At 62.5% G+C, this 115343-nt stretch carries 104 protein-coding genes and 1 riboswitch (2 of these 105 running past the window's edge); of the genes, 68 read left to right on the top strand and 36 right to left on the bottom strand.

Going from position 1 to position 115343, the window contains the following annotated elements; all coding sequences use genetic code 11:
• The 7 genes from IGS61_RS22245 to IGS61_RS22215 all read left to right on the top strand — a co-directional run.
• Positions 1-270 carry the 3' portion of a DUF4390 domain-containing protein gene (locus tag IGS61_RS22245; RefSeq protein ID WP_226939765.1) on the top strand. It extends 237 nt beyond the left edge of the window, so only the last 270 of its 507 coding nucleotides appear in the window; its start codon lies beyond the left edge, outside the window; its stop codon occupies positions 268-270.
• Positions 270-2567 (top strand): sensor histidine kinase, encoded by a 2298-nt coding sequence (locus tag IGS61_RS22240; RefSeq protein ID WP_230541607.1) that lies wholly within the window; start codon positions 270-272, stop codon positions 2565-2567. Before IGS61_RS22245 ends, IGS61_RS22240 begins: the two co-directional genes overlap by 1 nt.
• 97 nt (positions 2568-2664) lie before the next feature.
• The gene (locus IGS61_RS22235; protein WP_230541606.1) at positions 2665-3384 is read left to right on the top strand and encodes a response regulator; all 720 of its coding nucleotides are present in this window, start codon (positions 2665-2667) and stop codon (positions 3382-3384) included.
• On the top strand, positions 3381-3782 hold the full coding sequence (locus tag IGS61_RS22230) for a GTPase (RefSeq protein WP_230541605.1): 402 nt from the start codon (positions 3381-3383) through the stop codon (positions 3780-3782). The genes IGS61_RS22235 and IGS61_RS22230 overlap by 4 nt, the downstream gene beginning before the upstream one ends.
• Positions 3783-3935: 153 nt before the next feature.
• Positions 3936-4193: a BTH_I0359 family protein gene (locus IGS61_RS22225; protein WP_010393222.1), complete on the top strand. Its 258-nt coding sequence runs from the start codon at positions 3936-3938 to the stop codon at positions 4191-4193.
• 86 nt (positions 4194-4279) lie between these two features.
• Positions 4280-5059: a class II glutamine amidotransferase gene (locus IGS61_RS22220; protein WP_230541604.1), complete on the top strand. Its 780-nt coding sequence runs from the start codon at positions 4280-4282 to the stop codon at positions 5057-5059.
• A gap of 137 nt (positions 5060-5196) precedes the next feature.
• Positions 5197-6477 (top strand): EAL and HDOD domain-containing protein, encoded by a 1281-nt coding sequence (locus tag IGS61_RS22215; RefSeq protein ID WP_230541603.1) that lies wholly within the window; start codon positions 5197-5199, stop codon positions 6475-6477.
• 202 nt (positions 6478-6679) lie between these two features.
• Here the strand turns inward: IGS61_RS22215 and IGS61_RS22210 are convergent, their stop codons facing one another.
• Both IGS61_RS22210 and metH read right to left on the bottom strand, forming a co-directional pair.
• Positions 6680-7051, bottom strand: coding sequence for an SPW repeat protein (locus tag IGS61_RS22210; RefSeq protein ID WP_230541602.1), 372 nt, complete (start codon positions 7049-7051; stop codon positions 6680-6682).
• A gap of 112 nt (positions 7052-7163) precedes the next feature.
• Positions 7164-10958 carry a methionine synthase gene (metH, locus tag IGS61_RS22205; protein WP_230541601.1) on the bottom strand — a complete coding sequence of 1265 codons (3795 nt, stop codon included), beginning with the start codon at positions 10956-10958 and terminating at the stop codon, positions 7164-7166.
• Positions 10959-11611: 653 nt separating this feature from the next.
• Here metH and IGS61_RS22200 point away from each other — a divergent pair.
• Positions 11612-14077, top strand: coding sequence for an IPT/TIG domain-containing protein (locus IGS61_RS22200; protein WP_230541600.1), 2466 nt, complete (start codon positions 11612-11614; stop codon positions 14075-14077).
• A 63-nt stretch (positions 14078-14140) separates the two neighbouring features.
• Here IGS61_RS22200 and fmt read toward each other — a convergent pair whose 3' ends face one another.
• Positions 14141-15097: a methionyl-tRNA formyltransferase gene (fmt, locus tag IGS61_RS22195; protein ID WP_230541599.1), complete on the bottom strand. Its 957-nt coding sequence runs from the start codon at positions 15095-15097 to the stop codon at positions 14141-14143.
• A gap of 96 nt (positions 15098-15193) precedes the next feature.
• Positions 15194-15736: a peptide deformylase gene (gene def / locus IGS61_RS22190; protein WP_076568288.1), complete on the bottom strand. Its 543-nt coding sequence runs from the start codon at positions 15734-15736 to the stop codon at positions 15194-15196.
• Here def and IGS61_RS22185 point away from each other — a divergent pair.
• From IGS61_RS22185 to IGS61_RS22170, 4 genes are all read left to right on the top strand, one after another.
• A complete protein-coding gene (locus IGS61_RS22185) occupies positions 15729-16010 on the top strand; it encodes a hypothetical protein (protein WP_230541598.1) in 282 nt (93 codons plus the stop codon). The genes def and IGS61_RS22185 overlap by 8 nt on opposite strands.
• Positions 16011-16042: 32 nt before the next feature.
• Positions 16043-17146 (top strand): DNA-processing protein DprA, encoded by a 1104-nt coding sequence (gene dprA, locus IGS61_RS22180; protein WP_230541597.1) that lies wholly within the window; start codon positions 16043-16045, stop codon positions 17144-17146.
• Positions 17147-17240: 94 nt separating this feature from the next.
• Positions 17241-17705 carry a DUF494 family protein gene (locus IGS61_RS22175; RefSeq protein ID WP_070222738.1) on the top strand — a complete coding sequence of 155 codons (465 nt, stop codon included), beginning with the start codon at positions 17241-17243 and terminating at the stop codon, positions 17703-17705.
• Positions 17706-17978: 273 nt separating this feature from the next.
• Positions 17979-20642, top strand: a complete 2664-nt coding sequence (locus IGS61_RS22170; RefSeq protein WP_230541596.1) for a DNA topoisomerase III — start codon at positions 17979-17981, stop codon at positions 20640-20642.
• Between the two features lie 71 nt (positions 20643-20713).
• On the opposite strand, the gene pcaC is transcribed toward IGS61_RS22170, so the two are convergent.
• From pcaC to IGS61_RS22150, 4 genes are all read right to left on the bottom strand, one after another.
• The gene (pcaC, locus tag IGS61_RS22165; RefSeq protein ID WP_076568292.1) at positions 20714-21112 is read right to left on the bottom strand and encodes a 4-carboxymuconolactone decarboxylase; all 399 of its coding nucleotides are present in this window, start codon (positions 21110-21112) and stop codon (positions 20714-20716) included.
• Between the two features lie 61 nt (positions 21113-21173).
• A complete protein-coding gene (locus tag IGS61_RS22160; RefSeq protein ID WP_230541595.1) occupies positions 21174-21896 on the bottom strand; it encodes a hypothetical protein in 723 nt (240 codons plus the stop codon).
• 76 nt (positions 21897-21972) lie between these two features.
• The gene (locus tag IGS61_RS22155) at positions 21973-23382 is read right to left on the bottom strand and encodes an alkaline phosphatase (RefSeq protein WP_230541594.1); all 1410 of its coding nucleotides are present in this window, start codon (positions 23380-23382) and stop codon (positions 21973-21975) included.
• 28 nt (positions 23383-23410) lie between these two features.
• Positions 23411-24862: an alkaline phosphatase gene (locus tag IGS61_RS22150; protein WP_442908087.1), complete on the bottom strand. Its 1452-nt coding sequence runs from the start codon at positions 24860-24862 to the stop codon at positions 23411-23413.
• Positions 24863-25085: 223 nt separating this feature from the next.
• Between IGS61_RS22150 and IGS61_RS22145 the strand changes: the two genes are divergently transcribed.
• The 4 genes from IGS61_RS22145 to IGS61_RS22130 all read left to right on the top strand — a co-directional run bounded on the left by IGS61_RS22145 (position 25086) and on the right by IGS61_RS22130 (position 28748).
• Positions 25086-25955: an MBL fold metallo-hydrolase gene (locus tag IGS61_RS22145; RefSeq protein ID WP_230541593.1), complete on the top strand. Its 870-nt coding sequence runs from the start codon at positions 25086-25088 to the stop codon at positions 25953-25955.
• Positions 25956-25969: 14 nt separating this feature from the next.
• A complete protein-coding gene (locus tag IGS61_RS22140; RefSeq protein WP_230541592.1) occupies positions 25970-26626 on the top strand; it encodes a DsbA family protein in 657 nt (218 codons plus the stop codon).
• Between the two features lie 93 nt (positions 26627-26719).
• Positions 26720-28183: a catalase gene (locus tag IGS61_RS22135; RefSeq protein ID WP_230541591.1), complete on the top strand. Its 1464-nt coding sequence runs from the start codon at positions 26720-26722 to the stop codon at positions 28181-28183.
• A 178-nt stretch (positions 28184-28361) separates the two neighbouring features.
• Positions 28362-28748, top strand: coding sequence for a hypothetical protein (locus IGS61_RS22130; protein WP_230541590.1), 387 nt, complete (start codon positions 28362-28364; stop codon positions 28746-28748).
• A gap of 50 nt (positions 28749-28798) precedes the next feature.
• Here the strand turns inward: IGS61_RS22130 and IGS61_RS22125 are convergent, their stop codons facing one another.
• The 4 genes from IGS61_RS22125 to IGS61_RS22110 form a co-directional block, all read right to left on the bottom strand.
• Positions 28799-32377 carry an ABC transporter permease/M1 family aminopeptidase gene (locus IGS61_RS22125; protein ID WP_230541589.1) on the bottom strand — a complete coding sequence of 1193 codons (3579 nt, stop codon included), beginning with the start codon at positions 32375-32377 and terminating at the stop codon, positions 28799-28801.
• Positions 32378-32387: 10 nt separating this feature from the next.
• Positions 32388-33281, bottom strand: a complete 894-nt coding sequence (locus IGS61_RS22120; RefSeq protein ID WP_035824559.1) for an ABC transporter ATP-binding protein — start codon at positions 33279-33281, stop codon at positions 32388-32390.
• Positions 33282-33462: 181 nt separating this feature from the next.
• A complete protein-coding gene (locus IGS61_RS22115; RefSeq protein WP_230541588.1) occupies positions 33463-34659 on the bottom strand; it encodes an ABC transporter permease in 1197 nt (398 codons plus the stop codon).
• 3 nt (positions 34660-34662) lie between these two features.
• The gene (locus IGS61_RS22110) at positions 34663-35442 is read right to left on the bottom strand and encodes an ABC transporter ATP-binding protein (RefSeq protein WP_230541587.1); all 780 of its coding nucleotides are present in this window, start codon (positions 35440-35442) and stop codon (positions 34663-34665) included.
• 149 nt (positions 35443-35591) lie between these two features.
• Here IGS61_RS22110 and IGS61_RS22105 point away from each other — a divergent pair, with 149 nt between their 5' ends.
• Together IGS61_RS22105 and coq7 are read left to right on the top strand one after the other, a co-directional pair.
• Positions 35592-36023 carry a hypothetical protein gene (locus IGS61_RS22105; RefSeq protein ID WP_230541586.1) on the top strand — a complete coding sequence of 144 codons (432 nt, stop codon included), beginning with the start codon at positions 35592-35594 and terminating at the stop codon, positions 36021-36023.
• Between the two features lie 87 nt (positions 36024-36110).
• Complete coding sequence (coq7, locus tag IGS61_RS22100) at positions 36111-36755, top strand: 2-polyprenyl-3-methyl-6-methoxy-1,4-benzoquinone monooxygenase (RefSeq protein ID WP_230541585.1); 645 nt, start codon at positions 36111-36113, stop codon at positions 36753-36755.
• A 160-nt stretch (positions 36756-36915) separates the two neighbouring features.
• Here the strand turns inward: coq7 and IGS61_RS22095 are convergent, their stop codons facing one another.
• On the bottom strand, positions 36916-37344 hold the full coding sequence (locus IGS61_RS22095; protein WP_230541584.1) for an OsmC family protein: 429 nt from the start codon (positions 37342-37344) through the stop codon (positions 36916-36918).
• A gap of 225 nt (positions 37345-37569) precedes the next feature.
• Here IGS61_RS22095 and rplM point away from each other — a divergent pair, with 225 nt between their 5' ends.
• The 5 genes from rplM to erpA all read left to right on the top strand — a co-directional run bounded on the left by rplM (position 37570) and on the right by erpA (position 40546).
• On the top strand, positions 37570-37998 hold the full coding sequence (gene rplM, locus IGS61_RS22090) for a 50S ribosomal protein L13 (protein WP_010393282.1): 429 nt from the start codon (positions 37570-37572) through the stop codon (positions 37996-37998).
• A 9-nt stretch (positions 37999-38007) separates the two neighbouring features.
• Positions 38008-38400: a 30S ribosomal protein S9 gene (gene rpsI / locus IGS61_RS22085; RefSeq protein WP_010393285.1), complete on the top strand. Its 393-nt coding sequence runs from the start codon at positions 38008-38010 to the stop codon at positions 38398-38400.
• 170 nt (positions 38401-38570) lie between these two features.
• On the top strand, positions 38571-39608 hold the full coding sequence (gene argC / locus IGS61_RS22080) for an N-acetyl-gamma-glutamyl-phosphate reductase (protein ID WP_230541583.1): 1038 nt from the start codon (positions 38571-38573) through the stop codon (positions 39606-39608).
• Between the two features lie 89 nt (positions 39609-39697).
• Positions 39698-40087: a bactofilin family protein gene (locus IGS61_RS22075; RefSeq protein ID WP_230541582.1), complete on the top strand. Its 390-nt coding sequence runs from the start codon at positions 39698-39700 to the stop codon at positions 40085-40087.
• Between the two features lie 96 nt (positions 40088-40183).
• Positions 40184-40546: an iron-sulfur cluster insertion protein ErpA gene (gene erpA / locus IGS61_RS22070; RefSeq protein WP_029496047.1), complete on the top strand. Its 363-nt coding sequence runs from the start codon at positions 40184-40186 to the stop codon at positions 40544-40546.
• Positions 40547-40724: 178 nt separating this feature from the next.
• Here the strand turns inward: erpA and IGS61_RS22065 are convergent, their stop codons facing one another.
• Both IGS61_RS22065 and IGS61_RS22060 read right to left on the bottom strand, forming a co-directional pair.
• Positions 40725-41819 carry an anhydro-N-acetylmuramic acid kinase gene (locus IGS61_RS22065; RefSeq protein ID WP_230541581.1) on the bottom strand — a complete coding sequence of 365 codons (1095 nt, stop codon included), beginning with the start codon at positions 41817-41819 and terminating at the stop codon, positions 40725-40727.
• Between the two features lie 123 nt (positions 41820-41942).
• Complete coding sequence (locus IGS61_RS22060) at positions 41943-43310, bottom strand: M23 family metallopeptidase (protein WP_230541580.1); 1368 nt, start codon at positions 43308-43310, stop codon at positions 41943-41945.
• 152 nt (positions 43311-43462) lie between these two features.
• Between IGS61_RS22060 and tyrS the strand changes: the two genes are divergently transcribed.
• From tyrS to IGS61_RS22005, 11 genes are all read left to right on the top strand, one after another.
• Entirely contained in the window at positions 43463-44728 is a 1266-nt protein-coding gene (tyrS, locus tag IGS61_RS22055; RefSeq protein ID WP_230541579.1) for a tyrosine--tRNA ligase, read from the top strand.
• Positions 44725-45174 (top strand): D-aminoacyl-tRNA deacylase, encoded by a 450-nt coding sequence (gene dtd, locus IGS61_RS22050; protein ID WP_230541578.1) that lies wholly within the window; start codon positions 44725-44727, stop codon positions 45172-45174. The genes tyrS and dtd overlap by 4 nt, the downstream gene beginning before the upstream one ends.
• Positions 45175-45200: 26 nt before the next feature.
• Positions 45201-45833: a YbhB/YbcL family Raf kinase inhibitor-like protein gene (locus tag IGS61_RS22045; RefSeq protein ID WP_230541577.1), complete on the top strand. Its 633-nt coding sequence runs from the start codon at positions 45201-45203 to the stop codon at positions 45831-45833.
• 3 nt (positions 45834-45836) lie between these two features.
• Entirely contained in the window at positions 45837-46481 is a 645-nt protein-coding gene (locus IGS61_RS22040) for a histidine phosphatase family protein (protein ID WP_230541576.1), read from the top strand.
• 107 nt (positions 46482-46588) lie between these two features.
• On the top strand, positions 46589-47629 hold the full coding sequence (gene dusB, locus IGS61_RS22035; RefSeq protein ID WP_230541575.1) for a tRNA dihydrouridine synthase DusB: 1041 nt from the start codon (positions 46589-46591) through the stop codon (positions 47627-47629).
• A gap of 178 nt (positions 47630-47807) precedes the next feature.
• Positions 47808-48041 (top strand): helix-turn-helix domain-containing protein, encoded by a 234-nt coding sequence (locus IGS61_RS22030; RefSeq protein ID WP_008445162.1) that lies wholly within the window; start codon positions 47808-47810, stop codon positions 48039-48041.
• Between the two features lie 107 nt (positions 48042-48148).
• Positions 48149-49735, top strand: a complete 1587-nt coding sequence (purH, locus tag IGS61_RS22025) for a bifunctional phosphoribosylaminoimidazolecarboxamide formyltransferase/IMP cyclohydrolase (RefSeq protein WP_230541574.1) — start codon at positions 48149-48151, stop codon at positions 49733-49735.
• Between the two features lie 98 nt (positions 49736-49833).
• On the top strand, positions 49834-50373 hold the full coding sequence (gene ruvC, locus IGS61_RS22020) for a crossover junction endodeoxyribonuclease RuvC (protein ID WP_230541573.1): 540 nt from the start codon (positions 49834-49836) through the stop codon (positions 50371-50373).
• Between the two features lie 58 nt (positions 50374-50431).
• Complete coding sequence (gene ruvA / locus IGS61_RS22015) at positions 50432-51010, top strand: Holliday junction branch migration protein RuvA (RefSeq protein ID WP_070222695.1); 579 nt, start codon at positions 50432-50434, stop codon at positions 51008-51010.
• A gap of 6 nt (positions 51011-51016) precedes the next feature.
• Entirely contained in the window at positions 51017-52072 is a 1056-nt protein-coding gene (gene ruvB, locus IGS61_RS22010) for a Holliday junction branch migration DNA helicase RuvB (protein ID WP_034749202.1), read from the top strand.
• Positions 52073-52104: 32 nt separating this feature from the next.
• Entirely contained in the window at positions 52105-52572 is a 468-nt protein-coding gene (locus IGS61_RS22005) for a YaiI/YqxD family protein (protein ID WP_035828617.1), read from the top strand.
• Positions 52573-52626: 54 nt separating this feature from the next.
• Here the strand turns inward: IGS61_RS22005 and IGS61_RS22000 are convergent, their stop codons facing one another.
• From IGS61_RS22000 to IGS61_RS21985, 4 genes are all read right to left on the bottom strand, one after another.
• Positions 52627-53766 carry an OmpA family protein gene (locus IGS61_RS22000; RefSeq protein WP_230541572.1) on the bottom strand — a complete coding sequence of 380 codons (1140 nt, stop codon included), beginning with the start codon at positions 53764-53766 and terminating at the stop codon, positions 52627-52629.
• 13 nt (positions 53767-53779) lie between these two features.
• Entirely contained in the window at positions 53780-55297 is a 1518-nt protein-coding gene (locus IGS61_RS21995) for an ice-binding family protein (protein WP_230541571.1), read from the bottom strand.
• A 275-nt stretch (positions 55298-55572) separates the two neighbouring features.
• Complete coding sequence (locus IGS61_RS21990) at positions 55573-56040, bottom strand: DUF2147 domain-containing protein (protein ID WP_230541570.1); 468 nt, start codon at positions 56038-56040, stop codon at positions 55573-55575.
• A gap of 113 nt (positions 56041-56153) precedes the next feature.
• Positions 56154-58973 carry a valine--tRNA ligase gene (locus IGS61_RS21985; protein WP_230541569.1) on the bottom strand — a complete coding sequence of 940 codons (2820 nt, stop codon included), beginning with the start codon at positions 58971-58973 and terminating at the stop codon, positions 56154-56156.
• Between the two features lie 248 nt (positions 58974-59221).
• On the opposite strand from IGS61_RS21985, the gene IGS61_RS21980 reads away from it, so the two are divergent.
• Together IGS61_RS21980 and IGS61_RS21975 are read left to right on the top strand one after the other, a co-directional pair.
• Positions 59222-61498, top strand: a complete 2277-nt coding sequence (locus tag IGS61_RS21980; protein WP_230541568.1) for an ankyrin repeat domain-containing protein — start codon at positions 59222-59224, stop codon at positions 61496-61498.
• A 532-nt stretch (positions 61499-62030) separates the two neighbouring features.
• Complete coding sequence (locus IGS61_RS21975; RefSeq protein WP_230541567.1) at positions 62031-63071, top strand: porin; 1041 nt, start codon at positions 62031-62033, stop codon at positions 63069-63071.
• Between the two features lie 7 nt (positions 63072-63078).
• Here IGS61_RS21975 and IGS61_RS21970 read toward each other — a convergent pair whose 3' ends face one another.
• Positions 63079-65175 (bottom strand): putative bifunctional diguanylate cyclase/phosphodiesterase, encoded by a 2097-nt coding sequence (locus tag IGS61_RS21970; protein WP_230541566.1) that lies wholly within the window; start codon positions 65173-65175, stop codon positions 63079-63081.
• A 238-nt stretch (positions 65176-65413) separates the two neighbouring features.
• On the opposite strand from IGS61_RS21970, the gene IGS61_RS21965 reads away from it, so the two are divergent.
• The 12 genes from IGS61_RS21965 to IGS61_RS21910 all read left to right on the top strand — a co-directional run bounded on the left by IGS61_RS21965 (position 65414) and on the right by IGS61_RS21910 (position 76972).
• A complete protein-coding gene (locus IGS61_RS21965) occupies positions 65414-66154 on the top strand; it encodes a Crp/Fnr family transcriptional regulator (protein ID WP_076568319.1) in 741 nt (246 codons plus the stop codon).
• 47 nt (positions 66155-66201) lie between these two features.
• Complete coding sequence (locus IGS61_RS21960; RefSeq protein WP_230541565.1) at positions 66202-68106, top strand: hybrid sensor histidine kinase/response regulator; 1905 nt, start codon at positions 66202-66204, stop codon at positions 68104-68106.
• A 28-nt stretch (positions 68107-68134) separates the two neighbouring features.
• Complete coding sequence (locus IGS61_RS21955) at positions 68135-68941, top strand: response regulator (RefSeq protein ID WP_230541564.1); 807 nt, start codon at positions 68135-68137, stop codon at positions 68939-68941.
• Positions 68942-68979: 38 nt separating this feature from the next.
• The gene (locus IGS61_RS21950; RefSeq protein WP_230541563.1) at positions 68980-69234 is read left to right on the top strand and encodes a hypothetical protein; all 255 of its coding nucleotides are present in this window, start codon (positions 68980-68982) and stop codon (positions 69232-69234) included.
• Between the two features lie 108 nt (positions 69235-69342).
• A riboswitch (TPP riboswitch) is annotated at positions 69343-69458 on the top strand.
• Positions 69459-69537: 79 nt separating this feature from the next.
• The gene (thiC, locus tag IGS61_RS21945) at positions 69538-71451 is read left to right on the top strand and encodes a phosphomethylpyrimidine synthase ThiC (protein ID WP_230518322.1); all 1914 of its coding nucleotides are present in this window, start codon (positions 69538-69540) and stop codon (positions 71449-71451) included.
• Between the two features lie 20 nt (positions 71452-71471).
• Positions 71472-71675: a sulfur carrier protein ThiS gene (thiS, locus tag IGS61_RS21940; protein ID WP_070222852.1), complete on the top strand. Its 204-nt coding sequence runs from the start codon at positions 71472-71474 to the stop codon at positions 71673-71675.
• Between the two features lie 25 nt (positions 71676-71700).
• Entirely contained in the window at positions 71701-72495 is a 795-nt protein-coding gene (locus tag IGS61_RS21935; RefSeq protein WP_077399597.1) for a thiazole synthase, read from the top strand.
• Positions 72495-73259, top strand: a complete 765-nt coding sequence (gene thiD, locus IGS61_RS21930) for a bifunctional hydroxymethylpyrimidine kinase/phosphomethylpyrimidine kinase (protein WP_230541647.1) — start codon at positions 72495-72497, stop codon at positions 73257-73259. Before IGS61_RS21935 ends, thiD begins: the two co-directional genes overlap by 1 nt.
• A 10-nt stretch (positions 73260-73269) precedes the next feature.
• Positions 73270-73893 (top strand): thiamine phosphate synthase, encoded by a 624-nt coding sequence (gene thiE, locus IGS61_RS21925; RefSeq protein ID WP_230541562.1) that lies wholly within the window; start codon positions 73270-73272, stop codon positions 73891-73893.
• A gap of 78 nt (positions 73894-73971) precedes the next feature.
• A complete protein-coding gene (locus IGS61_RS21920; RefSeq protein WP_070290035.1) occupies positions 73972-74607 on the top strand; it encodes an ANTAR domain-containing response regulator in 636 nt (211 codons plus the stop codon).
• 214 nt (positions 74608-74821) lie between these two features.
• A complete protein-coding gene (locus IGS61_RS21915; protein WP_034749160.1) occupies positions 74822-75928 on the top strand; it encodes an S-(hydroxymethyl)glutathione dehydrogenase/class III alcohol dehydrogenase in 1107 nt (368 codons plus the stop codon).
• 189 nt (positions 75929-76117) lie between these two features.
• Positions 76118-76972, top strand: a complete 855-nt coding sequence (locus tag IGS61_RS21910) for a hypothetical protein (protein WP_230541561.1) — start codon at positions 76118-76120, stop codon at positions 76970-76972.
• Here IGS61_RS21910 and IGS61_RS21905 read toward each other — a convergent pair.
• Positions 76969-77244 carry a hypothetical protein gene (locus IGS61_RS21905; protein ID WP_230541560.1) on the bottom strand — a complete coding sequence of 92 codons (276 nt, stop codon included), beginning with the start codon at positions 77242-77244 and terminating at the stop codon, positions 76969-76971. The two genes, IGS61_RS21910 and IGS61_RS21905, sit on opposite strands and share 4 nt — an antisense overlap.
• A gap of 115 nt (positions 77245-77359) precedes the next feature.
• Here IGS61_RS21905 and IGS61_RS21900 point away from each other — a divergent pair, with 115 nt between their 5' ends.
• Entirely contained in the window at positions 77360-79669 is a 2310-nt protein-coding gene (locus tag IGS61_RS21900) for a UvrD-helicase domain-containing protein (protein ID WP_230541559.1), read from the top strand.
• A gap of 64 nt (positions 79670-79733) precedes the next feature.
• Here IGS61_RS21900 and IGS61_RS21895 read toward each other — a convergent pair whose 3' ends face one another.
• The 3 genes from IGS61_RS21895 to IGS61_RS21885 form a co-directional block, all read right to left on the bottom strand.
• Positions 79734-80525 (bottom strand): BPSS1780 family membrane protein, encoded by a 792-nt coding sequence (locus IGS61_RS21895; protein ID WP_230541558.1) that lies wholly within the window; start codon positions 80523-80525, stop codon positions 79734-79736.
• 2 nt (positions 80526-80527) lie between these two features.
• Positions 80528-81484 carry a homoserine kinase gene (locus tag IGS61_RS21890; protein WP_230541557.1) on the bottom strand — a complete coding sequence of 319 codons (957 nt, stop codon included), beginning with the start codon at positions 81482-81484 and terminating at the stop codon, positions 80528-80530.
• Positions 81485-81568: 84 nt separating this feature from the next.
• The gene (locus IGS61_RS21885; RefSeq protein WP_211551790.1) at positions 81569-81964 is read right to left on the bottom strand and encodes a hypothetical protein; all 396 of its coding nucleotides are present in this window, start codon (positions 81962-81964) and stop codon (positions 81569-81571) included.
• Between the two features lie 304 nt (positions 81965-82268).
• Here IGS61_RS21885 and polA point away from each other — a divergent pair, with 304 nt between their 5' ends.
• Positions 82269-85031 (top strand): DNA polymerase I, encoded by a 2763-nt coding sequence (gene polA / locus IGS61_RS21880; RefSeq protein WP_230541556.1) that lies wholly within the window; start codon positions 82269-82271, stop codon positions 85029-85031.
• 31 nt (positions 85032-85062) lie between these two features.
• Positions 85063-85947 (top strand): dienelactone hydrolase family protein, encoded by an 885-nt coding sequence (locus IGS61_RS21875; protein ID WP_230541555.1) that lies wholly within the window; start codon positions 85063-85065, stop codon positions 85945-85947.
• Here IGS61_RS21875 and IGS61_RS21870 read toward each other — a convergent pair.
• Positions 85925-86299 (bottom strand): hypothetical protein, encoded by a 375-nt coding sequence (locus tag IGS61_RS21870; RefSeq protein WP_230541650.1) that lies wholly within the window; start codon positions 86297-86299, stop codon positions 85925-85927. The two genes, IGS61_RS21875 and IGS61_RS21870, sit on opposite strands and share 23 nt — an antisense overlap.
• Between IGS61_RS21870 and IGS61_RS21865 the strand changes: the two genes are divergently transcribed.
• Together IGS61_RS21865 and IGS61_RS21860 are read left to right on the top strand one after the other, a co-directional pair.
• Positions 86187-86945 (top strand): ZIP family metal transporter, encoded by a 759-nt coding sequence (locus tag IGS61_RS21865; RefSeq protein WP_076568336.1) that lies wholly within the window; start codon positions 86187-86189, stop codon positions 86943-86945. The genes IGS61_RS21870 and IGS61_RS21865 overlap by 113 nt on opposite strands.
• Positions 86946-87221: 276 nt before the next feature.
• Positions 87222-88958 carry an ABC-F family ATP-binding cassette domain-containing protein gene (locus IGS61_RS21860; RefSeq protein ID WP_230541554.1) on the top strand — a complete coding sequence of 579 codons (1737 nt, stop codon included), beginning with the start codon at positions 87222-87224 and terminating at the stop codon, positions 88956-88958.
• Positions 88959-89001: 43 nt separating this feature from the next.
• Here the strand turns inward: IGS61_RS21860 and IGS61_RS21855 are convergent, their stop codons facing one another.
• From IGS61_RS21855 to IGS61_RS21845, 3 genes are read right to left on the bottom strand one after another with little or no spacing between them, the layout of a single operon-like run.
• Complete coding sequence (locus tag IGS61_RS21855; protein WP_230541646.1) at positions 89002-89853, bottom strand: sulfurtransferase; 852 nt, start codon at positions 89851-89853, stop codon at positions 89002-89004.
• Between the two features lie 12 nt (positions 89854-89865).
• On the bottom strand, positions 89866-90789 hold the full coding sequence (locus IGS61_RS21850; RefSeq protein WP_230541553.1) for a DMT family transporter: 924 nt from the start codon (positions 90787-90789) through the stop codon (positions 89866-89868).
• A 57-nt stretch (positions 90790-90846) separates the two neighbouring features.
• Positions 90847-91947: an aromatic ring-hydroxylating oxygenase subunit alpha gene (locus IGS61_RS21845; protein ID WP_230541552.1), complete on the bottom strand. Its 1101-nt coding sequence runs from the start codon at positions 91945-91947 to the stop codon at positions 90847-90849.
• A gap of 406 nt (positions 91948-92353) precedes the next feature.
• On the opposite strand from IGS61_RS21845, the gene IGS61_RS21840 reads away from it, so the two are divergent.
• From IGS61_RS21840 to IGS61_RS21795, 10 genes are all read left to right on the top strand, one after another.
• Complete coding sequence (locus IGS61_RS21840) at positions 92354-92605, top strand: exodeoxyribonuclease VII small subunit (RefSeq protein ID WP_034784821.1); 252 nt, start codon at positions 92354-92356, stop codon at positions 92603-92605.
• Positions 92605-93516 (top strand): polyprenyl synthetase family protein, encoded by a 912-nt coding sequence (locus tag IGS61_RS21835; protein ID WP_442908088.1) that lies wholly within the window; start codon positions 92605-92607, stop codon positions 93514-93516. Before IGS61_RS21840 ends, IGS61_RS21835 begins: the two co-directional genes overlap by 1 nt.
• Positions 93517-95385, top strand: coding sequence for a 1-deoxy-D-xylulose-5-phosphate synthase (dxs, locus tag IGS61_RS21830; RefSeq protein ID WP_230541550.1), 1869 nt, complete (start codon positions 93517-93519; stop codon positions 95383-95385). It begins immediately after the preceding gene.
• 164 nt (positions 95386-95549) lie between these two features.
• Positions 95550-97643 (top strand): FUSC family protein, encoded by a 2094-nt coding sequence (locus IGS61_RS21825; RefSeq protein ID WP_230541549.1) that lies wholly within the window; start codon positions 95550-95552, stop codon positions 97641-97643.
• A gap of 207 nt (positions 97644-97850) precedes the next feature.
• The gene (locus IGS61_RS21820; protein ID WP_230541548.1) at positions 97851-100415 is read left to right on the top strand and encodes a TonB-dependent receptor plug domain-containing protein; all 2565 of its coding nucleotides are present in this window, start codon (positions 97851-97853) and stop codon (positions 100413-100415) included.
• Between the two features lie 19 nt (positions 100416-100434).
• Entirely contained in the window at positions 100435-101583 is a 1149-nt protein-coding gene (locus tag IGS61_RS21815; protein WP_230541547.1) for a cytochrome-c peroxidase, read from the top strand.
• Positions 101584-101848: 265 nt separating this feature from the next.
• A complete protein-coding gene (locus IGS61_RS21810) occupies positions 101849-102034 on the top strand; it encodes a hypothetical protein (protein WP_077399643.1) in 186 nt (61 codons plus the stop codon).
• An 85-nt stretch (positions 102035-102119) separates the two neighbouring features.
• Positions 102120-102500: a glutaredoxin family protein gene (locus IGS61_RS21805; protein ID WP_230541546.1), complete on the top strand. Its 381-nt coding sequence runs from the start codon at positions 102120-102122 to the stop codon at positions 102498-102500.
• A gap of 30 nt (positions 102501-102530) precedes the next feature.
• Positions 102531-102722 (top strand): hypothetical protein, encoded by a 192-nt coding sequence (locus IGS61_RS21800; RefSeq protein WP_099403302.1) that lies wholly within the window; start codon positions 102531-102533, stop codon positions 102720-102722.
• A gap of 91 nt (positions 102723-102813) precedes the next feature.
• Positions 102814-103014 carry a hypothetical protein gene (locus IGS61_RS21795; RefSeq protein ID WP_230541545.1) on the top strand — a complete coding sequence of 67 codons (201 nt, stop codon included), beginning with the start codon at positions 102814-102816 and terminating at the stop codon, positions 103012-103014.
• A gap of 52 nt (positions 103015-103066) precedes the next feature.
• Here the strand turns inward: IGS61_RS21795 and IGS61_RS21790 are convergent, their stop codons facing one another.
• A complete protein-coding gene (locus tag IGS61_RS21790) occupies positions 103067-103621 on the bottom strand; it encodes a cob(I)yrinic acid a,c-diamide adenosyltransferase (protein WP_230541544.1) in 555 nt (184 codons plus the stop codon).
• 152 nt (positions 103622-103773) lie between these two features.
• Between IGS61_RS21790 and IGS61_RS21785 the strand changes: the two genes are divergently transcribed.
• From IGS61_RS21785 to glcF, 3 genes are read left to right on the top strand one after another with little or no spacing between them, the layout of a single operon-like run.
• A complete protein-coding gene (locus tag IGS61_RS21785) occupies positions 103774-105264 on the top strand; it encodes an FAD-linked oxidase C-terminal domain-containing protein (protein WP_230541543.1) in 1491 nt (496 codons plus the stop codon).
• A 15-nt stretch (positions 105265-105279) separates the two neighbouring features.
• Positions 105280-106350 carry a glycolate oxidase subunit GlcE gene (glcE, locus tag IGS61_RS21780; protein ID WP_230541542.1) on the top strand — a complete coding sequence of 357 codons (1071 nt, stop codon included), beginning with the start codon at positions 105280-105282 and terminating at the stop codon, positions 106348-106350.
• A 4-nt stretch (positions 106351-106354) separates the two neighbouring features.
• Positions 106355-107584: a glycolate oxidase subunit GlcF gene (gene glcF / locus IGS61_RS21775; RefSeq protein WP_230541541.1), complete on the top strand. Its 1230-nt coding sequence runs from the start codon at positions 106355-106357 to the stop codon at positions 107582-107584.
• On the opposite strand, the gene IGS61_RS21770 is transcribed toward glcF, so the two are convergent.
• The 4 genes from IGS61_RS21770 to IGS61_RS21755 all read right to left on the bottom strand — a co-directional run bounded on the left by IGS61_RS21770 (position 107577) and on the right by IGS61_RS21755 (position 112544).
• Positions 107577-109685, bottom strand: a complete 2109-nt coding sequence (locus IGS61_RS21770) for a putative bifunctional diguanylate cyclase/phosphodiesterase (RefSeq protein ID WP_230541540.1) — start codon at positions 109683-109685, stop codon at positions 107577-107579. The genes glcF and IGS61_RS21770 overlap by 8 nt on opposite strands.
• 185 nt (positions 109686-109870) lie before the next feature.
• The gene (locus IGS61_RS21765; protein WP_230541539.1) at positions 109871-110356 is read right to left on the bottom strand and encodes a glutathione peroxidase; all 486 of its coding nucleotides are present in this window, start codon (positions 110354-110356) and stop codon (positions 109871-109873) included.
• Position 110357: 1 nt separating this feature from the next.
• Positions 110358-111497, bottom strand: coding sequence for a PilT/PilU family type 4a pilus ATPase (locus IGS61_RS21760; protein ID WP_329958082.1), 1140 nt, complete (start codon positions 111495-111497; stop codon positions 110358-110360).
• A 3-nt stretch (positions 111498-111500) separates the two neighbouring features.
• Complete coding sequence (locus IGS61_RS21755) at positions 111501-112544, bottom strand: type IV pilus twitching motility protein PilT (RefSeq protein WP_230541538.1); 1044 nt, start codon at positions 112542-112544, stop codon at positions 111501-111503.
• Between the two features lie 70 nt (positions 112545-112614).
• Between IGS61_RS21755 and IGS61_RS21750 the strand changes: the two genes are divergently transcribed.
• Positions 112615-113316 (top strand): YggS family pyridoxal phosphate-dependent enzyme, encoded by a 702-nt coding sequence (locus IGS61_RS21750; RefSeq protein WP_230541537.1) that lies wholly within the window; start codon positions 112615-112617, stop codon positions 113314-113316.
• Positions 113317-113332: 16 nt separating this feature from the next.
• Positions 113333-114163: a pyrroline-5-carboxylate reductase gene (gene proC, locus IGS61_RS21745; protein WP_230541536.1), complete on the top strand. Its 831-nt coding sequence runs from the start codon at positions 113333-113335 to the stop codon at positions 114161-114163.
• 61 nt (positions 114164-114224) lie between these two features.
• On the opposite strand, the gene IGS61_RS21740 is transcribed toward proC, so the two are convergent.
• The 3 genes from IGS61_RS21740 to IGS61_RS21730 form a co-directional block, all read right to left on the bottom strand.
• On the bottom strand, positions 114225-114782 hold the full coding sequence (locus IGS61_RS21740; protein WP_230541535.1) for a DUF3455 domain-containing protein: 558 nt from the start codon (positions 114780-114782) through the stop codon (positions 114225-114227).
• 90 nt (positions 114783-114872) lie between these two features.
• Positions 114873-115220 carry a hypothetical protein gene (locus IGS61_RS21735; protein WP_230541534.1) on the bottom strand — a complete coding sequence of 116 codons (348 nt, stop codon included), beginning with the start codon at positions 115218-115220 and terminating at the stop codon, positions 114873-114875.
• Positions 115217-115343, bottom strand: partial view of a phage holin family protein gene (locus tag IGS61_RS21730; RefSeq protein WP_230541533.1) — the end only. 251 nt of this gene lie beyond the right edge of the window; only the last 127 of its 378 coding nucleotides appear in the window; its start codon lies off the right edge, out of view; it ends in the stop codon at positions 115217-115219. The genes IGS61_RS21735 and IGS61_RS21730 overlap by 4 nt, the downstream gene beginning before the upstream one ends.

Here is a 115343-nt window from a genome sequence, read left to right as displayed (position 1 = left end):
AACGTGCTGACGCGCCAGTACCATGTGTCGGGCGGCGGCTTGCAGCAAAGCTTCCCCACCCTCGACGACGCGCTGTTCCTGATCCGCCGTCCCAGCCGCTGGCTGGTGGCGCGGCGCGGCGAACTGAAAGTGGGGCAGACGTATAACGTCACCTTGCGCATGGGCATGGACCGCGACTACCTGCCCAAGCCGATACAGGTCAACGCCTTCAATAACAGCGACTGGCGCCTGGCTTCGAACAAAAAAACCTTCTTGTATACGGCGGAGTAGTGAGTCAAGCATTACGCTATCTGCTGGTGGTGGGCGGCGGCATTGTCAGTATCCTGCTGTTCCTGCTGGCGTCGGCTTCCGACAATTCCGGCTTCTTCGACCGTTACTACACCTGGCTGCTGGGCCTGAACGCGGCCGTGGCCGTGTCCCTGCTGGCGCTGGTGGGCATTTCCCTGGCCCGCCTGTATGCGCGCTACAAGAGCGGCAAGTTCGGCTCCAAGCTGATGACGCGTCTGGTGATGCTGTTCGCCGCCGTCGGCATCCTGCCGGGCCTGGTGATTTTTCTTGTTTCTGTGCAATTCGTCTCCCACTCCATCGAGTCCTGGTTCAACGTCAAGATCGAAGCGGCGCTGGAATCGGGGATTGAGCTGGGGCGTGCCGGCCTCGATGCGGCCCTGGTCGAGCTCGACCACCGGGGCCACAAGGCGGTCGAGGAACTGGGTGCCGATCCCGTGGCCGGCCAGGCCGTGCTGACCAGCCTGCTGCGCGAAGAGGGCATGCAAAATGCCATGCTCGTCAGCGGCGACGGCGTGCTGCTGGCCAGCGCCGGGCCGCACAGCGCGGCCGACTTGCCGACGCCGGCCATGCTGGTGCAGGCGGCCTTGCCGGCCGGCTATGCCTCCGCCGAAGGGGGCCTGGAGTTGCACGACGATGGCACGGAGTCGGGCGGTGGCGGTTTCCGCTCGGGCTTGCCAGCGTCGCTGGAAACGGCGGCCAGCCTGCGCCTGCGGGTGCTGGTGGCCGTGCCGGGGCCTTCCGTCTCGCCCCGCTATTTGCAACTGCTGCAATCGGTGCCGCCGAAGCTGGCGACGAATGGCGAGGTGCTGCGCGCCGCCTACAGCGAATACAAGGAACGTTTCGTCGCGCGCGTGGGGCTGCGCAAGATGTACATGGAAATCCTCACCTTGACCTTGCTGCTGGCCATTTTTGGCGCCATCGGCAGCGCCTTCCTGATCGCGGGCAACCTGGCCCAGCCCTTGCTGCTGCTGGCCGAAGGCACGCGCGCCGTGGCCGAGGGTGACCTGTCGCCGCGCCCCATCGTGGCCACCAAGGATGAACTGGGTACCCTGACGCAGTCGTTCAACATCATGACGCGCCAGCTGCTCGATGCGCGCACGGCCGTGGAAAGCAACCGCGCCGCACTGCAAAACGCCAAGGCCCACCTGGAATCGGTGCTGGCGAACATGTCGGCCGGCGTGATGGTGCTCGATGGCGACTTCAAGCTGGTGACCTGCAATGAATCGGTCGAGCGCATCCTGCAGCATTCGGGCATGAGCATGGTGGGCCAGCCGCTGGCGCATATTGCTGGAATGGAAGAATTTGGCGGTGCCATCATCAGCGCCTTCACGGCGCAAAGCGCGCAATCGGCCTCGGGCCGCAACCAGCAGCGCCTGCACTGGCAGCGGCAGATCGAGATTCCGCGCCGCCTGGGCAGTAGTGCCGACGAGCATGACATCACCTTGTTGGCGCGCGGTTCGCGCCTGCCGCTGGAGTCCGGCAGCGGCTACATCGTCGTGTTCGATGATATTTCCGACGTGATTTCCGCGCAGCGCTCGATCGCCTGGGGCGAGGTGGCGCGCCGCCTGGCGCATGAAATCAAGAATCCGCTCACGCCCATCCAGTTATCGGCCGAGCGCCTGCAGATGAAGCTCGAAGGCAAGCTGGAGCAGCCCGATGCCGATCTGCTCAGCCGTGCCACCACCACCATCGTCAAGCAGGTCGATGCGATGAAGCGCATGGTCGACGACTTCCGCGACTATGCGCGCACGCCGCCGGCCGTGCTCGTGCCGCTGCGCCTGAACGAACTGATTGAGGAAATACTGAACCTGTACCTGCGCGGCGACGATGGCGACATCATCCACCCGCAGCTGGCGCCGAACCTGCCGATGGTGATGGGCGATCCGACCCAGTTGCGCCAGGTGATCCATAACCTGCTGCAGAACGCGCAGGACGCCATGGCCGACTTGCCGCCGGACTCGCCGCATCCGCGGATTGACGTAAGGACAGAAGCAATTCATTATCGCAGTGCGGACGGCGGCGTGAATATCGCCGTGCGGCTGGCCATCACCGACAATGGCCCTGGTTTCGCGCCAAAAATCCTGGCGCGGGCCTTCGAGCCCTATGTGACCTCGAAGGCGCGCGGCACGGGATTGGGCCTGGCGATGGTCAAGAAAATTATCGATGAACACGGCGGACGCATCGATATCGAGAACCGGGTCGACGGCAATGGCGCATCGGTGGTCATTTTGCTGTTAAAGTTAGCTCCCGACGCTCCTGCCCAGGAATTCCTGGCGTGAGGGTCTGGTTTAGTATTTAAAACACTAATAAAATCATAGTTGTCCGCGCGTGCATCTTGTGCGCGACGGCCGGCGAAATGAGGAAGGCAAGACACGAATGGCAAACATACTCGTAGTGGATGATGAAATGGGTATCCGTGAGTTGCTCTCGGAAATTCTGGGCGACGAAGGACATGCTATCCAGCTGGCCGAAAATGCGCAGCAGGCGCGTGAAGCGCGTGCCGCCGGTGCGCCGGATCTGGTATTGCTCGATATCTGGATGCCCGACACGGACGGCGTCACCTTGCTCAAGGAGTGGCAGCGCGATGGCTTGCTGACCATGCCGGTGATCATGATGTCGGGCCACGCCACCATCGATACGGCTGTCGAGGCGACGCGCATCGGTGCCATGAACTTCCTGGAAAAACCGATTGCCCTGCAAAAACTGCTGAAAGCGGTCCAGCAAGGCTTGACGCGGGCACAGGAAACCGTGCGCGCGCCGAGCGTGGCGCCGCGTCCGGCGGCACCTGTGGTGGCCGAGGAAAGCAGTCATCCCGTGCCCAGCTTTGGCGGCAGCGCGCCGCAACAGCTGATGGTGCGCCCAGGCATCGCCGTGCCGGCGGCGGCCGAAGGCCATGGCTACAACCTGTCATTCGACTTGCCGCTGCGCGAGGCGCGCGACGCGTTCGAGCGCATGTATTTCGAACACCACCTGGGCCGCGAAGGCGGCAGCATGACGCGCGTGGCGGAGAAAACGGGCCTCGAGCGCACCCATTTGTACCGCAAGCTGAAACAGCTGGGCGTCGAACCGGGCAAGCTGGCCAAGAAAGGCCTGTGACGGCAGCCGTGCGGCGTCCGACGCCGCTGACCCTGGTCAGCGGTGGACGCGCCGCCGAGCGCGAGGCGGCCATTGCGCACGCTTTGGCGCCGGACGAGCCGGCCGCCGTGATCCTGGAAGGATTGGCTGACGGCAACGCCATCCTGGCCGACCTGGCCGAGCAAGCTTCCCCTTCTCCATCGTTTCCATTGCAACTGTTGCGCATCGCGCCCGGCTGCCTGTGCTGCAGCGGCAATCTCGTATTGCGTGTAACATTGAACCGTCTGCTGCGCAATCCGCCCGCGCGCTTGTTCATCAGCCTGGCCGACGCCTCGCACATCGAACAATTGCGCACCTGGCTCACCGCCAGTCCCTACGATGCCTTGCTGGCGCTGCAAGCAGACGTCGTCGTTTCCTGACGATTTTTCGATCGACTTACCGCAGTCGCAGTTTGCATCTCGTTACAACTCTGTAGCCCGCAGGGTGGCCTGGCCGCTTGAAATGGCGGCGTGGGAACCCCACCTCTGTCCTGAAACCGCAGGAGCTTCTCCTGCTTGAGCGAAGGATGCAAAATGAACCTGATCTATAACAGCGAACAATACAGCGTTGTGGAATTCGGCGCCGACGTCGACCTGGAAGCCCTGCGCTTCGGCGGCTATGAAATCGTCGACAAGGGCGGCAAACGCGAGACTTTCATTGCGGGAGTCCTGGCCCAGCATTTCCGCCGCGACGTCACGGAACTGATCGCCAGCGAACCCAGCATGGAAGAGATCGATGAATTTTTGGGCAGCTATGATTCCCTCATGAGCCAGCCAGTCCTGTTGCACTGATACTGGCTGTCTGATGGCCATCGCCACCATACCAATCCGCCTGGCGGCGTGGTATGGTGGCCGGGTTACTTCGCTGCAAACAGACCATGTGCCAACTTCTCGGAATGAATTGCAATGTCCCTACGGACATTGTCTTTAGTTTTACCGGCTTCGCCATGCGCGGCGGCCATACCGATACCCACCATGACGGCTGGGGCATCGCCTTTTTCGAGGGCGCCGGCGTGCGCCATTTCGTCGACCACCAGGCGGCCATCGCCTCGCCCGTGGCCGAACTGATCAAGCGTTATCCCATCAAGTCGCGCAATGTCATCGCGCACATCCGCAAGGCCACGCAGGGCCAGGTGGCGCTGGAAAACTGCCACCCCTTCGTGCGCGAACTGTGGGGCCGCTACTGGGTCTTTGCCCATAATGGCGATTTGAAGGAGTTCAACCCCGTGCTGACGGGCAGCTACCGCCCCGTCGGCTGCACCGACAGCGAACTGGCTTTCTGCTATCTGCTGCAGGAGCTGCATGCGCGCTTTGGCGATGCCCCGCCGACCTTGCCGCAGCTGCATGCGGCCCTGGCGGAGTTGTTGCCCGGCATCGCCGCCCACGGCACCTTCAACATGATGCTGTCGAGCGGGGAGGCGCTGTTTGCCCATTGCTCGACCAGCTTGCACTATCTGGTGCGACAACATCCGTTTCCAACTGCTAAACTCTCCGATGAAGACCTGAGCGTGGACTTTTCCCAGGTGACGACGCTCCAGGACCGCGTGGCCGTGATCGTTACCCAGCCGCTGACGACGAATGAACAATGGACGGCGTTTGCGCCCGGCGAATTGAAATTATTTGTCGACGGGATGGTGCAAGAGACGCCAGTGGCCTAATTTGTTGACGACAATACGCTGGATTGCTGCCAAAATACCCACAGCGCGGGCGAAATTCAGCTAAAGTATTGTCAATAGTGAACCTTGATGCGGGCGCGGCGCGGCCGGTGTCACTCGACCTGATTGATGAAGAGTTAATGATCGATATTTCCAGCAACGACATCACCCCGAAACCCTTGCGCGTGCGCGAGTTCTATCTGGGGCGACAACCTATCCTTGACCGCAATCAAGCCCTGTTCGGCTATGAGTTGCTATTCCGCAACGCTCCGGTCGGCCCCGCCAACATTACCAGCGACCTGTCCGCCACGGCTTCCGTGATCGCCCACGCTTCCCAGCTGGGCATGGAAAAGGTCATCGGCGACGCGCTCGGTTTCGTCAACGTCGATGCCGACGTGATCATGAGCGACATCTTCGTCTTCCTGCCGCGTGAAAAAGTCGTGCTGGAAATCGTCGAATCGATGCCCGTCACGCCGGAAGTGCGCGCGCGCATCAGCGAACTGGTGGGCCACGGCTTCACTTTCGCGCTGGAAAACGTGGTGTCGGATACGGCGCAAGTGCAGGAATTGTTGCCGTTGGTGCAATATGTCAAGATGGACATGAGCAAGGTCGACCCGAAAGTGCTGGCAGCGCTGGCGCCCCGTTTCAAGCAGGAAAACAAGAAACTGGTGGCGGAAAAGGTCGAGACGCGCGAAGAATTCAAGTCGGGCCTGGACCTGGGCTTCGATTACTTCCAGGGGTATTACTTTGCCAAGCCCGCCATCATGACGGGCAAGAAATTGTCGCCATCGCAACTGGCCGTCATGGAGCTGATGACCCTGGTCACCTCCGACGCCGACAACATGGATATCGAGCGCGCCATCAAGCGCGACGTCTCGCTGGCCCTGAACCTTTTGCGTTTGGTCAATACGCCGGCCGTGGGCGCGCGCCAGCGCATCGATTCGCTGAGCCAGGCCGTGACCGTGCTGGGCCGCCGCCAATTGCAGCGCTGGCTGCAAATCATGCTGTACGCGGAGCCAAGCAAGCGCGGCCATAGCATGACGCCGCTGCTGATGCTGGCCACCACGCGCGGCCGCTTGCTCGAATTGCTCGCGCATAAGCTGCGCCCGAACCACGCCCATGCGGCCGATATCGCCTTTACGGTCGGCATCATGTCCCTGATGGATACCCTGTTCGGCGTGCCGATGTCGGAAATCCTCAGCCAGATCGAAGTGATCGACGAAGTGGCCGAAGCGCTGCTGTCGCGCGAGGGCTTCTACGGCGACCTGCTGCGCCTGGCCGAATGCATCGAGCGCATCGAAGACATGGAAGGCGAGATCGTGCCGACCCTGCGCGACCTGGCCATGTCGCCGGACGACCTGGTGGAGCTGGAAATGGCCGCCTACGAATGGAGCGATAACGTAGTCCGCTACGCTCTGTAGTTGGCACCTGACCAAACCTGCTGCGCGTCGGCATAGGCGGCTTGCGATGCTCACCGTACTAGAGTACGGCTCCGCTTCTCGGCCACCTCTTCCTTCCGCTCGCTACGGTTTTGTCAGGTGCTGAGACGTCGCGTATCTGCGGTGCTGTTCGTATTTTAAAAAGCCCTGCACGGCTTAGCCGTGGCAGGGCTTTTTTGCGCCTCTACGCGGCGGCGCCGGGCCAGTGCTTGTGCAGCTCGGGGTCGGTGCGCAGTTCCCACAGGGCCAGCACGACGACGGCGATGCCGACGATCAGCTCGTTCCACATGACGACGCGCTGATCGGCCAGCCGCAGGATCCATGGCGAGGCGGCGACCCAGACACCTACCAGCAGGTTGACGACGACGGCCCAAAAATAGGTCTTGTACAGGTCGAAGGCAGCCAGCACGGTGATTACCAGGCCCGAGACCAGGGCGTTGATCATCTGCGGCGAGCCTTCGGGATAGGAAAACGCCCAGGGCGAGACGACCAGCCACAGGCCCAGCAGCAGGATCACTTGATCTTGCCAGCGTTTCAGTTTGAAATTGGTTGCCATATTACCTCCTTAGCCAGTTAGGGAACGGGCCGGAGCGGGCATGCAGCATGCCGACCGGCATACTGCGTTAGTGCGCTGCGGCGCGCGATAAGTTCCGCGCGCCTTGTGCTTATCATGACAGGTTGGGCGCCAGCCAGCGTTCCACATCCTCGACCTTGGCGCCGCGGCGCTTGGCCATGTCTTCCACCTGGTCCATGCCGATCTTGCCGACGACGAAGTATTTCGACTCCGGATGGGCGAAATAGAAGCCGGAGACGGCCGCGCCGGGGAACATGGCATACGATTCCGTCAGCTGCATGCCGATTTCCTCGGCCTGCATGACCTCGAACATCTCTTTCTTGACCGTATGCTCGGGGCAGGCCGGGTAGCCGGGCGCGGGACGGATGCCGACATATTTCTCGGCGATCATGTCGTCGTTGCTCAAGTGCTCATCGGGCACGTAGCCCCACAAATCCTTGCGCACGCGCTCGTGCAGGTATTCGGCAAACGCCTCGGCCAGGCGGTCCGCCAGCGATTTCAGCATGATGGACGAGTAATCGTCGTGCGCGTCTTCGAAGCGCTTTTCATACTTTTCGATGCCCAGGCCGGACGTCACGGCAAACATGCCGATGTAATCCTTCACGCCAGATTCCTTCGGGGCAATGAAATCGGCCAGGCACTGGTTCGGCCGCTGCACGCCGTCGACCACGGGTTTTACGCCCTGCTGGCGCATGCCGTAATACGTGAACGCCACGCTACTGCGCGTATCGTCCGTGTACACCTCGATATCGTCGTCATTGACGCTGTTCGCCGGCAGCAGGGAGACGACGCCATTGGCCGTCAGCCAGCGTCCGTCGATGAGTTTTTTCAGCAAGGCCTGGCCTTCCGCGTACACCTTGGTGGCCGCGTCGCCCACCACTTCATCCGTCAGGATGGCGGGGAAGGGGCCCGCCAGGTCCCAGGTCTGGAAGAACGGGCCCCAGTCGATATAGTTGGCCAGGGTGGCCAGGTCGACATTTTTAAACACGCGGCGGCCGATGAACTTCGGTTTCACGGGCTTGCCGGCGCCATCGAAGGGCACGACCATCTTGTTGGCGCGCGCCTGCGCCAGCGGCAATATGGGCAGGGCCTTCTTGTTGGCGTGCTGCTCGCGGATGCGTGCATAGTCGAGTTCGATGTCTTCCACGTACTTGTCGCGCTGTTCCGGCGTCAGCAGCGATTGCGCCACGGACACGGAACGAGACGCGTCCGGCACGTAGATGACGGGACCTTCATAGTTGTGCGCGATTTTCACGGCCGTGTGGGCGCGGCTGGTGGTGGCGCCGCCGATCAGCAGGGGAATCTTGAGCATGCGGAAGTGTTCGTCGCGCTGCATTTCCTTGGCGACATACGCCATTTCTTCCAGCGACGGCGTGATCAGGCCCGACAGACCGATGATGTCGGCGTTTTCCACCTTGGCGCGCGCGAGGATTTCCGAGCACGGCACCATCACGCCCATGTTCACCACTTCGAAGTTGTTGCATTGCAGAACGACGGTGACGATATTCTTGCCGATGTCATGCACGTCGCCTTTCACGGTCGCCATGATGATCTTGCCCTTCGGCTTGGCGACGATGCCCGTGCGTTTTTCTTCCAGCAGCTTTTCTTCCTCGATGAATGGAATCAGATGGGCCACGGCCTGCTTCATCACGCGCGCCGACTTCACCACTTGCGGCAGGAACATCTTGCCTTGGCCAAACAGGTCGCCGACCACGTCCATGCCGGCCATCAGCGGGCCCTCGATCACGTGGATGGGGCGCCCGCCATTGTGCAGCAGTTCCTGGCGTGCTTCTTCCGTGTCTTCCACGATGAATTGCGTGATGCCGTGCACCAGCGCGTGCGACAGGCGCTCCTGCACCGTGCCTTCGCGCCACGCCAGGGTTTGCGCCTCGGCCTTGCCGCCCGCCTTCAGCGTGCCGGCAAATTCGATCATGCGCTCGGTCGAGTCTTCGCGGCGGTTCAGCACCACGTCTTCCACGCGCTCGCGCAGTTCCGGGTCCAGGTTGTCGTACACGCCCACCATGCCGGCGTTGACGATGCCCATGGTCATGCCGGCCTTGATGGCGTGGTACAGGAAGACGGTATGGATGGCTTCGCGGGCGGGATCGTTGCCGCGGAAACTGAACGACACGTTCGACACGCCGCCCGAAATCTTCGCGTACGGCAAGTTTTCCTTGATCCAGCGCGTGGCGTTGATGAAGTCGACGGCGTAGTTGTTGTGCTCTTCGATGCCGGTGGCTACGGCAAAAATGTTCGGATCGAAAATGATGTCTTCCGGCGGGAAGTCCAGGGCATCGATCAATAAATGGTAGGCGCGGGCGCAAATCTCGATCTTGCGCTCGAAGGTGTCGGCTTGCCCTTTTTCATCGAAAGCCATGACGATCACGGCCGCGCCATAGCGGCGGCACAGTTTCGCCTGGCGCAGGAATTCTTCTTCGCCTTCCTTCATGGAAATCGAGTTGACGATAGCCTTGCCCTGCACGCATTTCAAGCCCGCTTCGATGACCGACCATTTCGACGAGTCGACCATGATGGGCACGCGCGAAATATCGGGTTCCGAGGCGATCAGGTTCAAAAAGCGCGTCATGGCGGCCAGCGAGTCGAGCATCGCTTCATCCATGTTGATGTCGATCACTTGCGCGCCGTTTTCTACTTGCTGGCGGGCAACGGACAAGGCTTCGTCGTATTGCTCGTTGAGAATCATGCGCGCGAACGCCTTCGAGCCCGTGACGTTGGTGCGCTCGCCCACGTTGACGAACAGCGACTCGTCATTGACGACGAACGGTTCCAGGCCCGCCAGGCGCAAGTCGTGCGACGGGGCCGGCACGGTGCGCGGCGTATTTTTCGACAGCAACTCGCCGATGGCGGCGATGTGCTCGGGCGTGGTGCCGCAGCAGCCGCCCGCCATGTTCAAGAAGCCCGCGTCGGCAAATTCGCGCAGCAGGGCGGACGTATCGGCCGGCAACTCGTCGAAGCCCGTGTCGCTCATGGGGTTGGGCAAGCCCGCGTTCGGGTAGATGCAAACGAAGGTGTCGGCGATCTTGGCCAGCTCTTCCGCGTACGGACGCATCAGGGCGGCGCCCAGCGCGCAGTTCAGGCCGATGGTCAGCGGTTTCGCGTGGCGCACGGAATTCCAGAAGGCGGGCACGGTCTGGCCCGACAAGATGCGGCCCGAGGCGTCCGTGACGGTGCCGGAAATCATCAAAGGCAGGCGCACGACGCCAGGGTTTTGCTCGTAGTACAGGTCAATGGCGAACAGGGCCGCCTTGCAGTTGAGGGTATCGAAAATGGTTTCCACCAGCAGCACATCGGCGCCGCCTTCCACCAGGCCCTGCGTCTGCTGCAGGTAGGCGGCCACCAGCTGGTCGAAGGTCACGTTGCGCGCGGCCGGGTCGTTCACGTCGGGCGAGATCGATGCCGTCTTTGGCGTCGGTCCCAGGGCGCCGGCGACGAAGCGCGGCTTGTCCGGGGTGGAATACTTGTCGCAGGCGGCGCGTGCCAGTTTTGCCGCCTGCACGTTCATTTCATAGGCCAGGTGGGCCATGTGGTAATCGTCTTGCGCGATCGTCGTGGCGCCGAAGGTATTCGTTTCGATCAGGTCGGCGCCAGCCGCCAGGTAGCGCTCGTGGATTTCCTGGATGATATGCGGCTGCGTCAGGGTCAGCAGCTCATTGTTGCCTTTAACAAACAGTTCGCGCGCCCCGCTGTCGGCCGGCGCGGCGAAATCGATGAAGCGGCCGGCGGGGCCGCCACGGTAGGCTTCTTCGTCGAGCTTGTATTGCTGGATGATCGTGCCCATGGCGCCGTCGAGGATCATGATCCGCTGCGCCAGGATGGCGCGCAAGGTGGCTTCGGTCGGGGACATGGCGGGGATCACGGTATCGTTCATTTCATGCTTTCAATAGGCAAACGGGCGGCGGCGCGGCGACAAGACTTTACGAGGCGGTTGCGGGCCAGCAGGATCAGCTGACGGAGAGTTGCCGGCCGGGTAGGGCAGGCAGAAGGTGGCAATCGCCTGATTTCACCGGGTCTAAAATTATACGGCATCAGGCTGCTTTGGTTTTAAGCAAAAGCGGCCGTTCGCCCCACGGCAGGCCTTCTTGCAACACATCGGCTTGCGCCACGCCTGCTTCTGAAAATGACATTCCTGAAAATCTTACTCAAAACGTTAATTTCTCCAGCAAAGTTGCCGGGAAGATATGGCGTCTAGGCTGTGGAAAAATTTCCACATTATTTACGCCATGTCGGCATCTTTTTAATGAATCGAATGGCAATAGCTGCAAAGGAAAGTAATTTTGATTTCAGCCAATACAGAGTGAAGGGAATAATGCGCAGAATAAAGTTTGCCAAGCAGATATTTTAATTATTATCAAAACCAATTGAATCAAAAGCATTAATAGTTGTCTTTAGGAATCGAATTAACCCATAATATTGGTTCTTCGAAATTAAATTCTCACCAAAAGTCACCAATATGTCACATTTATTCCGTGTCCTCCCCGGCACCGCGCTGCACCAACATGGTTGCCAGCCATGAGAAACCATTTGCTAGTTGCATTGTTTGTCATGCTGGGCCTGTCCGCCTGCGGCGGCGGTGGCGGTGGTGGTGGCGACACGGTGGTGGCGACCACCTCGGGCACTCCCGCCCTGATTCCTGCCGTGACGAGCGTTTCGGCGGCGAATGTTGCCGTCGGCGGCAGTCTGGTGGTCACGGGCACGAATCTGAGCCGCGTGACGGCCTTCCAGCTGGGCGGCGTGACGCTTGCCACCAGCGCCGCCAGCGACACCAGCGTGACCCTGGCCATGCCGGGCGTGCCCGTGACGGGCGCCTTGAGTCTGGTCAGCGCCAGCGGCACGGCGGCCACCAGCTATAACGTCAATGTGTACCTGCCCTTGAGCGTGGGCAGTGTCGCGCCATTGACAGGCGGCGTCGGTTCCAGCGTGACGATCGCGGGCGGCGGCATGGGCGCCGTGACGGCGGTACAGTTCGGCAATGGCGCGGCGGCGGCGCCGCAAAGCCAGACGGCCAGCAGCGTGACCGTGGTGGTGCCTGCGGGCGCAGCGACAGGCGCGCTGACGGTGCGCGGTCCGTACAACGATGTGGCCAGCAGCGACCCGTACACGGTCCTGGCCAGCGTGGCGGTGACGTCGATCACGTCGGCCGTCAATGGCGCGACCTTGTCGGTGACGGTGCAGGGCAGCAATCTCGACCAGGTCAGCTCGGCGACGGTAGGCAATACGCCGGCCGTCATCGTCAGCGCCAGTGCCAGCCAGCTGCTGCTGTCTGCGCCAGCCTCGGCAACGGGTAACGTGATGCTGTCGGCCGCTGCGCGCATCGCCGTGAATGCGGGCACGGTGTCGACCTTTACCCTGGGCAACATTGAATTTGCGCAGGTCATGAACCTGAACGCCAGCAATATGGCCTTGCGCTTGACGCGCAGCAAGCCGGCCGCCGTGCGCGTGTCCGTGCTGGCCGCGCAAGCAGGCCTGGCCAGCCCGGCAGTGACCTTGAATGCGACCGCCGCCAATGGCAGCAACCTGGGCAGCATCGCGATGACGGGGCCGGCGCTCTTGCCGACGGCGAAAAGCGATTACAGTTTCAACGGCAATTTCAGTGCCGTCCTGCCTGCTGGCTGGATCTTGCCCGGCGTGCGCGTGCGCGTGACGGCCATCGGCAATGACGGCGTGCAAGTGAGCCAGGAAGCGGCGCCCGTGGTGGCCAGCCTGGCCAGAATCCGTTTGGTACTCGTGCCCCTGAGCACCGATGATGGCGTGGCGCAACTGCCTGACGCCGAGGTGATCCGCGCCGCGTTGCTGCGCGTGTATCCGTATGCGACGGAAAACATCAGCATCACGACGCGCGCGGCCCTGAGCATGCCGGGCAGCAGCACGGCCGACAGCTGGTGGAGCGATGCCCTGGGCAAACTGGAAAGCAAGCGCGCGCTGGAAGACAGCGGCGCCTATTATTATGGTCTCGTGCCGAGAATGTCCGCCACCCGCGCCGCCGGCCTGGCCTATATCAACCAGCGCAGCAGCGGCAACGACTTCACGTCGGCCATCGGCCTGGATGCGCGGTTCAACAGCATCGCATCGGTCGATCCCTTCGGTAACCAATGGCCTGAATGGCTGACCACGCTCGTGCATGAGCTGGGCCACAACCACTCGCTGCAGCACGTTGCCTGCGGCGGCCCGGCCGGCGCCGCCGTCGACTACCCGTATGCGGATGGCAATCTGGGCCCGCAGCCTCTGTATAACAGCGACTATGCGGGCAGCATTGGTCAGCTGAGCAAGGCAGTGTATGGCGGCACGCCGATGAAGGATGTGATGAGCTATTGCAGCGGCGCCTGGTTCTCCGACTACAGCTATGCGCGGGTGCAGCAATTCCTGGACAAACGCAGCACGCAGATCACGGGCAGCAATGTGCTGGCCGCCAGCATGTCCGTGGCCGAGAATGGCTACCTGACCATTTCCGGCCGCATCACGCCGGCCGGCGTGGCCTTGCGCCCGGCCGTTGCCTCGTCCGCGCGCGTCGGTGCGGCGGCCAGCGGCAGCGGCCAGGCATATACCCTGCGCGTGCTGACGGCGTCGGGACAGACTATCGACTTGCCTTTTGATGGCGTCTCCGTGGCTGATCATGGCGGCAATGCCATGAGCCATTTCCGCGTCAGCTTTGCCAATCCGGGCGACATCAGCGACGTGCAAGTATTGCAAAATGGTAAGGCTTTAGCCAAGCTGGAGCGCCCGGCGCGCCGCAGCAGGGCCGCCGCCAACGATGCCACGTTCGATGCGACACAAAGCGGCGGCAAGCTGGCGCTGGTCTGGAATGCCGATGCGGAACCATACGCCGCCGTGCTGCACGTGGCCGCCGATGGCCGCAAGACGGTGGTCGCCAGTGACTTGACGGGTGGCAAAGCCAGCGTCGACGTCAGCGCCTTGCCGGCCGGCGGCCGTTTCGAGGTCAGCCTGTCGTCGTCCGTCGGCGCACGCCTGATGAAGGTGCAGCGCCGCTAAGCCAGCGGGCTGGATGTAAAAAGGGCTTGCCGCGGCAAGCCCTTTTTTTATGGCGCCAGGTTCTTAAACGAAACGCTTGCCTTCGAGCGGGAAGCCCTTGATGAACTCGGCTGCGGGCAGGCGCTTGCCGCCCGGTTTTTGCAGTTCCGTCAGGCGCAGCGAGCCATTGCCGCAAGCGACGACGATGCCGTGCTGGGCGTCGGCCGCCAGCACCTGGCCTGGCGCTTCCTTGCTGTCCGCTTCGAGCACGTCGGCGGCCCAGATCTTGATGGTCACGCCATCGACCTGGCCGCAGGCGCCGGGAAACGGATTGAAGGCGCGGATTTTCAGGCCCAGTTCCAGCGCCGGCAAGCTGAAATCGAGCGCCGCCTCGTCCTTGGTGATTTTTGCCGCGTAGGTCACGCCCGCTTCCGGCTGCGGCACGGCTTCCAGCGGCTGCTGCTGCATCTTGCGCAGGGTCTCGACGATCATCTTGCCGCCCAGTCTGGCCAGCTTGTCGTGCAGGGTGGCGGTGGAGTCGCCCGCCTCGATGGGCGTGCGCTCGATGGCCAGCATGGGGCCCGTATCGAGGCCTTCTTCCATCTGCATGATGGTCACGCCCGTTTCATCGTCACCCGCCTCGATGGCGCGGTGAATCGGTGCCGCACCGCGCCAGCGCGGCAGCAATGAGCCGTGGATATTAATGCAGGGTTTGATGTCGAGCGTGCTGCGCGGCAAGATCAAGCCGTACGCCGCCACCACCATCACGTCGTAATCCGTGGCCAGCAGGCGTTCGTGGGCCGCCTTGGCCTCGGCGGCGCGCTGCGGGTCCTTGCTGTCCATGCGCAGCGACAAGGGCTGCAGTACCTCGATGCCGTGCTGCAATGCATATTGCTTGACGGCCGAGGCGTGCATCTGCATGCCGCGTCCGGCTGGGCGGTCTGGCTGGGTCAGCACCAGCGGAATCTCGAATCCCGCTTCGTGCAAGTCTTTCAGGGCCGTGGCGGCGAATTCAGGCGTGCCTGCGAAGATCACTTTCATATGGTTCCTTGACGTGAGGTGCGCAGGCCCGCGCCGGAGGCGCCAGGCTGGCATGGTGTTACGACTACTGTTGTTGCTTAGTCTATCAGCAGCGGCTTAGAAACGGCGGTTCTGCGCACGCAAGCTCGCTTCGCGCTCAAGACCACGGATTTCCTTGATCATCTTGGTCTTGATGCGGTTGCGCTTGAGCGGCGACAGGTATTCGACGAATACCTTGCCCAGCAGATGATCCATCTCATGCTGGATGCAGACAGCCAGCAAGCCATCGGCTTCCAGCTCGAACTGCTTGCCGTGGCGGTCCAGGGCGCGCACCTTGATGCGGGCCGGGCGCTCGACGCCATCGTAGACGCCAGGCACGGACAAACAACCTTCGTCGTAGACCTGCTTTTCTTCGCTGGCCCAGGTGATTTCCGGGTTGATGAACACTTGCAGCTGGTTTTTCTCTTCGGTGATGTCGATCACCATCATCTGGATATGCTCGTCCACTTGCGACGCGGCCAGGCCGACGCCGGGGGCGTCGTACATGGTTTCGGCCATGTCGTCGATCAGGGTTTGCAGGCGCGCGTCAAATTCGGTGACGGGCTTGGCGACCGTGTGCAGGCGAGGATCGGGGTAACGCAGGATATTTAATATGGACATACGGATTCGACTGGTTAAGGTGGGCGCCGGTGCGCCTGATTATTCATGCCTGGGCCATGCGGACGATGGCAGGGCTATTTTATTTTTGAGTACGCTATGGTCGGGCGCGTATGGCGCAACGGCGCGGCAGATGCGTTTGCCAGTGCGCTATTCGTTTGCTGCAAAGGGAAATTTTATCACAGACGCCCATGGCCCTGTGGATGACGGGCCGTTTTGCGCCGCCATTGCACGCATCCTTGCGCGCGTCGGCATCGCGCGCCTGCCATGGCGCTAGCATGGAATGGCACAGTACACAGCGAGGTTGTCATGCATGCAATTGCAACGACGGCGGATACGGCCACGGAACTGGCGGGCTGGCTGCGCCTGCAGCATCTGCCCGGCGTGGGCCCGGTGGCGGCACGCGCCTTGCTGGCCCGCTTCGGCTTGCCGCCGGATATCTTTGCCGCGCCGTTCGAGGCCTTGCGCGAGGTGGTGCCGGCCGGTGTGGCGCGCGCCATCGTGCAGGCGCCCAAGCCGCTGGCCAACAGCCAGCTGGCGCTCACCCTGCAATGGCTGCAGCGGCCCGGCAATGCCGTGCTGACCCTGGCCGATGCCGCGTATCCGCCCCTGCTGCTGGAAATCGCCGATCCGCCGCTCTTGTTATATGTACGGGGGCGCGCGGAACTGCTGGCGCGCCCTGGCGTGGCCATCATCGGCAGCCGCAATGCCAGCGCGCAAGGCATGCAGAATGCGGCTGCGTTCGCCCAAGCGCTGAGTGCCGCGGGCCTGACCATCATTTCCGGGCTGGCGCTCGGTATCGACACGCACGCGCACGAGGGCGGCTTGCGCGGCGCGGGCGCTACCGTCGCCGTGATCGGCACGGGCGCCGATCTGGTGTACCCGCGACGTAACCTTGATCTGGCGCAAAGAATCGCCGAACAAGGCTGCATCGTCAGCGAGTACGCGCTGGGCTTGCCGGCCATGCCGGGGAACTTTCCGCGTCGAAACCGGCTGATCAGCGGCCTGGCGCGCGGCGTGCTGGTGATCGAGGCGGCGGCGCAATCGGGTTCCCTGATCACGGCGCGCCTGGCCGGCGAGCAGGGGCGCGACGTGTATGCCTTGCCCGGCTCCATCCATGCGACTTTGGCCAAGGGTTGTCATGCGCTCATCAAGCAGGGCGCCAAGCTGGTCGAGTCGGCCGATGACGTGCTGCAAGAGCTGCAGTGGCTGGGCGGCGTTTCTCCAGTGCGGCCAGCGGTGGCAGACGAACCGCCGCTCTTGGCCGCGCTGGGCCACGATCCCCTCGACGCCGATACCCTGGCCGCGCGCAGCGGCCTGGCCATGGGCACGCTGATGGGGGAATTGCTGGCGCTGGAGCTGGCCGGCCTGGTGGAACGCTTGCCGGGAGGACTGTTTCAACGCTGCAAATGACAGCTTGTCACTTGTGTGGCGGCCTTGCCGCACGGGGGCGCTTTGTCGGTGTGCGCCCTTGTGTCTTAGCGAACTTAGCTGCTAGAGTAGAGCCATGTTCGATATCCTGGTGTACCTCTACGAGACTTATTATCGCCCCGATGCCTGCCCCGAGCCGGCAGTCCTGGCGCGCAAACTGTCGGCCGTCGGTTTCGACGACGTGGAGATTTCCGAAGCGCTCGTGTGGCTGACGGACTTGAACGCCATGGCCGGCGCCGAGCAAACCCTGACGGCCAGTTCCACCGGCACGCGCTTCTACGTGCAGCAGGAAAGCGACGTGCTCGGCACGGCCGCCATCGGCTTCATCCAGTTTCTGGAAAGCGCCAAGGTGCTTTCGCCGCTGCAGCGCGAAATCGTCATCGAACGGGCGCTGGCGCTCGACGAGGCGCCCGTATCCCTGGGCAAGCTGAAAGTCATCGTGCTGATGCTGCTGTGGAGCCAGGGCAAGGAACCGGACGCCTTGATGTTCGACGACTTGTTTGTCGACGACGAAGATCTCCCGCCGCGCCTGCTGCACTAGTATACAAACACCCCTGGCCGCACCTGGCGCCGCTGCCGCGCCATCTCCCTTACTATATGCTGCGGCACCGCGCACGCCAGACCATTGTGTTTGCGCCTGCGCATTCTTGCTTGCAGATAACTTGCCGAATTCTTCAATAGGCGCTTATCATTGGCCGCTTGACAAGACCACAAGTCACAAGGCCTTGCGCAGACAAAAGCGTCGGCGCCTGGCAATGCACTGTATGATGCGCATGCTGAAACTATCCTAGAGCATTTTTCGAGACTAAAAAATATGACAAAAACCCTCATCATCGCCGAGAAGCCTTCTGTCGCGAACGATATCGCGAAGACGCTTGGCGGCTTTACCAAGCACGATGAGTACTTTGAATCGGATGAATACGTCCTGTCGTCGGCGGTCGGCCACTTGCTGGAGATCGCCGTGCCGGAAGAATTCGACGTGAAGCGCGGCAAATGGAGTTTCGCGCACTTGCCGATGATTCCACCGTATTTCGCGCTGAACCCGATCGCCAAGACGGAAGCGCGCCTCAAAGTATTAAACAAGCTGATCAAACGCAAAGACGTTACCACCCTCATCAACGCATGCGATGCGGGGCGCGAAGGCGAGCTGATTTTCCGCCTGATCGCGCAAAACGCCAAGGCCAAGCAACCGGTCAAGCGCCTGTGGCTGCAGTCGATGACGCCGGGCGCCATCCGCGACGGTTTCGCGCACCTGCGCAGCGATGAAGAAATGCTGCCGCTGGCCGACGCTGCCCGCTGCCGTTCGGAAGCCGATTGGTTGATCGGCATCAATGGCACGCGTGCCATGACGGCGTTTAATTCGAAAGAAGGCGGCTTCTATCTGACCACCGTGGGCCGCGTGCAGACGCCGACCTTGTCCATCGTCGTCGAACGCGAAGATAAAATTAAAAAATTCGTGCCGCGCGACTTCTGGGAAGTGCGCGCCGAATTTGTTTGCGCGGCCGGCATCTACGAAGGCCGCTGGCTCGACACGAAGTTCAAGAAGGACGAGAACGATCCCGAGAAGCGCGCCGAGCGCCTGTGGAGCAAGACGGCTGCCGACTCGATCGCCACCGCCTGCCGCGGCCGCCAAGGCATCGTCACGGAAGAATCGAAACCGACCACCTCGATGGCGCCGGGCCTGTTCGACCTGACCAGCCTGCAGCGCGAAGCGAACTCGCGTTTCGGCTTCTCGGCCAAGAACACGCTGGGCCTGGCCCAGGCACTGTACGAAAAGCACAAGGTATTGACGTATCCGCGTACCGATTCGCGCCACCTGCCGGAAGACTACATGCCGACCGTGCTGCAGGCGCTGGAAACGGTCAAGGACAACAGCAACTACCACCAGTTCGCCAAGCAGATCATCGACAAGGGCTGGGTCAAGCCGAACAAGCGCATCTTCGACAACACGAAGATCTCGGATCACTTCGCGATCATCCCGACGACGATTGCGCCAAAGAATTTGTCCGAGCCGGAACAGAAGCTGTACGACCTGGTCACGCGCCGCTTCATGGCCGTGTTCTTCCCGCCGGCGGAATTCCAGGTCACCACGCGCTACACGGAAGTGTCCGGCCATCAGTTCAAGACTGAAGGCAAGGTCATGACCAATCCGGGCTGGCTGGCCATCTACGGCAAGGAAGCGTCGACGGACGCCGACAAGGAAAGCAATGGCAACGGCAACCTGGTGCCCGTCGCCAAGGGCGAAAAAGTGCAGACGGAAAGCGTCAGCGCGAATGGCCTGGTGACGAAACCGCCCGCGCGCTTCACGGAAGCGACCTTGCTGTCGGCCATGGAAGGCGCCGGCAAGCTGATCGACGACGACGAGCTGCGCGATGCGATGGCTGGCAAGGGCCTCGGTACCCCGGCCACGCGCGCGGCCACCATCGAGGGCTTGCTGACGGAACGCTACCTGATCCGCGAAGGCCGCGAACTGATTCCGACGGCCAAGGCGTCGCAGCTGATGACTTTGCTCAAAGGCCTGGGCGTCAATGAATTGACGGCGCCGGAGCTGACGGGCGAGTGGGAATACAAGCTGTCGCAGATGGAAAAAGGCAAGATTTCGCGCGAAGAATTCATGCGTGAAATCGCGCAGATGACGCAAATCATCGTCAAGCGCGCCAAGGAATACGATAATGATACGATTCCCGGCGACTACGCGACCCTGGAAACGCCATGCCCGAATTGCGGCGGCGTGGTGAAGGAAAACTACCGCCGTTTCGCCTGCACCAAGTGCGAATTCTCGATGAGCAAGACACCGGGTTCGCGCCAGTTCGAAATCGCCGAAGTGGAGCAATTGCTGAAGGACCGCACCATCGGCCCGCTGCAAGGCTTCCGCTCGAAGATGGGCCGTCCGTTCGCCGCCATCCTGCGCATCGTGCGAGATGAAGAAATCAAAAATTTCAAGCTGGAATTCGATTTCGGCCAGAACGACGAGAGCGAAGATGGCGAAGGCGTCGATTTCACGGGCCAGACGCCCGTCGGACCTTGCCCCAAGTGCAATGCCGGCGTGTATGAAATGGGCCTGGCCTATGTGTGCGAACACAGCGTTGCCAAGCCGAAGACGTGCGACTTCCGCAGCGGCCGCATCATCTTGCAGCAGGAAATCTTGCCGGAACAAATGGCGAAACTGCTCAACGATGGCAAGACGGACTTGCTGCCGGGCTTTGTTTCGCAGCGCACGCGCCGTCCATTCAAGGCTTTCCTCGTACGGGGCAAGGATGGCAAGGTGAGCTTCGAGTTTGAAGAGCGCAAGGCCAAGCCGGGCGCCAAAGCGAAGGCGGCAGCCGTTGAGGCCGAAGGCGAAGAAGGCGCGGCGCCAGCGAAGAAGACTGCCGTCAAGAAGGCTGCCGTGAAGAAAGCGCCGGCGAAGAAGGCCACGGCCGTGAAAAAGCCGGCCGCCAAGAAGGCGCCGGCGAAGAAGGCGGCAGCGGCCGAGTAATCCGGCGCCAGCCAGAAAAAAGCCAGGGATTTCCCTGGCTTTTTTTACGTCCCGATTTGATCGAGCAATGGTCAGGCTGGCGGCGCGGCCGGCGCCACCAGGCCCATTTCCCGCAGCACGTCATGCGCCGAGCGGAAGGCGTCGATGGCCAGCGGCATGCCGCAATACACGGCCGAGTGCAGCAGCACTTCCTGGATTTCCTGCATGGAAGCGCCATTGTTGACGGCGCCGCGCACGTGGCCGCGCAGCTCCTGCGCGCGGCCGAGGGCCGTCAGCATGGCGATCGTCGCCAGGCTGCGCGTCTTTAAATCCAGGCCATCGCGGCACCAGGTCGTGCCCCAGGCGTTGCGCGTGACGAAGTCCTGCAAGGGCGCCGTGAAGGCGTCGACCTGGGCAAAGGCGCGCTCGACAAAGGCGTCGCCCATCACTTGTTTGCGCATGCGCAAACCATTCTCGAATTGTTCATCCATGCCGCGCTCCCTGTGGAATACTCTGTTCAGATACTAGCGAGCGGGCATGGGGTGGTCAAGCTTAGTCCAGGTAGTCCGAGTATTCGCGCTGCGCGTAATGCTGCAAATTCGCCCACGGCTGCGCCTTGCTGACGGTCGGCTGCAGCTTGACGTCGACCCGGCGATAAAAAGTGTTGGCGCGGTCGCCGCTTTCGATGATCAGCGGAATCTGTTTTTGCTCGTCCCACAGGATGCGCTGGAACACGCCATTCTTTTCCACTTCGCGCCAGCGCGCGCCCGTCACGTTCGATGCCTGCTTCGACAGGGGCATGGCGGCCACCAGTTTCGGGTCGAGCAGATAAAAACTGTTTTCCCAGGAACCGTCGAAATTGACGTTTTCATATTCGGCCTTCGGAATCGAGACGACGATCTTGTCGTGCGCATCGATGTATTCCACGCGCACGGTGTTCTTTTCCAGCATCACGTGACGCGGTATCAGCACGGGATTGAAGTGCTTGTGGTCATGCTGCGTGGCCGCAGTCGACGTTTTCAGGGCCACCTTGGTGTTTTCGCCATGCTTGTGCCCGGCATGCGCGTCCGTCGCCGGTGCCAGCACGCGCTCGACCCACACGTGGCCGGGGCGGCGCAGCATCTTTTCTTCGTAGCGGCTTTCGCGCGTCACGCCTTCCGGCGTCAGCACGCGGCTGTAGTAGGTGATGCCCAGGTCCAGGTCGGCAGGGGCGGCCGCTTGCGCGGTACCCGCGAAGCCGGCGGCGAGGAGGATGGCGATCAGGGTCGGTTTCATGGTGTTGCCTTTACGTGCAGAGGGGCGGAGGGCAAGATTGCCTTCCGCCCCGGTGGGGTTACCGTGTTGATGTGGATCAGAAGCCGAAGGCCGCCTTCAGCAAGTCAAACACCTTGGTGTTGTCCAGGGTGCCCTTGAAAGCCTTGGCGCCGGCGCCCGTGGCCAGCAGCTTGACGTCGCCGCCGCCGTGGGTTTCGCTGGACAGGCGCACGCCTGTTTCTTGCAGGTAATTGTCTTTCAGGGCCGTGGCGCTGTCGACGTTGCTGCGCAGGGCAGGGCGGTTCGGGCCATTGCCGAACACCAGGGTGGTGTAGGTATTGCCGTCCGCATCCTTGCTTGGCTGGTTATCCTTGTAGCCGCGGTTGATGTCGAGGATATGGTTGCCGCGCTTGCCGTAGCCGTTGAACGCCAGGGTGTGGTCATGGTCGGCCGTGACGACGATCAGGGTATTTTCCAGCTTGGGATCGGTTTCCTTGATCTTGTCGATGGCGGCCTTGATGGCGTCGTCGAAGGCGATGGTATCCGTCAGCGCGCGCTTGGCATTGGTGCCATGCAAGGCGTGGTCGATGCGGCCGCCTTCGACCATCAGGAAGTAGCCGTTCGCGTTTTTCGACAGCAAGTCGATGGCTTTCAGCGTCATTTCCGACAGGCTAGGCTGGGTCGCGCCTTCGCCCAGCGGCGGCGTGGCCGTGCGGTCCAGTTCATATTCCAGGTGGCTGCGGGTGCTGTACAGGCCGATGAACTTCTTGCCGCTCTGCGCCGCCGCCATTTCCGCCTTGTTGGCGGCCACGGTGTAGCCCTTGGCGGCCAATTCCGTCAACAGGTTGCGGCCATCGGCGCGGCCATACTTGTTGCTGGCCGACCAAGGCGTAAAGTGGTTGCGGCCGCCACCCATCAGCACGTCGACGCCATCGCCCAGGGCCGCGTTGTAGCCCGTGCCGCCCGGTACCGTTTGTGCAGCGATCGCGTATTGCGCATTGCGGTTGCAGATGTGCGAGAAAGTCGTCGCCGGCGTGGCGTGCGTCAGTTCCGTGGTGGTGATGGCGCCCACGGCCTTGCCCTTGGCTTTCGCCAGTTCCAGGATGGTCGGCACGCTCTTGTCGGTGGCCGGGCAGTTGTCCACGCCCAGGTTGCCGTTGGCGTCGCGGCCGGGCTCTTTGGCGATCGTGTCCTGCGCCATCGAGATGACTTCATTGTTCATCTTGACGCCGGTCATGTAGGCGGCCATCGATGGCGCGCTGTCCGTCGTTTGCGCATCGTGCGAGTACGTCTTGATGCGCGCCGTGCGTTCCAGCGTATCCATCGTCAGGCTGCCTTCTTCCTTGTACTGGTAGATGCGCGCCGCCGTCACGACGGACGGGCCCATGCCGTCGCCGAGGAAGAAGATGACGTTCTTGGCGTCGGCGGCGTAGGCGCTGGCAACGCTGGCGGCCACGAGCGTGGTCAGCAGGGAGAGTTTCAGGGCGGGTTTCAATGCGAGTTTCATGTGCTTGTCCAATTCTTGTCTCTTGGGATTACAGACCGCCGGCGGTCTTGACCAGGCCGAATACTTTGGTGTTGTCGATGGTGCCCAGGAAGGTTTCCGAACCCTTGCCGATGGCGCCCAGGAAGACGTCGGTGCCGCCGTGGGTTTCATTGCCGATCGCAGTGCGGATCACCGCTTCCTGATGGTACATATTGGCGCTGGTGACGGTTTCATCGAGGCTGGCCATGGCGGCGCGGCTCGATTGGGTGCGGTTTTCGCCATTGCCGAAGCCGATGATCGAGTACGGTGCGCCATCGAGGTCTTTCTCGACCGCGCCGGTGACGTAGTTTTTCACCACGCCCAGCACGCCAGGGTTGCCGGCAGCCGTCTTGCCCGTGCGCTTGGCGTAGCCGTTCAGCACCAGGGTGTGGTCATGGTCGGCCGTGACGACGATCAGGGTATTGGCCAGGGTCGGGTCGGTCAGCTTGGCTTTCTCGATGGCGGCCTTGATGGCGTTGTCGAAAGCAACCGTGTCTTGCAGCGCTTTCTTGGCCGTCGTTTCGTGCAGCGCATGGTCGATGCGGCCGCCTTCGACCATCAGGAAGTAACCCTTCTTGTTCTTGGCCAGCACGTCCATGGCCTTGGTGGTCATTTCCGCCAGGCTCGGTTCCTTGCTTGCGTCGCGGTCCAGGTCGTAGCTCATGTGGCTGGACGTGAACACGCCGAACAAACGCTCCGTCTTGGCCGCATCGACGGCCTTGAAGTCGGCGCCCGTGTTGGCCACCGTGTAGCTCTTCGCTTTCAGTTCGGCGACCAGGTCGCGGCCGTCGGAACGCTTGCCGCCATCCTTGAACGGCTTGAAGAATTGCGCGCCGCCACCGAGGACCACTTCCAGGCCGGTGGTGCCCAGCGCGCTGTTGTAGCCCGTGCCGCCCGGTACCAGGGCGGCGGCGATATCATTTTCCAGGTCGCGGTGGCAGATGTGCGAATAGGTCGCGGCCGGCGTGGCGTGCGTCACGCGCGCCGTGCTGACGACGCCGGCGGCAAAGCCCTTGGCTTTGGCCAGTTCCAGCAGGGTGGTGGCGGGCGTGCCGTTGCCGGTGCCGCATTTGTTGACCAGCTTGTTGCCGTTCGCATCCGTGCCCGGGTCGATGGCGAGCGTGTTGGCCGACATCGAGATGACTTCATTGTTCATCTTGACGCCGGTCATGTAGGCGGCCATCGATGGCGCGCTGTCCGTCACTTGCGCGTCGTTCGAGAACGTTTTCACGAAGGCCGTTTCCGGCAAGGTGTCCATGGTCAGCGCACCTTCTTCGCCCACCGAATAGATGCGCGCGGCCGTCATGGTGGTCAGGCCCATGCCATCGCCGAGGAAGAAGATGACGTTTTTCGGCGGCGCTTCAGCCACTACCTCTTCTTTTTTGGCATCGCTGCCGCAGGCGGCCAGCATCAGGGTGATGGCGACGCTGCAGCCAGCGACGGAAATTTTTCTGCGTGTCATGTGGTTCATCCGGCTAGGTTTGAAAGAGCTGGCAAGATAACAATGCAATGTGACACCATCATGACGCTGTGACACATTTGGCCACGCCGGTGCGCACGGCGGCGTGCTTGCCAACGCCTGATTGAATCGAAATAAGCAACAAACTATTGCGTTTTAACGGGTTTTTCTACCGAATAAAGCAACGTAAGATGCCCTCATCCCAATCATCTTGTGAAGGCAGATCATGTTCTCCAAATCCATCAGCAGCGTTCTTGTTTCCACCCTGTTTGCCGCCGGCGCCGCCTCGGCCGCCGCCAGCGCTCCCCTGAGCCTGGAAGTATTCAATCCGGGCGAAGCGGCCATCTTTCCCGTCGCTTCCGTGCTGGTTGCGGGCAAGCATGACGCCGTGCTGATCGACGCGCAGTTTTCGCGCGCCGAAGCGCAAAAGCTGGTAGAAAAGATCCGCGCCAGCGGCAAGAAACTGACGACGGTCTATATCAGCCACAGCGATCCCGATTTTTACTTCGGCCTCGACGTGATCAAGGCAGCGTTCCCGCAGGCGAAAATCGTTGCCACGCCGGAAACCGTCGCGGAAATCCGCCGCAAGGCTGACGCCAAGGTCGCCTACTGGGGCCCGATTTTGAAAGACAATGCGCCGCACGCCATCGTCATCCCCGAAGCCTTGAAGGGCAAGCGCATCAGCCTGGAAGGCCAGTCGCTGGACATCGCCGGCCCGACGCCAGCGCGCACCTATGTGTGGATTCCATCGATCAAGGCCGTCGTCGGCGGCGTGGTGCTGTTTGGCAACTTGCACGTGTGGACGGCCGATACGCAAAGCGTGCAATCGCGCCAGGACTGGCTCAAGACGCTCGATGGCATCACCGCCCTGAAACCTGTCACCGTCGTGCCCGGCCACTTCAAGGTGGGTTCGCCCCTGACGCCCGACAGCATCGGCTTTACGCGCGACTACCTGGTGACGTTCGCAGCGGAAACGGCCAAGGCTGCCAATTCCGCCGCCCTGATCGAAGCGATGAAAACGCGCTATCCGCAGCTGGGCCTCGATGGTGCTTTGGAGACCAGCGCCAAAGTGGCAAAAGGCGAAATGAAATGGTAAGCGGCAAGGCCGGCATGCCCACACTGCACTACATTTTCGACCCGCTGTGCGGCTGGTGCTACGGCGCCGCGCCGCTGGTCGAGGCGGCGCGCGCCGTGCCCGGCCTGACGGTGGCGTTCCACGGCGGCGGGATGATGACGGGCAGCAATCGCCGCCAGATTACGCCCGCCTGGCGCGGCTATGTGCTGCCGCATGACCGGCGCATCGAGCAATTGTCGGGCCAGCCCTTCGGCGACGCCTATATCAACGGCTTGCTGAACGACACCACGGCCATGATGGATTCCGAGCCGCCGATCACGGCCATCCTGGCGGCTGAATCGCTGGCCGGCAAGGGCCTGGACATGCTGCAGCGCGTGCAGCGCGCCCATTACGTGGACGGCTTGCGCATCGCCGACGTGCCCGTGCTGGTGACCTTGGCGCAAGAGCTGGGCATGGACGGGGCCGCATTCGGGGGGGAATATGCGCGGCAGGCGGGCGCCGCCACGCAGCGCCACATCGACGCCAGCCGCGCCTTGCTGGCGCAGGTGGGCGGCCAGGGCTTTCCCACGTTCGTGCTCGACGATGGCAGCGGCAAGCTATCCGTGATCGATATCGGCGGCTTCCTGGGCCAGCCGGCGAAGTTGCAGGCACAGCTCGGAGGCGTGTGCGACGCCCACGGTTGCGTATTGTAAATAACTATCGGATCGATAAAATCAATTAGCTTTTCCTTTGTTGTTGACCTCGTTACACTGGTTTCATTAGTCAACAACGAAGGAAAAGCAGCCATGAGTCAACAGCCACCATTCAGTACCGCCTCGGGCATCCCCGTCGCCGACAACCAGAATTCCATCAGCGCCGGCCCCCGCGGCCCCCTGCTGTTGCAAGACTTCCACCTGATCGAAAAACTCCAGCATTTCAACCGCGAGCGCATCCCCGAGCGCGTCGTGCACGCGAAAGGCTCGGGCGCCTACGGCACCTTTACCGTCACGCACGACATCTCGCGCTACACCAAGGCCAAATTGTTTGCCGAAGTGGGCAAGCAGACGGCCACCTTCGCCCGCTTCTCCACCGTCGGCGGCGAACGCGGCAGTGCCGACACGGAACGCGACCCGCGCGGCTTCGCCGTGCGCTTCTACACGGAAGAGGGCAACTGGGACCTCGTTGGCAACAACACGCCGATGTTCTTCATCAAGGACCCGATCAAGTTCCCCGATTTTGTCCATACGCAAAAGCGCGATCCGCAAAGCAATCTGAAATCGGCCGAGATGATGTTCGACTTTTGGAGCCATGCGCCGGAAAGCTTGCACCAGGTCACCATGCTGTTCTCGGACCGCGGTACGCCGGACGGCTACCGCCACATGGATGGCTTCGGCAGCCACACGTATAGCCTGATCAATGCCGACGGCCAGCGCGTGTACGTGAAATGGCACTTCAAGACGCGCCAGGGCATCAAAAATTTACCTGCGGCGGAAGCGGGCCGCCTGGCCGGGGCCGATCCCGACTACGCCCAGCGCGACCTGTTCGGCGCCATCGCGCGCGGCGACTTCCCCCAGTGGGAAGTCAAGCTGCAGGTGGCGACGCAGGAGCAACTCGACGCATGGGAACAGCGCACGGGCTGGAATCCGTTCGACCTGACGAAAGTGTGGCCGCATGGGGACTTCCCGCTGTTGCCGGTCGGTATTTTTGAGCTGAACCGCAACCCGGACAATTACCACGCGGAAGTCGAGCAAGCCGCCTTTTCGCCGGCCAATGCCGTGCCCGGCATGGGGTACTCGCCGGACAAGATGCTGCAAGGCCGGCTGTTCGCCTACCACGACGCCCAGCTGTACCGCGTCGGCACGAACCACCAGCATCTGCCCGTGAATGCGGCCCGCTGCCCCTTCCACAACCAGCAGCGCGACGGCGGCATGGCCATCCACAATGGCAGTTCGGCGCAGAACTACGCGAATGTGGCGGCGGCAGGCAGCGCGCCGCAAGGGCTGGGCCATGGCGAGCCGGCGCTGGCGCTGGACGGCGGCGCGGCGCGCTACGATGGGCGCGGCGTGGAAGACGATTACACGCAGGCCGGCAATCTGTTCCGCCTGATGTCCGCCCAGGCGAAGCAAAACCTGTTCGACAACCTGGCAGGACCGTTGAGCCAGGTACGTGCGGAAACCTTGCAGCGTCAGCTCGGTCACTTCGACCGGGCCGACCCCGCCTACGGCGCCGGCGTGCGGGCCGCCTTGCAGGCGCGCGGCGCGGCACTGTAATGGTGTGTGGCAGGCGGAACAAGCTTGTTCCGCCTGTTTGATGCAGCACAAATGAGCGTTTATTAGAGCTGGATGCCAAATATTGCCGTATGGACATATTTGCCTTCCATGCGTAGACTTGTCGGTCTGATGATCGCGCCGCCTCCCTGGCGGCGTCCTGACTAGAAAGTCTTGCAATATGAATATGGCGAAGCTGTCGGTGCATGGGGACGACCCCACGCTTAAATCCATTCTCGAAGTCTTGCCCACGGATCCGGAACGGCAATGGCGCAAGGGCGAGGCGAAGGGCGTGGCGGGCCGCGTGCATCTCGATTCCGGCTTCGAAGTACTCATCGCGCAAGCGCCCAAGTCGCAAGTGTTGCCCTCGCGCATACGCAGCTACCTGGCTGAATGCCGCTCGCGCGGCGTCAGCTTCACCATGCCGCGCATCGTTGCCGAGCTGCAACTGGAACTGAGCGGCGACGACACGGTCGACGCGCCGCTCGACCTCACCCTGGCCGATATGCAGCATCTGACGGAAATGGGCATCAGCCTGAGCCTGGTGACGCGCTGCGCCGCAGCCTGATTCCCGTGTGACACAAAAAATGGCCACCTGTTCAGGGTGGCCATTTTTCGTCATGGTTCGTCGAGTTCGACGGTGACCATATTGTCGTCCGGCTTGCGGTCGATCAACTTGTTGTCGGGATCGATGCCCGCCTTGCCGGGCCGGCTGCCGACGATGACGGTGTAGCTCGCTTCGCGTGCCGTCATGCGCTGGCGTTCGCGCAGCAGCGGATGGCCATTCGCGTCGTCGACGCCGATCTCGATCCAGTCGTGCAGCGGAGCGTCGTGTTCCTCGCCCTGTTCGCCAGCCGTCAATTTGCTTGCCTGCACCTTGATGGTGACTGCGTACTTGCCGTCGCTGCGTTTGACGGCCGTGGCCGACAGGGCGCGGTTATCGAACAGCACGATTTTCTCGAACAGGTCGTCGATCAGGTAAGCCTGCTCGGGCGGCGTGACCTGGCGCAAGCCGGTTATCAGCGCCGTCACGCTCGCATACGGCGGGCCTTTCTGGCCATAGGTCTTGAGCAGCTCGCGCAACACGCCGTTGACCTTGTCTTCGCCGATCATGTCCTGCAGCAAGTACATGGCCAGGCTGCCCTTGTTGTAATGGATGTAAGTCTGGTTTTCATTCTCGGCCAGCGGCAGTTCCTTCTTGCGCTCTTCGCTGCGTCCCATCAGGTATTGATTCAGGTCATAGCGCAGGAAGCGGCGCATCTTGGCCGGCCCCGCGGTTTTCTTCATCACCATCAGGGCAGAGTATTCGGCCAGGGTTTCGCTGAGCACGGTGGCGCCCCGCGTATTGCCGCCCACCAATTGATGCGCCCACCACTGGTGCGCCACTTCATGCGCCGTGACGTAGAACGGATAATCGAGGTCTTTCGGATTCTTGTCGTCCACCCTGGCGATGAAGCCCAGGCCTTCCGAGTACGGAATCGTGTTCGGGAACGATTGCGCAAACGTGGCATAGCGGGGGAACTCGACGATGCGCAAGACCTTGTGCTGGTAGGGGCCGAAGTTCTTCGTGTAGTACTCGAGCGCTTCCTTGCTGCCGCGCACGAAACGATCGAGGTTGTATTCATGGCCCGGGTGGTAATACACGTCGATGGCCACGTCTTGCCAGCGCTCGTGCCTGACGGCGTAGTGGGCAGACTGGAACGAGTAGAAGTTCAGGATCGGCTGGTCCATCGTGTAATGGAAGTAATGGCGGCCCTTGGCGATCCAGTCGTTGTCCAGCATGCCCGGCGCGATGGCCGTCTGGCCGTCCACGGTGCTGACGGTGGCATCAAAACGGATGCGGTCGGCGTCGTTGCTGACGTAGTTGTCGGCCAGTCCCTTCGCATCGTCGCGCGGCAAGGCCCGTTCGCGTGCGGGCAAGCCGTGTTTCTTGCGGTCGCGCGGATCCGTCAGTTCCAGCTGCGGCTGGTAGCCGATGTGCGGCAGCACGGCATTCGTGAAGAAGGTGCCGTTGGCCACCACGGGCGTGTCCTGGCCCAGGCCGAAGATGCCGCGCGGCGCATAGCGGATGTCGAAATCGAGGCCCAGGGTGGCGCCCGGCGCCAGCGGCGCGGCCAGGCGGTAGCTATAGAAGCCCAGCTTGCCGTCATCGAGGCCGGGATGCACGCGCGCATCGAAACGCAGGCGCATGGTAGCCGTCGGGTCTTGCTGCACAAAAATGTGGCTGATCGGCAGGCTGGTCTTGTTTTGCAGCATGTAGCGGCCCGTAACGATGAGCGTGCGCTGCGCCGGGTAGATGGCCACGTCGAGTTTCACGTCGGTGATGCGCGGCTGCGGCGTGGCGGCAAACTTGCGGTACTGGCGCTCGATACTGGCGCGGTCCGCGTCGCGCGCATAGTCGGACTTGTAATCGTTGGCCACGTGGAAGACGTAGAACAGCACGGCACCGCTACTGACGAAGACCACAGCGCCGATGGCAAAGCTGGCCAGCACGCCCTGCGTCAGGCCGTGGCGCGCCAGGCGCAGACGGATGCGCCAGCTGTCCTGCGCACCGCGGGGCCAGAACAGCAGTGACAGCACCGTCAGCATGACGGCCGCGCCGCTCCAGTACAGCAAGTACCAGCGCTCGCGCAACACATAGTGGCCGGCGCCGTTCATGGCCGAATACACGAAGTCAGGCGTGCTGCCGTACAGCAGCAGCGGGTCGCCCAGGCCCAGCGAAGCAAAGCTGACGCTGGCGATGTGGTACAGAATCATGGCGAAATACGCCAGGTACTTGTGATTGATCAATACCTGCAAGAAAATGGCCAGCACGGCGATCAGCGCGTAATAGGGCAGGTGCGACAGGAACAGCGATTCCACGTACAGGCCCGGATCGAGGCGGTAATAGCCCTTGAAGACCTGGATCGACATGCCGCACAGCATGATGATCAGGCTCAGCAAGGCTTGCAGGCCGATCAGGGCGAACAGTTTCGACAGCAGGGGCAGCCAGTTCGGCACGGGCAGGGCGTCGAGCATCAGATACGTGCCCGCCTCGCGTTCGCGCCACACCAGTTCGCCCGCATAGAAGGTGGTAATGATCAGCATGAACAGGGCGAACGAGGCGCTGACCATGTCCAGCACCTTTTCCGTCACGGGATAGGTATTCGTGCCGTAGATGGAGCCCATGTCCAGCGCGCCCGCATACATGGTCAGCACGCCGGCCAGCACGATGACGACAAAATAAATGTTCTTGATGGTTTCGCGCAGGTTCAGCCAGCTCATCTTGAGGAGCAGGGTAGCCAGGTTGCGCTGCGCGAAGTCCGGGGTTTCCTGCGTGGACAGCGAAGCGTTCGACAGGCGCAGCGGGACGTCGCCGTCGCTGCGGCGCCGGGTGGCGCCCGCGTCCGTCGTCGCATGGAACTGGAAGCGCCAGTAGCCGAGCAGCAAGGCCACGAGGGCGAAGCCGGACCAGATGGCGCGGTTCAGCAGGTACACGCCTTCCAGCGTCACCAGGCGCGTGTTGCGCTCCGCGTTCGGCCAGTATTCCGTCAGGCGTATCAGCGCCGTGGTGCCGAACGGGTCGATCAGGGCGGCCAGGGTCTTGTAGTCGAGGTCGCGCGCCAGCGACGGCGCCACCAGGTAGCCGATCAGCATGACTACCGAGCTGATGTACACGGGCAGCATGCGCCGCGTCAGGGCCGCGATGACGAAGAAGATGGCGCCGAAGATGAACAGGTTCGGCAGCAGGGTAAAGACGTAGGGCATCAGGTAGGCCAGCGCCCGTTGCGGCCCCAGCCGTTCGGGATCGATGCCGGGCAGCCAGGCGCCCAGCCAGGCGCCGATGACGATGCTGGAAAACACCACGGCCAGCACCAGCCAGGCGCCGAGGAAGCGGCCGAACACGTACTGGTATTTCTTGATCGGCGCGCTGAAGAAGAAATGCTGCATGCCGTACTCGAAATCCTGCTGCACCGAGCGGCCCATCATGGCGGCCACCACCACGGCGCCGAAGCAGCCCAGCAGGCTACATGTGAACGCCAGCGAGCGGGGCGCGTTGATCAGGAACTTGCCGCCGAAACTGATGCTCGCTTCCTTGAAGACGCCGCCGGCGGCCGCCATCCACAGCATGGCCAGCGCCAAAAACATGGCGAAATACACCCAGGTGGACAGCAGCTTGAGCCGCTGTCGCGCTTCAAAGCGGGCGATGGCAAACATGGCGGCCCCCTCAGTCGCACTGCGGGGCGACGCGGTGGCGCCCGGCAATGGTGGCGAAATACAGGTCTTCCAGGTCGCCGATGGCTTCCTCGAAGCCGTCGCCCGGGTCGTCGTCGCTGTAGACGTGGATCAGGGTGCGGCCCGACAGCAAGCGCGTGGAAATGACGGCGTGGCGCTGCTGGAAGCTGGCCAGTTCTTTCTTTTCGACAAAACGCGCCCAGATCTTGCAGCTGACTTCGTCGATCAGTTCCTGGGTCTTGCCGCACAGCAGCAAATGTCCCTTGTTGATGATGGCCATGTTGGCGCACAGGTCGGCCACGTCGGAGACGATATGGGTCGACAGGATCACCGTCTTGTCTTCGCCGATGTCGGACAGCAGATTATGGAAGCGGACCCGCTCCTGCGGGTCGAGGCCGGCCGTCGGCTCGTCGACGATGATCAGTTTCGGGTCGCCCAGCAGGGCTTGCGCGATGCCGAAGCGCTGGCGCATGCCGCCGGAAAAGCTGCCCAGGCGCTGGTGGCGCACGTCGAACAAATTGGTTTGCTGCAACAGGCCATCGACGACTTCGCGCCGGCGCGCCCGCTGCGACAGCCCTTTCAAGGTGGCGAAGTGGTCGAGCAGCTCGTAGGCCGTCACTTTCGGGTACAGGCCGAAGTCCTGTGGCAGGTAGCCCAGCATGCGGCGGATCTCGTCCTTGTCGTCGAGCACGTCGTAGTCGCCGAAGAAAATGGAGCCGGAATCGCATTCCTGCAGGGTGGCCAGGGTGCGCATCAGGGTCGACTTGCCGGCGCCGTTCGGGCCCAGCAAGCCGAACATCCCGGGCGGTATCGTCAGCGACACGTTATCCAGCGCTACCACGCCATTCGCGTAGGTTTTCGATAATTTGCGAATCTGCAATTCCATACAACTCCTGACTCATGCGTTGCAGCCCGATGGTGCAGGGCTTCTCTATGCTGGCATTGTATTGAATTTAAGACGTACTGGGCAGTTGCATGCGATACACGGCATTTTCGCGTGGCCAGAGTGCAATTGGCGGGAGTGGACGGCGCGCCGGAGGTGCTGTTTCCGGCGCGCCCTGCGAGTATCAGTTGCGGAACAATACCGATTCCCGGTTAAACCACCAGCGGCACAGCATCAGCAGCGCGCCAGCGATGACCGTGGTCGAGGCCAGGATCACGCCGAACATGCGGTAATCCATGGTGCCTTTCACGAGTTCCTTCATGGCCAGCGACACGTTGGTCAGCGGCACCATGGCCCACATCCAGTTCAGTTCGACGCCGGGCAGCATGGCCGCCACGGTGGGCAGGATGACGAACAGCATCAATGGCGTGATCATGCCGGCCGCTTCCTTGTAGCTTTTCGCGTAGATCGAGATCGACAGCAGCAGCGAGGCGAAGATGGCGGCCGTCGGCACCAGCATCAGGGTCACCATGGCCAGGTCGGGCAAGCCGATGCTGCGCACCATGACGGCCATGTTGCCTTCCAGCGAACTGCCGAAGATGGCCAGCAGGGCGCCCATGCTGCCCACCATCAGCACGGCCGAGGTCATGCCGACGGTAAACAGCACGAGGAATTTGGCCAGTACGATGGCGCTGCGCGGCACGGGTGCCAGCAGCAGGGTTTCCAGCGTGCCCCGTTCCTTTTCGCCGGCGCCCAGGTCGATGGCCGGGTACATGGCCGCCGTCAGGCACACCATCAGCAGCAGATACGGCAGCATGCCGCCGACGATGGCGCCCATCTGCTCGCGCTCGTTGGCCGTCGATTGCTTGTCGAGCACGATGGGATTGAGGGCAAAGGCCAGCTGGGCCGGACTCAGGTTCAGGGCCGACAGCGCCCCTTCGCGCAGGCTGGCGTTATAGGTGTCGACGATCTCGCGCACCCGCTGCTGGGTCACGTCGACCGTGCTGGCGCTGTTGTAGTGCAGTACCACCTTGGCCTGTTGCCGTTGCTGCAGCGCCTCTTCAAAGCGGGGCGGGATGACGACGGCAAACTTGATGGTGTCGTCGCCGATGGCGCGGCGGATCTCCCCCTCGCTGGCCAGCGGCACTTCGCGCAGGTTGTGCTGCTGGGCAAAACGCGTGCTCAAGCCCGGCGAATGGTCCTTGCCGAACAGGGCGTAGCGCATTTCCGCCGTCTTGGCGTTCTTGAACATATTGTTCGAGACATAGGCAAAGCCGCCAAAGATCAGCGGCATGGCAAAGATGGGGATCAGAATGGTGAAGATCAGCGTCTTGCGGTCGCGCGTGAGCTCCAGCAACTCTTTCAGATAAATGGTCCACATGGCTCAGGTTCCCCGGTTGATGACGCTGACGAAGGCGTCGTACAAGTCCGCGCTGCCGCCCAGGTGGCGCAGCTCGTCGACGGTGCCGTTGAAGGCGGTGGTGCCGCGGTTGATGATGCAGACGCGGTCGCACAGCTTTTCCACCTCGTGCAGGTGGTGCGTGGAAAAGATCAGCGGCACGCGCAGTGCCTTGTAGCTGGCGATGAAGTCGAGCAGGATCTTGGCCGACATCACGTCCAGACCCGTCGTCGGCTCGTCGAGGATGACCACTTGCGGCTCGTGCACGACGGTGCGGGCGATCGCACACTTCTGTTTCATGCCCGTCGACAACTGATCGGCCCGTTTGCCGCCGTATTCCTCCATCTGCAGCAGGGAAAACAGCTCGTCGCAGCGGCGTTTCAGCTTGTCGGCCGGCATGCCGTGCAGGCGGCCAAAGTATTCCACATTCTCGCGCGCCGTCAGGCGGCCATACAAGCCTGTCGAGCCGGACAGGAAACCGATGCTTTGGCGCGCCACCAGCGGTTGCTGCAGCACGTCGACGCCGTTGACGAGGGCGCTGCCCGCGTCCGCCTGCAAAGCCGTCGACAGCAGGCGCAGGGTGGTCGTCTTGCCGGCGCCATTCGGGCCCAGCAGGCCCAGCACTTCGCCGGGCGCGCAGCTGAAACTGACGTCGCGCACGGCATGAAACCAGCCCTCGTGTTCGCGCGGATCGCTGACGTGCACGCCCTTGCCCTTGTGGGGCGGCATGCGGAAACGTTTTGCCAGGTGCTTGACCTCTATCATGTGCTTCATCCATTCAACGGTGAAGAAACAAGAGTAGCATGCAAAAAATGTAACTTGCAAGGTGGAAATATCGTTTGGTCTATTGAAAAAAACAGCATCTTCATGCAAGCTGGCCCGGTGGGCGCCGGCGGACGGCGCGGGAGAGCGCAATGCAAACGATCGATCAGGCGATGCAGGACAAGGTATTGGCCGTGGCCCGCGCCGGCATGACCAGCGCCGAAGCCATCGGTTTCTTCCGCGTCAGCCTGGGCCTGTACTACCTGGCCGGCCTGATGACGGAAGAAACCCTCGATTTCAAGCAGATCGACGCGCAGTACAACCGTTTTATCTATCACTCGATAGGCGGCGGGCACAGCATCGCCAGCGTGCTGCAATTCATGAGCGGCGAGAAAGTCTTGCGTGTCTTGCAATCGGAGCGTTTTCGCGCCGCGTTTGCCGAGTACTGCCCGGACATTCCCGTCGACAGCATTTCCTTCCTGATTTCATTGAACCTGGGCGTGGCGAAAAGCCTGTCCGGCCTCGATGCCGTCGGCCCCGTGGTGGACTGGATCGAGCAGGAAAAAGCGCGCACAAGTCAATAAAGCCCCGTTCGCCCTGCGCGCGGCGTGGGTACGGCCGGCCCTGATCGTCCTATAATTCATGTTTTACTACTCATGAGCATAGCCACGATGACCGCGAACCGCCATTTTGACCCCCTGGATCGTTTGATTGTCGGCGCCGACAAGGCCTTGCGCGTGATCGCGGGCGTGGCCTCGGCCTCGCGCCCCACGCCGGCCGCGCACGCGCCCGATGCGCAACTGAGCCCGGCCGAACAGCGCCACAGCGCCGGCTTGATGCGCGTCAACCATGTGGGCGAAGTCTGCGCGCAAGCCTTGTACAACTCGCAGGCCCGCTATGCGCACAGCCCGGCCATCCGCGCCCAGTTCGACGAGGCGGGCCGCGAAGAGGAAGACCACCTGGCTTGGACGGCGCAGCGCCTGACGGAGCTGGGCTCGCGTCTGAGCCTGCTCAATCCCCTGTGGTATGCGGGTTCGTTTGCGCTGGGCACCATCGCCGCGCGCATGGGCGACGGCCGCAGCCTGGGTTTTGTGGTGGAAACGGAACGCCAGGTGGAAGCGCACCTGGCCAGCCATTTGCAGGAATTGCCCCCGCAGGACGCCAAATCGCGCGCCATCGTCAAGCAGATGGCCATCGACGAGGTGGAACACGGCGCCGCTGCCCAGAGATTAGGCGCCATCGACACCCCGGCACCCGTGAAGGCGTTGATGGGCATCATGGGGAAAGTGATGACAAAAACGGCGTATTATATTTAAAACAAAGGCGCTCCGAAGAGCGCCTTTTTCATGCATGCCTGAGACGTGAAACGCCAGGCAAAACCGTAGCGAGCGGAAGGGAGAGGTGGTCGAGAAGCGCAACCGTGCTGGAGCACGGTGAGCATCGCAGGCCGCCTATACCGACGCGCAGTAGGTTTGGTCAGGCGCTTTCTTCGATGATCTCGAAGGAATGCGTAATTTCCGCCGTCTTCGCCAGCATGATCGACGCCGAGCAATATTTGTCGTGCGACAAAGTCACGGCCCGTTCCACGGCCGCCGGTTTCAGGGCCTTGCCCCGCACCGTGAAGTGGAAGTGGATCTTGGTAAATACTTTCGGATCGGTATCGGCGCGTTCGGCCTTCAGGGTCACTTCGCAGCCCTTGACGGCTTCGCGTCCCCGTTTCAGGATCAGCACCACGTCATAGGCGGTGCAGCCGCCCGTGCCCAGCAAGACCATTTCCATGGGGCGTGGCGCCAGGTTGTGGCCGCCGCCTTCGGGCGCGCCATCCATGCTCACCATGTGGCCGGAACCGGTTTCTGCCCGAAAACTCATGCCCGACGGGCCATTCCAGCTGACTTTGCATTCCATCGTACTCTCCGAAAATTGTAAGCGTTTTGTATTGTAATAGAGGAATGCCCGTCCATGTGCTGGCCGCCAGCCCGCAGCGGGTCTGCATTGCGGCTTGACGCGGCAGGGCAAAGCCGCTTATACTTGTCGGCTTTCCGTTCGCTCAGGAAAAGTAAATAAGGCAGAGTCCGCACAGCAACATCGGCGGAACCACCATTTGAGCGTGTAATCTATTAGGAAGTCAACATGAAAACATTTTCCGCTAAAGGACATGAAGTCCAGCGCGATTGGTTCGTGGTTGACGCGACGGACAAAGTCCTCGGACGTGTTGCCAGCGAAGTGGCACTCCGACTGCGCGGCAAACACAAACCAGAATTTACTCCTCACGTCGATACCGGCGACTTCATCGTCGTCATCAACGCAGGCAAACTGCGTGTGACCGGTACCAAAGCTACTGAGAAAATTTACTACCGTCACTCTGGTTATCCAGGCGGCATCTACGAAACCAACTTCCAGAAAATGCAACAGCGTTTTCCAGGTCGCGCGCTTGAGAAAGCGGTCAAGGGCATGCTGCCTAAAGGCCCACTCGGCTACGCAATGATCAAGAAGCTGAAAGTGTACGCGGAAGGTTCCCATCCGCACGCTGCTCAGCAACCTAAAGCACTTGTTCTCTAAGGAACTGACATGATCGGTAATTACAATTATGGAACCGGCCGTCGCAAAAGTGCAGTGGCTCGGGTTTTTATCAAAGTTGGCACAGGCTTGATCGTTGTTAACGGCAAACCAGCAAACGAATACTTTTCGCGCGAAACGGGTCTGATGGTCATCCGTCAACCTCTGGAACTGACCGGCAATGTCGAGCGTTTCGACATCAAAGTCAACGTCCATGGCGGCGGTGAGTCGGGCCAGGCTGGTGCAGTTCGTCACGGCATCACCCGCGCTCTGATCGACTACGATGCAGCGCTGAAACCGGAACTGGCGAAAGCCGGCTTCGTGACCCGCGATGCACGTGAAGTCGAGCGTAAAAAAGTTGGTCTGCGCAAAGCACGTCGCGCAAAGCAATTCTCGAAGCGTTAATTTCTACGCTACAGCGCCTTCCGGGGTGCTGGTCGAAAAGCCGCTGGACTTCGGTCCCGCGGCTTTTTTGCATTTCAGCGTGACTCTGCGTTGCGCTGTAAAATACGCGGAAAACCCATAGGGGGAGCGTTTCCCTTCATCTTTATGCAATCTATACACAAGGAAAGAACATGATCAAAGTTGGCATCGTCGGCGGCACTGGATACACGGGCGTGGAGTTGTTGCGCTTGCTGGCTACCCATCCAGATGTCGAGTTGACGGCGATTACCTCGCGCAAGGAAGATGGCTTGCCCGTTGCTGACATGTATCCTTCCTTGCGCGGCCACGTGAAACTGGCGTTTTCCTCGCCGGACAAGGCGAATCTGGAGCAATGCGATGTGGTCTTCTTTGCCACCCCGCATGGTGTTGCGATGGCGCAAGCTCCAGCCCTGCTGGCCGCCGGCGTGAAAGTCATCGATCTGGCCGCCGACTTCCGCCTGAAAGACCAGGCCAAGTTCGAGCAGTGGTACAAGATTCCCCACACGGCACCCGAGCTGATCGAACAGGCCGTGTACGGCTTGCCGGAACTGAACCGTGAAGACATCAAGCAGGCGAAGCTGATCGCCAATCCAGGCTGCTACCCGACCACCATGCAGCTGGGCTTCTATCCGCTGCTGAAGGCGGGCCTGGTCAACGCGGGCGGCTTGATCGCCGACTGCAAGTCGGGCGTGTCCGGCGCCGGCCGCAAGGCGGAAATCGGCATCCTGTTCTCGGAAAGCAGCGACAGCTTCAAGGCCTATGGCGTGGCCGGTCACCGCCACTTGCCGGAAACGACGGCGCAGCTGCAGCGTTTCACGGACGACAAGGTGGCGCTGACCTTCACGCCGCACCTGGTGCCGATGATTCGCGGCATGCATTCGACCCTGTACGCGCAGTTGAACAAGGACGTCAGCAATGAAGAATTGCAAGCCTTGTTCGAAGCGCAATACAAGGACGAGCCTTTCGTCGACGTGATGCCGTTCGGTTCGCACCCGGAAACCCGCTCCACGCGCGGCTCGAACATGCTGCGCCTGGCCTTGCACCGTCCCGAAGGCGGCAATACCGTCATCGTGCTGGTGGTGCAGGACAACCTGGTCAAGGGCGCTTCGGGCCAGGCAGTGCAATGCATGAACTTGATGTTTGGCTTGAAAGAAACGGCCGGTTTGCAACATATCGCCCTGCTGCCGTAAAAATAGGCACCAAGCTTGCGCAGGTCCGGCACCTTTTTGCCGGACCTGTGCTAAATTGGACTGCCACGTACACCGACAGGATGACGTTCATGTTCGAGCGCAACACGAAAAACCCCATCGACACCCTGATCGGCGCTTCCACGCGGATCGAGGGCGATTTGCTGTTTTGCGGCGGCTTGCGCATCGATGGCCATGTGCGCGGCAACGTCACGGGCGAGCCGGGCGACCCCACTTATGTGGTGCTGGGCGAGGCAGGGCGCATCGATGGCGAAGTGCGCTGCTCCAGCCTGGTCGTCAGCGGCGAGATCAATGGCCCCGTGTACGTGTCCGAAATGCTTGAAATCCAGCCAAAAGCCCGCATTGTAGGAGAGGTCTATTACAAGGTGCTGGAAATGCACAGCGGCGCCTTGGTGCAAGGCAAGCTCAGTCGCCACGACAGCGCCGACCCCGTGCTGCACCTGGCCGTGTCGGAAATGTGATCCGGAACAACAGTGGCGGCTGGCGGCGAGGGCTGGCAGAGCGAGAGTTGCGCCAACAGTCTATAATGACCGAATGTTTTCTGAGGAGTGCCTGATATGAATGCCGTCGCTGAAATGCAAGATGTGATCCCTTCCCCTATTATCTTTACCGATAGCGCCGCTGAAAAAGTCGCGCAGCTGATCGAAGAAGAAGGCAATCCCGACCTGAAATTGCGCGTCTTCGTGCAGGGCGGCGGCTGTTCCGGCTTCCAGTACGGCTTTACGTTCGACGAAATCGTCAACGAAGATGACACCACCATGGTCAAGAACGGCGTCCAGCTGTTGATCGATTCCATGAGCTACCAGTATCTGGTCGGCGCGGAAATCGACTACAAGGATGACCTGGAAGGCGCGCAGTTCGTGATCAAGAATCCGACAGCGACGTCTACCTGCGGCTGCGGTTCGTCCTTCTCCGTCTAAGCTGGCACATCTGAGAAAACGTCCATGGCGGCGTTGCATTGCCTCGCCGTACTATTCGTACTGTCTTCGGCAATGCGCCTTGCCCTGAACGTTTTTCAGACGCGCCGGATTACAGGCGCAATATAAAAATAGCGGATCATCGATCCGCTATTTGTGTTTCTGGAGCAATTGTTTCATATCAACGTGGGTACAGCGCGCCCAGTACCCGTAAGCCCTGCGCCCCCGTCACGGCCGGCAAGTTGCCCGGCTTGCGCTGCGTAAAGCGCCATGCCAGCCAGGCAAACGCCAGCGCTTCGACCTGGCTGGGCGCCACGCCCAGCGCTGCCGTCGATGCCACCGCCATGCCAGGCAATGCAGCGGCCAGGGCTGCCATCAGCGTGGCGTTCTGCGCGCCGCCGCCACATACATATACCGTTTCCGCCTGCGCCCCGTCGCGCGCGATGGCGTGCGCCAGGCTGGCGGCCGTCAGCTGCGTCAGGGTCGTCTGCACGTCGGCAGGGTTGGCCAGCGGATAGTTGCTCAGCTTGCTATTCAGCCAATCGGCGTGGAACAGGTCGCGCCCCGTGCTTTTCGGCGCCGGCAAGTCAAAATACGGCTCATGGAGCAATTCCGCCAGCAGGGCAGGCAAGACCTGGCCCGTGGCGGCCCAGGCGCCGTTGGCGTCGTAGGGCTGGCCCAGGTGCCGCAAGACCCAGCCATCCATCAGCGCGTTGCCGGGCCCCGTGTCGTAGCCAGTCACCGCGCCGTCCGCATGCAGCACGCTGATGTTGCTGATGCCGCCGATATTGGCCAGCACGCGCGTGTGGCCGGGCAAATTGAAAATGGCCTGGTGAAAAGCGGGCACCAGCGGCGCGCCCTGGCCGCCGGCCGCCACGTCGCGGCTGCGCAAGTCGGCGATGACGTCGATCCCCGTCAGCTCCGCCAGCAGGGCCGGATTGTTCAACTGGCGCGTAAAGCCCAGTTCAGGGCGGTGGCGGATGGTCTGGCCGTGCGCGCCGATGGCGGCGATGGCGTCCGGGCCGATGCCCGCGTCGCTCAATAGCCGGGCGACGCAGTCGGCGTAATGGCGCACGAGTTGATTGGCCGCCAGTGCTTCGCGTTCGATTTCATTCTGGCCGGCACTTTGCAAGGCCATCAGGTCATCGCGCAGGCTGGCGGGAAAGGGAATGTAGGCATCGCCCAGGCTGCGTGTGCCGCCATCGTCGGCAAAGTCGACCAGCGCGCCGTCAACGCCGTCCAGGCTGGTGCCCGACATCAAACCGATATACAGCATGGGTGTTTCCTCGCGTGCGTAAGTGATGGATGCATTGTGCCGTATTTTCTCGCGCACATAAAACAAAGGCACCGGCCATCTGCATGGGCGGTGCCTTTATGTGTTGCCCGAAGGCAGTGTTGCTTAGCGCGAAGCCAGTGCCGTGTCGTTCGGACGCAGCAGAGTGAAGCGATGCATCATGTCGGCCGACACCATGCGGAAGCGGCTCAGCTCGGCTGCCGTCAGCGGCGCCTGGGCTTGGACGTTCAGCTTGCTTGGATCCTGCGCCACGCCGCCGACGCGGAATTCATAGTGCAAATGGGCGCCCGTGGACCAGCCGGTGGTGCCGACGTAGCCGATCACATCGCCCTGGCTCACTTTTTGACCTTTTTTCAGGCCCGAAGCGAAGCGGCTCATGTGCGCGTAGGCGGTGGTGTAGTTAGCCCAGTGTTTCAGAACAACAACATTACCGTAGCCGTTCTGGCTGCCGACGGAATCGACCACGCCGTCGCCGGAAGCGCGGATAGGCGTGCCCGTTGCCGCGGCAAAATCGATGCCCTTGTGCGCTTTCCAGTTGCCGGAAATCGGGTGCACGCGCATGGAGAAACCGGACGAGATGCGGGAGAATTCGAGGGGGGATTTCAGGAAGGCTTTTTTGAGGGACTTGCCGTCGAAACTGTAGTAACCGCCGCCTTGCTTGCTGGCTGGGTCTTCGAACCAAACGGACTGGTAAGTCGTGCCGCGGTTGGTGAATTCACCGGCCAGGATGCGGCCCGCTCGGACAAATTCGCCATCTTGCCAGAACGTTTCGTAGACCACATTAAACGAGTCGCCGCGTTTCAGGTCGGAACGGAAGTCGATATTGGTGGAGAACATTTCCACGATTTGCGCGGAAATCGAGTCTGGCAGGCGGGTGCCGTCCAGGCTGGAGTCGGTGGCGGCGAACAGGGTGGAAGTAATCTTGCGCGCATGCATTTCAACGCGGCGTTCCAGCTGGGCTGCCACTTCCGTGGCCACGAACTTGTCGCCCTTGCGGGTGATCAGGATGTTCTTGACCGACTTGTCGTTGCTGTCGACGAGGGTGGCGCGCATCCAGTTGAGTTCGCCAGTTTCGGACGTTTGCGCTTGCACGCGCTTGCCCGATTTCAGCAACATCACGCCGCGTGCGATCTTGTCGGTCTTGATGAAATTGGCCGCCGCCGTATCATCCACGCCGAGACGGGTCAGCAAGGTGGCGAGGGTATCGCCAGCGCGGACTTTTTCTTCGTGGGTGAAATTCTGGTCTACCTGTTCCATCGCGGAAATTTGCGAGGCGAGATCAGGCATTTCCAGGTTCTGGGCGATGGACGTGACCGGGAGGTCGGACGCATCGGGCGCCATGGGCGACACAGCGACCGCGCCGAAGGCGGCCACGGCGAGCAGCACTGCCGACGCGCCGATAATGCGTGCCTTGCGTGTCGTCGTCAGCTGTGTGTACAAGCGTGAGCCTGTGATTTTATGTATAGGGTTCATGCAATCAGTTAAAATTTGCCCTTGAACGATTCGTGAACTAGTGCTCTTTGTTATTGTTATTTTGGTTCGCTCATACGGCAAGATTGATGGGATCGAGCATTATAACAAACTCCGCAAACCTACTACCATTTTGAGATTTATAGTCAAATTTTATGGAAATCAACACCACCGCATCGCCTACAAAGGCTAACGCCGCTCAGACCGCGCTTGTGCTGTCGGACAGAGTACAAGAAGCCCTCGCGATTACCAAGCGTGGCGTCGACGAACTCTTGATCGAAAGCGAATTTGCGCAAAAATTAGCGCGTTCCGAGAAAACCGGTGTTCCACTGCGCATCAAACTGGGCCTGGACCCGACTGCACCCGACTTGCATCTGGGCCACACTGTCGTGCTGAACAAGATGCGCCAGCTGCAAAACCTCGGCCATCAAGTCATTTTCCTCATCGGCGACTTTACTTCCATGATCGGCGACCCTTCGGGCCGCAACGTCACGCGTCCGCCGCTGACGAAGGAACAGATCGAGATTAACGCGATGACGTATTTCGCGCAAGCATCTTTAGTGCTGGACGCCAGCAAGACGGAAATCCGCTATAACTCCGAATGGTGCGATCCGCTGGGCGCGCGCGGCATCATCCAGCTCGCTTCCCACTACACGGTGGCGCGCATGATCGAGCGCGACGACTTCACCAAGCGCTTCCAGGGCGGCATTCCTATTTCCGTCCACGAATTCCTGTACCCGCTGATGCAGGGTTACGACTCGGTGGCCCTGAAATCGGACCTGGAACTGGGCGGCACGGATCAGAAGTTCAACCTGCTGGTGGGCCGCGAACTGCAAAAGCAGTATGGACAGGAGCAGCAGTGTATTTTGACCATGCCGCTGCTGGAAGGTTTGGACGGCGTGGAAAAAATGTCCAAGTCGAAGAATAACTACATCGGCATCACGGAACCGGGCAACACCATGTTCGCCAAGCTGATGAGCATTTCCGACGTGATGATGTGGCGCTACTACGAGCTGCTGTCGTGGCGCTCGATCGCCGAACTGGCCCAGCTGAAGCGCGAAGTCGAAGAAGGCCGCAATCCGCGCGACGCCAAGGTTGCGCTGGCGCAAGAAATCGTCGCCCGCTTCCATTCGCAGCAGGCGGCCGAAGATGCGCTGGCCGACTTCGTCAACCGCTCGAAGGGCGGAATTCCCGACGATATCCCGGCAGTGACCCTGGCTGGCGCGCCGCTGGGCATCCCGCAATTGCTGAAACAGGCTGGCCTGTGCCCGTCGACGTCGGAAGCCATGCGCATGATCGAGCAGGGCGGCGTGCGCATCGACGGCACCGTCATCAGCGACAAGGGCCTGCAAGTGGCGGCTGGCGAATTCGTGTTGCAAGTTGGCAAGCGCAAATTTGCGCGCGTCACCTTGACGGCATGATCGCGCTGCTGCAGCGCGTCACGCAGGCGAAAGTCGACGTTGCCGGCGCCACCATCGGCGCCATCGACGCCGGCCTGATGGTGCTCGTGTGCGCCGAGCGGGGCGATACGGAGAAAGAAGCGGACGCCCTGCTGGCCAAGCTGCTCGGCTATCGCGTGTTTGCCGACGAGGCAGGCAAGATGAACCGCAGCGTGACGGACGTGGCCGGCGGCTTGCTGCTGGTGCCGCAGTTTACGCTGGCGGCCGACACCAAGTCCGGCACGCGCCCGTCGTTTACGCCGGCCGCCGCGCCGCAGGACGGCTTGCGCCTGTTCACGCATTTCGTGGAACAGGCGCGCAGCCGCCACGCGACCGTGCAAACGGGACAGTTCGGCGCCGACATGCAGGTGTCGCTGACGAATGACGGGCCTGTCACCTTCTGGCTACAAGTAAACGCAAAGCAATAACTAAAAAATATAAAGAGGAGCAAGCGATGAAATTGTGGAGCGAGACGTTTCGTGATGGCGGCCTGATGCCGGCCGACCAAGCCTTTGCCGAGATCGATCCGGCCAGCCGCGTGCGCCTCGCTGGCAACCGCAATCCCCATCTGGCCTGGGACGAGGTACCGAACGGCACCGAGTCGCTGGCCTTGTTCTGCATCGACCCCGATGCGCCGCAGGACGGCAGCCTGGTCAATGTTGAAGGCCAGGTCTTGCCGCTGGCGGCGCCGCGCGGCGACTTTTATCACTGGAGTTTGCTCGACGTGCCGCCCGCCCTGCGCTCCGTTGCCGCCGGGGAATTTTCCAGCGGCATCACGCCGCGCGGCAAGGCCGCAGCTACTGGGCTGCGCCAGGGCCTCAACGACTACACGGGCTGGTTTGCCGGCGATGCCGCCATGGCCGGCGATTATTACGGCTATGATGGCCCATGCCCGCCGTGGAACGACGAGCGCATCCACCATTACATTTTCCGCCTGTATGCGCTCGACGTGCCGCGCCTGGAGCTGCCTGAGCGTTTTACGGGGCAGCAAGCGCATGCCGCGCTCTACGGCCACATCCTCGACGAAGCCCAGCTCGTCGTCGCCTACTCGCTCAACCCCGAGCTGGCACTTACCCTGAAGAAATAACGCATGAGCACCACGATTTTACTGATACGCCATGGCGAGACGGCCTGGAATGCGGGCCGCCGCCTGCAGGGCCATATCGACATCGCCCTCAACGAGGCGGGCCTGGCGCAAGCGGCCGCGCTGGGGCAGGCGCTGGCGGACGAGCCGCTGGCCGCCATCCTCGCCAGCGATCTGCAACGCGCGCAGCAGACGGCGCAAGCCGTTGCTCAATTGAAAGATTTGCCCGTGCAAACGGATCCCTTGCTGCGCGAGCGCTGCTATGGCGCCTTCGAAGGCTTGCTGTATGCGGATATCGCCGCGCGCTATCCGCATGAATATGCGCAGTGGCAATCGCGCCAGATCGACGCCGTGATGCCGTCGGGCGAGCGCCAGGCGGAGAGCTTCCGCCAGTTCTATGCGCGCGCGAATGGCGCCATCGCCCGCTGGGCCGAACGCTATGACGGCCAGACGATCGCCATCGTGGCGCACGGCGGCGTGCTCGAGTGCGCCTACCGCGAGGCGGTCGGCATGACGCTCGACAGTCCGCGCGACTTCCAGGTCAAAAATGCCAGCGTCAACCGTTTTTCTTACGCCGACGGCAAACTGCATTTAGTGCACTGGGGAAATATCGAACACCTGAGCGCGCCCGCGATGGACGAGCTGGGCTAAGCGGCCCCATTGTCACTCTGACGCACTGATCCAAAAAAATAGTGCTTATTAATTAGGCAGGGAATCGGTTAAAATAGCAGGTTCCTCCGTCCATTCCAGGTTCTTCAGTGCAAATCGGCCCTCACATTCTGCGCAACAACGTTTTCGTCGCTCCCATGGCGGGCGTGACGGATCGGCCTTTCCGCCAGTTGTGCAAGCAGCTGGGTGCCGGTTACGCCGTGTCGGAGATGGCGGCGTCGAATCCGCGCCTGTGGGCGACGGAAAAAAGTTCGCGCCGCACGGACCACGCAGGCGAAATGGAACCCAAAGCCGTGCAGATCGCCGGCGCCGACCCGCAAGACCTGGCCGACTGCGCCAGGTTCAACGTGGACCGGGGCGCGCAGATCATCGACATCAACATGGGCTGCCCCGTCAAAAAGGTGTGCAACAGCTGGTGCGGTTCGGCCCTGCTGCAAAACGAAAGCCTGGTCGAAAAGATTTTGCACGCCGTCGTCAATGCCGTCGACGTGCCCGTCACCCTGAAATTTCGCACGGGCTGGAACCGCGACAACAAGAATGCCCTGAAAATCGCCCGCATCGCCGAGCAAGCGGGCATCCAGATGCTGACCTTGCACGGCCGCACGCGCGCCGATGGCTACAAGGGCGATGCCGAATATGAAACCATTGCCGCCGTGAAAGCATCGGTGGCCATCCCCGTGGTGGCCAATGGCGACATTACCAGTCCTGAGAAGGCCCGCTTTGTGCTGGATCAAACAGGCGCCGATGCCGTCATGATCGGCCGCGCGGCGCAGGGCCGGCCGTGGATTTGCCGTGAGATCGACCATTTCTTGCGCACCGGCACCTTGTTGCCGGCGCCCTATGTGGATGAAGTGCGTACCCTGATGGACGAGCATTTGCGCGCCCATTACGCGTTTTACGGGGAATTCCTCGGCGTGCGCACGGCGCGCAAGCACATCGGCTGGTATGTGAAGGATCTGGAAGGCGGCGAAGCGTTCCGCCAGGAAATGAACTTGCTGGAGTCGACGGATGCGCAGTTGCTGGCTGTCGATCAATTTTTTGAGTCGCAATGGAAATTTGGCGAGCGGTTACAATACCGCCTCTCCGAATCCAGTGAAAGTGGCCTGATAGAAACGGCCACGGTAGCATGAACAGATAGCAAGGCAGTTGTATAAGTTATAAGCAATAGTGATCAGAAGTACAAGGGCGAGCGCCTATACAGAGCGTCATGCAATATTAATTACAACACCGAGGCAAGAGGGCAGCACGCGGACCGCATGAGCGGCGCGGCGCCGGATGGCCAGGTGTTCAGCCGGTTGAAGCATAAAAATGAGCAAAGAAAGCATTCAGGAAGTCGTACAGAAAAGTCTAGAAGATTACTTCAATGACCTGGGCGAACAGCAAGCATCGAATATCTATGACATGGTCGTGCTGACCGTGGAAAAGCCCATCCTGGAAGTCGTGATGACACGCGCCGATGGCAACCAGTCGCACGCCGCGCAGATGCTGGGCATCAACCGCAATACCCTGCGCAAGAAATTGCAGGAGCACGGTTTGCTGTAATGCCGGCATGCAAGTGACGCCAAGATTTGAATCCGCCGCAGCGGGCCCAGCCTGAGAGCTGACCGCTGCGCCATTCGCCAAGAACACTTAACCACCTAGCCACAGCCATGATCAAACAAGCTCTCCTCTCCGTTTCCGACAAGACCGGCGTTCTCGAATTCGCCCGCGCCCTGTCCGCCCTCGGCGTCAACCTCCTGTCCACCGGCGGCACTGCCAAATTGCTGGCAGACAATGGTGTTCCCGTCACGGAAGTTGCCGATTACACGGGTTTCCCGGAGATGCTCGATGGCCGTGTGAAGACCCTGCACCCGAAAGTGCATGGCGGTATCCTGGCGCGCCGCGATTTCCCTGAGCACATGTCGAAACTGGTCGAGCACGACATGCCGACCATCGACATGGTGGTGGTCAACCTGTACCCGTTCCAGGGCACGGTCGCCAAGGCCGATTGCACCCTGGAGGACGCGATCGAAAACATCGATATCGGCGGCCCGACCATGCTGCGTTCGGCGGCCAAGAATCACAAGGACGTGGTCGTCATCTGCGACCCGACCGACTACGACGCGGTGCTGGCGGAAATCCGCTCGGCCGACGGCAAGGCCGGCGACGTCAGCTATGACACCAAGTTCATGCTGGCGAAAAAAGTCTTTGCGCACACGGCGCAATACGATGGCGCCATCACCAACTACCTGACCAGCCTGGGACCGACGAAGGTGCACGCCGAGCGCGGCGCCTATCCGCAAATCCTGAACGTTGCATTTGAGAAAGTGCAAGACATGCGTTACGGCGAAAACCCGCACCAGAGCGCCGCCTTCTACCGCGATCTCGTCACCACCGATGGCGCGCTGGCCAACTACCGCCAGCTGCAAGGCAAGGAATTGTCGTACAACAACATCGCCGATGCCGATGCGGCCTGGGAATGTGTGAAGAGCCTGGGCGGCTTCGAGCAGAGCGCCGCTTGCGTCATCGTCAAGCACGCGAACCCATGCGGCGTCGCGCTGGGCAAGAATGCGGCCGAAGCGTACGCGCGCGCCCTGCAGACGGACCCGACCTCGGCATTCGGCGGCATCATCGCGTTTAATACCGAACTGGACGGCGCCACCGCCGGCGAAATCGCCAAGCTGTTCGTCGAAGTGCTGATCGCCCCGTCGTTCTCCGCCGAAGCGAAACAAATTCTGTCGAGCAAGCAAAACGTGCGCATGCTGGAAATTCCGCTGGGCAATGGCGTCAACGCCATGGACTTCAAGCGCGTCGGCGGCGGTCTGCTGGTGCAATCGCCTGACGCGAAAAACGTCGGCATCGGCGACTTGCGCGTGGTCAGCAAGCTGCAGCCAACGCCGCAGCAATTGTCCGACCTGATGTTTGCCTGGAAAGTGGCGAAATTCGTCAAGTCGAACGCCATCGTCTTCTGCGGCAATAACATGACCCTGGGCGTGGGCGCAGGCCAGATGAGCCGTATCGATTCGGCCCGCATCGCCTCGATCAAGGCGCAGAACGCGGGCCTGTCGCTGACCGGTTCCGTGGTGGCGTCGGACGCCTTCTTCCCGTTCCGCGACGGCCTCGACGTCGTCGTTGACGCGGGCGCGACCTGCGTCATCCACCCGGGCGGCTCCATGCGCGACCAGGAAGTGATCGATGCGGCGGACGAGCGCGGTGTTGTCATGTTGTATACCGGAACGCGTCACTTCCGTCATTGATATGGAACAGGCCGGGATTCAATACCCGGCCGGCAGTAACTCAGCGGCAGGCACCGGTTATTCACCGGTGCCTGCCGTATTCATTATAGAATCTGGCGATGATTATTCTTGGCATCGATCCTGGCCTGCGCACGACCGGCTTTGGGGTCATTGAAAAACACGGCAACAAGCTGCGCTATATCGCGTCGGGAACCGTCAAGACGGGTTCCGAAGGGGAATTGCCGCCGCGCCTGAAGATCATCCTGCAGGGCGTGGGCGAAATCGTCGGCACCTACCAGCCCGATTGCGCGGCCATCGAAAAAGTGTTTGTCAACGTCAATCCCCAATCGACCCTGCTGCTGGGCCAGGCGCGCGGCGCGGCCATTTGCGCGCTGGTCCACGCCGACCTGTCGGTGGCCGAATACACGGCGCTGCAGGTAAAGCAGGCCGTCACGGGCCACGGCAAGGCGGCCAAGGAGCAGGTGCAGGAGATGGTGTCGCGGCTGCTGTCATTGCCCGGCTTGCCCGGCACGGATGCGGCCGATGCCCTGGGCGTGGCCATTTGCCACGCCAACAGCATCGATGCACTGGCCATGATCGGTGCGCTGGCGCCCCAGCTGCAGGGCTTGCGCATGAAGCGCGGCCGTTTAGTAGGTTAACTGCGGCATGGCCCTCATAATCAATAAAAACTACGATACACAACATTAGGAACACGCGATGATAGGCCGTCTCTCCGGTATTTTGCTTGAAAAGAATCCGCCACAATTGCTGGTCGATTGCCAGGGCGTCGGCTATGAAGTCGACGTGCCGATGAGCACTTTTTACAACTTGCCCCACGTGGGCGAAAAAGTCGTGCTGTTTACGCACCAGGCCATCCGCGAAGATGCGCACCTGCTGTTTGGTTTCGGCAATGCGGCCGAGCGGGCCGTGTTCCGCCAGTTGATCAAGATCACGGGCGTGGGCGCGCGCATGGCCTTGTCGATCCTGTCCGGCATGACGATTGCCGACCTGGCGCAGGCGATCACCTTGCAGGATTCCGGCCGTCTGGTCAAAGTACCGGGCATCGGCAAGAAGACGGCGGAACGTTTATTACTGGAATTGAAGGGCAAGCTGGGAGCCGATATCGGCGCCGGTGGCGCGCACGCGGCGCCCGATGCGCAATCGGACATCTTGAACGCGCTGGTCGCGCTCGGCTATTCGGACAAGGAAGCGCTGGCCGCCGTGAAAAACGTGCCGGCCGGCAGCGGCGTGTCGGACGGCATCAAACTGGCGCTGAAAGCGCTGTCGAAAGGCTGATAGGGCATGAGTATCCAGACCGACAGCTTCACGGAACAGCGCATCATCGACGCGGCGCCCATCTCGCACAACGAAGAAGCGATCGAACGGGCCTTGCGGCCCAAGCAGCTCGACGAGTACGTGGGGCAGGAAAAGATCCGCGACCAGCTGGAAATCTTCATCACGGCCGCGCGCCAGCGCAAGGAAGCGCTCGACCATACTTTGCTGTTCGGCCCGCCTGGCCTGGGCAAGACGACCCTGGCGCACATCATCGCGCGCGAAATGGGCGTCAATCTGCGCCAGACCTCCGGCCCCGTGCTCGAACGCCCGGGCGACCTGGCGGCGATTTTGACGAACCTGGAAGCGAACGACGTCCTGTTCATCGATGAAATCCACCGCCTGTCGCCCGTGGTGGAAGAGATTCTGTATCCGGCGCTTGAGGATTATCAAATCGACATCATGATCGGCGAAGGCCCGGCCGCCCGTTCCGTGAAACTCGATCTGCAACCGTTTACATTAGTGGGCGCCACCACGCGCGCCGGCATGCTGACCAATCCGCTGCGCGACCGCTTCGGCATCGTGGCCCGGCTGGAGTTCTACAACACGGGCGAATTGACGAAAATCGTCACGCGCAGCGCCGCCTTGCTGAAGGCACCGATCGACCCGGAAGGCGCGCATGAAATCGCCCAGCGCGCCCGTGGCACGCCCCGCATCGCCAACCGCCTGTTGCGCCGCGTGCGCGATTTCGCGGAAGTCAAAAGCAATGGCGAGATCACCAAGGTGGTGGCCGACCGCGCGCTGGCCATGCTCGACGTCGATTCCGCCGGTTTCGACGTGATGGATCGTAAATTGCTCGAAGCCGTGCTGTTCAAGTTCGGCGGCGGCCCCGTCGGCATAGGGAATCTGGCGGCGGCCATCGGCGAGGCGGCCGATACCATCGAAGACGTGCTGGAACCTTACCTGATCCAGCAAGGCTTTTTGCAGCGCACGCCCCGCGGCCGTGTCGCCACGCCGGCCGCCTACCTGCACTTCGGCGTCAGCGCGCCGCGCATGGGCCCGGGCGGCGAAGCGTGGGAACTGTGATGGCGGAAGCTGGTGTGCAAGCGAACGTGGGCATGCAGATCTGGATCGACGCCGATGCCTGCCCCGTGGTCATCAAGGAAATCTTGTACCGCGTGGCCGACCGCCTGGAGTTGCCGCTTACCCTGGTAGCCAACCAGGGCTTGCGCGTGCCACCGTCGCGTTTCATCCGTACCGTGCAAGTGCCGTCCGGCGCCGACGTGGCCGACCAGGAAATCGTGCGGCTGTTGAATCCCGGCGACCTCGTCATCACGGGCGACATCCCGCTGGCCGCCGACGTGCTCACCAAGGGCGGTTTTGCGCTGAATCCGCGTGGCGAGTTTTATACGAAAGACAATATCGCCCAGCAACTGACGATGCGCGCCTTCATGGAGGAATTGCGCAGCGGCGGCGTCGACACGGGCGGCCCGGCCGCCTTCAGCCAGTCCGACCGGCAACAGTTCGCCAACAGCCTGGACCGGCATCTGAGCAAGCATCACCGCAAGCCGGCGCCAGCGCCATAATCGGTGGACGAAAAAAAACCGGCGCAAGCCGGTTTTTTTCCGCGCCAGTTTGATCTAGCGCATGACTTTGCGTGTCCCCACGACTTCCACCGTCACGCGGCGGTTCTTGGCGCGCCCGGCTGCACTCGTGTTGTCGGCCACGGGCTGCGTTTCTCCCTTGCCTTCCGTGTAGACGCGGCTCGTTTCCACGCCTTGCGCCACAAGGTAAGCCTTGACGGCTTCGGCGCGGCGCTGCGACAGTTTCTGGTTGTAGGCGTCGGAACCGACGGCATCCGTATGGCCGACCGTGACGATCACTTCCAGGTCCATGCCGGTCAGCTGGCCGACCAACTGGTCCAGCGCCGCCTTGCCTTGCGGCTTGAGCGTCGATTGATCGAAATCAAACAGCGCTTCGGAAGCAAACGACACTTTTTCCGAGACGGGCGCCGGCTTCACCTCGGCCGCAGGAGCCGGCATGGTTTCGCTGATGGGTGGCAATGCCACCGGCACCGGCTGGTAGGCTGGCGTGGCGCTGGCCGGGCGGCCCAGTTTATACACGAGGCTGACGGAATACAGGTCCGCATCGCCGCGGTTGCCGACGGCGTCGTTCAGGCGGTAGCGCTCGACTTCGCCGCGCAGGGCCAGCGCTTCGCTGAACTTGTATTCGAGGCCCAGGCCCAGCTTGGCGTTGAGCTTGCGCTCGCTGGCATGCGTATTGGTCGAGCCCAGCAGGCGGTTGCCGCTGAATTCCGTGTTCGTCTTGGTGTAATGCATGCCGACACGGCCCAGCAGGGACAAACGCTGCGACAGCGGCAGCTGGCCCAGCAAGTCCAGGTTCACGCCGCGAAAGCCCGCTTCGCCGTTGAGTACGCCGTTGCCGCTGGTGGTCGACTTGAAGTCGAACTTGCCCAGGTCAAAGTAACCGGCTTCTACAGCGAAATACTGGTTCAGTTGCCGGCCAACAAACAATTTATAGCCGGTGTCGCGCTGGTCCTTGGTAAAACCGGTGACCGTCTCGCCGTTGGCGGCCAGGCTGGCGCGCAGGCGTGGCTCGTCGATGGTGGCGCGCGACTGGCCCACGCCCGCGCCGATGTACCAGGCGCTGTTGGCCCAGTCCGGGTTGATGAAGGTGTTGTCCTGCGCCTGTGCCGATTGTGCCGCCAGCAAGGCGCCGGCCATCACGCTCAGCGCGCCCAGTGTGTGTGCGATAGTCATGGTCATGTCCCGTTTATTTGGTGATCTGGTTGTTGCGCAGGGTAACGGCAGCAGCCGTCAGCACGCGGCCATTGAGCAGGGTCGTGTTGTCGCCCACCGTGATGGCGGCGGACTGGCCCAGGATATTGCCCTTGAAGACGCTGTTCGCGGCCAGGGTGGTCGGGCCGACGGGCAGCCAGCTGACGTTGTCGGCCGTGGCGCCATTGTTCAGGGCCACCACCGAATTGACGGTCGAATCGAGCGTCAATGCCGTGCGGAAGATGTACACGCCAGGACCGTTCAGGGTCAGGGTGCCCGTGATGCTGATGGCGCCCGCATAGCAATACACGCCGGGACCGAAGGTCTGGCCGCCCAGGTCGATGCCGCCGGCAAAGCTGACGTCGCAAGTCCGGCTATTGCCGTCCGTGATCGCCGCTTGCAAATCCGTCATGGCGCCGGCCAGGATGGCGCCCGACTTGTAATTGGTAAAACCGGCCGCCTGGGTCGGATCGGTGGTCTGCGAAGGCGCACCGACGTCGCCCGTGATCAGCGTGGTGCCGCCCGAGTTGTTGGTGATCGAAGTGCCGGCCAGCACGCCGAACGGCGCCGCGCGGCCCAGATTGATCGGGTTCAGGACGGGCGGGATGGCCACTGCCGTGACGGTCAGCAGCGCGCTGCCTGACTGGCCGCCGGCCGTGGCCGTGATGCTGCTGGTGCCGGCCGTGATGCCGGTGGCGATGCCCGTGTTCAATACCGTGGCGTTGGCGACGCTGCCCGAAGTCCAGCTGGCGCTGTTGGTGATGATGGCATTCGAGCTGTCCGAATACGTTGCCGTGGCAACGAATTGCTGCTGGGCACCGACAGCGACACTGGCGGTGGCCGGCGTGACGGCGATGCTGACGATGGTCGCGGCCGGCACGGTGACGGTGGTGCTGGCCGTCTTGCCGTTGAAGCTGGCGTTCATGACGCTGGAACCAAAGGCAACGCCGGTGACGAGGCCATTGCTGGCGACGGTGGCGAAAGCGGGCGTGGCGGCAAGGAAGCTGCTGCCGGCCGTGACGTCAGCGGTGCTGTTGTCCGAGTAGGTGGCAATGACGGCCAGCTGGCGCGTTGCGGCCACTGGCACGACGGGGCTTTGCGGCGTGACGGCGATCGACAGCAAGGTCGCCGGCGAGACGGTCAACTGGGCCGCCGCGCTCTTGCCGCCGAATGCGGCGCTGATGCTGCTGCCGCCGGCAACGATGCCGGTGCTCAAGCCCGTGGCGGCATTGACGCTCGCGCTGGCCGGCGTGGCCGACGTCCAGGCCGCCTTGGCGCTGACGTCTTGCGAAGAACCGTCGCTATACGTGGCGATGGCCGTGAATTGCTGGCCGGCGCCGATGGCGACCGTGGCCGTGGCTGGCGTGACGGCCAGGCTGGACAAGGTGGCGGCCGGCAGGCCGAGGATGGGATCGCGTCCCTGGTCGCCGCCGCCGCAACCGGCAAGGGCCGCCATGGCCAGCAAACCGGCCGGGATGAGCAGCGGGCTCAAAAATCGCTTGAAGAGATTCATATAGTTCCTTTGTGCATGGCAATCATTGCCGGGCATCCGCGGATGAGGTCATCCGGCAGAGCCATGCCGCCCTTCGCTACAGGGCGATGGCGTCACAGGCATGCACTATTTCATTTAGGAAACTTCAAGTATGTTCGGTGGCGCGCATAGGCTGCTGGCGCTTGCAGATAGGTTCAAAAGGGAGCGATTCGGCCTGAAAAACAACAGCAGGGCGGGCTTGCGGACGCAAAAAAGCCGGCGCATGGCCGGCTTCATCAGGGCAGGGCGTGCGTTGATTACTCTTCGCGCACCCACGTTTGCGAGCGGCCAAACATCGGCACGCCGACATAGCCGCGCACTTGCAGCTTGGTGCCGCCTTCAATCAGTTCGGCCTTGCTCTTGTAGACCTTGCCGCTGGCCGGGTCCGTGATTTCGCCGCCCGTCCATTCCTTGCCGTCATATTTCAGGCCGGACAGGATCACCAGGCCGATGATGGGCTGGTCCTTGTTGGCGCCCGTGCACTTGTCGCACTTGGGATTTTGCTCTTCGTTCGGGCCACGGAACAGCTTGTCGATCTTGCCTTGCAAGACGCCGTTGTTTTCCGTGATGACGACGAGGGATTTCGGCTTGCCGCTGGCGTCGTCGATGGTTTTCCACGTGCCGACAGGGGTGTAGTTGCCGTCGCGCGCGGCGGCGCTGCCGGCGATGGCCAGGGCGGCCATCATGATGCTTGCTGTGACGCTTGCTTTGAAAATTTTATGCATTGCTAGTCTCCAATGGTTTTTTTGATCGGGTCACGAACAGTTATATACCAAGGCAAGACCAGCGGTGCTGCGCGGCGTCACGGATGACGCCGCGCAATCCTTCCAAACCTGCCTTATGCGCTGGCTAGTTTAGCAAACTGTTCGCGCAGTTTTTCAATTGTCGCCGAAAAACTGAGCAAACGCTCGTTTTCTTGCGCAACGATGGCGGCAGGGGCGCGCGCGACGAAGCTTTCATTGCCCAACTTGCTGTTGACCTTGGCAATTTCCGCTTCGATGCGGGCGATTTCCTTGCCCAGGCGCTCGCGTTCGGCCGCCACGTCGATCTCCACTTTCAGCATCAGCTTGGTGGTGCCGACGATGGCGACGGCCGCAGGCGAGTCCGGCAGCGTGTCGACGATCTGCACGTCGGCCAGCTTGCCCAGCGACTGGATGTACGGCGCGTACGACGCCAGCGCGGCCTTTTCCGTCGCATTGCCCGCTTCGACGATCAGCGGCACGCGCACGGATGGCGAAATCTGCATTTCGCCGCGCAGGTTGCGCGTCGCATCCGTCAACGCTTTCAGCTGCTGCATCCACGCTTCGGCGCTTTCATCGATCTTGTCGGTGTTGGCGATCGGATACGGCTGCATCATGATGGACACGCCCTTGGGCTCACCGTCGGCCTTCGGCAGCTTGCCGGCCAGCGGCGCAACGCTTTGCCACAGCGCTTCCGTGACGAACGGGATGATCGGATGGGCCAGGCGCAGCACCACTTCCAGCACGCGCAGCAGGGTGTGGCGGGTGGCGCGCTGCTGGCCTTCCGTACCTTGCTGTACTTGCACCTTGGCTACTTCCAGGTACCAGTCGCAATACTCGTCCCACACGAATTTGTAGATCGATGCGGCGATATTGTCGAAACGGAAGTCTTCAAAGCCCTTGGCCACGTCCAGTTCCGCCTTTTGCAGCAGCGAGATAATCCACTTGTCCGCTTGCGACAGATCAACATCGTTCGCCGTGCAATCCTTGCCTTCCGTGTTCATCATGACGAAACGGGTGGCGTTCCACATCTTGTTGCAGAAGTTGCGGTAGCCTTCGCAGCGGCCCAGGTCGAAATTGATGTTGCGGCCCAGCGAGGCGTAGCTGGCCATGGTGAAGCGCACGGCGTCCGTGCCGTAGGCCGAAATGCCTTCCGGGAATTCCTTGCGCGTCGCCTTGGTGATCTTTTCCGCGTCGCGCGGATTCATCAGGCCCGTGGTGCGCTTGACGATCAAGCCTTCCAGGTCGATGCCGTCGATCAGGTCGATCGGGTCCAGGGTGTTGCCCTTCGACTTCGACATTTTTTGCCCCGTCGAATCGCGCACGAGGCCGTGCACGTAAACGGTTTCAAACGGCACCTTGCCCGTGAAGTGCGCCGTCATCATGACCATGCGCGCGACCCAGAAGAAGATGATGTCGAAACCCGTGACCAGCACGGACGAGGGCAGGAAGGCCTTCATGTCCGGAGTTTCTTCAGGCCAACCCATCGTCGAGAACGGCACCAGCGCCGACGAGAACCACGTGTCGAGCACGTCGTCGTCGCGCTTCAAGGGACCCGTGCTGCCGGCGGCCAGCGCCTTGGCTTCCGCTTCGGCTTGCGTTTTCGCAACAAAGATATTGCCCGCGTCGTCGTACCACGCCGGGATTTGATGGCCCCACCACAGCTGGCGCGAGATGCACCAGTCCTGGATGTTGTTGAGCCACTGGTTGTAGGTGGTGCTCCAGTTTTCCGGCACGAACTTGATTTCGCCGTTGGCGACCTTGTCCAGCGCCGTTTCCGCGATCGATTTACCGGGGAAGAAAGTGCCTTCCGGGGCCGGCTTGCTCATGGCGACGAACCACTGGTCGGTCAGCATCGGCTCGATGACGACGCCCGTGCGGTCGCCGCGCGGCACCATCAGTTTATGCGGCTTGACCTGTTCCAGCAAGCCTTGCGCGTCGAGGTCGGCGACGATCTGCTTGCGGGCGGCAAAGCGGTCCATGCCGCGATACGCTTCGGGTGCGTCGTCCGTGATCTTCGCGTCCAGGGTCAGGATGACGATCTGCGCCAGTTTGTGGCGCTGGCCGACGGCGTAATCGTTCATGTCGTGCGCCGGGGTAATCTTGACGCAGCCGGTGCCGAATTCCTTGTCGACGTATTCGTCGGCGATGATGGGGATTTCGCGGTCCGTCAACGGCAATTTCAGCATCTTGCCCACCAGCGCCGTGTAGCGCTCGTCCGTCGGATCGACGGCCACGGCCACGTCGCCCAGCATGGTTTCAGGACGGGTCGTCGCCACCGTCAGGAAACCGCTGCCGTCGGCCAGCGGGTATTTGATGTACCACATGGAACCGTCTTCTTCCTCGGACACCACTTCCAGGTCGGACACGGCCGTGCCCAGCACGGGGTCCCAGTTGACCAGGCGCTTGCCGCGGTAGATCAGGCCCTGCTCGAACAGGCGCACGAAGACGTCGGTGACGACTTTCGAGCGCGGCTCGTCCATCGTGAAGTATTCGCGCTGCCAGTCGGCCGAGGCGCCCAGGCGGCGCATTTGCCCGGTGATGATGGAACCGGATTTTTCTTTCCATTCCCACACTTTTTCCACGAATTTCTCGCGGCCCAGGTCATGGCGCGAAATCTTTTGCGCGTCCAGCTGGCGCTGCACGACGATTTGCGTGGCGATGCCCGCATGGTCGGTGCCCGGTATCCAGGCCGTGTTGTGGCCCAGCATGCGGTGGTAGCGGGTCAGGCCATCCATGATGGTCTGGTTGAACGCATGGCCCATGTGCAGGGTGCCGGTGACGTTCGGCGGCGGCAACTGGATGCTGAAGGAAGGTTTTCCCGCATCGAGGGTGGCGGTAAAGTAACCGCGCTGTTCCCACTCGGTGCGCCAGAATTGTTCAATGTCGGCGGGCTCGAAAGACTTGGCTAATTCCATGATTTGGCGTGTGATTGGCAAAAGGAACCATTATAAGGGGTGCATAAAGCATGCGCAGCAAATAGCGGGCCTGGATGGCCCGAAAAGCCGCGCACGATTGCGCAATATTGCCTCATTGTATTTTTTTCAAGCTATCATCTTTGCAATATTATTTAAATATTCAGGCGATCATGAAAAAATTGTGGCAATTGGCCGTGTTCGGCGCAGGATTGGCTGCCGGAGGCGCGTGCGCCGGCGTTCCGGAGGGGATGGAGGCTCTGCAGGATGGGCGCTGCAGCAAGGCCGTGGCGCAATTGCGCGGACCGGCGCAGGGTGGCAATGTGGAGGCGCAGAAAGTCCTCGGCGATATCTACGGGGGCCGGAGCGAATGCCGGGACGTGGAGCGCAGCGAGGCTGAAGCGGAGCGCTGGTATCTGCTGGCGGCCAAGGGCGGCGATCGCGCCGCGCAGGAGGCGCTGGTTTTCATGTATGCATACGCGCCGGGCCGCATGCGCAATCCATCGCGCGCGCGGCCCTGGTTGGGCGTCATGGCGGCGCAGGGTGAAGGCAAGCCCCTGCAGGATCTGGCACAAATGCATGAACGGGGCGAAGGCGGGCCGGCCGACCGGGTGCTGTCATATGCACTCAACCTGCTGGCGCAGCAAGACAAGGAGTGGAGCGGCGCGGCCGCGATGGAGAAGTCCCTGCCGGCGCAGCGTGGCAGGATGTCGCCGGACCAGGTCGATGAAGCCGTGCGCCTGGCTGCCAGCTGGAAGCGGGGCGCGCCCCTGCCGACGACGTCGCTGACGGGACAGCGCTCGCCGCAGGACTGGTACCGCCGCGCCGCCGAGGCCGGCGACATGGAAGCCGCCTACCAGCTGGGCTTGCTGTGCTGGAAAGGCACGGGCGGCCTGGATGAAAAGCAGGCCGCCCGCTGGCTGCGTAAGGCCGCCGAAAGCGGCATTGCCAAGGCCCAGCTGCTGCTGGCCGTGCTGTATGGCGAGGAGGCGGGCGTGCCGCAGGACTATGTGCTCGCTTCCATGCTGAGCCAGTTGGCGGCGGCGGGCGGCGCGGCGGAGGCCGGCGACGCCGTGGCCCGCTGGGCAAAGAAACTGAATGCGGCGCAACAGGCCGAGGCGGATCAGCTGGCGCGGGCATGGAAGGTGGGCATGCCGTTGCCGCAGGTCTCCGTGCACGGCATGGAACGCTTGATCAATTATGTGCACGAGGCACGCAACAAGCTGCCGCCGACGCCAGAGGTGACGGCGCTGTTCAAGGCTGCCAGAGAGGGCGATGAAGCGGCTTTCGGCAAGCTGCTTGCCGGCGTTGCCGAGCCGGGCAACTATGCGCTCGACAGGCTTCCCTTGCTGAACTATTTGATCTTGCCTCCATCCAGCATGTTCGAAGCCGAAGCGGCATGGCTGAAGGCGCAAACGTGGCGGGACGACGATCAGGAGCGACTGGCGCAGGCCTCGCAGCCGGCCCGCCGCCAGGCGCTGCGTGAGCGGCACGCCGCGCTGTTGCCCACCAAGCTGCGCATGATGACGCTGCTGTTGCAACGCGGCGTGCCGCTCGGCGAAGGCGATACGCTGTACCACGCCGCGCCCCTGCATCTGGCTGCCCTGTATGGCAATGCCGCGATGGTGCGCCTGTTGCTGGCGCATGGCGCCGATGTGCGGCAATACGGCGGCGAAAACCAAACGATGGCGCCGCTGGAATACGCCTTGCAGCAAGAGGATGCGGGCATCTTGCCGGAATTGATAGACGCGAATGAACGGACGGCCAGCATGATCGCCATGCTCGACGCAGGCGCGGGCCGGCCATATTTGCTGGTAGACCAGTATCTGGCAGAGAAAAAAGCCAAGAAAGGCGGGGCTGCGCAGCCAGCCGAACGGCCGCTGGCCGATTCGTTGATATGGGGGCGCTTGCTGCGCCTGACGCGCGGCACCGAAGTGCTCGATAAAATGCTGGCCACCGGCACCACGCCGAATGTTGATGAGCAGGACAAGTCGCTGTACGCCTATGCCGCCGAAGCGGGCAACGCCGGCGCGCTCGATTGGCTCAAGCAGCGCGTGCCCCGGCATGATGCAAAGGGAGAGGATCGCTGGCTCGACGCCGCGATGCGCGCCATGTACAACCATCAGCCGGCGTCCGACGACGTGCTGCGCCAGCTGGTGGTGCCCGGCATGCCATGGCAGCAAGTCGGCCCCGCCGCCGAAGTGTCTTACCAGGGACAGCAGGCGGCGCTCGATTCGCGGCGTCTGGAAAAGGAGACGCTGCTGTGGCATGCGGTGCGCAGCCAGCGGCACGACTGGGTCGCCCGCCTGGCCGCGATGGGCGCGCCTATCGTCAACGACGGTTATCGTCCGCCCTTGCTGGCGGCCGTCGAAAATAGCGACGCGGCGATGGTCAAGCTGTTGCTGAGCCTGGGCGCCGATCCGCAGGGCGGGGAATTTTCCGTGTTGAAGATGGCGCAGGAACGGGCGTCGACACCGGAAAGCAAGGCCGTGCTGGCCTTGCTGAAGGCGGCAGCCAAGGCGCGCTAGATTCCGGCAGCCGCACCGCCCTGCAAGGATCAGGGCAAGGCCGCCGGCCTGGCGCTGCCGCAGTGTTGGCCTGGACGGCATGCGCCATCTTGCGCGGCGGAATGGCCGTGTTTTGGCGGCCTGGCGAGTCGTTTTCCTGCAACAGAACGGGAATAAGGGCGCTGCCGATGCTACAATGCCGGCCTCGGCGCCTCCTGCCCCACCCTTGCGGACGGCGCCTGCAGACGCGGTTGTATAACGTTTCATATCCAGCACTCGTCCGCGTCTCAAGGCCAGCGCATCAGCGATGCCAGCCACCTTCAGAGCGTCCCCTCCGGGCCGGGCGCCTGAGCCACGCGCACCGCCAGCGGTGCACCATTCACGGCGGAATCAAAGCGGCGCCTCCATTGCACGCCGCTGCCGCCACAGCTTAGCCAGGATTTGTTGTCCGGCGCGTCGTCTTTTGATACGGCATCCCCCGCATGGCGCCTTGCCGCCTGTGGCCTTGCCGTGGCCGCCGCTTTCCTGGTGTCGCTTTTACAAGGAAATCATCATGAAAAAAATCGCCATCGTTGCCGGCCTTGCCACCACCCTGGGCGCCTTGCCTGCCGCCCACGCCCAGTCGTCCGTTGAAGTGTATGGCCTGATGGATGCGGGCCTGGTGCAGGAAGGCGGCGTCAGCAAGCTCACCAGCGGCATCTCGGCCGGTTCGCGCCTGGGCTTGCGCGGCACGGAAGCGCTGGGCAATGGCTTGCAAGCCGTGTTCACCCTGGAGGCGGGCGTCCTGAGCGACACGGGCCGCTCGGACCAGGCGGGCCAATTGTTCGGCCGCCAGGCCTTTGTCGGCCTCAATAGCCCGCTGGGCATGCTGACCGTGGGCCGCCAGTACAACCTGCAAAGCCAGGCGCTGACGGACGTGGCCGACCCCTTCGAAGGCGGCTTTGCCGGCGCGGCGACCAACCTGGCCGGCTACTCGGCCACGCGCATCGACAATACCGTGCGCTACACCTCGCCCGAGCTGCGCGGCGTCACCGCCACGGTGATGTACGGCTTTGGCGAACATACGGGTGTTGTGGCAGATCAACGTTCGCTGGGCCTGTCCCTGGGCTATGTCAACGGTCCTTTGACCCTGCGCCTGGCGCGCCAGAGCCGTGCCGGCGAGCCGGGCAAGGCCGACGCGAACAACACCATTCTGGCGGGTAACTACAACTTCGGCGTGGCCACGGCGTTTGCCGGCTATGGCCGCAACACGGGCGAGGGCAGCTCGATGTTCTTCGCGGAAAACCCATATGGCGCGGCGCAGGCGCCCACCGCGTCGAACGACAGCCGCGACGCCATCGTCGGCGTGTCCGTGCCGCTCGGCGCGACGACCTTGCTGGCCTCGTATGTGCGCAAGGATGACCGCGATGCGGCCAACCGCGACGCGCAGCAGCTGGCCATCGGCGCCACGTACGCCTTGTCCAAGCGCAGCAAGGTGTATGTTGCTTACGCGCACATCCGCAACCGCAACGATGCCGCCTACATGGTGGGCAACGCCACGGAAGTGGGCACGGGCAACCGCGCTTTCAACATCGGCTTGCGCCACGCGTTTTAAGGCCTGCTCAAACCATCGCCAGGGCAGGCAAGGTGCTGCCCTGGCGTAATAATTCCTCGAAGGCGGGTGCGGCCAGCGGACGGCTGAACAGATAGCCCTGCATCTGGTCGCAGCCGTGCTGGCGCAGGAAGGCCAGCTGCTGCGCCGTTTCCACGCCTTCGGCAATCACTTTCAGGCGCAGGCTGTGTGCCAGCGCGATGATGGCTTGCACGATGGCCGCGTCGTCGTCGCTGTGCGTGAGGTCGCTGACGAAGGATTTGTCGATTTTTAATACGTCGATGGGGAAGCGGCGCAGGTAGGCCAGGCTGGAATAGCCGGTGCCGAAGTCGTCGATCGACAGCTGCAAGCCCAGCGCCTTGAGCTTGCCCATGGTGGCGATCGCCTGTTCCACATCCTGCATCATCATGCTTTCCGTCAATTCCAGCTCCAGGAAACGCGCTTCCAGGCCCGTCACGGCCAATATCTCCCGCACCGATTGCAGCAAGCCGCTTTGCCGGAATTGCCGCGCAGACAAATTGACGGCCAGGCGCAAGCCGCCCAGTCCCTCCCGTTGCCACGCCCTTGCTTGCGCGCACGCCGTGTGCAGCACCCAGGCGCCGATGGGCACGATCAAGCCCATTTCTTCGGCCAGGTGGATGAATTCGCCGGGCGCGATGGCGCCCAGGGTGGGGTGGCGCCAGCGCAGCAGCGCTTCCATGCCGACGATCTTGCCACTGTCGAGCTCCACCTGCGGCTGGTACACGAGGTGGAACTGGCCACGCTCGAGCGCATGGCGCAACTCGCTTTCCAGGTTCAGCCGGGCCAGCATGCTGGCATTCATGGCCGGCGCGTAGCTTTGCCAGTGGTTGCGGCCTTGCTCCTTGGCCCGGTACATGGCGATGTCGGCATGCTTGATCAGGGTTTCCGCGCTGTCGCCATCGTCGGGATAGGTGGCCACGCCCATGCTGCACGTGAGAAAGAATTCATGGCCGCCCACCAGCAGCGGCTGGGCCACGGCGTCCAGCACGCGCTGCAGGATGAGCTGGCCCGGGTCGCTGTTGGCGTGTTGCGGCAGCAGCAGGACGAATTCGTCTCCGCCGAGTCGCGCCACCGTATCGACTTCGCGCGTGGCGGCGCGCAGGCGGTCGGCGATCAGTTTCAGCAGGGTATCGCCCGCGTCGTGGCCCAGGGTGTCGTTGACGAATTTAAAGCGGTCGAGGTCGATGAAGACCACCCACAGGGGCAGGGTGCTGCGGCGCGCCACGGCCATCGCCTGTTCCAGCCGCTCGCGCAGCAATAAACGGTTGGCCAGGCCCGTGAGGATATCGTGGCGCGACTGGAATTCCAGTTCCTGCTCGAAGCGCATGACGGTGCTGATGTCATATTGCGCCACGACAAAGTGACTGACGGCGCCATCGCCATCGTCGCGCACGGGCGCGACAAACAGCTCGCTCCAGTACGTGCTGCCATCCTTGCGGAAATTGCGTACGATGGCCTTGCCTTCGCGCTGTTCGTTCAAGGCCGCGCTGATGGCATGCATGTCCTGGCGCGCATGTTCCGGCCCCTGCAGGTCTTCCAGTCGCTGTCCGATGACTTCGCCGGCCGCGTACCCCGTGATGCGCTCGAAGGCGGGATTGACGTATTCGATCAGGTAGCCGGGCGCGTCGGCGCTGCACAGGATGATGGCATTGTCCGAGACTTCGATGATGCGTTCGCGCAAACGCAGCGACTTTTCATTGCGCATGCGCGCGGCGATATCCTCGGACAGGCGCAAATTGGCAAACTGCAAGGCCGCCGTGCGTTCGCCCGTGATGCGGGCAATCACGGAATTGCGCGACACCAGCTGGTACACATAGGCCGTGGCCAGCAGGCTCGATAATATTCCACCCAGCAACACGTACAGCGAGCCGCGGCGGTTCGCATCCAGGGTCAGCCCATGCGCGGGCAGCATGGCCGCACTCAGCGCATGGCCGCTGGCGTGGTATTGCAGCAGCACCCTGGCGCTTTCCGCTTCGATCTGCCGCGCCGAGACATAGCACAGCGCCGTCAGGCACAGGCCGACCGCCAGGGTGATCAGGGCCGAGGTGGAGACGGAAATGGAGATGCGCTTGAAGAATGATTGCATGATGGCGTCCGGTAAGCAGCGCCGGCACCGATCCGTGATCGGGCAGCCCTGGCAGTGATTGACTGTAGGGCGCGCAGCGATGCAGCGTCCGTTCGCTACCGAACGGACATTCATGCCAGCAAGAAATATAGTCGGTCCACCGTGCAAGCAGTGTGTTACGCTGCACACCATGGCGACCCTCGTTCGGACGCCTTTCATACACCCCCTAGCTGACGACTGGAAACCAGGAAACCTGCCCATGTCGAGTCCGCATGCCCAGCTGCACAACCCGAATCAAAACCATTTGCTCGCCGCCATGCTCGACGCCGATTTCGCGCGCCTGGCTCCCCATCTGGAGCAAGTCTCCATGCTGCTGGGCGACGTGATCTACGACTCGGGCGACAAGCTGCAGCACGTGTACTTTCCCACCACGGCCATCGTTTCCATCCATTACCTGCTGGAAAATGGCGGCTCGTCGGAAATTGCCGGCGTCGGCAACGAGGGCATCGTGGGCGTGTCGCTATTTATGGGCGGCAACTCGACGCCGAGCCGTGCCGTCGTGCAGACGGGCGGCGTCGGCTACCGGCTCAAGGCCCATCTGCTGATGGAAGAATTCGACCGCGCCGGACCCGTCATGCGCTTGCTGCTGCGCTATACGCAAGCCCTGATCACGCAAATGTCGCAGACGGCCGTATGCAACCGCCACCATACGGTGGAACAGCAATTGTGCCGCTGGCTGCTGCTGACCATGGACCGCCTGCCGAACCGCGAGCTGACCATGACGCAGGAACTGATCGCCAACATGCTGGGCGTGCGCCGCGAAGGCGTGACGGAAGCGGCGGGGCGCCTGCAGCAGCGCGGCCTCATCAGTTATCGGCGCGGCCATATCACGGTGCAGGACCGCGCCGGCCTCGAAGGCAATGTGTGCGAATGCTATGGCGTGGTGAAGAAGGAATTCGCGCGCCTGCTGTCGGACGTGCGCCAGCGCCAAGGCCGCTAGGCGCCGCATTTCCGTCTCCTTTATTGTTGTCATAGCCCAGGCTACCCATGCACTCAGTTGAAAATAACCCTAACCGCGCCCCGTCGCGCTGGCCCATGGCATTGGCGTTTTCGTTCAGCGCCATCGCCCTGCTGGCTGTCGGCGCGCTGGCCTGGCGCGCGCCGTTCGAGACGGCCTGCGTCATCGACGCACTGGTCTTCCTGCTGCTGATGCTGCTCGTGGCGCTGTACCGGCGCACCGTGGCGGCCAGCCTGCCGCGCCAGTTGCTCAAGGCGGGCGCCCTGCAGGATGCGATTTTTAACAGCGCCAATTTCTCGTGCATCGCCACCGATGCGCAGGGCGTGATCCAGATTTTCAACGTGGGCGCCGAACGCATGCTCGGCTATGCGGCCAGCGACGTGGTGGACAAGCTGACGCCGGCCGGTATTTCCGACGCGCAAGAAATCGTCGCCCGCGCGGCCGCCCTCAGCGCCGAACTCGACACGCCCATCACGCCGGGCGTGGAAGCGCTCGTGTTCAAGGCCACGCGCGGCATCGAAGACATCTATGAGCTGACCTACATCCGCAACGATGGCAGCCGTTTTCCCGCCATCGTCTCCGTGACGGCCTTGCGCGATGCGCAGAGCAAGGTCATCGGCTATCTGCTGATCGGCACCGACAACACGGTGCGCAAGCAAGTCGAGGCGGAACAGGCGCTGCTGGACCAGCGCCTGCGCGAACAGCAGGCGTATACGCGCTCGCTGGTCGAGACCAACAATGCCGAGCTGAAGAAGGCGCGCCTGGTGGCGGAAAAGGCCAACCGCGCCAAGTCCGAATTCTTGTCGAGCATGAGCCATGAATTGCGCACGCCCCTGAACGCCGTGCTGGGTTTCGCCCAGCTGATGGCGTCCGACGTGCCGCCGCCGAGCCCGCCGCAGCAGCGCTCGATCGAGCAAATCCTCAAGGGCGGCTGGTATCTCTTGCGTTTGATCAATGAAATCCTCGACCTGGCCATGATCGAATCGGGCAAGGTCACCCTGTCGCAGGAAGCGATGTCGCTGCTCGACGTGCTGCAGGATTGCCAGGCCATGATCGCGCCGCAGGCGGAAAAGCGCGGCATCCGCATGCATTTCCCCCGCTGCGGCAAGGCCTTTTATGTGCATGCGGACCGCACGCGCGTGAAACAGGTGATGATCAACCTGCTGTCGAACGCCATCAAGTACAACCAGGGCGGCGGCGCCGTCACCGTCGAATGCAGCGGGCATGGCGACAAGGTGCGCGTGAGCGTGCGCGACAGCGGCGCCGGCCTCGACGCGGCCCAGGTGGCGCAGCTGTTCCAGCCGTTTAATCGCCTGGGACAGGAAAACAGCACGGAAGAGGGCACGGGCATCGGCCTCGTCGTTACCAAGCAACTGGTCGAATTGATGGGCGGCACTATCGGCGTCGACAGCGCCGTCGGCGTGGGCACCACGTTCTGGTTCGAGCTGGCCGCCAGCAGTGCGCCGGAACTGGTGCTGGGCGACGGCGACGCGCTGCCGCAGGTGCAGGAGCCGCAGGAAAGCCTGCGCACCTTGCTCTACGTGGAAGACAATCCCGCCAACCTGGCGCTGGTCGAGCAATTGATCGCCCGCCGCAGCGACTTGAAGTTGCTGACGGCCATCGATGCGCACCTGGGCATCGACCTGGCGCGCACCTACCAGCCGGACGTGATCTTGATGGATATCAACCTGCCCGGCATCAGCGGCTATGGCGCCCTGCACATCCTGCATGATGATCCCCTCACCAGCCACATTCCCGTCATGGCCCTGTCGGCCAACGCCGTGCCGCGCGACATCGAAAAAGGCTTGCAAGCGGGCTTCTTCCGCTATCTGACCAAGCCGATCAAGGTCGTCGAATTCATGGACGCGCTCGACGTGGCCCTGCACCATGCAGCCGCGCACGGCCTGGCCGACGACACTCACGTAATACGCTAATTCAGCATTTATTTTTAGGAATACCGCCATGCTTCAAGCCACCGAGATCCTGAACGCCAGCATCCTCATCGTCGATGACCAGGAGGCCAACGTCATGCTGCTGGAACAGGTGCTGCGCAATGCCGGCTATACGCGCATCACGTCCACCATGGACCCGCAAGCCGTGCGCGCGCTGCACCAGCAGCACCGCTACGACCTGATCCTGCTCGACTTGCAGATGCCGGAAATGGATGGTTTCGAAGTCATGGAAGGCTTGCGCGACCTCGAGGCGGGCAGCTACCTGCCCGTGCTGGTGATTACGGCCCAGCCCGGCCACAAGCTGCGCGCCCTGCAGGCGGGCGCCAAGGATTTCGTCAGCAAGCCCTTCGACCTGGTGGAAGTCAAGACGCGCATCCACAACATGCTGGAAGTGCGCTTGCTGTACCAGAAGCTGGCCGAATACAACAAGTCGCTGGAACAGATGGTGGAAGACCGCACGGCGGAATTGCGCGAAAGCGAAGCGCGCTTCCAGCGCTTCACGGAACTGTCGTCCGACTGGTACTGGGAGCAGGATGCGCAGGGCAATTTGACGCGCTTTTCCGGCCCCGTGGCCGAGATGCTGGGCATAGGCAGCGAAGAAGAGCCGCAGCGCTGGAACGCCGCCGAGCGCGCCTTGCTCGACGCCAAGATCGCCGCGCGCGAACCGTTTCTCGATTTCATCTACAGCCGCGCCAACCTGGACGGCAGCACGCAGTATTTGCAGGTCAGCGGCGAACCGATGTTCGACAATGGCAGCCGCTTCATCGGCTACCGCGGCATCGGCCTCGATGTCACGGAGCGCCATCGCAGCGCCTGATTTATACTTGGTGCCATCGATACAGACCAGGAAAAATCATGACTGACAAATCTCCCTCCTACTGGTTCCCCGCCAAGACCTATGGCTGGGGCTGGGGCTTGCCCATCACCTGGCAGGGCTGGCTGGTGTTCCTGGCCGCGCTGGCGCTGTTCGCCTGCGGCGCCTTCCTGTTCCCGCCGCAAACCATGCTGGTCGCTTACATCGTGTATGAAGCGGCCATTGTGGCCGTGCTCATTTTCATCTGCCAGCGCAAGGGCGAACCGACCAGCTGGCGCTGGGGCAAGAAGAAATAAGCGTGACGGCATCTGCTGCATTGCAGCAGATGCGCAAACACGACACCGGCAAGAAATCATCTGGCCACGCGGCGCGAACCGCGTATAATTGGCTCGCTGCCGCAAGGCGGCAAACGCTAGGGGTCCTGCCTTTCGCTGTGGAAACACAGTGCAAGCGCGGGTGAGAAATACCCTCCGAACCTGATCTGGATAATGCCAGCGAAGGGAAGCTTTAGGATGAACGCACCCCGCTTTTCCGCGTGCGTAATTCCGAACCTCCTTAGCTGGCTCCAGGCTTAAAAATAGTCTAGCCAAGGAGCCAAAATGAACGCCAACCCGAAATTCCTCTCCGCCACCGCCACGGTCGACGAAGCTGCCATCGCGCCGCTGCCCAATTCGCGCAAGATCTACGTCGAAGGCAGCCGTCCCGACATCCGCGTGCCCATGCGCGAAATCAGCCAGTCCGACACGGAAGCGTCGTTCGGCGGCGAAAAGAATCCGCCGATCTACGTCTACGATACCTCCGGCCCTTACACGGACCCGGACGTGCAGATCGACATCCGCTCGGGCCTCGATACGCCGCGCCTGCCATGGATCATGGAGCGGGCCGATACGGAAGAGTTGCCCGGCCCCACCTCCGACTACGGCATCGCCCGCCTGGCGGACCCGAAGCTGGCCGAGCTGCGTTTCAACCTGCACCGCAAGCCGCGCCGCGCCATTGCCGGCAAGAATGTTACACAGATGCATTACGCGCGCCAGGGCATCATCACGCCGGAAATGGAATTCGTCGCCATCCGCGAAAACATGCGCCGCCAGGAATATCTGCGTGAACTGAAAGCTTCCGGCCCCATGGGCGAGCGCCTGGCGGACCTGATGGGCCGCCAGCACCCGGGCCAGTCGTTCGGCGCCAGCATCCCGGCCGAAATCACGCCGGAATTCGTGCGCGAGGAAATCGCCCGCGGCCGCGCCATCATTCCCGCCAACATCAACCACCCGGAAGTCGAACCGATGATCATCGGCCGCAATTTCCTCGTGAAAATCAACGCGAATATCGGCAACTCGGCCGTCACCTCGTCGATCGGCGAGGAAGTGGAAAAGATGACCTGGGCCATCCGCTGGGGCGGCGATAACGTGATGGACTTGTCCACCGGCAAACATATTCATGAAACGCGCGAATGGATCGTGCGCAACAGCCCCGTGCCCATCGGCACCGTGCCCATTTACCAGGCGCTGGAAAAGGTCAACGGCAAGGCCGAGGATCTGACGTGGGAAATCTTCCGCGACACTTTGATCGAGCAGGCCGAGCAGGGCGTCGATTACTTCACCATCCACGCGGGCGTGCTGCTGCGCTATGTGCCGATGACGGCCAAGCGGCTGACGGGTATCGTCTCGCGCGGCGGCTCCATCATGGCGAAATGGTGTTTGGCGCACCACCAGGAATCGTTCCTGTACACGCATTTCGAAGAAATCTGCGAAATCATGAAGGCCTACGACGTGTCGTTCTCGCTGGGCGACGGCTTGCGCCCCGGCTCCATCTACGACGCCAATGACGAAGCGCAGCTGGGCGAACTGAAGACCCTGGGCGAGCTGACGCAGGTTGCCTGGAAGCACGATGTACAGGTAATGATCGAAGGCCCGGGCCACGTACCCATGCAACTCATTAAAGAAAACATGGACTTGCAGCTGGAACAGTGCGGCGAAGCGCCGTTCTACACCCTGGGACCGTTGACCACCGACATCGCGCCCGGCTACGACCACATCACTTCGGGCATCGGCGCGGCCATGATCGGCTGGTACGGCACGGCCATGCTGTGCTACGTGACGCCGAAGGAACACCTGGGCTTGCCCAACAAGGCAGACGTCAAGGACGGCATCATCACCTACAAGATCGCGGCGCACGCGGCCGACCTGGCGAAAGGCCATCCGGGCGCGCAAATCCGCGACAACGCCCTGTCGAAAGCCCGCTTCGAATTCCGCTGGGACGACCAGTTCAACATCGGCCTGGACCCGGACAAGGCGCGCGAATTCCACGATGAAACCTTGCCCAAGGATTCGGCCAAGGTGGCGCATTTCTGCTCCATGTGCGGCCCCCATTTCTGTTCGATGAAGATCACGCAGGAAGTGCGCGAATATGCGGCCGGCATGGGCATCGCGGAAGACAAGGCGCTCAAGCAGGGCATGGAAATCAAGGCCATCGAATTCATCAAGAACGGCGCCGAGCTGTACCGCAAGGTCTGAAGGAGAGCGTGATGCCTGCATTGATATCCATCACGCTCAACGGCGCACCGCACCAGGTGCCGCCGGGGCAAACCCTCGATCAACTGATTGCCGCGCTGTCGCTGGAAAACCAGGCGCTGGCGCTGGCCGTCAACCGCAACGTCGTGCCGCGCAAGGCGTGGCCGGGACAGGTCTTGCAAACGCAAGATCAAGTGGAAATTGTACGCGCCATCGGCGGCGGCTGAGTTGAGAATAGACAAGGAAAAGCACATGAATACCGCAACAAATAATGACCTGCTGACCATCGCAGGCAAGCAGTACCAGTCGCGCTTGCTGGTGGGCAGCGGCAAGTACAAGGATTTGCCGCAGACGCGCGAAGCGACGGATGCGGCCGAGGCGCAGATCATCACGGTGGCGATCCGCAGGGTCAACATTGGCCAGGACCCGAATGCGCCCAGCCTGCTCGACTTCGTGCCGCCGGACCAGTACACGATACTCCCGAACACGGCCGGCTGCTACAACGCGAAAGATGCCGTCTACACCCTGCAGCTGGCGCGCGAGCTGCTGGGCGGGCGCAATCTGGTGAAACTGGAAGTGCTGGGCGATGAAAAGACCCTGTTTCCGCACATGCCGGAAACGTTAATTGCGGCCGAAGCGCTGGTCAAGGATGGCTTTGACGTGATGGTCTACTGCAGCGACGACCCCATCCAGGCGAAAATCCTGGAAGACATCGGCTGCGTGGCCGTCATGCCGCTGGCCTCGCTGATCGGCTCGGGCATGGGCATCCTGAATCCGTGGAATTTGTCGCTGATCATCGACCAGGCAAAAGTGCCCGTGCTCGTCGACGCGGGCGTGGGCACGGCGTCGGATGCGGCCATTGCAATGGAGCTCGGTTGCGATGGCGTGCTGATGAATACGGCCATCGCCGGCGCGCGCGACCCCGTGCGCATGGCGCGTGCCATGAAACTGGCCGTGCGGGCCGGGCGCGAAGCGTTTCTGGCGGGGCGTATGCCGCGCAAATTTGCCGCTTCCCCATCGTCGCCGATGGCGGGCCGCCTGGCGTGATGGTGCCAACGTTGCCGACGGTGCTGGTGTTTGCCGGCGTCGATCCTTCGGGCGGCGCCGGCATCGCCGCCGATATTGTCGCCATTGCGGCGCAGGGCGCGCATGCGCTGCCCGTCGTGACGGCGTTGACGGTGCAGGACAATGACCGCGTGTTTGCTGTCGAGCCTGTGGCGCCGGAATTGCTGCGCCGCCAGGCGCAGGCGCTGATCGACAAGATGGCGATTCATGCCGTGAAAATCGGCATTCCCGGCAGCGCCGCGAACGCGGCCGTCATCGTGCAACTGATCGCGCAACTGCGCCAAACCCGGCCGGACTTGCCCGTGGTGCTCGATCCCGTGCTGGCTAGCGGCCATGGCGACGTGCTCAGCCGGGACGACGCCGTGCTGGCGCTGGCGCCCTTGCTGCCGGTGACGACCGTGATGGTGCCGAACGGGCCGGAAGCGGCGGCCCTCGGTGGAGCAGACAACCTGCTTGCGCAAGGCTGCCGGCACGTGCTGGTGACGGGCGGCCATGGCGAAGGCGCGACGGTCGTCAACCGCTGGTTTGACGCCGGTGGCGGCGAGCGCGAGTGGCGCTGGCCCCGGCTGCCCGGCGAGTTTCACGGCAGCGGCTGCACCCTGGCCTCGGCCATTGCGGCGCAACTGGCGCTGGGGCAGGCGCTGCCGGAAGCGCTTGACCGGGCGCAAGCCTATTGCCATGCGGCCCTGGCCGGCGCGTATGCGATTGCGCCAGGTCAACTCATGCCGCAACGATTCTTTACATAAGGAAAACATCATGCGTGGACTGTATCTGGTCACCCCGAACTGGGATGACACCGACCGCCTGCTCGATATCACGGAACAGGCTTTGCACGGCGGCGTGGCCCTGCTGCAATACCGTCACAAGAGCGCCGAGGCGGAGCAGCGGCGCGAACAGGCGGGTGCCTTGCTGGCCCTGGCCCGCAAGTATGGCGTGCCCTTCATCATCAACGATTTTCTTGAGCTGTGCGAAGAGCTCGACGCGGATGGCGTGCACGTGGGCGGCACGGACGCGTCCGTGGCGCAGGTGCGCGCGCGGCTGGGCAAGGACAAGATCGTCGGCGCTTCCTGCTATGGCGACATGGCACTGGCAAGGACGGCCGAGGCCGGCGGCGCCAGCTATGTGGCTTTCGGCGGATTTTATCCCTCGCTGGTGAAAAAGTATCCGGTGACCACGCCACTCGATATCGTGCTGCAAGCCAAACGCGAGATCGTTTTGCCCTGCGTGGTGATCGGCGGCATGACGCCGGAGAACGCGGCGCCGCTGGTGGCGCGCGGCGCCGACATGGTGGCGGCCATCAGCAGCGTATTTAACAATGGATACGAGGCAGATGATGTGGATGTTGCAGTGCAGCAATTCAATCAATTATTTGCGGCGTGAGCATGGGAGTGTGGGGCTGATTTGGGGCAATAATCGGCATATAATAAGAGCATCATTCATTACCGAGGTCCCCCACCCATGAGTCAGCCAGCCGCCGCGAAACGCCTTATCCTGATCGTTGACGATGACCAGCTGCTGTTGGAATTCCTCGGCGAAGTCCTGCGCCATGCCGGCTACGAGACGGCCCTGGCCCATTCGGCCGAAGTGGCGCTGCAGCTGATCGCCCAGCGCGAGCCGGACCTGGCCTTGCTCGACATCCACATGCCGGGCATGTCCGGCCTGGAATTGGCCAAGCGCCTGCATGGCGAGACGGGCGTGCCCTTCATGTTCCTGTCCGGCAGCGGCGACAGCGAATCGGGCAAGCAGGCGGCCGCCTACGGCGCCGTCGGCTACGTGGTAAAACCCGTCGACGAAGGCCGTTTGATGCCCGCCTTCGAAGCGGGCCTGGCGCGTGCCGACGAGATCCGCCAGCTGCGGCGTACCGAGCTGAACCTGAACGCGGCCCTGGCCGCGGGACGTGAAACGAGCCTGGCCGTGGGCTTGCTGATGGGCAAATTCCAGACGGACCGCAACACGGCGTTCGAAGTGCTGCGCGACCACGCCCGCTCCAGCCGCCGCAAGATCAATGAAATCGCCAGCCAGCTGCTGCTGGCCGAGGAAACCCTGAACGGCCTGCACGGTGCATTTTTGAACCGGGCAAAGAAGAACGTCTGAGAAAATCTACTGCGCGGTGCGATTTGCGGCCGGCGATGCTCACTGTGCATGCGCACAGCTGCGCTTCTCGGCCACAACTCACATCCGCTCGCTACGATTTTGTCAGACGTCGTGGCGTTCCGAACGGGCGTGCACTCGTCATCGGCGAATTGTCTTGCTATCATGGTTAATGCTGGCGCGCTGTAGCGCACCTTAAAATTTTGACAGGACACACATGAAAACCAAAGCAGCGATTGCCTGGAAGGCGGGCGCCCCGTTGACCATTGAAGAAGTCGACCTGGCCGGCCCGCGCGAGGGCGAGGTCTTGGTCGAGATCAAGGCCACGGGTATTTGCCATACCGATTACTACACCTTGTCGGGCGCCGATCCGGAAGGCATCTTCCCGTCCATTCTGGGACATGAAGGCGCCGGCATCGTCGTCGACGTGGGCCCGGGCGTGAAAAGCCTGAAGAAGGATGACCACGTCATCCCCCTGTACACGCCGGAATGCCGCCAGTGCAAATTCTGCCTGTCGCAAAAAACGAACTTGTGCCAGTCGATCCGCTCCACGCAGGGGCGCGGCCTGATGCCGGACGCCACCTCGCGCTTCTCCATCGACGGCAAGCCCATCTTCCACTACATGGGCACCTCCACCTTCTCGAACTACATCGTCGTGCCGGAAATCGCCCTGGCGAAGATCCGCGAAGACGCACCGTTCGATAAGGTCTGCTACATCGGCTGCGGCGTCACCACCGGCGTGGGCGCCGTGCTGTTTACGGCCAAGGTCGAGGCGGGAGCCAACGTGGTCGTGTTCGGCCTGGGCGGCATCGGCCTGAACGTGATCCAGGCGGCGAAGATGGTCGGTGCCGATAAAATCATCGGCGTCGACATCAACCCGGCGCGCCAGGCCATCGCGCGCAAGTTCGGCATGACGCATTTCGTCAATGCCAACGAAGTGGAAAACGTGGTCGACACCATCGTGCAGCTGACGGACGGCGGCGCCGACTATTCGTTCGAATGCATCGGCAACACCACCACCATGCGCCAGTCGCTCGAGTGCTGCCACAAGGGCTGGGGCCAGTCCATCATCATCGGCGTGGCGGCGGCGGGCCAGGAAATTTCCACCCGTCCATTCCAGCTGGTGACGGGGCGCGTGTGGAAGGGTTCCGCCTTCGGCGGCGCGCGCGGCCGCACGGACGTGCCGAAGATCGTCGACTGGTATATGGAAGGCAAGCTCAATATCGACGATTTGATCACACACAGGCTGAAGCTCGATGATATCAATCAAGGTTTCGATCTGATGAAGAGCGGCGAATCGATCCGCTCCGTCGTGCTGTACTAATAAATTACGAATTACGCCGTACCACGGCGTTTTTGCGGAGGCTTAGGCCTCCGTTTTTTTGCCCGCTTGCCATCCATCGCCCATGTTTGCCATCCAGTCGGGTCTTTTTGCAGCCTGTCGCAGCGCGCTGGAGGCCAGGTCCGCTTGCCGCTACAGTCAACGCTCCACTACTTTTGCGACGAGGCAGCCATGTCCACTTCCCACCGTTTGATCCTCAGCCTGGCCGGTATCCTGCTTGGCGGCAGCGCGCTGGCCGTACAGCCGCCGCAGCCTCCTGCGCCACCGGCCCCGCCTGCCGCGCCCAGCGTGCAGGTCAGCCGTTCGCTCGACAAGGGCGAAAGCTATGCGCTGGTCGACGGCACCAGGGATGGCGAGGGTGTCATCGTCGTCGACAGCGATATGCACTCGCAACAGGTGGAAAAGCTCAAGCGCACGATCAAGGGGCCATTCCTGTGGTTCCGCGACCAGGGGCAGGCTTACGTGCTGCAGGATGCTGACTTGCTGGGCAAGGTGCGGGCGGCATGGCAGCCCTCGAAACAGCTCGGCAAGCAGATGGGCGCGCTCGGCGATCAAATGGGCGCGCATGGCAAGGCCATGGGCGAAATGGGCCGCAAGATGGGCGCCCGCAGCCTGGCGAACGGTAATTCGCGCGAGTCGGAACAGCTGCGCGTGCTGGGGCGCCAGCAGCAGGAGCTGGGCCGCAAGCTCGGTGACGCCTCGCGCCGCCAGGCGCTGGCCACGAGCGACACGGCGCGCCGCTCGGCCGAGCGCGATGTGGAACGCCTGCAGCAGCAGATGGAAGATGCGCAGGAAGAGATGGAAGAGGTCAACGACCGCATCGCCGACGTGCATGAGCGCGAGGCGGAGAAAATGGAGCAGATATCGCGCCAGATGGAGCAGCGCAGCAAGCCGATGGATGCGCTGGGCAAGCAGATGGGCGACCTGGGCCGCCAGCAGGAAGCCGTCGTCAAGATCGCCGACAAGACCACGCGCCAGGTGATCGCCCAGGCGCTCAGCGAGGGCAAGGCAAAACTGGTGCGCTAGGATCCATGCCAGGCGGCGGCCACGGCGCGGTATTGTGCCGGCAGCTGCTTCCTGGCCTCGTCTTCGCCGGCATACACCTCGTCCTGCACGGTTTCCCATTGCGCATCGCAGCTGAAACGGTAGACTTGCGCCTCGTCGCCGTAGCGGCACACGGCCAGGCCGTGGATGGCGACGGGGCCGGCGCCATGCGCATCGGCGACGTGGCCGAAGGGCAGGTCGGACCAGGCCCAGGCCAGTACGCGGGCGCCGTCGAGGTGGCTGGGAGGTGTCATGGGCGTTGTTTCCATCGGCTGTGCAGTGATGCCGATTGTAGCGCGCACGCGGCGAATCCGGCGCGACCGCTGGACAAATGCACAGTATTTTTAGCCATGCCGGTATAATCACGGGATGCAAAATCTTCTTCACAACCTCAATCCCGAACAATTGGCTGCCGTCACCCTGCCGGCCCAGCATGCGCTGATCCTGGCCGGCGCCGGTTCGGGCAAGACCCGCGTGCTGACCACCCGCATCGCGTGGCTGATCCAGACCCAGCAGGTATCGCCGCCCGGCATCCTGGCCGTGACGTTTACCAATAAAGCCGCCAAGGAAATGCTCACGCGCCTGTCGGCCATGCTGCCGATCAATACGCGCGGCATGTGGATCGGCACTTTCCACGGCCTGTGCAACCGCCTGCTGCGCACGCACTACCGCGACGCGGCCCTGCCGCAGACGTTCCAGATCCTCGATTCGCAGGATCAGCTATCCGTGATCAAGCGTTTGTTGAAGGCAAATAACATTGATGATGAGAAATTCCCGCCGAAGACGGTGATGTATTTCATCAACAACGCCAAGGACCAGGGCTTGCGCGCCACGGACGTGGAAGCGTACGACGCGCACGAGCGCAAGATGGTCGAGCTGTACCAGCTGTACGACGACCAATGCCAGCGCGAAGGCGTCGTCGATTTTGCGGAATTGCTGCTGCGCACGTATGAATTACTGAGCCGCAACCAGCCCCTGCGCGAACATTACCAGGCGCGCTTCCGCCATATCCTCGTGGACGAGTTCCAGGATACGAACAACCTGCAATACAACTGGCTCAAGTTGCTGGCCGGCCACGGCAGCCGCGATGGCGGCGCCCTGTTTGCCGTCGGCGACGATGACCAGAGCATCTACGCCTTCCGCGGTGCGAATGTCGGCAATATGAGCGCCTTCGAGCACGAGTTCCAGGTCAAGAACTTGATCAAGCTGGAGCAGAACTACCGCTCGCACGGCCACATCCTCGACAGCGCCAACGTGTTGATAGCGAACAATAGCAAGCGCCTGGGCAAGAATTTGCGCACGGACGCGGGGCATGGCGAGCAGGTGCGCGTGTATGAAGCCAGTTCCGACCTGCAGGAAGCGCAGTGGATCATCGACGAGGCGAAGAGTTTGATCGCCGATGGCGCCTCGCGCAGCGAGATCGCGATTCTGTACCGTTCGAACGCGCAGTCGCGCGTGATCGAGCACGCGCTGTTTTCAGCCAGCATTCCGTACCACGTGTATGGCGGCCAGCGCTACTTCCAGCGCGCCGAGGTCAAGCACGCGATTGCTTATTTGCAACTGATGGACAATCCGCACAACGATTCGGCCTTCTTGCGCGTGGTCAACTTTCCCACGCGCGGCATCGGCATGCGCTCGATCGAGCAATTGCAGGCTGCGTCGGAACAGTACGGCATTTCGCTGTACGCGGCCGTGCCGTATGTGGCGGGCAAGGCGGGCAGCGTGCTGGCCGGCTTCGTCAAGCTGATCGAAGGCGTGCGCTTTGAAACCCAGCAATTGTCTCTGCCGGAAATGGTCAGAGTCGTGCTGGAAGCGAGTACCTTGCTCCAGCATTATCAGAATGAAAAGGAAGGCGCCGACCGCATCGAGAATCTGGAGCAGATGGTCAGCGCGGCCAGCCAGTTCATTTCCGAGGAAGGTTTTGGACAGGGCGCACCGGCCCACCTGGGCCCAAGCGCCCAGGCGCAGTCGGGCGCACCCGTCGTCAACCAGGATGGCATCGAAATTCTGGATGCCGACGCGCCGCTGCCGGCCGTGATGTCGCCGCTCTCCGCATTTTTATCGCACGCGTCGCTGGAAGCGGGCGACAACCAGGCGCAGGCGGGCCAGGATGCGCTGCAGATGATGACCGTGCACTCGGCCAAGGGCCTGGAATTCGACAACGTCTTCATTACGGGCCTGGAAGAGGGCCTGTTCCCGCACGAAAGCAGTTCGAAGGAAGACAACGGCGTGGAAGAGGAACGCCGGCTGATGTACGTGGCCATCACGCGCGCGCGCAAGCGGCTGTACATGAGCTTTTCGCAGACGCGCATGCTGCACGGCCAGACGCGCTACAACATGAAGTCGCGCTTCTTCGACGAATTGCCGGAAGAATCGCTGAAATGGCTGTCGCCGAAGGTGCAGGCGAACTGGTTCGGCAACCGCAAGTCGGCCTGGGACGAGGCGCCCAAGGTGGCCAGCCTGGGTTCGGACAATGCGATAGCGCAAAAGATCGCGCAAAAAGCCACGGGCGGCGGCTGGCGCATCGGCGAATCCGTGGCGCACGCCAAGTTCGGCGAAGGCGTGATCGTCAATATCGAAGGCGGCGGCGGCAATGCGCGCGCGCAGATCAACTTCGGCCAGCACGGCATGAAGGTGCTGGACCTGGGGATTGCCAAGCTGGAGAGATTAGGGCGTTGATATAAGAGCAGCAATAAAAAAGGGCAGCCTGCGCAGGCTGCCCTTTTTTTGTGCAGAATCGAAATCAGTCGTTCGGCTTATCCAGCGACACCGTCTTGCCCTCATCGACGGGCACGCCGAAGATCTGGCGGTAGGCGGCGTAGAACGAGCAATGCATGATAATGGTCAATATCATCGACAGGGGCATCATCATCTGCATCATCAGCGGCGTGCGGCCAAAGATGACTGCCAGCAACTGGCTGGTGACGACGCTGATGGCGAACCAGGTGGCGGCGAAGACGATGAAGGCCGACAGCGAGCGCCAGACGGCGAAAAAGCTGAAGAACAGCGCCTTGCCCAGGCCGGTTTGGCGCCAGTAGATCAGCGGCGCGGCAAAGCAGAAGGCCATGGCTGCCGGCACGTACAGCGCGATGGCCAGCAGGATGCCCAGACCCAGGCGCGATTCGGGGATGGCGGCGCGCGCCGCTTCTTCCGTCAGCTGGCCCGTGACAAGCTGCCACAGCAAGCCATCATCGACCAGGGTCGAGGCGCCGATGGCAACGATGGCCATCAGGATGTACAGTACGCCCAGGCCGAACAGGGAAGGAAAGGCCGGCTTGCGGAAGCCCGAAATCAAGAGGCTGGGCAAGACGCGCTTGCCCTGGTCGATATTCAGGCAGCCTTGCACGAAGGCGACGGAAAACACGGGCACCAGGATGACGGGCAGCATTTGACCGAGCACGGGCACGATGCTGACGGCCAGCATGCAGAACATATAGCCGAGAAACAGCATCGACATGCCGCCAGGTTGCTGGCGAAACAGGGAAAATCCCTGTTTCACCCATTGCCAACCTGTACTTGCAGGTAATTTTTCCATGTTTAAAACAGTTCCGGGGCAGGTGTGGCGATACGTTCGCGCAGAATGCGTTCGAAATGCGTGGGATCGTGCGGGGTCAGCATTTCCGCTTCGCGCGGCTGGTAATAATCGTACAGGCGCGACAGCCAGAAGCGCAGCGCGGCAGCGCGCAGCATCGGTTGCCATGCCGTCTGTTCTTCATGCGTAAACGGGCGCACGGCCCGGTAGGCGTCGAGCAGGGCGCGCACTCTTTCCTTGTTGAGCACGCCCGTGGCCAGGTCCACGCACCAGTCGTTGACGGTGACGGCCACGTCGAACAGCCAGGTGTCGCAGCCGGCAAAGTAAAAGTCGAAAAAGCCCGTCAGGCGCTCGCCGTCAAACATGACGTTGTTGCGGAACAAGTCGGCATGCACGGGACCGCGCGGGATGGCTTTATAGGTATCGCAGGCAGCAAAGGCGTCCTGGAAATGGATTTCCGCGCGCAGCAAATGCGCTTTGGCATCGTCGAGGTGGTGCAAGACCAGCGGCGTGGTGCTGTTCCACCAGTCCAGGCCCCGCAAATTCGGCTGCTGCAGGGGGAAGTCCTGCGCCGCCAGGTGCATTTTCGCCAGCATGGCGCCGACAGCGGCGCAATGCACGGCTTGCGGCGCCATCTGTGAGCTGCCGTCGAGTTTGCTGACGATGGCGGCCGGCTTGCCTTGCAGGGCCGTCACCAGTTCGCCGTCCGCATTGGCGATCGGCGCGGGCACCAGCACGCCCCGGTCCGCCAAATGGCGCATCAGTTGCAGATAGAACGGCAATTGCTCGAAGCTGAGGTTTTCAAAGATCGTCAGCACATACTCGCCGCGCTCCGTGCTCAGGAAGAAATTGCTGTTTTCGATGCCGGACGCGATGCCCTTGAGCGCCAGAGGTTTGCCGAGTGGAAACTGCGTGATCCACTGGCCGATATCGTCCAGGTGTAGCGCGGTAAAAACTGCCATGGGAAAGAGGGGAATGGTCTAAAAGGTCAAAAAAAGCCGGCTGCCCCCGCGCATGGCCGGGGCAGGGCAGAAGAGAGTGGCTGCTTACTTCGCTGGTGCGGGCGGCGCTGGCGCGTCCGCGGCCTCTTCGTCGCGTTGCTTCTGTTTCTTCTTGCCCAGATCAAATTCCAGCACTTTCCATTGTGGGCCGCGCAGGGCGCCGCCGTGGGCCTGGTCGGCGCCGGCGGCAGGCTTCATGTAATAGGTGCTGCCGCCGCTGGTGACTTTCACCTCGCTGGTGACGCCCGCTTCGCGTTTTTCGGTAATCTGCTGCTTGGCGGCGGCCGGCGCCACGGTGATGGGCGCTTCGCCCATTTCCTCGATACGTTCGAGCTGGGGTGGCGCGTCGCTCGGTTTGGCCGGCGTCTGGGCGCTGGCAATGGCTGAACATGCCAGCAGGGGCAGGGCGAGGAATGTCCAGAGTGTCGATGTACGCATCATGATGGGTTCGCTTCCATGTGTGGGACTGCAGCGCGTGCAGTGGTGTAATGCCGTCAATTTATCTATAAGGCATTGTAACAAACTGGTAGGCAATGCTGCTTAATACGGCTGATTAAATGCGGCGAAATGGCTGGCAGCGGCTGCCCGCGCGCCCGCACGGGGCCGCCAGGGTGGCAAAAACAGCAAGAACGGCACGCGTTGCGGCCGGTGGCGCGGCCCTAAACTCTGCGATAATTGGGCGAACTTCCACCCGCCCGCCGCTCTGCTCCCTGGGCGGGCGCGCTCACCTTATTTTATTGGCATTATGCAAAACACCCTGCTGTTAGTCGACGGTTCCAGTTACCTTTATCGCGCCTTCCATGCGCTGCCCGACCTGCGCAGCCCGGACGGCTATCCCACAGGCGCCATGCACGGCATGGTCAACATGCTGCGCCGCCTGCGCGCCGATTACCCGGCCGCCTACATCGCCTGCGTCTTCGACGCCAAGGGTAAAACTTTCCGCGATGATATGTATCCTGAATACAAAGCCACGCGCGCCTCGATGCCGGACGACCTGCGCCTGCAGATCGAACCGATCCACGAAGCCGTGCGCGCCATGGGCTGGCCGATCCTGATGGTCGACGGCGTCGAAGCGGACGACGTGATCGGCACCCTGGCCGTGCAGGCGGCCGCCGCCGGCATGAACGTGGTGGTGTCGACGGGCGACAAGGATCTGGCGCAGCTGGTCAACAGCCAGGTGATGCTGATCAATACCATGAGCAATGAAAAGCTCGACGAAGCGGCCGTGCTGGCCAAGTTCGGCGTGCCGCCCAACCGCATCATCGATTATCTGTCGCTGATCGGCGATACGGTCGACAACGTGCCCGGCGTGTCGAAATGCGGCCCGAAGACGGCCGTCAAATGGCTGACCCTGTACGACAGCCTGGAAGGCGTGATGGAAAACGCGGCCAATGTGGGCGGCGCCGTGGGGGAAAACCTGCGCACGGCCCTGCCATGGTTGCCGCAGGCGCGCGCCTTGATCACCGTCAAGACCGATTGCGATTTGTCGCAACACATGACGACCATCGCCGACTCGCTGGTGGCGAAGCACGAAGACAAGGAAGCCTTGCTGGCCTTTTTTCAGCGCTACGGCTTCAAGGCCCTGCTGCGCGAACTGGGCGCCACGCCGCCGCCGATGTCGCCCGTTGGCGCGCCTGCAACGGCTGGCGCATCGACTGCGAACACCACGGGCGACATGTTTGCCGACGCGGCCCCGGCAGTCGAGGCCGTGTATGAAACCGTGTTGACGGATGAACAGCTCGATAAATGGATCGCCCTGATCGATGCCGCTGCCCTGACGGCCGTCGACACGGAAACCACCTCGCTGGAACCGATGACGGCGCAAATGGTCGGCATTTCCCTTTCGGTCGCCGAACACAGCGCCTGCTACATCCCGCTGGCGCACGACTACGCGGGCGCGCCCGAGCAGTTGACGCGCGAACACGTGCTGGCGAAATTGCGCCCGTGGCTGGAAGACGCGAACAAGCCCAAGCTGGGCCAGAACCTCAAGTATGACAGCCACATCTTCGCCAACCATGGCGTGACCCTGCGCGGCATCGCCCACGATACCTTGCTCGAATCGTATGTGTTTGAATCGCACAAGAAACACGACATGGACAGCCTGGCCCTGCGCCACCTGAACTACACGACGATCCCGTTCGAGGACGTGTGCGGCAAGGGCGCCAAGCAGATCACTTTCAATCAGGTCGAGGTGGAGCAGGCGGCGAAATACGCGGCCGAGGATGCCGACGTGACCTTGCGTTTGCACAATGCCATGTGGGGCAATGTGGCCAATGATGAAAAGCTCACCTTCATCTATGAAAAGATCGAGATGCCGACGGCCGTGGTCTTGCAAAAGATCGAGCGCAACGGCGTGCTGATCGATGACGAATTGCTCAACATCCAGTCGGCCGAGCTGGCCGTCAAAATCCTGGAGCTGGAAAAGAAGGCGTATGAACTGGCCGAGCAGCCGTTTAATTTAGGCTCGCCCAAGCAGATCGGCGAAATCTTCTTTGAAAAGCTGAAGTTGCCAGTGGTCAAGAAAACCCCGACGGGCGCGCCGTCGACGGACGAGGAAGTGCTGCAAAAGCTGGCCGAGGATTATCCGCTGCCCAAAGTGCTGCTGGAATACCGGGGCATGGCCAAGCTGAAGTCGACCTACACGGACAAATTGCCGAAGATGATCAACGTCACCACGGGCCGCGTGCACACGAACTATGCGCAAGCCGTGGCCGTGACGGGGCGTTTGGCGTCGAACGACCCGAACTTGCAGAATATTCCCATCCGCAGCGCGGAAGGCCGCCGCATCCGCGAAGCCTTCATTGCGCCGCCGGGCAGCCACATCGTTTCGGCCGACTATTCGCAGATCGAATTGCGCATCATGGCGCATATCTCGGGCGATGAAGCCATGCTGCGCGCGTTTGCCGACGGCATCGACATTCATCGCGCCACGGCCGCCGAGATCTTCGGCGTGCCGGCCGCGGAAGTGCAGAGCGAACAGCGCCGCTATGCCAAAGTGATCAACTTTGGTTTGATCTACGGCATGAGCGCATTCGGCCTGGCCGGTAATCTGGGCGTGGACCGCACGGCCGCGCAAAGCTATATCGACCGCTACTTTGCCCGTTTTTCCGGCGTGAAACAGTACATGGAAGACACGCGCCAGCAAGCGAAGGCGCGCGGCTACGTGGAAACCGTGTTCGGCCGCCGTTTGTGGTTGCCGGAAATCAATTCGCCGAACGGCCCGCGCCGCCAGGGCGCGGAACGGGCGGCGATCAACGCGCCGATGCAGGGCACGGCCGCCGACCTGATCAAGCTGGCCATGATCGCCGTGCAAGGCTGGCTGGAAACGGATGGCTTGCAAACGAAGATGATCATGCAGGTGCACGACGAACTGGTGCTGGAAGTGCCGGACGCGGAACTGGAACTGGTCAAGCGCAAGCTGCCGGAACTGATGGCGGGCGTGGCCGCGCTGAAAGTGCCGTTGACGGCCGAGGTGGGAGTAGGACGCAACTGGGACGAAGCGCACTAATTTATAAACGCAACATTTTCAGGAGAAGCGCATGAGCGACATGATCACCGATTGTGAAAGTTTGCTGGGCCAGAGCAGCGTGTCCGGGCCGGACGGCCGGCGTGGTTTCCTGAAGGCGGCGCTGGGGGCGGGCTTTGCCGTGGCCGTGCTGCCCGTGGCGGCGCAAAACGTCATCAAGACGGATTCCGCCGGCCTCGTCACGGGCACCATGTCGGTGATGGTCGATGGCCAGGCCGTGCCCGTGTACGCGGCCCAGCCGGAAGGCAAGACGGGTTTGCCCGTGGTACTGGTCATTTCGGAAATCTTTGGCGTGCATGAACATATCGCCGACATGGCGCGCCGCTTCGCCAAGCAGGGCTACCTGGCGCTGGCGCCCGACCTGTTCGTGCGCCAGGGCGATCCCACCAAGGTGGCCAGCATTCCGGAATTGATGAAAAGCATCATCGCCAGGACGCCGGACGCGCAAGTGATGGCGGACCTCGATGCGGTTGTTGCGTGGGCGAAACAGAATGGCGGCGACACGAGCCGCCTGGGCATTACGGGTTTTTGCTGGGGCGGCCGCATCACGTGGCTGTACGCGGCGCACAATCCGGCCGTCAAGGCGGGCGTGGCCTGGTATGGCCGCCTCGTGGGCGAAGCGACTCCCTTGCAGCCGAGCAACCCCATCGACATCGCCGCCACCTTGAAGGTCCCTGTGCTGGGCTTGTATGGCGGCAAGGATACGGGCATCACGCAGGAATCGATCGGCAAAATGAAAGACGCGCTGGCCAAGGCCGGTAACAAGTCGGAATTCGTCGTCTACCCCGATGCGGGCCACGCCTTCAATGCCGATTACCGCCCCAGCTATGTGGCGGCCGATGCGAAGGACGGCTATGCGCGTTGCCTGGCCTGGTTCAAGGCACACGGCGTGGCGTAATACCGCAACAGAAAATAGCTGCATTTTCCAGAAGTTGCCGCGAGAAGCGCACCGGGCTGTAAAATGCCCGGTTCGTGTAAATGCAGTACAATTGCATCTTCATCGCGCTACGCTGCCGCCAGACGCGCAAATGTAAATAATAAGCAATAGTCATCAGGCCAGACGCCAGCATCGCGGGCGCCCATGACCCGGCGCCATTTTGAGGTAAGAAAATCATCGATCCCGTCCTTATATCCATTTTGCTCGCGACCACGATCGCGGGCGTGTTGAGCATTACCGCGGCGGCGATCTTTTCGTTTGCATTCCTGTCCAAGGTGGTCGAGCGCATGGTCAGCTTGTCCGTCGGCATCATGTTGTCGACGTCCTTGCTGCACGCCTTGCCGGAAGCGTTCGAGTCCCAGGCGGATCCGCGCAGCCTGTTCGCCACCCTGCTGGCGGGCTTGCTGGCCTTTTTCATGCTGGAAAAATTCGCGATTTTGCGCCATTCGCACCACCACGAAGGCGATGGCCACCACCATGCGCACGGCCACGACAAGCACGAGGCGGGCAAGGCCGGCTGGATGATCCTGGTCGGCGACGGCATGCACAACTTTACGGACGGCATTTTGATCGCGGCCGCCTTCCTGGCCGACCCGAAACTGGGCCTGGTGACGGGCCTGGCCATCATCGCGCATGAAATCCCGCAGGAAATCGGCGACTTCATCGTGCTGCTCAACGCCGGTTTTTCGCGCCTGCGCGCCTATGTGTTCAACTTGCTGTGCAGCATGATGGCGGTGGCGGGCGGCCTGCTCGGCTATTTCACCCTGGACCGCGCCAGCAATCTGATTCCTTACGTGCTCGTGTTCGCCTCGTCCGGCTTCATCTATATTGCCTTGTCCGACCTGATGCCGCAGATGCAGCGCCGCGCCACCTTGCGTGAAACCATCCCGCAAGTGCTGCTGATCGCGCTGGGCGTGTGCATCGTGCTGTTTTTGACGCACAAGCGCCACGGCGGTTGATACGCCGTTCTGTCGGCGCAGTGCCACCTATGCTATATTGCCTTTCTGACTAACTTGCCCAGAAAGGAGGAAAATATAATGGAAGAAAACTTGTTGCTCGCCTTGTGGCGCGCACGCTCATTTAGCGCATTTGCCAGCTCTTGCCCACGTTCTATCGCGCTGCGATAACCTGGCCAGAGCAAAGTTACCCTCCTCTACGAGTCCTTTCCTGGTACTCCGTTGTCGTTAGCGCTCCTGTTAACGCGGATGCTTGCATCCCGAACAAAGACAAGAGCCATGACCACCCTTATCTCTACCCAAGCTTTACAACTGGATACCCACGACGGTTTCCTCTTCAATGAACTCGCCTTTACCTTGCGCCAGGGCGACCGCATCGGCCTGATCGGCCACAATGGCTGCGGCAAATCCACCTTGCTGGGCTTGCTCAGCGGCACGCGGGAAGCCACTGCCGGCACCATCCACTATGCCCGTGCCTGCCGCTTGCAGCACGTGGAGCAGCATTTGCCGGCTGAACTTGCCAGCCTGAGCCTGTACGACGCCTTGCTGGCGCCCGTGCTGGACCAGCCCGAGCTGCATTGGCGGGTCGACAGCCTGCTGGCCGAGTTAGGCTTCGAGCACGAGACGGCGCAAGTGCCCGTGCATTCCCTGTCCGGCGGCCAGCACACGCGGCTGCTGCTGGGGCGCGCCCTGCTGCAGGAGCCGAACGTGCTGCTGCTCGATGAACCGAGCAATCACCTGGATTTGCCGTCCCTGCTGTGGCTGGAGCAATTCCTGCTGCGCTGGCGCGGCGCCTTCATCCTCGTCTCGCACGACCAGCGCCTGCTCGACAACGTGGCCACGCGCAGCTGGATCTTGCGCGATAGCCGCCTGTACGACTTCGACTTGCCGTGCGGCCCCGCGCTGGCGGCGCTGGCCGAAGCCGATGTGGCCGCTGCCGCCCGCCATGCGGCGGAACAGAAGGAAATCGACCGCCTGGCCGTCAGCAGCACCCGCCTGGCGCTGTGGGGCAAGATCTACGATAACGTCGGCATGGCGCGCAAGGCCAAGAGCATGCAGCGGCGCATCGACAAGCTGCAGGACGAGCAATCGTTCGTCAGCGATGGCGCACCCTGGCGTTTGAGCCTGCGCGGCAAGGCGCTGGCGGCCGACCAGCTGCTGGCGCTCGACGGTCTGGACGTGCGCGCCGTGCCCGCTTCTCCCGTGCTGTTCCAGGCCGGCCAGCTGTGGCTGAAGCCGGGCGACCGGGTCGCCTTGCTGGGCGCCAACGGCAGCGGCAAGTCGTCTTTGCTGCGCCTGTGCTGGCAAGCGATCCAGGCGCAGGAGGAGCGCAGCGACTTGCGCTACCACAAGGCGGCCAATATCGGCTATTACGACCAGTCGCTCAGGCAACTGGCCGATACGGCCGATTTGTCCGACGCGCTGTACCCGTTTGCCGTGCAAAACGAAGCTGCGCGCAGCCAGGTAGCGCGCAAGCAAGCCTTGATTGCGGCCGGTTTCCCGTATGCGCGCCATGGCCAGATGGTGGCGACCCTGAGCGGCGGCGAGCGGGCGCGGCTGCTGTTCCTGGGGCTGTCGCTGGCCAGCTATCATTTATTGTTGCTCGATGAACCCAGCAACCACCTGGACATGCAGGGCAAGGCGGAGCTGGGGCAAGCCTTGCGCGGCTTTGCAGGCGGCTGTCTGCTGGTGTCGCACGACCGCGACCTGATCGAAACGGCTTGCAACCGTTTTTGGGTGGTGGCCGATGGCCAGCTGGAAGAGTGGCCGGACGCGGCCAGCGCGTATGCACGGCTGAGTGTGGAAGATGGGCAGGCGTTGACGCCAGTGGCGCGCGTGGAGCATGCGTCTGCGATACTGACCGACATCGACCTGCAGCTGGAACGCCTGTGCGAACTGGAGCAATTGCTGGCGGAAGACCTGGCGCGAAAACCGCGCCACCAGAAGCCGGCCAGCCAGCAGGCGTGGCAGGCGGAGCTGGAGCAGTTGAATCAATCGCTGGGGATAACGTCATAGTTATCCACCGGGCATGAAAAAGCGGACCGAGGTCCGCTTTTTTTTAGTTACCCGTCGCCACCGGCCGCGCCGGATCGGCGCACCACTCGCTCCACGAGCCCGGATACAGGGACGCGCCTTTCAAACCGGCCACTTCCAGGGCCAGCAGGTTGTGGCACGCCGTCACGCCGGAGCCGCATTGCATGATGGCCGCTTGCGGTGCATCAAACAGGGCGCCGAAGTCGCGCCGCAGTTCTTCCGCGCCTTTAAAGCGGCCATCCGCTTGCAGGTTATCCTTGAAGAAACGGTTTTTCGCGCCGGGGATATGGCCGCCCACGGGGTCGATGGTTTCGTTCTCTCCCCGGTAGCGGTCGGGGGCGCGCGCGTCGATCACGGTCAAGGCCTGAGTTTCCAGGTTGGCAACGACGTCTTGCACGCTGACCGTGCGCACCAGGCTGGCTTTTTCCGTCAGCTTGCCGACAGGGCGCGGTGCCACGGGCGTGACCAAGGGTAAACCTTGCGCCTGCCAGGCGGCCAGGCCGCCGTCGAGCACGGCGACGGCTGGGTGGCCGAGCCAGCGCAGCAGCCACCACAAACGGGCGGCGAACATGCCGCCCTGGCCATCGTACGCCACCACTTGCGTATCGTCATCGATGCCCCAGCCGCGCAGGGTGGCCAGCAGGACGTTGCGGTCGGGCAATGGATGCCGGCCCGTAAATGCCGGGCCGCGCGCCGTCTTGGGGCCGGACAGGGCCGTATCGATATCGGCAAACTGCGCATTCTGGATGTGGCCGGCGGCAAACGCGTCGCTGCCGGCTGTCGGGTTGAGCAAGTCGTGGCGGCAATCGAGGATGACCCAGTTGCTGTCATTCAGGTGGCTGGACAAATCATTGCTGTTGATCAAGGTCGTATACAAGGTCATGACTCCTTACACTTCGCTGGCGATGGGATCCGTGCGCGCGATGGCCGCGCCACGGGCCGTGTTGCGGGTATTGTAATAGGTTGCCGCGATGCCCGAGGCGAGAATGATGCCGATGCCGGTCCAGCCATGCCAGTCGAACAAGTCGCCAAAGATCACCACGCCCCAGAAGCTGGAAAAGACGATGCCTGTGTATTGCAAATTAGCAACAACGAGGGTCTTGCCCAGGCGATAGGCGCGCGTCATGGCCATCTGCGCCATGGTGGCGCACAGGCCTATGGCGGCCAGCAAGCCGATGCCGTAGGCGCTCGTGTGTGCATGCCAGACGACGGGGCCGCCTCCGGCGCTGGCCACGTGGCCGATCACGCCGGCCAGGAAATTGACGACCGAGAAATAGAACACGACCCGGTATTCGGGTTCGCCCAGCAAGCCCAGTTTGCGCACCTGCAGGTAGGCGAGGGCGGACAGCATGCCGGAAATCAAGGCCGTGATGGCGCCGGCCGCCTGCTCCGTCTCGAACACGGGTTGCAGCAGCAGGGTCACGCCGACAAAGCTCATGGCAATCGCCGCCACCAGCGGCCACTCGACCTGTTTCATGCCTTTCCACCAGCCGCCGGCGAGCAGGATCACGGCGATCCAGATGGGCGCCATATAGTTCAGGGTCATGGCCGTGGCCAGCGGCAGGATGGCGATCGCATAAAACCACAGCCACAGGGCGATCACGCCCACCACGCCGCGCCACAGATGCTGGCCCGGCATTGTGGTCTTAAAGCTGCCTCCCTGGTACAGAATCGTGCAGCTCATGACGAGCATGCCGATGATGCCGCGGTACATGACGATTTCGGAGGTCGAATACAGATCCGACGCCAGTTTCACGCACACGCCCATGATGGCAAACATGAAACTGGCGAATAACATCCAAAGTGACTGCATGAGTAAATCCTGACGATGAAAATGAAAAAGGGCCGCGCAATGCGGCCCTTGAGGGAATTACAGTTCGATATTGCTGCGGTACCACTCGTGGAAATGCTGCATGCCGTCTTCCATGGGCGACTGGTAAGGGCCCACTTCATTCACGCCGCGCTGCATCAGGACCTTGCGGCCCGCATCCATGCGCTGGGCGATTTCATCGTCCTCGACGCAGGTTTCCATGTAGGCAGCCCGTTCCGCTTCGACGAAGTCGCGCTCGAACAGCACGATTTCTTCCGGGTAATAGAACTCCACCACGTTGCGCGTCTTTTGCGGACCATCGGGCCACAGGGTCGAGACGATCAGCACGTGCGGATACCATTCCACCATGATGTTCGGATACAGGGTCAGCCAGATGGCGCCATACGGTGGCGCTTCGCCGCCGCGGAATTGCAATACCTGCTCCTGCCATTTCTTGTAGGCAGGCGAGCCGGCCTGCTGCAGGCCGCGGTGCACGCCGACCGTTTGCACGCTGTAATCCTTGCCGAATTCCCAGCGCAGGTCATCGCAGCTGACGAAGCTGCCCAGGCCCGGGTGGAACGGTTCCACGTGATAATCCTCAAGGTAGACTTCGATGAAGGTCTTCCAGTTGTAGTCGCACTCGTGGATTTCCACGTGGTCGAACATGTAGCCGGAAAAATCGAGGTCTTTTGAGACGGACAAATCTTTCAATTTTTCCATCACGTTGTAGCCATTTTGCTCGAACAGCAAGCCATTCCAGCTTTGCAGCGGCGTTTTCGACAGGTTCAGGCACGGCGTCTCGGGGAAGTGCGGCGCGCCGATCAGTTCACCCTTGAGGTCGTAGGTCCAGCGATGCAGCGGGCAAACGATGTTATTGGCATTGCCGCGGCCATTGAACATCAGCGCCTGCCGGTGACGGCACACGTTGGACAGCACTTCGATGCCATTGGCGTTGCGCACGAGCATGCGCCCTTCGTTCTCAGACGCCAGGGTCGCAAAATCGCCGGTTTCCGGCACCATCAGCTCATGCCCGACATAGCGCGGGCCGGCTTGGAACAATTGCTGCATTTCACGCTGCAACAGCGTTTCGTCAAAATAGACGTGGACCGGAAGTTGCGCGTTTGAACGCGCCAGCTTGGCGTGAGTAGCCAGATCGGACATCCCAACCCCCCATAAATGTACAACGGTCAGCAGTGCCCCAGGCCATTCCTTGGCAGCCGCTACAGAGAGAAAGAATCCGCAAAGACCTGAATTCAAATTTGTTGAAACGGTATTTCGGACAGAACCGGCGATTATAGCGCGGATCGGCCTCGGCATTGCCAAAACCCCCCGGCAAATAGGGTACTTTAATGAGAAACATTGTCATTTACCGTGTCATTTCCGGCGAATGGGGGCGATTACGCTAAAATCCACTGACAAGCTGGCAACGTCTTCCCCTTTGAGCACGCCGATTGCGCTTTAGTTTTCACTTAATAGTGTGGTTTGTTCTAAAATAACGCTTCTATGCTGGCCGGGAGTCCCCGGCGTCTCCCTACAAGCCCCTCGTGCCACGAAGAGATCTGAGTCTATGTCGAAGAAATTAACTGCCGCTGCCGCAGCGCCGGCCTCGTTTGAAGAGGCAATGGCGGAACTGGCGCAGCTGGTAACGCAAATGGAAGCGGGCCAGTTGCCGCTGGAAGCATCGGTCGCGGCGTATCAGCGCGGCTCGGAACTGGTCAAGTATTGCGCAAGCCAGCTCGACAGTGTCGAAGCGCAGGTGAAAGTATTGGAAGGCGACATGTTGAAACCGTTCGTCGATGCCGGCGAGGCCGCACAATGATGGCCAGCGTACAAGATAACACCGGCGTGACCTTCGGCGACTGGATGCAAGCGACCCAGTCGGGCGTGGAAGGCCGGCTCGACCAGTTCCTGCCGGCGGCAGACGTGGTGCCGCACAAGCTGCACGCGGCCATGCGCTATGCGCTGCTGGGCGGCGGCAAGCGCGTGCGCCCGCTGCTGGTGATGGCGGCCGGCGAATTGTTTGATGCCGATCAAGACACGCTCGCGCGCGCTGCTTGCGCATTGGAAATGATTCACGTGTATTCGCTCGTGCATGACGACATGCCGTGCATGGATGACGATGCCTTGCGCCGTGGCAAGCCCACCGTGCACATCGCCTACGATGAAGCGACGGCCCTGCTGGTCGGCGACGCGCTGCAATCGCAAGCGTTCATGCTGCTGGCCGACGGTGCGGCCATTCCTCCGGCGCGGCAAATGGCCATGATCAAGCTGCTGGCGCACGCCTCCGGTTCGGCAGGCATGTGCGGCGGCCAGGCGATCGACCTCGACAGCGTCGGCCTGGCCTTGACCTTGCCGCAGCTGGAACAGATGCATCAACTCAAAACGGGCGCCTTGCTGCGCGCAGCCGTGATCCTCGGTGCGCTGGCCGGCAAGGACTTGACGGCGGACGAGATGACGGCGCTGAACGCGTATGCGCGCGCCGTTGGCCTGGCGTTTCAGGTGGTCGACGACGTGCTCGACGCAACGGCCGATTCGGCCACCCTGGGCAAGACGGCGGGCAAGGATGCGGCCGCCAACAAGCCCACTTACGTATCGATACTGGGGCTGGAACCATCGCGGGCCCTGGCAGAACAATTGCGGTGCGACGCCCATGCGGCGCTGGCGCCATTCGGGGACAAGGCACGCCGTCTGCGCGAGCTGGCAGACCTGGTCGTGCAGCGGAAGGCATAAATGAAACTGTTAGAAACCATCAATGAACCAGCGCAAGTGCGCAAGCTGGCCCGCTCGCAACTGGTGCCGCTGGCGCAGGAATTGCGCAGCTTCCTGCTCGATTCCGTTTCCAAGACGGGCGGCCACCTGTCGTCCAACCTGGGCACGGTCGAGCTGACCGTCGCGCTGCATTACGTGTTCAACACGCCGCACGACCGCATCGTCTGGGATGTGGGCCACCAGACCTATTCGCACAAGATTCTCACCGGCCGGCGCGAGCGCATGCATACCTTGCGCCAGAAAGACGGCATTTCCGGCTTCCCCAAGCGCGACGAGAGCGAATACGACACCTTCGGCACGGCGCACTCGTCGACGTCGATTTCCGCCGCGCTGGGCATGGCGCAGGCCGCCAAGATCAAGGGCGACCCGCTGCACGCGATCGCCGTGATCGGCGACGGCTCGATGACGGCCGGCATGGCTTTCGAGGCGATGAACAATGCTGGCGTGCAGGAAGACGTCAATTTGCTGGTGATTTTGAACGACAACGACATGTCGATCTCGCCGCCCGTGGGCGCGCTGAACCGCCACCTGGCGCGCCTGATGTCGGGCCAGTTCTATGCGGCGGCGAAAAATGTCGGAAAGTCCGTCTTGCCCGGCCCCGTGCTGGAACTGGCGAAGCGCTTCGAAGAGCACGCCAAGGGCATGGTGGTGCCCGCCACCATGTTCGAGGAATTCGGTTTCAATTATATCGGCCCCATCGACGGCCACGACCTCGATTCGCTGATCCCGACCTTGCAAAATATCAAGCAATTGAAGGGTCCGCAATTCCTGCACGTGGTGACCAAGAAGGGGCAAGGCTACAAACTGGCCGAGGCGGAACCGATCTTGTACCACGGCACGGGCAAGTTCAATCCACTTGAAGGCATCAAGCCGGCCACGGCGCCGGCCAAGATGACGTACACGGAAGTGTTCGGCAACTGGCTGTGCGACATGGCCGCGCACGACAAGCGCCTGGTGGGCATCACGCCCGCCATGCGCGAAGGCTCGGGCATGGTCAAGTTCGAACAGCAATTCCCGACCCGGTATTTCGACGTTGGTATTGCCGAACAGCATTCCGTGACCTTCGGCGCGGGCCTGGCCTGCGAAGGCTTGAAACCCGTCGTGGCCATCTATTCGACCTTCCTGCAGCGCGCCTATGACCAGCTGATCCACGACGTGGCCCTGCAAAACCTGGACGTGACGTTCGCGCTGGACCGCGCCGGCCTGGTGGGCGCCGACGGCGCCACGCACGCGGGCAACTACGACATGGCGTTCCTGCGCTGCATCCCGAACATGGTCGTCATGGCCGCGTCGGACGAAAACGAATGCCGCCAGATGCTGACGACGGGCTACCATTATCCGGGCCCGGCCGCCATCCGCTATCCGCGCGGCGCCGGTGCCGGCGTGGCCATCGTGCCGGAACTGACCAGCATCGAGATCGGCAAGGGCGAACTCAAACGCCACGGCAAGCGCATCGCCATCCTGGCCTTCGGCTCGATGGTGGCGCCGAGCGTGGCGGCGGGCGAGAAGCTCGACGCGACGGTGGCCAACATGCGCTTCGTCAAGCCGCTCGACGTGGCGCTGGTGAAGCAGCTTGCTGCCGAGCATGATTATCTGGTGACGGTCGAAGAGGGCTGCATCATGGGCGGCGCCGGTTCGGCCGTGGCCGAAGCCCTGGCGGCGGAAGGGGTCGTCAAGCCGATTTTGATGCTGGGCTTGCCCGACGTCTTCATCGACCACGGCGACCCCGTGCAACTGCTGAAAAGCGTGGGCCTGGACGCTGCCGGTATCGCGGCCTCGATCGAGCAGCGTTTCCCGGCAGCCGGACCGCGCCTGGCGATGGTCAGCTAAGATTGCTTGTCCGCATGAAAAGCGGCACTGCGGTGCCGTTTTTTTTCGTCCGCAGGGATTTTACGTTGCACTGCAACATTTTTCGTCCGGGAATGCTACGATGACGCTTTGATACCCTTTCAAAGCCGATCTTGCATTTCAGGAAACTCCACCGCCGTTCGCGCATGCTGGCAAGCCGCTGGCTGACGGGCATGCACGCCTACACCGATACCCTGGCGCAGCGCCGACCCCTGTGGATGGTCAGCCTGGCCATCGACGAAACGAACTTGTCCGAAGGCTTGCGGGCCGCCTGCGCTTCCAGCGCCATGCTGCTGCTGGGCTTGCTGTTCGACCATCCCGATTTTTCCTGGGCCGCCATCGGCGCCTTCTGGACTTGCCTGGCCGACGCGGCGGGCACGCGGCGCATGCGTTTCGTCTCGATGGTGGGCTTCGGCCTGCTGTCGACGGTGGCCGGCGGCCTGACGGCGCTGGCGGCCGGCCACGGCATGGCGGCGGCAGCCATCGCCGTGCTGCTGTTTTCCTGGGCCGGCGCGCTGGCGCGCATCTGGGGCGCGGCCACGGCGCAGGTGGCCATTCTGGCGGCCACGGCCTGCGTCGTGATGGTCACCCACCCATTGGCATCGATGACGCAAAGTGCGCCTTTCCTGGGCCTGTACATGTTCGGCTGCCTGTTCGCCACCGTGCTCAGTTTTACCATCTGGCGCATCCATCCGTTCGGCCCCGCCCGGCGCGCCATCCGCGCCGCGTATTCGCGCCTGGCCGGCATCGCGCGCGACAATGCGCGCTTCCTCGAACATGACGCGCCGCAGGCGGACGCCGCTGCGCATGGCGCCAGCTACCGTTCGCAGGCGCGCGCCGCGCTGGAGGCGGCGCGCGTGGCGCTGGCCGCCGTGCCGCCCGCGCGCGCGGGCCGCAGCGCCCTGTACGACAACCTGCTGCTGGCGCTCAGCGACGCCGAGCGCATCTTCGCCTACCTGATCGCCGTCACGCATACGTGCGAGCGCGAGCAGCAGCGGCTGCGCCAGGACCCGCGCGCGCGGCGCAGCCTGGAAGTGATGGCCGTGCTGCTGCGCCGCCTGGGACAAGCCGTGCAGCGCCAGCCGGAAACGCCGCCGTTGGCCTTGCAGCGCCGCCTGGCCGCATGCGGACGGCGCCTGGAAGCGGCGCTGGGCGCCTTGCTGCCGCTGCGCCTGAACGTCGACTTCATGGAACTGGGCTTGCCGCGCGCGGCGCAGCTGCCGTGGCGCGAGGCGGCCTTCCTGGCGCTGGGGCAGGCGTGGCAGACGGCGAAAGTCAACGCCACGCCGCAGTCGCTGAGCTGGCGCCATGCGGCGCGCGTGTCGCTGGCGACGACGGCGGGCTTCCTGCTGGTCGAGGCCTTGCACATTCCCTTCGGCTACTGGGCCACCATGGCGACCTTATTGATATTGCAGCCGTCCGTGTCGACCACCTGGCCGCGCGGCATTGAGCGCGTGGCGGGCAGCGTGCTGGGCGCCGTGCTGGCCGTGCTGATCGGCCTGGCCGTGCACACCCCGCTGGCGATTTCGCTGGTGGTGTTTCCCCTGATCGTCGCCACCATGGCCTTGCGCCGCGTCAGCTACAGCCTGCACGTGCTGTTCATGACGCCCGCCTTCGTGCTGGTGGCCGACTATGCGGCGCCAGCCAGCGAGATGGTGTATGCGATGAGCCGCCTGGGCAACAATGTGCTCGGTTGCGTGCTGGCCCTGCTGGCCACGTTCTTCCTGTGGCCGGACCGCGAGGCGGACGACCTGGACCTGCGCCTGGCGAAGGCCGTGTCGGCCAACCTGAAATACCTGCTGGCCGTGCTGGCGGCCGGCGGTAAATGGGACAGCGCCATCGCGCGCCTGCGCCGCGAGGCGGGGCTGGCCAGTAATAACGCGGAACAAGTCTTGCAGCGCTTGCGCATCGAACGCCGCCTGGACCGCAGCAGCGGCGTGGGCCTGGCGGCGCTGCGCACCTTGCCCCTGCTGCGCCGCGTGGCGGGCAGCACGGCGCGCATCAGCCTGAGTCCCCAGGCCGAGCCGGCCACGCCCGAGCTGCAGCAGTGGATTGCCGAAGTCAGTGCTGAAATTGATGCCTTGCTGCGCGGTGTCCCTCCGGCATCTGCGCCCGGGCCCTGTGCGGCCGAGGGGTTGACTGCCTTGCAGGCCGACGCCGTGGGGCAAGTGCAGTTGCTGCGCGGCTTGCTGCGCGAGCATGTGCATGCGCAGCCGTCCACGGTGGCGGCTCCCGCATAAGCGAGCGGCGTGACGCAGATGCGACAGGCTGCCCGAAATTTTTACGCACGTCAAAAAAACAGCCGAGTTTTGATCTTCCTGTCTTGTAAATGCGAATAGTAATAGTTATCATTTACAATTGGCAGCATGAGAAGACGACACTGGAGGACCAAGTGAAGGGCGGCATCATGAGACTGCCCCTTTCCCATCCGTAGTTGAAGGTTCTTCATGTCTTCCATTCTTACCCTGCGCCAGTCCGTGCTGGCCATCGGCCTGGCCTTTGGCGCCGGCGCCGCCACGCCATCTGTTGTTGCCGCCGAAGCCAAGCCCGACGACGCCGCAGCGCAAGTGCTGCCCGAAGTGCGCTTGCAGGCCGAGCGCGTCTCCGTCGGCGAACAGCGCCTGGACCGGCGCCAGATCGAAGCGATGAATGGCATTGACGGCAATGTCACGAGCTTGTTGCGCATCAACCCCAGCGTGCAATTCGATAACAAGCAGCAAGCGTCTGCCACCCAGGGCGAGCTGGCGCCGGCCGATATCAGCATCAATGGCGCCAAGTTCTACGACAATCTGTACCAGATGGATGGCATGTCGCTCAACAACGATATCGGCCCCACCAACCATCCCGGCAAGAGCGTCGGCAACACCAACAACAATACCACGCCACCGTCGGCCAGCCAGGGCTTTGCCGTCGACACCAGCCTGCTGTGCGACGTGACGGTGCTCGACTCGAACATCGGCGCCGAATATGGCCGCTTCAAGGGCGGTGTCGTAAAAGCCAATACCTGCGCGCCCACGCGCAAGCTGTCCGGCCAGGTCTCCGTGGAAAGCACGCGCTCGTCGTGGATGCAATACAAGCTCAACGACAGCCAGCGCGACAGCGCGGCCAATTCGGCCACGGCCGATTTGCAGCCCGAATTCGAGAAATGGACTTACCGCGCCGCGCTGCAGGGCAAGGTGACGGAGAATTTCAGCCTGATCGGCAGCCTTGTCCGCAAGACCTCGGAAATCCCCCTGAACGCCTATGTCAACGGCTTGCAAAGCGCCAGCGACGCCAATCGCAAGGTACAAAAGCGCGGCAGCGACAATGCCTTCGTGCGCGGTTTCTGGACCATCCGCCCCGGCGTGCTGGCCGATTTCTCGCTCATGCATGCGCCGGCCAGCGGCGATTATTTTCTTGCTAACTCGAAAAACAGCGACTTCCACCTGCAGAGCGGCGGCAATGGCGTCAACCTGGGCTTGACGCACCCGCTGGCGCTGCTGGGCAACGCCACGGCGGAACACCGTTTGAGCTGGAATAGGATGGACAGTTCGCGCCGCGCCGATGCCAGCATCTGGAAATTGTGGCGCTACTCGAATGACAAGAACTGGGGCGTGAAGACGACCGGCTCGGCATGGAATAGCGGCGAGGGCGGTTATGGCGACGTGGATCAGGAGCAGGAAAACGCCCAGTATCAGGGCAAGCTGAAGTGGGAACCCGTCGACTGGCTGGGCGCCTCGCACACGCTCCAGGCGGGGCTGGAACTGGGCACGCAGCGTTCGAGCTACCGCCGCAACACCCAGTATGAACAATACACGGGGTCGCGCGATATCAATTCCTGCAATATGGCGGGCGGCGGGGTGGATGCGCAGTTTTGCTCCCTGGCCAGGCCCTGGAACGCGGCGCCGAACGTGCGCGGCCAGTACCTGGAGCAGCGCATCATTTTTTACGCGGGCGCCTATGAACTGAGCAACAAGATGCGTGGCGCCTTCCTGCAGGACGACGTCAGGCTGGGCGACGTGCGCCTGCGCCTGGGTGCGCGCTACGATGCGGACGACCTGTCGCCGAAGTCCAGCATCGCGCCCCGCCTGTCCGCCTTCTGGGACGTGGCCGGCAAGGGCACGACGCAGATCGAGGTGGGCGCCAACCGCTACTATGGCCGCAATTTCTTCGATTTCTATGCGCTCTCGAAACGCCTGACACTGCAGACCGCTGCGCAAAAGCGTACCGTGGCGGGCGGCCTGCTGAAGGATTGGGCGGCGCCCGCGATGGCCACCAACTGGGCCTGGTACAAGACGGGCGAGATGAAGGTGCCGTACACGGATGAAAAAATGCTGGGCATCAGCCAGCAATGGGGTGGCGTGAAGTGGAGCGCCAAGCGCGTGCTGCGCGAAGGCCGCGACGAGATGGTGCAGCACCTGGAATCGGCCGCGAATTACCGCTGGGACAACATCGGCCGCAGCGACAGCAAGGTGTGGACCCTGGCCGCCGAAACGGCGCGCCCGCTGCGCTGGGGCGGCAGCGCCACGCAGCTGCACTTCGGCTATGACCGCACGCGCACCACCAGCACGCATGCCGATTACGACAACACCCTGAACGAACTGTCGGACGACCTGGGCAAATACATCTATTACCAGGGCAAGTTCATGCGCTGGATCGATCGTCCCGCCAACAATTACAACCGGCCATGGACGGCGCGCCTGCTGCTGTCGACGGACCTCCCCGCCTACCGCCTGAAAGTCGACAATTTCTTCCGCGTGCGGGGGCCGGAAACGGGCATGGTGGCGACGGGCGAGGCCAAGCTGTTCGACGGCGAAGAGGCCAACGTCTTCAAGGACATTACGGTGGGCAAGTCGATCACCTGGGACTTGCGCGTGCAGTACGCGCTGCCGAAGACGGGGCCGGGCGAGGGCTTCGTGAACCTGGGGATAGAGAACGTAAGCAACCGCAGCAATCCCCTGTTCCAGTCGACGACCGATGTCGTGTATGAAAAAGGCCGCCAGTTCACGCTGGAACTCGGCTACCGATTCTAATGAATGCATGGGCAGGCGCATGAAAACTGTATCCCACCTGAAAAAAACCACGGCCGCCCTGGCCGCCTTGCTGGCGGGCGGCGCCCTGTTGCTCAGCCTCGATGGTCAGGCGCGCGAAGGCGCGGCGGCCAGCGTAGAACCTTGCGCCAGCGCAAGCGGCTGGGACCTGGCCTGTCTGCGCCAGATCTATGTCCGGCCCATTGCCGGCTGGCCTCGCCCGCACGTGCCTGAAGGCGTGACGCCGCAGGAAATGGCGCCCGTGTCGGCCATGCCCGCGCCGCTGGTGGCGCCGGCCGTGGCGGCGCTGGGGCAGCGCCTGTTCAACGACCCGCGCTTGTCGCGCTCGAACGCGGTGGCTTGCCTCAGCTGCCACAGTCCCGCGCACAGCTTTGCCGACAGCAAGCGTGTTTCCGTCGGGCATGAGGGCCGGCTGGGACAGCGCAATACGCCGGGCTTGCTGGGCGTGGCGCAGATCAAGCCGCTGTTCTGGGATGGCCGCGCCAGCACCCTGGAAGAGCAGGCGCTGGGCCCCTTGCAGCATCCGGACGAGATGGCCATGGACGTGCCGGCCCTGGCGGCCAAGCTGGCCGCGCTGGACGATTACCCGGCGCAATTCAATGCTGCTTTCGGCAAGAAAGATGGCGTGACCTTGCCGCGCATCCTGACGGCGCTGGCCGACTACCAGCGCACGGTGTTGCCGCCCGTCACGCGTTTCGATACCTTTCTGGAGGGCGAACGCACGGCCCTGAACGACCGTGAACTGCTGGGCCTGCACCTGTTCCGCACCAAGGCGCGCTGCATGACCTGCCACAGCGGCGCCCTGCTGACGGACCAGCAATTCCACAACCTGGGATTGACGTATTACGGGCGCAAGAAATATGAAGACCTGGGACGCTACCTGGTGACGGGCAAGGATGAGGACGTGGGCAAGTTCCGCACGCCCGGTTTGCGCGGCGTGGCGCAATCGGGGCCGTGGATGCACAACGGCCTGTTTCCGCAGATGGTGGGTTTGCTGAACATGTATAACGCGGGCATGTCGCGCCCCGTGCCGCACAACGCGCAGCAGGCGGCCGATCCGAAGTTTCCCGTCACCTCGCCCCTGCTGCAGCCATTGCAGCTGACGTCCGGGGAAATCATCGCGCTGAAGAGCTTTCTGGAAGCCCTGTAGCCGCTCGGCCGGTTGCGCCCGCAACCGGCCTTTATCTGCTTGCGGCGCCGATATTGTATAGACGTTTGGCGCCTCCTAATCTCTCCAAATTCCACATTTCAGGGGCTTCCCCGATATATTTTCCAAATTGGAAATTTATCGGAAGGAAACGTTGACTCTAAAATAAGTGCGGTCTATATTCGATTTTGTAGCAAGCAAAGATGAAATTTCTTACGACTGGTCTGACGCGATTGCCTGAGGCAATGGCTAACATGGAGAGTAGTAAATGAAAAAGATTGCAGCATTTATTTTTACCCTGGGATTGAGTGCTTCCTATGCCTTCGCTTCGGATATCGGCTGCTCTGTCTGCGAGGAAGAATGGCGGGAATGCACGATGCAAAATGGCGACAGGTCCCCATTTTGCATAGGCAGCTACAAAAACTGTCTGAAAGTCTGCGAGATCGGCGCCTGATATCCGTTTTTTTGTATTGCAAGGCGGCCGGTAGCCGTATTTTTCACTGGCCGCCCCTCGATCATCCACGCCTCCGATAACACCTATGATGCAGAAAAAAATTAAAACCATCGCCATGTATGGCTTGATCCTGGCGGCCGGTCTGGGCAGCGGTTACGGCCTGTCCTTGCTGCCTGGCTTGCTCAAAGCGGATTACACGGAAGGCAATTACGCCGCGTATTTCCCGAATGCGCAAGCCAAGGTGGTGCTGTACGGCACGGACTGGTGCGCTTATTGCGCCAAGACGCGCGCGTATTTCAAGGAAAACAAGATCGAATTCGTCGATCTCGATATCGAGAAATCGCCGGCAGCGAAACAAGCCCATGAAGCACTCGGTGGCGGCGGCGTGCCCGTGGTGCTGATCGGCAACCGCAAGATCCAGGGCTTCAATACGGGTGCGCTGGAAGCGGCGCTGAAGAAAATCTGACGTTGCAACTTTTAACCTGAAAGGCTGACCATGTTCAAAAAGATTGCCGCTTTCCTGTTCGCCGCCGGCGCGGCCTTGTCCTTCAGTGCCCAGGCATTTGGCCCTGACTGCACCTTTGTCTGCGAACGCAACCTGCTCGATTGCGTGGAATTCGGCCAGCCGGCCTGCATGGAAAATTATCAGGCTTGCCAGAAGGAGTGCCTGCGCCCGCCGCGTCATTGACGCGCCGATGCCTTACCCGCTCATGGATGGCGCGTAAGAGACGGCGCGCCATGGATGTCAGTGATCGTCTGTCAATTCAACAGGAGTGCTTATGTTCAAAAAACTGGGGTTCTTTTTGTTTGCCATGGGCGTCAGCGCCTCGTATGCGATGGCCGGCGACGGTGACCTGGAATGCTATCTGACCTGCGACGACAAACTGGAACAGTGCATGATCAACCATCCGACCTCGCCAGGTGCCTGCACCAAGGCACATATGCTGTGCAACGACCGCTGCGATCCGTACTTGCCGTAAATAAATGATTTTGCCGGCCAGCCAGCACGCTGGTCAGCCGGCAGTGGCGGCCTTATCCCCGCGTGCGGTCATGCCGCCACAGCACGTCGCTGCCGCCGGCGAAGCGGTTGAGCACGCGCGACAGCACGAACAGCAGGTCCGACAGGCGGTTCACGTACTGGCGCGGATGTTCGTGCAGGGGTTCCGCATTGGCCAGGGCGACGATGCTGCGCTCGGCGCGGCGGCACACGGTGCGGCACACGTGCGCCAGCGAGGCGGCGCGCGAACCGGCCGGCAGGATGAATTCGGAGAGGGCCGGCAAGTCCGCATTGTATTTCGCCAATAACGCATCGAGGCGCAGCACATGCTCCTCCTTGATCAGCTGGTAGCCGGGAATGCAGATTTCTCCGCCCAGGTCGAACAGGTCGTGCTGGATGGCCACCAGCTCCTCGCGCAAGGCGTCGGGCATGGCTTCGCACAGCAGCAAGCCGATGTTGGAGTTCAGTTCGTCCACGTCGCCCATGGCGTGGATGCGGGCGCTGTCCTTGCTGGTGCGGCTGCCGTCGCCCAGGCCGGTGCTGCCATTGTCGCCCGTGCGCGTGGCGATTTTCGAAAGTCGGTTGCCCATGATGTCGATCCTGTCAAGAAGAATGGGGGCAGCATACGACACTGCGCGCCGCCTGGCCGCGGATTTGCCTGCAAATCGGACAAAAAATGCGCTGCGCGCCACTTTTGTGCTTACAATCGTTGCACGCCCATGCACTTTTGTTCATTTTTCCTATGCTCAATGCCGCCCCCGAATCCGGATTGACCGCCGCGCGCCAGCAAACCGTCGTCGCGGCCCTGCTGGCCGTGCTGCCGGCCCGCTGCGTGCTGTCCGACGCGGAAGATACGCGCCCCTACGAATGCGACGGCCTGGCCGCCTACCGCCAGCTGCCGATGGTGGTGACCCTGCCCGACACGGAGGAACAGGTGATCGCCATCCTCGGCGTCTGCCGCGAACTTGGCGTGCCGATCGTGCCGCGCGGCGCCGGCACGGGCTTGTCGGGCGGCGCCTTGCCCATCGCCGACGGCGTGGTGCTGTCGACGGCGCGTTTGAACCGCATCGTGCGCCTCGACGCCTATGCGCGCACGGCCGTGGTGCAGCCGGGCGTGCGCAATCTGGCCATTTCCGAAGCGGCGGCCCAATATTCGCTGTATTACGCGCCCGACCCCTCGTCGCAGATCGCCTGCAGCATCGGCGGCAACGTGGCGGAAAACTCGGGCGGCGTGCATTGCCTCAAGTACGGCTTGACCGTGCACAATGTGCTGCGCGTGCGCGTTGTTACCATTGATGGCGACGTGCTGGAACTGGGCGGCGAATGCCTGGACTCGCCCGGCCTCGACCTGCTGGCCGTCTTCATCGGCTCCGAAGGCATGCTGGGCATCGTCACGGAAGTGACGGTCAAGCTGATACCGAAACCGGCGACGGCGCGGGTCATCATGGCCTCGTTCGGCGACGTCGTCACGGGCGGCAACGCCGTGGCCAACGTGATCGCCGCCGGCATCATCCCGGCGGGGCTGGAAATGATGGACCAGACCTCGTCGCGCATGGTCGAACCGTTCGTCAAGGCCGGCTACGATACGGATGCGGCGGCCATCTTGCTGTGCGAAGCGGACGGCACGCACGAGGAAGTGGAAGAGGAAATCGCCCGCATGACGGCCGTGCTGGAAGGGGCGGGCGCCAGCGCGATTGCCGTGTCGCAGTCGGAAGCGGAGCGCATGAAATTCTGGTCCGGCCGCAAGAACGCGTTTCCCGCCGCGGGGCGCATCTCGCCCGACTACTACTGCATGGACGGCACCATCCCGCGCAAGCGCCTTGCCGAAGTCCTGACGGGCATCGCCGCCATGGAAACGACGCATGGCTTGCGCTGCGCCAATGTGTTCCACGCGGGCGATGGCAACCTTCACCCGCTGATCCTGTTCGACGCCAACATGCCCGGCGAATTCGAGCGCGCCGAAGCGTTCGGCGCGGACATCCTGGCCCTGTGCGTGGCCGTGGGCGGCACGATCACGGGCGAACATGGCGTGGGCATGGAAAAGATCAATTCCATGTGCGTGCAGTTTACGCGCGCTGAACTCGATGCCTTCTTTGCCGTCAAGCGCGCCTTCGATCCCCATACCCTGCTGAACCCGGACAAGGCGATACCCACCTTGAACCGCTGCGCCGAATTCGGCAAGATGCATGTGACGGCGGGACGGCTGCCATTCGCCAACCTGCCCCGTTTTTAACCGCCGGAGACTCCTTTGCAAGCGATAGTGGAACAATTCAGGCAGCAGATCCTCGCTGCCAGCGCGGCGGGCAAGCCCTTGCGCCTGCGCGGCGGCGGCACGAAAGACTGGTATGGCCAGCAGCTCGATGGCGAGGTGCTCGACACGCGCGCGTATGCGGGCATCATCGACTATGAACCGACGGAGCTGGTGATCACGGCCCGCTGCGGCACGCCGCTCGCCGAGATCGAGGCGGCGCTGGCCGCGCGCAACCAGATGCTGGCCTTCGAGCCGCCGCACTTCGGCCCTGGCGCCACGGTGGGCGGCGTCGTCGCCTGCGCGCTGTCCGGCCCGCGCCGGGCCAGCGCGGGGGCCTTGCGCGACTTCGTGCTGGGTGCCGTGCTGATGGACGGCCACGGCGAACGCCTGGTCTTTGGCGGGCAGGTCATGAAAAACGTGGCCGGCTACGATGTCTCGCGCCTGCTGGCGGGGTCCCTGGGCACATTGGGCCTGATCCTGGAAGTGTCGCTGAAGGTGCTGCCCCTGCCGCTGCGCGAAGCGACCTTGCGCGTGGCGTGCGCGGAAATTGCCGCCTTGCGCTTGCTCAATGAATGGGCCGGTCAACCGCTGCCGATATCGGCCAGCTGCTGGCACGATGGCGTCTTGAGCGTGCGCCTGTCCGGCGCCGAGGCGGCCGTGTCGGCGGCGCTGCAGTCGCTGGGGGGCGAGCTGCTGGCGCCCGAAGACGCGGCCGCCTTCTGGCTGTCCTTGCGCGAGCAGACGCACGACTTTTTTGCGGGCGCGGGCAGCCTGTGGCGGCTGTCGCTGCCGCCGCACGCCAGCGCCGTAATCGTCAAGGGGCGCCAGCTGATCGAGTGGGGCGGCGCGCAGCGCTGGCTCAAGCTCGATGGCGACGCCGATGTGCAAGGCGCCCAGGAAATCCGCCAGGCCGTGGCTGCCGCTGGCGGCCACGCCACCCTGTTCCGCGGCGGCGACAAGGCCGTGGGCGTGTTCCACCCGCTGGCGCCGGCCGTTGAGAAAATCCACCAGCGCCTGCGGCAGGCGTTCGACCCGGCCGGCATCTTCAACCCGCACAGAATGACTTGAGCGCATGCAAACCAATCTCGCCGATTTCATCAAGAATACACCGGCAGGCGACGAAGCCGAAGCCATCCTGCGCGCCTGCGTGCATTGCGGCTTTTGCACGGCCACCTGTCCCACCTACCAGCTGCTGGGCGATGAACTCGATGGCCCGCGCGGACGCATCTACCTGATCAAGCAGGTATTGGAGGGCGCGCCCGTCACGGCCAAGACGCAGACGCACCTGGACCGCTGTCTGACCTGCCGCAACTGCGAGTCGACCTGTCCCTCCGGCGTGCAGTACGGGCGCCTGGTCGACATCGGCCGCAACGTCGTCGAGCAGCGCGTGCAGCGCCCCTTGCGCGAACGGGCCTTGCGCTTCGCCCTGAAGGAAGCCTTGCCGCGCCGCTGGCTGTTTACGCCCGTGTACAAGGCGGGGCAGGCGCTGCGGCCCTTGCTGTCAAAAGGCTTGCAGGACAAATTGCGTCCCGGTGCCGCCGCCGGCGCATGGCCCGCGCGCCAGCATGCGCGCACCATGCTGCTGCTCGACGGCTGCGTGCAGCCGGCCATGTCGCCGAACATCAACGCCGCCACGGCGCGCGTGCTCGACGCGCTCGGCGTGCAATTGATCGTCGCGCCCAAGGCGGGCTGCTGCGGCGCCCTGCGCCATCACCTGAACGACCAGGAAGCGGCGCTGGACGACATGCGCCGCAATATCGACGCCTGGTGGCCGTACGTCGACAGCGCCGAAGCCATCGTCATGACGGCCTCCGGCTGCGGCGCCACGGTGAAGGAATACGGCCACCTGCTGGCGCACGATGCGCAATATGCGGACAAGGCGCGGCGCATCGCGGCACTGACGCGCGATCTGTCCGAGATCATGCCGGCCTTTGAGGCGGAACTGGTGGCGCTGCTGCAAGGGCGCATACTGAAAAAAGTGGCGTACCATCCGCCATGCACCCTACAGCACGGCCAGCAGGTGCGCGGCAAGGTGGAGCAGGTGCTGCGCGCCGTCGGCGTCGACGTGCGCCTGTGCGCCGACAGCCATCTGTGCTGCGGTTCGGCCGGTACGTATTCGATCCTGCAGCCGGCCCTGTCGCAGCAGCTGCGCGACAACAAGCTGGCGAACCTGGAAGCGTGCGAGCCGGACGAGATCGTATCGGCGAATATCGGCTGCCTGAGCCATCTGCAGTCGGGCACGGAGACGCCCGTGCGGCACTGGATCGAGCTGATCGATTCAGCCTTGATCCCCGTCAAATAGGCGCTTCGCTGTACTGGGCGATGCGCCATTGCGGCGCTGGCACGAAGTTGGCCGCCCACTCCAGCACGGCGTCGGCCGGCATGGGGCGGGCGATGCCGTAGCCTTGCGCCAGGTCGCAGCCCAGCTGGATCAGGCGCGCGCCATGCTCGACGCTTTCCACGCCTTCGGCGATCACCGTCAGGGAAAACGAACGGGCCAGGCCGATGACGGCGCGCACCAGGTGCAGGTCGTCGCGGTCGTTGAGCATATTGCGCACGAAGCTCTGGTCGATCTTGACGATGTTCGCCGGCAGGCGTTTTAAATATGACATCGACGAGTAGCCGGTGCCGAAATCGTCGAGCGCGAAGGTGATGCCCAGTGCCTGGCAGGCGCGGATGATGCGGCGCACGTCTTCGATGTCGTGCAGGGCCGACGATTCGAGGATTTCCAGTTCCAGCATGCTGGCGCGCACGCCGGGAAATTCGCCGAGGATGGTTTCCAGGCGCGAGACGAAGTCAGGTTGCTGGAAGTGGCGCGCCGCGATGTTCACGCTGACCACCCAGTGCTTGCCGCTTGCCGTCCAGCGCTGCATCTGCCACAGGGCCTGGCGCAGCACCCATTCGCCGATATCGATGATCAGGTCCGTCTGTTCCACCAGCGGCAGGAATTGCGCGGGCGCCAGCACGCCGCGGCGCGGATGCTGCCAGCGCAGCAGCGCTTCCATGCCCACCACCGTGCCGGCGCGCATGTTCACCTTGGGCTGGTAGTACAGCCGCAGTTCGCCGTTGATCAGGGCCTGGCGCACTTCCGTGCGCTGGTTGTGGTGGGTGCGCACTTCCTCGTCGAGATTGGTGTCGAAGAAGTGGTACTGGTTGCGCCCCGTCAGTTTCGCCTGGTAGACGGCGTGGTCGGCGTGGCGCAGCAGGCTTTCCGTATTCAGGTCCTTGCCCGCGTAGACGGCGATGCCGGCGCTGGCCGTCATGTGCAGCGCCTGCTGGTCGCACTGGTAGGGGCGGTCCAGCTCAGCCATCAGCTGCGTGACGTTCTGTTCGATGCTGGCGATGCTGGCCTGGCCGCACAGCAGCATGACGAATTCATCGCCGCCCAGGCGCGCCGCGTAATGGACCTGGCCCGCAAAACCGTGCAGGCGGCCGGCCACCTGCTTGAGGATTTCATCGCCCGCCTCGGCGCCGTAGCGGTCGTTGATGGCCTGGAAGTGGTCGAGGTCGAACAGGCAGACGGCCAGCAGGCGCTGGCGTTCGCGCGCGAGGAACAGTTCCTGTTCGAAGCGGGCGGCCAGCGCGGCACGGTTGGGCAAGCCCGTCAGCACATCATTGTAGTTTTGCCACGACAGCTTTTGCAGCGCCTGCTGCATGTGCACGGTTTCGTTCAGTTGTTCGCCCAGTTGGCGCTGGCTGGTCTTGAGCGAGGTCAACAGCTCTTCGATATCGCCGGCCATGCCGTTGAACGATTGCGACACGGCTTGCGCCTCGGGCGTGGCGCCGGCCGCCAGGCGCACGGCGAAGTTGCCATCGCGGAAGCGGTCGGTCGCTTGCACGAAGCGGGCCAGCAGCCGGCGGTGCGTCGCCAGGATCAGGCCCAGCAAGAGGAAGACGAGCACGATATTGATGCTGCTGAGGATGGCCTGTTCGCGCACCTTGTGCCACACCTGCGCCAGGGGCAGGCCGGGCGTGTAGTGCAGGTCGAGGATGCCGTCGCCGCCGTCCGGCAGCGCCACCGTCAGGCGGCTGCGGATGGCCGTGATGCCGGCCAGGCGCTCGAACCATGCCGGCACCGTGGCTCGTGTGCCGGCCAGCTTGTTGTTGGCCAGCACTTCGACATGCGCGCCAGCCGTGTCCCAGCGGGCGGAAACGAGGCTGCGGTTCAGCGGCAGGGCGCTGCGCAGCACTTGCCGCACGCTGTCGCGCATCGCCTGAGTGTCCGTATGCACGGCCAGCGGCAGCACGCTATTGGCGAGGAACAGGTCGAGTTGCCGGGCATCGCTCTGGTAGCGCGCCTTGGCCAGCGCCGTTTCCGTACCGAGCAGGGCGTGATAGCGGACGGCGGAAACGGCGAGTATCAGGAAGATAATAGGGATGAAGAGGCGGGAATAAATACCCATCCGCATCCATGAAGATAATATTTTCCCAAAGACTGGCATCGTTTTTTGATCGATATCTGCGAATAATTATGTAAACATTATCACCGATATTTGCTATTTGAAACACAATATTGATATCAAGCATGAAATAAATACGCTTTTGCCGATTTCACATGATTATTGTCTTAAATCAAAGTATTGAGTTTCTATTCCTGTAGCAATTGCCGTATGTCGGCCGCCAGGCTGGCCGGTTTGCTGGCCGTCGCGTAGCGGCGAAATACGCTGCCATCCTTGCGCACCAAAAACTTGGTGAAATTCCATTTGATCGATTGCGTGCCCAATATGCCGGGCGCCGCCTGTTTTAATTGCGCAAACAGGGGATGCGTATGCGGGCCATTTACGTCGACCTTGGCAAACAGGGGAAAGGTGACGCCGAAGTTCTTTTCGCAAAAGGCGCCGATCTCGGCATGCGAGCCCGGTTCCTGCTGGCGGAATTGATTGCAGGGAAAACCCAGCACGACCAGCCCCTGCTCGTGGAATTCGCGGTACAGCGCTTCCAGTCCCGCATATTGGGGCGTGAAGCCGCAGGCGCTGGCCGTGTTGACGATCAGCAAGACCTTGCCCTTGTAGCGCGCCAGGTCGACGGGCGTGCCGTCCAGCGCGGTGGCCTGGAGATCGTGGATGTTGCTCATGTCAGAGGAGTCCCAGCTTGGTGGCGGTTGAGGGCGGCGCGGCTTCCGGCGCCGTTGCGCCCTTGAGCTTGATCGCCAGGCGCAGGTCGTTGACGGAATCCGCATTGCGCAGCGCATCTTCATAGCTGATGGCGCCCGCCTCGTGCAGGTCGAACAGGGCCTGGTCGAAGGTCTGCATGCCATGTTCGCGCGATTTTTTCATCAATTCCTTGATCTCGTGCACCTGGCCCTTGAAGATCAGGTCGCTCATCAGCGGCGAATTGAGCAGGATTTCCAGCGCCGCCTTGCGTCCGCCGCCTTCCTTGTTGGGGATCAAACGCTGCGAAATCATGCCTTTTAAATTCAGCGACAGATCCATCAGCAGTTGCTGGCGCCGCTCTTCGGGGAAGAAATTGATGATGCGGTCCAGCGCCTGGTTGGCGTTGTTCGCGTGCAGGGTGGCCAGGCACAGATGGCCCGTCTCGGCGAATGCGATGGCGTGGTCCATGGTGTCGCGGTCGCGTATCTCTCCGATCTGGATCACGTCGGGCGCCTGGCGCAGGGTGTTTTTCAGGGCCGTGGCCCAGTCGTCCGTATCGACGCCCACTTCGCGCTGGGTGACGATGCAGTTGCCGTGCGGATGGATGAATTCCACGGGGTCTTCGATGGTGATGATGTGGCCATGGCTGTGCGCGTTGCGGTGGCCCACCATGGCCGCCAGGGTGGTCGACTTGCCGCAGCCCGTGGCGCCCACCATGATGACGAGGCCGCGCTTGCTCATCACCACGTCCTGCAGGATGGCGGGTAAACCGAGCCCATCCAGGGTAGGGATGGCGGTATTGATCAAGCGCAAGACCATGCCTGCCTGGCCCATCTGCACGAAGGCGGACACGCGGAAGCGCCCCAGGCCCTCCGGGCTGATGGCGAAATTGGCTTCGCGGCTCGATTCGAACTCGGCCGCCTGGCGTTCGTTCATGACGGCGCGCACGTAGCCGGCCGCCTGCTGCGCGGCCAGCGCGCCACCCGTCAGCGGCGTCAGCTTGCCGTCGAGCTTGATGGCGGGCGGAAAACCGGCCGTGATGAACAGGTCCGAGCCGCCCCGCGCGCGCATCTGCGCCAGCAGCGCGTGCATGGCGCCATAGTGTTCGTGGTTGGTCTGCATGGCTTATCCGGGGAAGTTTTCGGGCGCCTTGGCGGCCGAGCGGGCCGTTTCCGCCGAGATCGTGCCGCGCCGCACCAGGTCGGACAGGCACTGGTCCAGGGTCTGCATGCCCACGTTGCTGCCCGTCTGGATGGCCGAATACATTTGCGCCACTTTCGCTTCGCGGATCAGGTTGCGCACGGCCGGCGTGGCCAGCATGATTTCATGCGCGGCCACGCGGCCCGTGCCATCCTTGGTTTTAAGCAAGTTTTGCGAAATCACGGCTTGCAGCGATTCGGACAGCATGGCGCGCACCATTTCCTTTTCCTCGGCGGGAAAGACGTCGATGATGCGGTCGATGGATTTGGCCGCCGACGAGGTGTGCAGGGTGCCGAACACGAGGTGGCCCGTTTCGGCCGCCGTCAGCGCCAGGCGGATGGTTTCCAGGTCGCGCAACTCGCCCACTAAAATGACGTCCGGGTCTTCGCGCAGGGCCGAGCGCAGCGCGTTGCTGAACGAATGCGTGTGCGAGCCCACCTCGCGCTGGTTGATCAGGCATTTTTTCGGCTCATGCACGAATTCGATCGGGTCTTCGATGGTCAATATATGGTGGTTGAGGCGCTCGTTGACGTGGTTCACCATCGCCGCCAGGGTGGTCGACTTGCCCGAACCCGTCGGCCCCGTCACCAGCACGAGTCCCCGCGGGCGCATGGCCAGTTCGCCGAAGATGCGCGGCGCATTCAGGTCTTCCAGGGTCAGCACCTTCGATGGAATCGTGCGCAGCACGGCCGAAGCCCCCCGTTCCTGGTTGTAGGCGTTGACGCGGAAACGGGCCAGGCCGGGAATTTCGAACGAGAAATCGCATTCCAGCGCCTCTTCATACGCCTTGCGCTGGCTGTCGTTCATGATGTCGTAGATCATGCTGTGCACTTCCTTGTGCTCGAGCGGCGCCACGTTGAGGCGGCGCACGTCGCCATGGACCCGTATCATCGGCGGCAAGCCGGAAGACAGGTGCAGGTCGGAAGCCTTGTTGCTGACGGAGAAAGCGAGTAGTTCGGAGATGTCCATTTATAATCCCTGTGCCTGCATTGATGGGCTGGCGCACCGTGCCGCCGCCCCTATACACTAGAAAATGATTATGTCCACAATCGAACAGAACTTGCAAGCCGTGCGCGACAGTATTGCGCAGGCCGCCGCTGATGCGCAGCGCGCCCCTGGCGACGTGACCCTGCTGGCCGTCTCGAAAACTTTCGGCGCGGATGCCGTGCTGGCAGCCATGCGCGCGGGCCAGACGGCGTTTGGCGAAAACTATCTGCAGGAAGCGCTCGACAAGATCGCCGCCGTCAAACTTGCGCTGCCGCAAGCCGGGCCTGCCTGGCACTTCATCGGCCCCATCCAGAGCAACAAGACGCGCCCCATCGCCGAACACTTCGGCTGGGTGCATACGGTGGAGCGGGAAAAGATCGCCGTGCGCTTGTCCGAGCAACGGCCGGACGGCTTGCCTGACCTGAATATCTGCCTGCAAGTCAATATCAGCGGCGAAGCGAGCAAGAGCGGCGTGACGCCAGCTGAATTGCCGGCGCTGGCGCATGCCGTGGCGCAGCTGCCGCGCCTGCGCTTGCGCGGCCTGATGGCGATTCCCGAGCCGGAAACGGATGTCAAGCGCCAGCGCTTTGCGTTTGCGCAAGTGCGTACGCTGTACGAACAATTGAAGGCGGACGGCCTGGCGCTCGACACCTTGTCCATGGGCATGTCGGCCGACTTGCGCGCCGCCGTGCTCGAAGGCGCCACCATCGTGCGCGTGGGCAGCGCCATCTTCGGTTCCCGCAACTATTCCTGATAAAGAGAGAACAAGCATGACGACAGAATTGAATATCGCCTTTGTAGGCGGCGGCAACATGGCTGCGGCCCTGATCGCCGGCCTGGCGGGAAAATTGACCCTGGGCGCCAACATCCACGTGATCGACCCGCACGCGCCGGCGCTGGAAAAACTGCAGGCGCAGTTCGGCGTGACGACGGCTTCCGCCGCCGGTGACGCGCTGCGCGGCGTGGACGTGATCGTGCTGGCCGTGAAGCCGCAAAGCATGCGCGAAGTGGCGGCGCAATTGCTGCCCTTCCTCGACGCCGAGCGGGCGCCCTTGATCCTGTCGATAGCGGCCGGCATCCGCGCCGCCGATTTGTCGCGCTGGCTCGGCGGTTATTCCGCCATCGTGCGTTGCATGCCGAACACGCCGGCCCTGATCGGCATGGGCATCACGGGCATGGTGGCCAGCGTTGGCGTGAGCGAAGAACAGAAAAAGACGGCGGATGCCATCCTGCGCGCCGTCGGCCAGACGGTCTGGCTCGACGATGAAGCGAAGATCGACCCCGTGACGGCCGTGTCCGGCAGCGGCCCCGCCTATGTGTTCTACTTTATCGAAGCGATGCAGCAGGCGGCCGCCGAGCTGGGCTTGACGCCGGAGCAGGGCACGCAGCTGGCCATTGCCACGTTTACGGGCGCGGCGCAGCTGGCGGCCAACTCCAGCGAACCCGTGTCCCTGCTGCGCGAGCGCGTCACCTCGAAAGGCGGCACGACGTATGCGGCACTCACCAGCATGGAAGAGAGCGGCGTGAAGGCGGCCATCGTCAAGGGCATCAAGGCGGCCGCGCAGCGCGGGCGCGAGATGGGGGACGAGCTGGGCAAGTAAGGCGACGCGGTTGACGGCGCGGCCCATGCCGGGAAGCGGCTTGGGCCGGCCTGGCGCGTGCTTATGCGGCTTTCCAGAAGATGTAGTCGGCCTGGTAGGGCACCCATAATTTGGCGCCGACGGTGTCCATGCCGCAGGGGCTGCTTGGCGCCACGCCGCCGCTGGTGGCCACGCGCTGGATGTAGCTGACGCCCTGCATGGCGCCGCTGCCCGTGGCCGGATTGGCTTTTACCAGTTGATACGGGATATTGCCCGCCCCGGCTGGCGCTACGGCCACTTGCGTGGCAGTCACTTTCGAGCCGTCCAGGCTGGCCCAGGTGGCCGGTGGGCCCGCATACGTGCCCACTTGCATGCCGCTGCGGTCGTTCAGGGCCGCGTCCGGTCCCACGAAGGCCCATTCATGGCCGGAGCTATCTTTCTTTGCCTTGCATTCATAGGCGATCTTGCCCACGCCCACCGTCTGCATGGCCACCTGGTGGCCATCGGGCACTTGCACGGCGTTCGGCAATTGTTGCTGCGAATAGCGCGCGCCCATGGGAGCGCAGGCGCTCAGCAGCAGGGCGGCGCACAGGACGGTGAGCGAGGGGGCGGTATGGCGTGGGGCGATGAAGGCATGCATGGCGAACTCCTGGTCGTTGGCTCAACCGGCTGGTTGATATCCTACATACGCACGGGCTCGCCATTTGGATGCAGCCAGGAACAAAAATAGTTACGGCGGCGTTTCTTTCTTGCTGAAACGCCGCGCCAGCGCCAGCACGACGGGCAGGGCAGTGGTGGCGTGCTTGAGCAGCGCGCCGCTGGCCCGCAGCAGCGGCAGGAAGCGGCGCGGCCGTACCAGCACCAGGCCCAGCACGGCGCCGCCTATCATCAGGGGAATTTTAAAACGCGTGGCCAGCGTGTGGCGCAGGTTGCCACCCGTCAATGGTTCCAGCAGCTGCCGCGTCTGCACGCCCAGGGCCAGGCGCTGCAGCGCGCATTCGGCCAGCAGCGCGTCGCGCCGCTGCGCCAGGCTGGCGGCCGTGTGCACGTGGGCCAGTTTGGTGGGATGCGTGGTCATGGCCGCTCCGATCCCCGGCGGGCCAGCAATTGCAGCTCGTCCAGGTCTTTATTCAGTTCGGAAAGTGTGAAGGACAGCAGTTTCGGCTTGCTGCGGAAACTGGCGCGCACGCCCAGCAGGGTG

Origin of the sequence: Janthinobacterium sp. FW305-129 (genome assembly GCF_020858115.1) — a bacterium.
GTDB lineage: Bacteria > Pseudomonadota > Gammaproteobacteria > Burkholderiales > Burkholderiaceae_D > Janthinobacterium.
The sequence above is the reverse complement of the archived record's forward strand: the minus strand, read 5'-3'. Positions and strand labels throughout refer to the sequence as shown.

Coding starts and splice junctions, on each gene's coding strand:
- IGS61_RS22110 (WP_230541587.1), bottom strand. CDS start 35,442: ATGATAGAGGTCAAGCACCTGGCAAAACGTTTCCGCATGCCGCCCCAC.
- IGS61_RS21915 (WP_034749160.1), top strand. CDS start 74,822: ATGAAAACCAAAGCAGCGATTGCCTGGAAGGCGGGCGCCCCGTTGACC.
- IGS61_RS22175 (WP_070222738.1), top strand. CDS start 17,241: ATGTTCGATATCCTGGTGTACCTCTACGAGACTTATTATCGCCCCGAT.
- glcF (WP_230541541.1), top strand. CDS start 106,355: ATGCAAACCAATCTCGCCGATTTCATCAAGAATACACCGGCAGGCGAC.
- IGS61_RS21820 (WP_230541548.1), top strand. CDS start 97,851: ATGTCTTCCATTCTTACCCTGCGCCAGTCCGTGCTGGCCATCGGCCTG.
- IGS61_RS22135 (WP_230541591.1), top strand. CDS start 26,720: ATGAGTCAACAGCCACCATTCAGTACCGCCTCGGGCATCCCCGTCGCC.
- IGS61_RS21870 (WP_230541650.1), bottom strand. CDS start 86,299: ATGATGCCGACGGACAAGCTGACCATGCGCTCGACCACCTTGGACAGG.
- IGS61_RS21955 (WP_230541564.1), top strand. CDS start 68,135: ATGCTTCAAGCCACCGAGATCCTGAACGCCAGCATCCTCATCGTCGAT.
- IGS61_RS21975 (WP_230541567.1), top strand. CDS start 62,031: ATGAAAAAAATCGCCATCGTTGCCGGCCTTGCCACCACCCTGGGCGCC.
- IGS61_RS21790 (WP_230541544.1), bottom strand. CDS start 103,621: ATGGGCAACCGACTTTCGAAAATCGCCACGCGCACGGGCGACAATGGC.
- ruvB (WP_034749202.1), top strand. CDS start 51,017: ATGAGTATCCAGACCGACAGCTTCACGGAACAGCGCATCATCGACGCG.
- argC (WP_230541583.1), top strand. CDS start 38,571: ATGATCAAAGTTGGCATCGTCGGCGGCACTGGATACACGGGCGTGGAG.
- IGS61_RS22225 (WP_010393222.1), top strand. CDS start 3,936: ATGAACCTGATCTATAACAGCGAACAATACAGCGTTGTGGAATTCGGC.
- IGS61_RS21890 (WP_230541557.1), bottom strand. CDS start 81,484: ATGGCAGTTTTTACCGCGCTACACCTGGACGATATCGGCCAGTGGATC.
- IGS61_RS21845 (WP_230541552.1), bottom strand. CDS start 91,947: ATGTCCGATCTGGCTACTCACGCCAAGCTGGCGCGTTCAAACGCGCAA.
- fmt (WP_230541599.1), bottom strand. CDS start 15,097: ATGAAAGTGATCTTCGCAGGCACGCCTGAATTCGCCGCCACGGCCCTG.
- IGS61_RS22125 (WP_230541589.1), bottom strand. CDS start 32,377: ATGTTTGCCATCGCCCGCTTTGAAGCGCGACAGCGGCTCAAGCTGCTG.
- IGS61_RS22160 (WP_230541595.1), bottom strand. CDS start 21,896: ATGAAACCGACCCTGATCGCCATCCTCCTCGCCGCCGGCTTCGCGGGT.
- IGS61_RS21935 (WP_077399597.1), top strand. CDS start 71,701: ATGAATACCGCAACAAATAATGACCTGCTGACCATCGCAGGCAAGCAG.
- IGS61_RS22220 (WP_230541604.1), top strand. CDS start 4,280: ATGTGCCAACTTCTCGGAATGAATTGCAATGTCCCTACGGACATTGTC.
- thiD (WP_230541647.1), top strand. CDS start 72,495: ATGGTGCCAACGTTGCCGACGGTGCTGGTGTTTGCCGGCGTCGATCCT.
- ruvC (WP_230541573.1), top strand. CDS start 49,834: ATGATTATTCTTGGCATCGATCCTGGCCTGCGCACGACCGGCTTTGGG.
- IGS61_RS21970 (WP_230541566.1), bottom strand. CDS start 65,175: ATGCAATCATTCTTCAAGCGCATCTCCATTTCCGTCTCCACCTCGGCC.
- IGS61_RS21785 (WP_230541543.1), top strand. CDS start 103,774: ATGCTCAATGCCGCCCCCGAATCCGGATTGACCGCCGCGCGCCAGCAA.
- IGS61_RS21815 (WP_230541547.1), top strand. CDS start 100,435: ATGAAAACTGTATCCCACCTGAAAAAAACCACGGCCGCCCTGGCCGCC.
- IGS61_RS22095 (WP_230541584.1), bottom strand. CDS start 37,344: ATGGAATGCAAAGTCAGCTGGAATGGCCCGTCGGGCATGAGTTTTCGG.
- IGS61_RS21835 (WP_442908088.1), top strand. CDS start 92,605: ATGGCCAGCGTACAAGATAACACCGGCGTGACCTTCGGCGACTGGATG.
- tyrS (WP_230541579.1), top strand. CDS start 43,463: ATGGAAATCAACACCACCGCATCGCCTACAAAGGCTAACGCCGCTCAG.
- IGS61_RS21950 (WP_230541563.1), top strand. CDS start 68,980: ATGACTGACAAATCTCCCTCCTACTGGTTCCCCGCCAAGACCTATGGC.
- IGS61_RS21985 (WP_230541569.1), bottom strand. CDS start 58,973: ATGGAATTAGCCAAGTCTTTCGAGCCCGCCGACATTGAACAATTCTGG.
- IGS61_RS21825 (WP_230541549.1), top strand. CDS start 95,550: ATGCTGGCAAGCCGCTGGCTGACGGGCATGCACGCCTACACCGATACC.
- IGS61_RS22235 (WP_230541606.1), top strand. CDS start 2,665: ATGGCAAACATACTCGTAGTGGATGATGAAATGGGTATCCGTGAGTTG.
- IGS61_RS21960 (WP_230541565.1), top strand. CDS start 66,202: ATGCACTCAGTTGAAAATAACCCTAACCGCGCCCCGTCGCGCTGGCCC.
- IGS61_RS21755 (WP_230541538.1), bottom strand. CDS start 112,544: ATGGACATCTCCGAACTACTCGCTTTCTCCGTCAGCAACAAGGCTTCC.
- IGS61_RS21760 (WP_329958082.1), bottom strand. CDS start 111,497: ATGCAGACCAACCACGAACACTATGGCGCCATGCACGCGCTGCTGGCG.
- IGS61_RS21920 (WP_070290035.1), top strand. CDS start 73,972: ATGAGTCAGCCAGCCGCCGCGAAACGCCTTATCCTGATCGTTGACGAT.
- IGS61_RS21810 (WP_077399643.1), top strand. CDS start 101,849: ATGAAAAAGATTGCAGCATTTATTTTTACCCTGGGATTGAGTGCTTCC.
- dxs (WP_230541550.1), top strand. CDS start 93,517: ATGAAACTGTTAGAAACCATCAATGAACCAGCGCAAGTGCGCAAGCTG.
- IGS61_RS21885 (WP_211551790.1), bottom strand. CDS start 81,964: ATGATGCGTACATCGACACTCTGGACATTCCTCGCCCTGCCCCTGCTG.
- IGS61_RS22140 (WP_230541592.1), top strand. CDS start 25,970: ATGCCCACACTGCACTACATTTTCGACCCGCTGTGCGGCTGGTGCTAC.
- IGS61_RS21765 (WP_230541539.1), bottom strand. CDS start 110,356: ATGAGCAACATCCACGATCTCCAGGCCACCGCGCTGGACGGCACGCCC.
- purH (WP_230541574.1), top strand. CDS start 48,149: ATGATCAAACAAGCTCTCCTCTCCGTTTCCGACAAGACCGGCGTTCTC.
- IGS61_RS22155 (WP_230541594.1), bottom strand. CDS start 23,382: ATGAAACTCGCATTGAAACCCGCCCTGAAACTCTCCCTGCTGACCACG.
- dtd (WP_230541578.1), top strand. CDS start 44,725: ATGATCGCGCTGCTGCAGCGCGTCACGCAGGCGAAAGTCGACGTTGCC.
- IGS61_RS21910 (WP_230541561.1), top strand. CDS start 76,118: ATGTCCACTTCCCACCGTTTGATCCTCAGCCTGGCCGGTATCCTGCTT.
- IGS61_RS22000 (WP_230541572.1), bottom strand. CDS start 53,766: ATGACTATCGCACACACACTGGGCGCGCTGAGCGTGATGGCCGGCGCC.
- IGS61_RS21735 (WP_230541534.1), bottom strand. CDS start 115,220: ATGACCACGCATCCCACCAAACTGGCCCACGTGCACACGGCCGCCAGC.
- IGS61_RS22145 (WP_230541593.1), top strand. CDS start 25,086: ATGTTCTCCAAATCCATCAGCAGCGTTCTTGTTTCCACCCTGTTTGCC.
- erpA (WP_029496047.1), top strand. CDS start 40,184: ATGAATGCCGTCGCTGAAATGCAAGATGTGATCCCTTCCCCTATTATC.
- metH (WP_230541601.1), bottom strand. CDS start 10,958: ATGAACGATACCGTGATCCCCGCCATGTCCCCGACCGAAGCCACCTTG.
- def (WP_076568288.1), bottom strand. CDS start 15,736: ATGTCCATATTAAATATCCTGCGTTACCCCGATCCTCGCCTGCACACG.
- IGS61_RS22060 (WP_230541580.1), bottom strand. CDS start 43,310: ATGAACCCTATACATAAAATCACAGGCTCACGCTTGTACACACAGCTG.
- rpsI (WP_010393285.1), top strand. CDS start 38,008: ATGATCGGTAATTACAATTATGGAACCGGCCGTCGCAAAAGTGCAGTG.
- IGS61_RS21805 (WP_230541546.1), top strand. CDS start 102,120: ATGATGCAGAAAAAAATTAAAACCATCGCCATGTATGGCTTGATCCTG.
- IGS61_RS22065 (WP_230541581.1), bottom strand. CDS start 41,819: ATGCTGTATATCGGTTTGATGTCGGGCACCAGCCTGGACGGCGTTGAC.
- IGS61_RS22005 (WP_035828617.1), top strand. CDS start 52,105: ATGCAGATCTGGATCGACGCCGATGCCTGCCCCGTGGTCATCAAGGAA.
- IGS61_RS22040 (WP_230541576.1), top strand. CDS start 45,837: ATGAGCACCACGATTTTACTGATACGCCATGGCGAGACGGCCTGGAAT.
- IGS61_RS21860 (WP_230541554.1), top strand. CDS start 87,222: ATGACCACCCTTATCTCTACCCAAGCTTTACAACTGGATACCCACGAC.
- thiC (WP_230518322.1), top strand. CDS start 69,538: ATGAACGCCAACCCGAAATTCCTCTCCGCCACCGCCACGGTCGACGAA.
- IGS61_RS21850 (WP_230541553.1), bottom strand. CDS start 90,789: ATGCAGTCACTTTGGATGTTATTCGCCAGTTTCATGTTTGCCATCATG.
- IGS61_RS22130 (WP_230541590.1), top strand. CDS start 28,362: ATGAATATGGCGAAGCTGTCGGTGCATGGGGACGACCCCACGCTTAAA.
- IGS61_RS22185 (WP_230541598.1), top strand. CDS start 15,729: ATGGACATACGGATTCGACTGGTTAAGGTGGGCGCCGGTGCGCCTGAT.
- IGS61_RS21905 (WP_230541560.1), bottom strand. CDS start 77,244: ATGACACCTCCCAGCCACCTCGACGGCGCCCGCGTACTGGCCTGGGCC.
- IGS61_RS21900 (WP_230541559.1), top strand. CDS start 77,360: ATGCAAAATCTTCTTCACAACCTCAATCCCGAACAATTGGCTGCCGTC.
- IGS61_RS21875 (WP_230541555.1), top strand. CDS start 85,063: ATGAGCGACATGATCACCGATTGTGAAAGTTTGCTGGGCCAGAGCAGC.
- IGS61_RS21750 (WP_230541537.1), top strand. CDS start 112,615: ATGTCCACAATCGAACAGAACTTGCAAGCCGTGCGCGACAGTATTGCG.
- IGS61_RS22075 (WP_230541582.1), top strand. CDS start 39,698: ATGTTCGAGCGCAACACGAAAAACCCCATCGACACCCTGATCGGCGCT.
- IGS61_RS22030 (WP_008445162.1), top strand. CDS start 47,808: ATGAGCAAAGAAAGCATTCAGGAAGTCGTACAGAAAAGTCTAGAAGAT.
- polA (WP_230541556.1), top strand. CDS start 82,269: ATGCAAAACACCCTGCTGTTAGTCGACGGTTCCAGTTACCTTTATCGC.
- thiE (WP_230541562.1), top strand. CDS start 73,270: ATGCGTGGACTGTATCTGGTCACCCCGAACTGGGATGACACCGACCGC.
- IGS61_RS22170 (WP_230541596.1), top strand. CDS start 17,979: ATGACAAAAACCCTCATCATCGCCGAGAAGCCTTCTGTCGCGAACGAT.
- coq7 (WP_230541585.1), top strand. CDS start 36,111: ATGACCGCGAACCGCCATTTTGACCCCCTGGATCGTTTGATTGTCGGC.
- IGS61_RS22045 (WP_230541577.1), top strand. CDS start 45,201: ATGAAATTGTGGAGCGAGACGTTTCGTGATGGCGGCCTGATGCCGGCC.
- dprA (WP_230541597.1), top strand. CDS start 16,043: ATGCATGCAATTGCAACGACGGCGGATACGGCCACGGAACTGGCGGGC.
- IGS61_RS21990 (WP_230541570.1), bottom strand. CDS start 56,040: ATGCATAAAATTTTCAAAGCAAGCGTCACAGCAAGCATCATGATGGCC.
- IGS61_RS21770 (WP_230541540.1), bottom strand. CDS start 109,685: ATGGGTATTTATTCCCGCCTCTTCATCCCTATTATCTTCCTGATACTC.
- IGS61_RS22215 (WP_230541603.1), top strand. CDS start 5,197: ATGATCGATATTTCCAGCAACGACATCACCCCGAAACCCTTGCGCGTG.
- IGS61_RS21965 (WP_076568319.1), top strand. CDS start 65,414: ATGTCGAGTCCGCATGCCCAGCTGCACAACCCGAATCAAAACCATTTG.
- IGS61_RS21740 (WP_230541535.1), bottom strand. CDS start 114,782: ATGCATGCCTTCATCGCCCCACGCCATACCGCCCCCTCGCTCACCGTC.
- ruvA (WP_070222695.1), top strand. CDS start 50,432: ATGATAGGCCGTCTCTCCGGTATTTTGCTTGAAAAGAATCCGCCACAA.
- IGS61_RS21895 (WP_230541558.1), bottom strand. CDS start 80,525: ATGGAAAAATTACCTGCAAGTACAGGTTGGCAATGGGTGAAACAGGGA.
- IGS61_RS21800 (WP_099403302.1), top strand. CDS start 102,531: ATGTTCAAAAAGATTGCCGCTTTCCTGTTCGCCGCCGGCGCGGCCTTG.
- rplM (WP_010393282.1), top strand. CDS start 37,570: ATGAAAACATTTTCCGCTAAAGGACATGAAGTCCAGCGCGATTGGTTC.
- IGS61_RS22210 (WP_230541602.1), bottom strand. CDS start 7,051: ATGGCAACCAATTTCAAACTGAAACGCTGGCAAGATCAAGTGATCCTG.
- IGS61_RS22120 (WP_035824559.1), bottom strand. CDS start 33,281: ATGGAATTGCAGATTCGCAAATTATCGAAAACCTACGCGAATGGCGTG.
- IGS61_RS22150 (WP_442908087.1), bottom strand. CDS start 24,862: ATGACACGCAGAAAAATTTCCGTCGCTGGCTGCAGCGTCGCCATCACC.
- IGS61_RS21795 (WP_230541545.1), top strand. CDS start 102,814: ATGTTCAAAAAACTGGGGTTCTTTTTGTTTGCCATGGGCGTCAGCGCC.
- pcaC (WP_076568292.1), bottom strand. CDS start 21,112: ATGGATGAACAATTCGAGAATGGTTTGCGCATGCGCAAACAAGTGATG.
- IGS61_RS21995 (WP_230541571.1), bottom strand. CDS start 55,297: ATGAATCTCTTCAAGCGATTTTTGAGCCCGCTGCTCATCCCGGCCGGT.
- IGS61_RS22115 (WP_230541588.1), bottom strand. CDS start 34,659: ATGTGGACCATTTATCTGAAAGAGTTGCTGGAGCTCACGCGCGACCGC.
- proC (WP_230541536.1), top strand. CDS start 113,333: ATGACGACAGAATTGAATATCGCCTTTGTAGGCGGCGGCAACATGGCT.
- IGS61_RS22105 (WP_230541586.1), top strand. CDS start 35,592: ATGCAAACGATCGATCAGGCGATGCAGGACAAGGTATTGGCCGTGGCC.
- IGS61_RS21980 (WP_230541568.1), top strand. CDS start 59,222: ATGGAGGCTCTGCAGGATGGGCGCTGCAGCAAGGCCGTGGCGCAATTG.
- IGS61_RS21840 (WP_034784821.1), top strand. CDS start 92,354: ATGTCGAAGAAATTAACTGCCGCTGCCGCAGCGCCGGCCTCGTTTGAA.